Annotated in this window: 96 protein-coding genes and 1 pseudogene (2 of these 97 only partly in view); 52 read left to right on the top strand and 45 right to left on the bottom strand. The window is 71.5% G+C overall.

The window, feature by feature from the left end; all coding sequences use genetic code 11:
• The 3 genes from CP983_RS06865 to CP983_RS06875 all read left to right on the top strand — a co-directional run.
• Positions 1 to 506, top strand: the 3' end of a protein-coding gene (locus CP983_RS06865) for a DNA-directed RNA polymerase subunit alpha (protein ID WP_093747976.1). The gene continues 517 nt to the left of window position 1, outside the view; only the last 506 of its 1,023 coding nucleotides appear in the window; the start codon falls outside the window, past its left edge; its stop codon occupies positions 504 to 506.
• Between the two features lie 250 nt (positions 507 to 756).
• A complete protein-coding gene (locus CP983_RS06870; protein ID WP_107908204.1) occupies positions 757 to 972 on the top strand; it encodes a hypothetical protein in 216 nt (71 codons plus the stop codon).
• Positions 973 to 1,063: 91 nt separating this feature from the next.
• Positions 1,064 to 1,651, top strand: coding sequence for a hypothetical protein (locus CP983_RS06875; RefSeq protein ID WP_150498941.1), 588 nt, complete (start codon positions 1,064 to 1,066; stop codon positions 1,649 to 1,651).
• A 24-nt stretch (positions 1,652 to 1,675) separates the two neighbouring features.
• Here CP983_RS06875 and CP983_RS06880 read toward each other — a convergent pair.
• Positions 1,676 to 2,086 (bottom strand): annotated as a pseudogene (locus tag CP983_RS06880) (substrate-binding domain-containing protein); the annotation flags it as partial.
• 337 nt (positions 2,087 to 2,423) lie between these two features.
• Between CP983_RS06880 and CP983_RS06890 the strand changes: the two are divergent.
• Complete coding sequence (locus tag CP983_RS06890) at positions 2,424 to 2,912, top strand: hypothetical protein (protein WP_150498942.1); 489 nt, start codon at positions 2,424 to 2,426, stop codon at positions 2,910 to 2,912.
• Positions 2,913 to 3,019: 107 nt separating this feature from the next.
• Positions 3,020 to 4,756 (top strand): ubiquinone-dependent pyruvate dehydrogenase, encoded by a 1,737-nt coding sequence (gene poxB / locus CP983_RS06895; RefSeq protein WP_150498943.1) that lies wholly within the window; start codon positions 3,020 to 3,022, stop codon positions 4,754 to 4,756.
• 60 nt (positions 4,757 to 4,816) lie between these two features.
• Here the strand turns inward: poxB and CP983_RS06900 are convergent, their stop codons facing one another.
• The 3 genes from CP983_RS06900 to CP983_RS06910 form a co-directional block, all read right to left on the bottom strand.
• Positions 4,817 to 6,532, bottom strand: a complete 1,716-nt coding sequence (locus CP983_RS06900) for a hypothetical protein (protein ID WP_150498944.1) — start codon at positions 6,530 to 6,532, stop codon at positions 4,817 to 4,819.
• A 191-nt stretch (positions 6,533 to 6,723) separates the two neighbouring features.
• On the bottom strand, positions 6,724 to 7,461 hold the full coding sequence (locus tag CP983_RS06905) for a hypothetical protein (protein ID WP_150498945.1): 738 nt from the start codon (positions 7,459 to 7,461) through the stop codon (positions 6,724 to 6,726).
• 125 nt (positions 7,462 to 7,586) lie between these two features.
• Positions 7,587 to 7,934 (bottom strand): hypothetical protein, encoded by a 348-nt coding sequence (locus CP983_RS06910; protein WP_125525258.1) that lies wholly within the window; start codon positions 7,932 to 7,934, stop codon positions 7,587 to 7,589.
• A 672-nt stretch (positions 7,935 to 8,606) separates the two neighbouring features.
• Here CP983_RS06910 and CP983_RS06915 point away from each other — a divergent pair.
• The 3 genes from CP983_RS06915 to CP983_RS06925 are packed head-to-tail and all read left to right on the top strand — an operon-like array spanning position 8,607 to position 10,787.
• A complete protein-coding gene (locus CP983_RS06915; RefSeq protein ID WP_150498946.1) occupies positions 8,607 to 9,674 on the top strand; it encodes an aromatic ring-hydroxylating oxygenase subunit alpha in 1,068 nt (355 codons plus the stop codon).
• Positions 9,671 to 9,853, top strand: a complete 183-nt coding sequence (locus CP983_RS06920; protein WP_150498947.1) for a hypothetical protein — start codon at positions 9,671 to 9,673, stop codon at positions 9,851 to 9,853. The genes CP983_RS06915 and CP983_RS06920 overlap by 4 nt, the downstream gene beginning before the upstream one ends.
• Positions 9,846 to 10,787, top strand: a complete 942-nt coding sequence (locus CP983_RS06925; RefSeq protein WP_150498948.1) for a PDR/VanB family oxidoreductase — start codon at positions 9,846 to 9,848, stop codon at positions 10,785 to 10,787. The genes CP983_RS06920 and CP983_RS06925 overlap by 8 nt, the downstream gene beginning before the upstream one ends.
• Here CP983_RS06925 and CP983_RS06930 read toward each other — a convergent pair.
• The gene (locus tag CP983_RS06930; RefSeq protein ID WP_150498949.1) at positions 10,702 to 11,553 is read right to left on the bottom strand and encodes an IclR family transcriptional regulator domain-containing protein; all 852 of its coding nucleotides are present in this window, start codon (positions 11,551 to 11,553) and stop codon (positions 10,702 to 10,704) included. The two genes, CP983_RS06925 and CP983_RS06930, sit on opposite strands and share 86 nt — an antisense overlap.
• A gap of 166 nt (positions 11,554 to 11,719) precedes the next feature.
• Between CP983_RS06930 and CP983_RS06935 the strand changes: the two genes are divergently transcribed.
• The 4 genes from CP983_RS06935 to CP983_RS06950 are packed head-to-tail and all read left to right on the top strand — an operon-like array spanning position 11,720 to position 15,074.
• Complete coding sequence (locus CP983_RS06935) at positions 11,720 to 12,688, top strand: ABC transporter substrate-binding protein (protein ID WP_107908189.1); 969 nt, start codon at positions 11,720 to 11,722, stop codon at positions 12,686 to 12,688.
• A complete protein-coding gene (locus CP983_RS06940) occupies positions 12,685 to 13,461 on the top strand; it encodes an ABC transporter permease (protein ID WP_125525252.1) in 777 nt (258 codons plus the stop codon). Before CP983_RS06935 ends, CP983_RS06940 begins: the two co-directional genes overlap by 4 nt.
• Positions 13,461 to 14,237, top strand: a complete 777-nt coding sequence (locus CP983_RS06945; RefSeq protein WP_150506441.1) for an ABC transporter permease — start codon at positions 13,461 to 13,463, stop codon at positions 14,235 to 14,237. Before CP983_RS06940 ends, CP983_RS06945 begins: the two co-directional genes overlap by 1 nt.
• 24 nt (positions 14,238 to 14,261) lie before the next feature.
• Complete coding sequence (locus CP983_RS06950; RefSeq protein ID WP_189748477.1) at positions 14,262 to 15,074, top strand: ABC transporter ATP-binding protein; 813 nt, start codon at positions 14,262 to 14,264, stop codon at positions 15,072 to 15,074.
• Here the strand turns inward: CP983_RS06950 and CP983_RS06955 are convergent.
• The 13 genes from CP983_RS06955 to CP983_RS07015 form a co-directional block, all read right to left on the bottom strand.
• Positions 15,043 to 17,184 (bottom strand): discoidin domain-containing protein, encoded by a 2,142-nt coding sequence (locus tag CP983_RS06955; protein WP_189748480.1) that lies wholly within the window; start codon positions 17,182 to 17,184, stop codon positions 15,043 to 15,045. The genes CP983_RS06950 and CP983_RS06955 overlap by 32 nt on opposite strands.
• A gap of 75 nt (positions 17,185 to 17,259) precedes the next feature.
• Positions 17,260 to 18,861, bottom strand: coding sequence for a glycoside hydrolase family 13 protein (locus tag CP983_RS06960; RefSeq protein ID WP_150498951.1), 1,602 nt, complete (start codon positions 18,859 to 18,861; stop codon positions 17,260 to 17,262).
• Between the two features lie 51 nt (positions 18,862 to 18,912).
• On the bottom strand, positions 18,913 to 19,773 hold the full coding sequence (locus CP983_RS06965; protein ID WP_150498952.1) for a carbohydrate ABC transporter permease: 861 nt from the start codon (positions 19,771 to 19,773) through the stop codon (positions 18,913 to 18,915).
• Positions 19,770 to 20,726: a carbohydrate ABC transporter permease gene (locus CP983_RS06970; protein WP_107908184.1), complete on the bottom strand. Its 957-nt coding sequence runs from the start codon at positions 20,724 to 20,726 to the stop codon at positions 19,770 to 19,772. Before CP983_RS06970 ends, CP983_RS06965 begins: the two co-directional genes overlap by 4 nt.
• A 6-nt stretch (positions 20,727 to 20,732) precedes the next feature.
• The gene (locus CP983_RS06975; protein WP_150498953.1) at positions 20,733 to 22,082 is read right to left on the bottom strand and encodes an ABC transporter substrate-binding protein; all 1,350 of its coding nucleotides are present in this window, start codon (positions 22,080 to 22,082) and stop codon (positions 20,733 to 20,735) included.
• A 145-nt stretch (positions 22,083 to 22,227) separates the two neighbouring features.
• On the bottom strand, positions 22,228 to 23,226 hold the full coding sequence (locus CP983_RS06980) for a LacI family DNA-binding transcriptional regulator (protein WP_189748483.1): 999 nt from the start codon (positions 23,224 to 23,226) through the stop codon (positions 22,228 to 22,230).
• 50 nt (positions 23,227 to 23,276) lie between these two features.
• The gene (locus CP983_RS06985) at positions 23,277 to 23,975 is read right to left on the bottom strand and encodes a GntR family transcriptional regulator (protein WP_107908181.1); all 699 of its coding nucleotides are present in this window, start codon (positions 23,973 to 23,975) and stop codon (positions 23,277 to 23,279) included.
• A 108-nt stretch (positions 23,976 to 24,083) separates the two neighbouring features.
• On the bottom strand, positions 24,084 to 25,085 hold the full coding sequence (locus tag CP983_RS06990) for a proline racemase family protein (protein ID WP_150498954.1): 1,002 nt from the start codon (positions 25,083 to 25,085) through the stop codon (positions 24,084 to 24,086).
• Between the two features lie 20 nt (positions 25,086 to 25,105).
• Entirely contained in the window at positions 25,106 to 26,002 is an 897-nt protein-coding gene (locus CP983_RS06995; RefSeq protein WP_150498955.1) for a dihydrodipicolinate synthase family protein, read from the bottom strand.
• Between the two features lie 108 nt (positions 26,003 to 26,110).
• Positions 26,111 to 27,532 carry an FAD/NAD(P)-dependent oxidoreductase gene (locus CP983_RS07000; protein WP_150498956.1) on the bottom strand — a complete coding sequence of 474 codons (1,422 nt, stop codon included), beginning with the start codon at positions 27,530 to 27,532 and terminating at the stop codon, positions 26,111 to 26,113.
• Positions 27,525 to 27,827 carry a (2Fe-2S)-binding protein gene (locus tag CP983_RS07005; RefSeq protein WP_150498957.1) on the bottom strand — a complete coding sequence of 101 codons (303 nt, stop codon included), beginning with the start codon at positions 27,825 to 27,827 and terminating at the stop codon, positions 27,525 to 27,527. The genes CP983_RS07000 and CP983_RS07005 overlap by 8 nt, the downstream gene beginning before the upstream one ends.
• The gene (locus CP983_RS07010; RefSeq protein WP_150498958.1) at positions 27,824 to 28,975 is read right to left on the bottom strand and encodes an NAD(P)/FAD-dependent oxidoreductase; all 1,152 of its coding nucleotides are present in this window, start codon (positions 28,973 to 28,975) and stop codon (positions 27,824 to 27,826) included. Before CP983_RS07010 ends, CP983_RS07005 begins: the two co-directional genes overlap by 4 nt.
• Before the next feature lie 151 nt (positions 28,976 to 29,126).
• Positions 29,127 to 29,789 carry an MmyB family transcriptional regulator gene (locus CP983_RS07015; protein WP_167537667.1) on the bottom strand — a complete coding sequence of 221 codons (663 nt, stop codon included), beginning with the start codon at positions 29,787 to 29,789 and terminating at the stop codon, positions 29,127 to 29,129.
• Positions 29,790 to 30,012: 223 nt separating this feature from the next.
• On the opposite strand from CP983_RS07015, the gene CP983_RS07020 reads away from it, so the two are divergent.
• Both CP983_RS07020 and CP983_RS07025 read left to right on the top strand, forming a co-directional pair.
• Complete coding sequence (locus CP983_RS07020; RefSeq protein ID WP_107908174.1) at positions 30,013 to 30,663, top strand: helix-turn-helix domain-containing protein; 651 nt, start codon at positions 30,013 to 30,015, stop codon at positions 30,661 to 30,663.
• A 39-nt stretch (positions 30,664 to 30,702) separates the two neighbouring features.
• Complete coding sequence (locus CP983_RS07025; RefSeq protein ID WP_030960641.1) at positions 30,703 to 31,227, top strand: hypothetical protein; 525 nt, start codon at positions 30,703 to 30,705, stop codon at positions 31,225 to 31,227.
• Between the two features lie 37 nt (positions 31,228 to 31,264).
• On the opposite strand, the gene CP983_RS07030 is transcribed toward CP983_RS07025, so the two are convergent.
• Positions 31,265 to 32,308, bottom strand: coding sequence for an alpha/beta fold hydrolase (locus tag CP983_RS07030; RefSeq protein WP_229914654.1), 1,044 nt, complete (start codon positions 32,306 to 32,308; stop codon positions 31,265 to 31,267).
• 231 nt (positions 32,309 to 32,539) lie between these two features.
• Between CP983_RS07030 and CP983_RS07035 the strand changes: the two genes are divergently transcribed.
• Positions 32,540 to 32,770: a hypothetical protein gene (locus CP983_RS07035; RefSeq protein WP_030954880.1), complete on the top strand. Its 231-nt coding sequence runs from the start codon at positions 32,540 to 32,542 to the stop codon at positions 32,768 to 32,770.
• Positions 32,771 to 32,798: 28 nt separating this feature from the next.
• Here CP983_RS07035 and CP983_RS07040 read toward each other — a convergent pair whose 3' ends face one another.
• Both CP983_RS07040 and CP983_RS07045 read right to left on the bottom strand, forming a co-directional pair.
• Positions 32,799 to 33,479 (bottom strand): 4'-phosphopantetheinyl transferase family protein, encoded by a 681-nt coding sequence (locus tag CP983_RS07040; RefSeq protein ID WP_150498959.1) that lies wholly within the window; start codon positions 33,477 to 33,479, stop codon positions 32,799 to 32,801.
• Positions 33,476 to 34,336: a metallophosphoesterase family protein gene (locus CP983_RS07045; RefSeq protein WP_150498960.1), complete on the bottom strand. Its 861-nt coding sequence runs from the start codon at positions 34,334 to 34,336 to the stop codon at positions 33,476 to 33,478. Before CP983_RS07045 ends, CP983_RS07040 begins: the two co-directional genes overlap by 4 nt.
• Before the next feature lie 333 nt (positions 34,337 to 34,669).
• Here CP983_RS07045 and CP983_RS07050 point away from each other — a divergent pair, with 333 nt between their 5' ends.
• From CP983_RS07050 to CP983_RS07065, 4 genes are all read left to right on the top strand, one after another.
• Positions 34,670 to 35,806, top strand: a complete 1,137-nt coding sequence (locus CP983_RS07050; protein ID WP_150498961.1) for an ATP-grasp domain-containing protein — start codon at positions 34,670 to 34,672, stop codon at positions 35,804 to 35,806.
• Between the two features lie 229 nt (positions 35,807 to 36,035).
• The gene (locus tag CP983_RS07055; RefSeq protein WP_150498962.1) at positions 36,036 to 37,844 is read left to right on the top strand and encodes a hypothetical protein; all 1,809 of its coding nucleotides are present in this window, start codon (positions 36,036 to 36,038) and stop codon (positions 37,842 to 37,844) included.
• A gap of 18 nt (positions 37,845 to 37,862) precedes the next feature.
• Positions 37,863 to 38,294, top strand: coding sequence for a hypothetical protein (locus tag CP983_RS07060; protein ID WP_150498963.1), 432 nt, complete (start codon positions 37,863 to 37,865; stop codon positions 38,292 to 38,294).
• A 133-nt stretch (positions 38,295 to 38,427) separates the two neighbouring features.
• Positions 38,428 to 40,110: a carbohydrate binding domain-containing protein gene (locus tag CP983_RS07065; protein WP_229914655.1), complete on the top strand. Its 1,683-nt coding sequence runs from the start codon at positions 38,428 to 38,430 to the stop codon at positions 40,108 to 40,110.
• 217 nt (positions 40,111 to 40,327) lie between these two features.
• On the opposite strand, the gene CP983_RS07070 is transcribed toward CP983_RS07065, so the two are convergent.
• The 4 genes from CP983_RS07070 to CP983_RS07085 form a co-directional block, all read right to left on the bottom strand.
• Complete coding sequence (locus CP983_RS07070) at positions 40,328 to 41,578, bottom strand: alpha-L-fucosidase (protein WP_150498965.1); 1,251 nt, start codon at positions 41,576 to 41,578, stop codon at positions 40,328 to 40,330.
• Complete coding sequence (locus CP983_RS07075) at positions 41,578 to 44,625, bottom strand: alpha-mannosidase (RefSeq protein WP_150498966.1); 3,048 nt, start codon at positions 44,623 to 44,625, stop codon at positions 41,578 to 41,580. Before CP983_RS07075 ends, CP983_RS07070 begins: the two co-directional genes overlap by 1 nt.
• A gap of 93 nt (positions 44,626 to 44,718) precedes the next feature.
• The gene (locus tag CP983_RS07080) at positions 44,719 to 46,059 is read right to left on the bottom strand and encodes a 6-phospho-beta-glucosidase (protein ID WP_107908167.1); all 1,341 of its coding nucleotides are present in this window, start codon (positions 46,057 to 46,059) and stop codon (positions 44,719 to 44,721) included.
• Complete coding sequence (locus CP983_RS07085; RefSeq protein ID WP_030950312.1) at positions 46,056 to 46,820, bottom strand: DeoR/GlpR family DNA-binding transcription regulator; 765 nt, start codon at positions 46,818 to 46,820, stop codon at positions 46,056 to 46,058. Before CP983_RS07085 ends, CP983_RS07080 begins: the two co-directional genes overlap by 4 nt.
• A gap of 151 nt (positions 46,821 to 46,971) precedes the next feature.
• Between CP983_RS07085 and CP983_RS07090 the strand changes: the two genes are divergently transcribed.
• The 8 genes from CP983_RS07090 (at position 46,972) to CP983_RS07125 (ending at position 58,530) form a co-directional block, all read left to right on the top strand.
• A complete protein-coding gene (locus tag CP983_RS07090; RefSeq protein WP_150498967.1) occupies positions 46,972 to 47,991 on the top strand; it encodes a carbohydrate kinase family protein in 1,020 nt (339 codons plus the stop codon).
• A 57-nt stretch (positions 47,992 to 48,048) separates the two neighbouring features.
• Positions 48,049 to 49,335, top strand: coding sequence for an extracellular solute-binding protein (locus CP983_RS07095; protein WP_150498968.1), 1,287 nt, complete (start codon positions 48,049 to 48,051; stop codon positions 49,333 to 49,335).
• Positions 49,335 to 50,294, top strand: a complete 960-nt coding sequence (locus CP983_RS07100; protein WP_150498969.1) for a carbohydrate ABC transporter permease — start codon at positions 49,335 to 49,337, stop codon at positions 50,292 to 50,294. The genes CP983_RS07095 and CP983_RS07100 overlap by 1 nt, the downstream gene beginning before the upstream one ends.
• A 12-nt stretch (positions 50,295 to 50,306) precedes the next feature.
• Positions 50,307 to 51,146, top strand: coding sequence for a carbohydrate ABC transporter permease (locus CP983_RS07105; RefSeq protein WP_150498970.1), 840 nt, complete (start codon positions 50,307 to 50,309; stop codon positions 51,144 to 51,146).
• Positions 51,143 to 54,091 (top strand): glycoside hydrolase family 2 TIM barrel-domain containing protein, encoded by a 2,949-nt coding sequence (locus CP983_RS07110; protein ID WP_150498971.1) that lies wholly within the window; start codon positions 51,143 to 51,145, stop codon positions 54,089 to 54,091. The genes CP983_RS07105 and CP983_RS07110 overlap by 4 nt, the downstream gene beginning before the upstream one ends.
• A 70-nt stretch (positions 54,092 to 54,161) precedes the next feature.
• Complete coding sequence (locus tag CP983_RS07115; RefSeq protein WP_150498972.1) at positions 54,162 to 55,994, top strand: LamG-like jellyroll fold domain-containing protein; 1,833 nt, start codon at positions 54,162 to 54,164, stop codon at positions 55,992 to 55,994.
• 20 nt (positions 55,995 to 56,014) lie between these two features.
• Positions 56,015 to 57,682, top strand: a complete 1,668-nt coding sequence (locus tag CP983_RS07120; RefSeq protein WP_150498973.1) for a PHP domain-containing protein — start codon at positions 56,015 to 56,017, stop codon at positions 57,680 to 57,682.
• A complete protein-coding gene (locus CP983_RS07125; protein ID WP_150498974.1) occupies positions 57,682 to 58,530 on the top strand; it encodes a hypothetical protein in 849 nt (282 codons plus the stop codon). Before CP983_RS07120 ends, CP983_RS07125 begins: the two co-directional genes overlap by 1 nt.
• Positions 58,531 to 58,589: 59 nt before the next feature.
• On the opposite strand, the gene fxsT is transcribed toward CP983_RS07125, so the two are convergent.
• From fxsT to CP983_RS07150, 5 genes are all read right to left on the bottom strand, one after another.
• Complete coding sequence (gene fxsT / locus CP983_RS07130; protein WP_150498975.1) at positions 58,590 to 62,663, bottom strand: FxSxx-COOH system tetratricopeptide repeat protein; 4,074 nt, start codon at positions 62,661 to 62,663, stop codon at positions 58,590 to 58,592.
• Positions 62,664 to 62,819: 156 nt separating this feature from the next.
• The gene (locus tag CP983_RS07135) at positions 62,820 to 63,275 is read right to left on the bottom strand and encodes a MaoC family dehydratase (RefSeq protein ID WP_150498976.1); all 456 of its coding nucleotides are present in this window, start codon (positions 63,273 to 63,275) and stop codon (positions 62,820 to 62,822) included.
• A 13-nt stretch (positions 63,276 to 63,288) separates the two neighbouring features.
• Positions 63,289 to 64,791 (bottom strand): o-succinylbenzoate--CoA ligase, encoded by a 1,503-nt coding sequence (gene menE, locus CP983_RS07140; RefSeq protein WP_150498977.1) that lies wholly within the window; start codon positions 64,789 to 64,791, stop codon positions 63,289 to 63,291.
• A 10-nt stretch (positions 64,792 to 64,801) separates the two neighbouring features.
• Positions 64,802 to 65,677 carry an amidohydrolase family protein gene (locus CP983_RS07145; RefSeq protein WP_150498978.1) on the bottom strand — a complete coding sequence of 292 codons (876 nt, stop codon included), beginning with the start codon at positions 65,675 to 65,677 and terminating at the stop codon, positions 64,802 to 64,804.
• Positions 65,678 to 65,688: 11 nt separating this feature from the next.
• Positions 65,689 to 66,606 carry an SDR family oxidoreductase gene (locus CP983_RS07150; protein ID WP_150498979.1) on the bottom strand — a complete coding sequence of 306 codons (918 nt, stop codon included), beginning with the start codon at positions 66,604 to 66,606 and terminating at the stop codon, positions 65,689 to 65,691.
• Positions 66,607 to 66,836: 230 nt separating this feature from the next.
• Here CP983_RS07150 and CP983_RS07155 point away from each other — a divergent pair, with 230 nt between their 5' ends.
• The 5 genes from CP983_RS07155 (at position 66,837) to CP983_RS07175 (ending at position 72,451) form a co-directional block, all read left to right on the top strand.
• On the top strand, positions 66,837 to 67,262 hold the full coding sequence (locus CP983_RS07155) for a MarR family winged helix-turn-helix transcriptional regulator (protein ID WP_150506449.1): 426 nt from the start codon (positions 66,837 to 66,839) through the stop codon (positions 67,260 to 67,262).
• Between the two features lie 4 nt (positions 67,263 to 67,266).
• The gene (locus CP983_RS07160) at positions 67,267 to 68,037 is read left to right on the top strand and encodes an IclR family transcriptional regulator (protein ID WP_150498980.1); all 771 of its coding nucleotides are present in this window, start codon (positions 67,267 to 67,269) and stop codon (positions 68,035 to 68,037) included.
• A 313-nt stretch (positions 68,038 to 68,350) separates the two neighbouring features.
• Positions 68,351 to 69,544, top strand: a complete 1,194-nt coding sequence (locus CP983_RS07165) for a sensor histidine kinase (RefSeq protein ID WP_150498981.1) — start codon at positions 68,351 to 68,353, stop codon at positions 69,542 to 69,544.
• Positions 69,541 to 70,209, top strand: coding sequence for a response regulator (locus tag CP983_RS07170; RefSeq protein ID WP_093747947.1), 669 nt, complete (start codon positions 69,541 to 69,543; stop codon positions 70,207 to 70,209). Before CP983_RS07165 ends, CP983_RS07170 begins: the two co-directional genes overlap by 4 nt.
• A 130-nt stretch (positions 70,210 to 70,339) precedes the next feature.
• Positions 70,340 to 72,451: an MMPL family transporter gene (locus CP983_RS07175; protein WP_150498982.1), complete on the top strand. Its 2,112-nt coding sequence runs from the start codon at positions 70,340 to 70,342 to the stop codon at positions 72,449 to 72,451.
• On the opposite strand, the gene CP983_RS07180 is transcribed toward CP983_RS07175, so the two are convergent.
• Entirely contained in the window at positions 72,423 to 72,710 is a 288-nt protein-coding gene (locus CP983_RS07180) for a DUF1905 domain-containing protein (protein ID WP_030956425.1), read from the bottom strand. The two genes, CP983_RS07175 and CP983_RS07180, sit on opposite strands and share 29 nt — an antisense overlap.
• A 200-nt stretch (positions 72,711 to 72,910) precedes the next feature.
• Between CP983_RS07180 and CP983_RS07185 the strand changes: the two genes are divergently transcribed.
• Positions 72,911 to 74,305: a glycoside hydrolase family 16 protein gene (locus CP983_RS07185; RefSeq protein WP_150498983.1), complete on the top strand. Its 1,395-nt coding sequence runs from the start codon at positions 72,911 to 72,913 to the stop codon at positions 74,303 to 74,305.
• Positions 74,306 to 74,412: 107 nt separating this feature from the next.
• On the opposite strand, the gene CP983_RS07190 is transcribed toward CP983_RS07185, so the two are convergent.
• Positions 74,413 to 74,805, bottom strand: a complete 393-nt coding sequence (locus CP983_RS07190; protein WP_229914656.1) for a GerW family sporulation protein — start codon at positions 74,803 to 74,805, stop codon at positions 74,413 to 74,415.
• A gap of 88 nt (positions 74,806 to 74,893) precedes the next feature.
• Complete coding sequence (locus tag CP983_RS07195; protein WP_150498985.1) at positions 74,894 to 75,556, bottom strand: ArsR/SmtB family transcription factor; 663 nt, start codon at positions 75,554 to 75,556, stop codon at positions 74,894 to 74,896.
• A gap of 87 nt (positions 75,557 to 75,643) precedes the next feature.
• Here CP983_RS07195 and CP983_RS07200 point away from each other — a divergent pair, with 87 nt between their 5' ends.
• A complete protein-coding gene (locus tag CP983_RS07200; protein WP_150498986.1) occupies positions 75,644 to 77,002 on the top strand; it encodes an MBL fold metallo-hydrolase in 1,359 nt (452 codons plus the stop codon).
• Positions 76,999 to 78,255, top strand: a complete 1,257-nt coding sequence (locus CP983_RS07205; RefSeq protein ID WP_150498987.1) for an MFS transporter — start codon at positions 76,999 to 77,001, stop codon at positions 78,253 to 78,255. The genes CP983_RS07200 and CP983_RS07205 overlap by 4 nt, the downstream gene beginning before the upstream one ends.
• Before the next feature lie 61 nt (positions 78,256 to 78,316).
• On the opposite strand, the gene CP983_RS07210 is transcribed toward CP983_RS07205, so the two are convergent.
• Positions 78,317 to 79,216 carry a helix-turn-helix domain-containing protein gene (locus CP983_RS07210; protein WP_150506451.1) on the bottom strand — a complete coding sequence of 300 codons (900 nt, stop codon included), beginning with the start codon at positions 79,214 to 79,216 and terminating at the stop codon, positions 78,317 to 78,319.
• 186 nt (positions 79,217 to 79,402) lie between these two features.
• Between CP983_RS07210 and tkt the strand changes: the two genes are divergently transcribed.
• From tkt to CP983_RS07255, 9 genes are all read left to right on the top strand, one after another.
• Positions 79,403 to 81,478 (top strand): transketolase, encoded by a 2,076-nt coding sequence (tkt, locus tag CP983_RS07215; RefSeq protein WP_150498988.1) that lies wholly within the window; start codon positions 79,403 to 79,405, stop codon positions 81,476 to 81,478.
• A gap of 18 nt (positions 81,479 to 81,496) precedes the next feature.
• On the top strand, positions 81,497 to 82,669 hold the full coding sequence (tal, locus tag CP983_RS07220) for a transaldolase (protein ID WP_125524434.1): 1,173 nt from the start codon (positions 81,497 to 81,499) through the stop codon (positions 82,667 to 82,669).
• Positions 82,666 to 84,195, top strand: a complete 1,530-nt coding sequence (gene zwf, locus CP983_RS07225; protein WP_107908141.1) for a glucose-6-phosphate dehydrogenase — start codon at positions 82,666 to 82,668, stop codon at positions 84,193 to 84,195. Before tal ends, zwf begins: the two co-directional genes overlap by 4 nt.
• Positions 84,192 to 85,127: a glucose-6-phosphate dehydrogenase assembly protein OpcA gene (gene opcA, locus CP983_RS07230; RefSeq protein ID WP_107908140.1), complete on the top strand. Its 936-nt coding sequence runs from the start codon at positions 84,192 to 84,194 to the stop codon at positions 85,125 to 85,127. Before zwf ends, opcA begins: the two co-directional genes overlap by 4 nt.
• A gap of 4 nt (positions 85,128 to 85,131) precedes the next feature.
• Positions 85,132 to 86,784, top strand: coding sequence for a glucose-6-phosphate isomerase (pgi, locus tag CP983_RS07235; protein ID WP_150506453.1), 1,653 nt, complete (start codon positions 85,132 to 85,134; stop codon positions 86,782 to 86,784).
• A gap of 1 nt (position 86,785) precedes the next feature.
• On the top strand, positions 86,786 to 87,664 hold the full coding sequence (gene gnd / locus CP983_RS07240; RefSeq protein WP_107908139.1) for a phosphogluconate dehydrogenase (NAD(+)-dependent, decarboxylating): 879 nt from the start codon (positions 86,786 to 86,788) through the stop codon (positions 87,662 to 87,664).
• Positions 87,665 to 87,670: 6 nt separating this feature from the next.
• Positions 87,671 to 88,258 (top strand): histidine phosphatase family protein, encoded by a 588-nt coding sequence (locus CP983_RS07245; RefSeq protein WP_125524435.1) that lies wholly within the window; start codon positions 87,671 to 87,673, stop codon positions 88,256 to 88,258.
• Positions 88,259 to 88,548: 290 nt separating this feature from the next.
• The gene (locus tag CP983_RS07250; protein ID WP_150498989.1) at positions 88,549 to 91,413 is read left to right on the top strand and encodes a peroxidase family protein; all 2,865 of its coding nucleotides are present in this window, start codon (positions 88,549 to 88,551) and stop codon (positions 91,411 to 91,413) included.
• A 53-nt stretch (positions 91,414 to 91,466) separates the two neighbouring features.
• On the top strand, positions 91,467 to 92,933 hold the full coding sequence (locus CP983_RS07255) for a pentapeptide repeat-containing protein (protein ID WP_150498990.1): 1,467 nt from the start codon (positions 91,467 to 91,469) through the stop codon (positions 92,931 to 92,933).
• On the opposite strand, the gene CP983_RS07260 is transcribed toward CP983_RS07255, so the two are convergent.
• Positions 92,920 to 94,767, bottom strand: a complete 1,848-nt coding sequence (locus CP983_RS07260) for a bifunctional sugar phosphate isomerase/epimerase/4-hydroxyphenylpyruvate dioxygenase family protein (RefSeq protein ID WP_150498991.1) — start codon at positions 94,765 to 94,767, stop codon at positions 92,920 to 92,922. The genes CP983_RS07255 and CP983_RS07260 overlap by 14 nt on opposite strands.
• Positions 94,768 to 94,876: 109 nt before the next feature.
• Positions 94,877 to 95,773 carry a shikimate dehydrogenase gene (locus CP983_RS07265; protein WP_150498992.1) on the bottom strand — a complete coding sequence of 299 codons (897 nt, stop codon included), beginning with the start codon at positions 95,771 to 95,773 and terminating at the stop codon, positions 94,877 to 94,879.
• A gap of 171 nt (positions 95,774 to 95,944) precedes the next feature.
• Between CP983_RS07265 and CP983_RS07270 the strand changes: the two genes are divergently transcribed.
• Complete coding sequence (locus CP983_RS07270; protein WP_030956875.1) at positions 95,945 to 96,610, top strand: TetR/AcrR family transcriptional regulator; 666 nt, start codon at positions 95,945 to 95,947, stop codon at positions 96,608 to 96,610.
• Between the two features lie 226 nt (positions 96,611 to 96,836).
• The gene (locus CP983_RS07275; RefSeq protein WP_150498993.1) at positions 96,837 to 98,177 is read left to right on the top strand and encodes an MFS transporter; all 1,341 of its coding nucleotides are present in this window, start codon (positions 96,837 to 96,839) and stop codon (positions 98,175 to 98,177) included.
• A 50-nt stretch (positions 98,178 to 98,227) separates the two neighbouring features.
• On the opposite strand, the gene CP983_RS07280 is transcribed toward CP983_RS07275, so the two are convergent.
• The 4 genes from CP983_RS07280 to wecB are packed head-to-tail and all read right to left on the bottom strand — an operon-like array spanning position 98,228 to position 103,944.
• Positions 98,228 to 100,411, bottom strand: a complete 2,184-nt coding sequence (locus CP983_RS07280) for a glycosyltransferase (protein ID WP_150498994.1) — start codon at positions 100,409 to 100,411, stop codon at positions 98,228 to 98,230.
• Complete coding sequence (locus tag CP983_RS07285) at positions 100,408 to 102,216, bottom strand: hypothetical protein (protein ID WP_150498995.1); 1,809 nt, start codon at positions 102,214 to 102,216, stop codon at positions 100,408 to 100,410. The genes CP983_RS07280 and CP983_RS07285 overlap by 4 nt, the downstream gene beginning before the upstream one ends.
• Positions 102,216 to 102,863: a class I SAM-dependent methyltransferase gene (locus tag CP983_RS07290; RefSeq protein ID WP_150498996.1), complete on the bottom strand. Its 648-nt coding sequence runs from the start codon at positions 102,861 to 102,863 to the stop codon at positions 102,216 to 102,218. Before CP983_RS07290 ends, CP983_RS07285 begins: the two co-directional genes overlap by 1 nt.
• Complete coding sequence (gene wecB / locus CP983_RS07295; RefSeq protein ID WP_150498997.1) at positions 102,856 to 103,944, bottom strand: non-hydrolyzing UDP-N-acetylglucosamine 2-epimerase; 1,089 nt, start codon at positions 103,942 to 103,944, stop codon at positions 102,856 to 102,858. The genes CP983_RS07290 and wecB overlap by 8 nt, the downstream gene beginning before the upstream one ends.
• Positions 103,945 to 104,017: 73 nt before the next feature.
• On the opposite strand from wecB, the gene CP983_RS07300 reads away from it, so the two are divergent.
• The 3 genes from CP983_RS07300 to CP983_RS07310 all read left to right on the top strand — a co-directional run bounded on the left by CP983_RS07300 (position 104,018) and on the right by CP983_RS07310 (position 108,170).
• Positions 104,018 to 105,478, top strand: coding sequence for a glycosyltransferase family 4 protein (locus tag CP983_RS07300; protein WP_229914657.1), 1,461 nt, complete (start codon positions 104,018 to 104,020; stop codon positions 105,476 to 105,478).
• A gap of 5 nt (positions 105,479 to 105,483) precedes the next feature.
• Positions 105,484 to 106,878 carry a nucleotide sugar dehydrogenase gene (locus CP983_RS07305; protein ID WP_150498998.1) on the top strand — a complete coding sequence of 465 codons (1,395 nt, stop codon included), beginning with the start codon at positions 105,484 to 105,486 and terminating at the stop codon, positions 106,876 to 106,878.
• 125 nt (positions 106,879 to 107,003) lie between these two features.
• Complete coding sequence (locus tag CP983_RS07310; RefSeq protein WP_150498999.1) at positions 107,004 to 108,170, top strand: glycosyltransferase; 1,167 nt, start codon at positions 107,004 to 107,006, stop codon at positions 108,168 to 108,170.
• A 4-nt stretch (positions 108,171 to 108,174) separates the two neighbouring features.
• Here CP983_RS07310 and CP983_RS07315 read toward each other — a convergent pair whose 3' ends face one another.
• Together CP983_RS07315 and CP983_RS07320 are read right to left on the bottom strand one after the other, a co-directional pair.
• Entirely contained in the window at positions 108,175 to 108,585 is a 411-nt protein-coding gene (locus CP983_RS07315) for a VOC family protein (RefSeq protein ID WP_125524446.1), read from the bottom strand.
• Positions 108,586 to 108,686: 101 nt separating this feature from the next.
• Complete coding sequence (locus CP983_RS07320; protein WP_107908127.1) at positions 108,687 to 109,130, bottom strand: PPOX class F420-dependent oxidoreductase; 444 nt, start codon at positions 109,128 to 109,130, stop codon at positions 108,687 to 108,689.
• A gap of 85 nt (positions 109,131 to 109,215) precedes the next feature.
• Between CP983_RS07320 and CP983_RS07325 the strand changes: the two genes are divergently transcribed.
• The 3 genes from CP983_RS07325 to CP983_RS07335 all read left to right on the top strand — a co-directional run bounded on the left by CP983_RS07325 (position 109,216) and on the right by CP983_RS07335 (position 112,462).
• Positions 109,216 to 109,815 (top strand): TetR/AcrR family transcriptional regulator, encoded by a 600-nt coding sequence (locus CP983_RS07325; RefSeq protein ID WP_150499000.1) that lies wholly within the window; start codon positions 109,216 to 109,218, stop codon positions 109,813 to 109,815.
• Positions 109,812 to 111,161 (top strand): MFS transporter, encoded by a 1,350-nt coding sequence (locus tag CP983_RS07330; RefSeq protein WP_150499001.1) that lies wholly within the window; start codon positions 109,812 to 109,814, stop codon positions 111,159 to 111,161. Before CP983_RS07325 ends, CP983_RS07330 begins: the two co-directional genes overlap by 4 nt.
• Positions 111,162 to 111,226: 65 nt before the next feature.
• Complete coding sequence (locus CP983_RS07335) at positions 111,227 to 112,462, top strand: serine hydrolase domain-containing protein (protein WP_150499002.1); 1,236 nt, start codon at positions 111,227 to 111,229, stop codon at positions 112,460 to 112,462.
• A 12-nt stretch (positions 112,463 to 112,474) separates the two neighbouring features.
• On the opposite strand, the gene CP983_RS07340 is transcribed toward CP983_RS07335, so the two are convergent.
• The 3 genes in view from CP983_RS07340 to CP983_RS07350 are tightly spaced (each overlapping or abutting the next) and all read right to left on the bottom strand, a layout consistent with a single transcriptional unit that may run on beyond the window.
• Positions 112,475 to 113,638 (bottom strand): saccharopine dehydrogenase family protein, encoded by a 1,164-nt coding sequence (locus CP983_RS07340; protein WP_150499003.1) that lies wholly within the window; start codon positions 113,636 to 113,638, stop codon positions 112,475 to 112,477.
• A complete protein-coding gene (locus tag CP983_RS07345) occupies positions 113,631 to 114,692 on the bottom strand; it encodes a saccharopine dehydrogenase (RefSeq protein ID WP_150499004.1) in 1,062 nt (353 codons plus the stop codon). The genes CP983_RS07340 and CP983_RS07345 overlap by 8 nt, the downstream gene beginning before the upstream one ends.
• Positions 114,689 to 115,343, bottom strand: partial view of an NAD(P)/FAD-dependent oxidoreductase gene (locus tag CP983_RS07350; RefSeq protein WP_150499005.1) — the 3' portion only. The gene runs 491 nt beyond the window's last position; 655 of the gene's 1,146 nt are visible here — the last part of the coding sequence; the start codon falls outside the window, past its right edge — the gene reads right to left on this strand; the stop codon is at positions 114,689 to 114,691. Before CP983_RS07350 ends, CP983_RS07345 begins: the two co-directional genes overlap by 4 nt.

Genomic DNA, 115,343 nt, shown 5'->3' on the forward strand with positions numbered 1-115,343 from the left:
AGGTCACGTACAAGGTCGAGGCCACGCGTGTCGAACAGCGCACCGACTTCGACAAGCTGATCGTCGACGTCGAGACCAAGCAGGCCATGCGTCCGCGTGACGCCATGGCGTCGGCCGGTAAGACCCTGGTCGAGCTGTTCGGTCTGGCGCGCGAGCTGAACATCGACGCCGAGGGCATCGACATGGGCCCGTCCCCCACGGACGCCGCCCTGGCCGCCGACCTGGTACTGCCGATCGAGGAGCTGGAGCTCACCGTTCGGTCGTACAACTGCCTCAAGCGCGAGGGCATCCACTCCGTGGGTGAGCTCGTGGCTCGTTCCGAGGCCGACCTGCTGGACATCCGCAACTTCGGTGCGAAGTCCATCGACGAGGTCAAGGCCAAGCTCGCCGGCATGGGCCTGGCCTTCAAGGACAGCCCGCCCGGATTCGACCCGACCGCCGCCGCCGACGCCTTCGGCGCCGACGACGACGCGGACGCGGGCTTCGTGGAGACCGAGCAGTACTAGGCCCTGCGCCGGGGCCGTGGTCAGGAGAGAGACGACACATCGGGACAAACAGGTGTCGTCGACCTCTTGACCACGGTGCCCGAAGCAAGGCCGCCTCGGGATGCGGTGCCGGAGCGACCGCCGACGGCGGCCTCCGGTCCGCCGCCAGGGGACCAACGGGGTGTTCCGCGGCAGTGTCGGGAGGCGGGTGGGCGCAGTGTTCAGCCATGCTGGGCAGGGCGGCACCCCTTCTGGCAGCGAGGAGCACCGTATGCCCATGGACCCGGTCGGACGATTCCTGGCGGCCCTGGACCCGGAGCAGCGCGAGGCCGTCGGCGCCAAGCCGCGCCAGGAGCAGGAACGCCTTGCGGCGGCCTGGGAGCGCGAACTGGAATCGGACGACGAACTCGACACCCTGGATGAACTGTCACCCCCGGCCGCGGAGGCCGAGGCCGCTCGCCGGGTCATGGACCGCGGGGGCGACTGACGGGCACCGCCGGGCAGGTGGGCCGGTCACAGCGCCCGTGCCTGAGCTCGCGCAGAAGCCCCCGTATCGGTGAGCCTGGCAGGATGCCGGCGTGGCGAATACTCAGGCGAACACCCAGGCGATCACTTACGTCCGGATAGCCGAAGTCCTCACCGACCTCGGAATGATCACCGAGGACAAGGCCCGGAGCGTACTGGACGAGGCCGCCTCCTACGCGGCCGAGCCGATCAAGAAACCGCACGAGATCGCCGGCGCCCTCGAATCGTTCGGCGTGGCCGTGGCCATCCACTCCGAGGACGTCGACTTCGCCGACGCGCACTACGAGTGGCTCCTGAACGAGGCCGCGGCCCTCACCGGCGGCAAGGTCACCGTCTCCGACTACCGCTTCGAGAAGAGCGACCCGGACGACGAGGACTGCGGCCTGGGCACGATGCACTTCACCCGCAACGGCAAGCCGCTCTCCTTCGGCGTCGAGCAGGAGTCGAACGACTACCTCGACATGGGCGCCGCACAGCAGGCCATCGAAGCGCTCAGCCCCGACGACGACCCCAGGGACTTCCGCTGCGTCGAGCAGGAAGGCCCCCATTTCGACGACGACTTCATGGTCCTGGCGACGGCCGAGCAGCGCGACGGACTCCACCGGCACCTGGGCCTCACGTTCGAGCGATCCCTGGGCTGAGCCGAGCACGGCGCCGCCCCATGGTCAGCCGTCGCGGGGCTCGGCGATGGTCCCGCGCACGACCAGCTCCGGGGTGAGCACCACCTCGCGGGGCTCGGCCCGGTCCTGGTCCAGGCGCTCCACCGCGGCGGGCGACTCCGGTCAGCGGTGCAGGACCCGGCCCGCAGCACGATCCGGCGCGGGTGCCGCAGCACCGCCGGCTCGCGCGGCGACCGCGTACCGGGCCTGTTCACGGGCGCCCTGGCTGACCGTGGTCAGGTTGAAGCAGCTCAGGCGGGCCAGCGTGTCGTCGTCGTAACCGGCCACGGACACCTCACCGGGGACGGCCACCCCGGCATGCTGGAGGGCGGCGAGCACGCTGATGGCGCACTGGTCGTTGTAGGCGACGACAGCCGTGGGCAGATCGCCGGAGTCGAGGAGCTGGCGGGCGGCGCGTCGCCATCGAGACGCACCCGCACAACCTCGTGTTCTCGCCGGTCACTCTGAAGCGGCTGGTCGAGGCGGGCAATCTGACCAACGTCGGCGCGGAGATGGACCCGTCGCACCTGATGTGGCAGGGCATGGACGTCATCGCCTGTATCAAGTGGCTGCGCCGTCCCGTGGCGTGGGAGGCGCAGGGGGCGCATCCTGAGGGGTGGGAGTGGGGCGTCGGGACGGCCGACCACGAGCAGGGGGCGCGGCGCCGCTCGTCCTTGCCGTCCGGTGCGCAGCGCCTCTCCGTGCGCCCGCGGCCTGTCCGGCTCTGCCGCTGTGCGAGCCGTAGGAGGTCTCCATGGTGTGTGTCACGGGCCCACTGCTGTACGGAGCCGCCGCCGGGGCCGCGGGTACGACGGCGCTCAACGTCGTCTCCTACGGCGACATGGTGGTGCGGGGCCGGCCGGCCAGTTCCACACCCGAGACGACCGTGCGCAAGCTCGCGACGAAGCTCCATCTGCGCATCCCGGGCGAGGGTCAGGCCGAGGAGAGCCGGGTCACGGCTCTCGGTGCGCTGACGGGCCTGGCCGCCGGGACCGGCATGGGCGTGATGCTGGGGCTGGGGCACGCGGCTGGTTGGCGTCCGACGCGCGGCGCCCAGTACACGGTGGCCGTGGTGGGGGCGTTGGTGGCCACGAACGGGCCCATGACGGTACTCGGGGTGACCGATCCCCGGACCTGGGCCACGTCCGACTGGATCTCCGACATCGTCCCCCACCTCGCCTACGCGGTGGTGACGGTGAGCGTGTTCAACCGGCTGCTCGGCAGTGCACCCGCGTGCTGCTGAACCCTGGCAGCGGGTGCGGCCTCCCCCGAGCCGGGTGATCCTGAGGGCAGGACCTGCGGCGGTGCTCCCACCGACGTCCGCGGCCTGCGTCAGGAGGACGTCCCATCATGGCCGACACGGTCTCTGACCTCATCGTTTCCACGCTCAAGGCGTCCGGTGTGCAGCGGGTGTACGGCCTGCCCGGAGACTCCCTCAACGGTTTCACCGACGCGCTGCGCCGTGACGGCGGTATCGCCTGGGGGCACGTCCGGCACGAAGAGGCCGCAGCCTTCGCCGCCGCAGCCGAGGCGGGCGTGACGGGGCGTCTCGCGGTCGCGGCCGGCAGTTGCGGGCCGGGAAACCTGCACCTGATCAACGGGCTGTTCGACGCACAGCGCAGCCGGGTGCCGGTGCTCGCGGTGGCCGCGCACATTCCCCAGGAGCAGATCGGCAGCGAGTACTTCCAGGAGACCCATCCGGAGCTGCTGTTCCGCGAGTGCAGCGTGTACTGCGAACTGGCGAGCATGCCCGAGCAGGTGCCCTGGCTCCTCGGAATGGCTATCCGCGCCGCGCTCGAACGCAGCGGAGTGGCGGTGCTGGTCGTCCCCGGCGAACTGTTCCTGGCGCCGGCACCCGACGGGCCCGCCGCGCACCCGATCGTCAAAACCTCGTCCCACATGCGGCCCGACGACAGCGAACTGGTCCGTGCGGCGAAGGTCCTCAACTCCGCGGAGCGGGTGACGATCCTGGCCGGGGCCGGCTGCGAAGGGGCCCACGACGAGGCCGTGGCACTGGCCGAGGCGCTGAAGGCACCCATGGTGCACTCGCTGCGGGGCAAGGAGTTCCTTGAGTACGACAACCCTTACGACGTGGGCCTGACCGGGCTGATCGGCTACAGCTCCGGCTACCGGGCGATGGAGCACTGCGACGCCCTGCTGATGCTGGGCACCGACTTCCCGTACCGCTCGTTCTATCCGCAGAAGGCGTCAGTCGTGCAGGTCGACGTGCGCGGTGAGCACATCGGACGCCGTACGCCGGTGGAAGTGCCGCTGGTCGGGACCGTCAAGGACACCGCCCAGGCGCTCCTCCCCCTCCTCGACCGTCGGGACGACGACAGCTACCTGAGGACGATGCGCCGCCACTACGAGCGAGTGCGCACCCGCCTGGACCGGCTGGCCGAGGCCAAGCCCACCGACTCGCCACTGCACCCGCAGTACGTCGCCGCGACCATCGACCGTCTCGCGGCCCGCGACGCGGCCTTCACCGCCGACGTCGGCACACCCACCGTCTGGGCGGCGCGCCATCTGCGCATGAACGGCGCGCGGCGGCTGATCGGCTCCTTCAACCACGGTTCGATGGCCAACGCCCTGCCGCACGCGATCGGCATCCAGGCCAGCCATCCCGGCCGCCAGGTGATCGCACTCTCCGGCGACGGCGGCCTGGCGATGCTGCTCGGCGAACTGATCACGCTGCGGCAGCTGGACCTCCCGGTGAAGGTCGTCGTCTTCAACAACTCGGCGCTCGCGTTCGTCGAGTTGGAGATGAAGGCCGCTGGCGTCGTCACCTACGGCACCGGCCTGGACAATCCCGACTTCAGCGCCCAGGCCCGTGCGACCGGCCTGCACGCCTCCCGCGTCCGACGCGCCGACGAACTGGACGACGCACTGCAGGCGGCCTTCGCCCACGACGGGCCGGCACTGGTCGACGTCCACACCGAACGCCAGGAACTCTCACTCCCGCCAAAGCTCACCCTGGAGCAGATCAAGGGCTTCACCCTGTTCGCCACCCGCACGATCCTCTCCGGCCGCGGCGACGAGATCGTGGAACTCACGAAGACCAACATGCGCCAGCTCAGCCTTGAGTAGGTCGCCGGAGGAGGGATCACCCCAGGAGTGCCCGGGCGACCCTGAAGGCAACGAACCGGATCAGGACAAAGGCGGGAGCTCTCCTCCGGAGGTGCCGCCGCTTCCCGGTGACAGCGACTCCTTGATTGCGCGCATGAAGGACCGCCGCTCCACGAGTTGCGCCCCCCGGGCCTCTCCCAGGGGCTCCGGACGCTGCCCGAAACCGGCAGGGAGGGCCGGCAGCCCCAGCACGGCGATGGCCTCGTCGAGGTGCTGCCGCGGGTCACCCGTCCCACGCAACGCAGCCGCCAGCGGCCGGTGGTCCGACTTCCCGTAAGCCGCCGCCAGCGCAGTCGCCCGCTCCGCCGCTTCCTGTTGCGTCGGCATCTCCGCGGGGTCCTCCCACCACACGTGGGCAGCCAGCAGACGGCCATCGCGGTAGAGCTGGAGCGTGTAGTCGGCGCCCTCCTTGGCCGCGACCAGGACCGGCCACTTCTCACCCCGGCTGAACGTGGCAGCCAGGCGAGGCAGTCCGCCTTCCCCGAGCAGCGTCGTACGCATGCCCTTGCGCCGTCCCGGCGGGTCGGCCGAAGGCGCCGCCTCGACGAACGTGCCACCGCCGGGCGCCGGCGCGAGACGCATGGTGGTGCCGGTGATCAGAACAGCCTCGCGGACCTCGCCCAGCGGCGCACCGGCGTGCGCGACGGCCGGAGCGGCGGTAGGAGCAGCGGTAGGAGGCGTTGTCGCGGTCGACGTGTCCGTGGGTCCCGGCGGTCCGTCCGTGGCCGGCGCGGGCACGGCACCGCCGAAGTACGGTGTCCGGCGGGCGACATGGGCGCGCACTCCCTGGCGCATCAGCAGGAACGTCTCCCGGGGATCGCCCATGTAGGCCCACGGGAACGTGCGCGCGTCGGTGCCGATGAGCCGGAAGACCTCCAGTGCCTCGGTCTCGCGGTCGGAGCGGATCAGCGCGAGCGCGAGGTGATTGCGAAAGTCCGCCGCCCGCCGGTCACCGGGCTCGAACCTCGCCGACAGTTCCAGGCCCGCTTCGACGAGCCCCTCGATCCGGGACCAGGCAACCGGCCCCTTCCCGATGCCTGCCTCGTGCTCCAGCGCGTACTCGGTGACCGCGTGCAGTGGCAGACCGCGCAGCGGTGACCCCTCGGGGGCCGCGGCGGCGGCCGACTCGGCGAACGCGAACATCTCCTCGTGCGAGCCGTACCACTTCTGCGCCAGGTACTGCACCGCGCGGGCGTGCAGTCCCATGTGATGCGGATCCGCCGCGCGGCCCTGAGCCAGGTACTCGTCGAACACCTCGCGCGGAGCGCCGAGTCCCATGGCGTGCGCGATGAACACCCGCCAGGGCACGGGGTCTTCGGGGTTGAGGTCGGCAGCCGTACACAGGACCGGTATCGCGTCGCCCAGGACCGTGCGGAACGCCTGGAACTGCTCCCGCGACACATACCGGGCACGCGCGGCGGTACGGATCTCCCAGGCGCGGTCGATCTCCAACTCGGCGGCGACCAGGGCGACGTCGGGGTCGCCGGGTCGCGCGCGCCGCCACTCGTCGAACCATCCGGTGTGGTGCAGAGCGAGTTCGGCGAGCCCCGCGCTGTACTGGCCTCGTCGGCCCCAGTCCCGGTCGACGCGCGTGCGCGCCAGCAACTCCGCCGCCGGCTCCCAGGCTCCCGACCGCGCCGCGGACAGCGCGGCCCGCAGACCGGCATCCGGCGCGTCCACTGCCACCGCCCCGTCCGGCGGCAGTCCGTCACCGGTGGCCGCGAAGTGCCGCAGCATTCTGGGCAGCGTGAATACACCGGGCAACCTGCCCACAACCAGCCCCTCCCCAACGGCCGGCGGCCGCCCACAGTCGATCACCGACGAGCGCACACCCTACCGACCAGACGCGCGGCGTACGCCGCGGGCACCTGATAGGCCACGCCGCCGTGGAATCGGACGGGAGCGGCGCCTCAGCAATAGCAAAGGACTCAGATGTGCCGCATCCAGATATTGGGCTCTACGTAGGTTCCGTGATCAGCGGTACGGTCGAGCCGTAGCAAGCTCAGCCCTTCGGGGATGACGTAGTCACCGGTTTCAGGGAACACCATGCCGGTCCATCGTTCCCATTCGGCGATCGTGCCGGTCATGGTCTGTGACTCGGGAGCCGCCGCGAGGATACGAGCGCCGAGACGCTGGTGCGTCCGGATCCATGGGTCGAGTGCCAAACCGTCGCCGCGGGTCCAGCTCATGAACGCTTCAATGGAAGTCAGTGGGTAGCGGGCTTTCAGCGTCGGGCGGACCGGTGCGATGACACGTGGCCACCCCGCATCCTCGGCGAGCTGACGTAGCGCTTTGAGCATCTCCCCCGCCAGGCCGCGTCCCTTGAGCGATGGGGTGACGATTGCCCCGCAGATCACCAGGGTGTCGGGTTGGACGCCTTGCTCTCGGCCCTCCACAGCACGGATGGCGGCCTGGGTGTAACCAGTGGGAAGTGTCTCCGTCCGTCCATCCCAGCGGACCGGTATGCCCCAGCCGGTCGCGACAGGCACGCCGCGCTCGTTCACCAGCGTGAGGTTGAGGTCGGCGAACCACTCCCTGATCCTGCCGATGTACTGCTTGACCAGCCGATCGGCTGTGATGAACTCCGGGAAGCCCTCGCTGAAGAGCTCCTGTATCTGCTCATCAGGCCACGTACGTGCGTCTGTTCGCTCAACGATCAATGCCACCAGCCCGTGTATAGCGCACGGCCCACAGACCAGACGAGGAGATTTCCCCCCGCGACTTGGTCGAGCGGTGTGGCCTCAGACCGTCGGGATCACGAGCCGTCGGCCGTCACGACACCACGTTCTGATCAGGACCCGGTCGTCTTGCGGCACTCGCCGGTGATACTCGGCTCGTCCAGCCTGTTGATCAGCTTGGTGCGTCGCTCGTCGAGTTGACTGTCCTTGTCGGCGGCCGCGGGATCGCTGTAGTCCCCGTCAAGCTGCGTGCTGCGCAGGTCGCCGAGTTCGAGGGTGGTCGAGGCGAGTTCGGCGCCGCGGTTGAACGCCGTAGCGAGAGGTTGCCAGGTGTCGTCGAGGCGGGCGGCCTGAGCCGCCTTGTCGGCTGCCTTCTCCATGAGCGGAAGGACTCTCTCGCGGGACTCCTGGCGAGCCGCTGCGTCGATCAGCGGATCACCCGAGACCTCGGGGAACTCCATCGTGCAGGCTTCCTTGGCGAGTTGGAGTGCCTCGTCCTTGTCATCACCAGCGCAGGCTGCAAGCCCCGACGCCGCAACCACAATGAGCGAACCGCGCACAATGAGGCGCTTGACTCTGTTCACGTTCCCCTCCCGATCATGCGGGGTCATTCTGCACCCAGGCCTGCCGGCGCACCCGGCGACCCCTACACGGGCAGTTGAGGTGTGGGGGCTGGGGGGTGCCGGGTCGGCAACTGTCCGTGCGTGAGGCTCGGCAGGGACGTAGCCCGCCGGGCCTCACGCTGGGAGCACGGTGAGTGACCCGAGGCTGACGACGGTCGAGCATTCCAGCTGCTGGTCGCTGCGAGCCCTGCCGGACTTCGCCTCGCCTTGACCGGGTGCTCTGCATAGTTCCTGGCCTTGAGTAGGCCGGGCATGCCGCCTTTGCCGTCGGCGCGGGCGAAAGGGCGGTTGCCAGCGGGGATCCTCTGCCTATCGCTCTTGAATCCCAACCGTGCCACTCGCCTGCAGACACCCGCATCCGCCCCCGCGCACTCCCACTTCCCCCACAGACAATCACCCGCCCCGAGCAGGGATTCTCCTCAACCCCTTCCGTGAGGCGGAAGCGGTATTGCGGTGCCTCGGCGCCCTTCCCGACGATGTCGCCATCACCCAACGACGGGAGCCGCAGCCATGCCGCACATGACGACTTTCGCCAAGAACCAGTGGTACGTAGCCGCCTACAGTCACGAGGTCGGGCGGGAGTTGCTCGGGCGGACGATTCTCGGTGAGACGCTCGTGCTGTATCGGACCGAGGAGGGGGCGCCGGTCGTGCTGCACGACCGGTGCGTGCATCGGCGTTACCCGCTGTCGGAGGCGCCGACGCGGCTCGACGGGGACCGGATCGTGTGCGGGTATCACGGGTTCACGTACGACACGACGGGCACGTGCGTGTACGTGCCGGGGCAGAAACGCGTTCCGCGGACGGCGCGTGTCGCCTCGTACCCCGTCGTCGAACTGGACTCCCTGGTCTGGGTGTGGATAGGTGACCCGGCGCTCGCCGACCCGCAGGGCATCCCGCGGGCCAGGCACCTCGACTCCCCCGGCTGGGTCACCGTGCGCGGCATGGAGCCCATCGACTGCGACTACGGCCTCCTCGTCGACAACCTCCTCGACCTCTCCCACGAGACCTACCTCCACGGCGGCTACATCGGCACCCCCGAGGTCGCCGAGACGCCGATCACCACGGAGGTCGACGAGGGCGCCGGGGTCGTGCGGGTGAGCCGGCACATGGACGACGCCGAGTGCCCGCCGTTCTACGCCAGTTCGACCGGCATCGAGGGCCGGATCACCCGCTGGCAGGACATCGAGTACTTCGCCCCCTGCCTGTATCTGCTGCACAGCCGCGTCGCGCCCGTCGGCGTGGTGCCCGAGCCGGACGGCAGCGACCCGGGCGGCTTCCACACCGAGGTCACCTATGCCATCACTCCCTCCGGCGACGGCAAGGTGTACGACTTCTGGGCGGTCTCGCGGGACTGGGCGACGGACGACGACGAGGTCACCGAGTTCCTGCGCGGCAACAACCACACGGTCGTCATGCAGGACGTCGACGCCCTCAACCTGCTCCAGCGGACCCTCGGCACCGAACGCCACGGCTACCAGGAGCTGAGCATCAACATAGACACCGGCGGCCTCGCCGCCCGCCGTATCCTCGCCCGGCTGGTCGAGGAGGGCGACAAGCCCGTGGAGAAGGTCCTGTGAGCAGCACCGGTCCGACCGGCGAGATCTACCGCATCGACTGGCTGCCGGGCACCGACCTCCTGCACGGCACCTGCCACTGCGGCCGCGAGCACACCGCGCAGGACCCGGTGGAGATGTGGGAGTGGATGCTCGCCCACCCCCAGGGGCACGAGCAGCTAGGGAACACTGTTGATGAATGACGTCGTCCGCGAGGTGGAACTCGTCGTCGAACGCCGGGAGTTCGCGGCCGACGGCGTTCTCGCCCTCACCCTGCGCCACCCGCTCGGCGAGCCGCTCCCCGTCTGGGAGCCCGGCGCCCACATCGACGTCGCGCTCGGGCCGGAGCTGGAGCGGCAGTACTCCCTGTGCGGGGACCCCGCCGACCGGACGGCGTGGCGGATCGCCGTACTGCGCGAGCCGGACGGGCGCGGTGGATCCGCGCATGTGCACGAGCAGTTGGGGCGCGGAGACAAGATCCGGGTGCGCGGGCCGCGCAATCATTTCCGGCTGGAGCCCGCGCCCCGCTACCGCTTCATCGCCGGCGGCATCGGCATCACCCCGATCCTGCCGATGCTGGCGGCTGCCGAGGCGGCGGGCGCCGAGTGGACGCTGCTGTACGGCGGCCGCTCCCGTCGGTCCATGGCGTTCGGCGAGGAGTTGGAGCGGTACGGGGACCGGGTCACCGTCGCCCCGCAGGACGAGTCCGGGCTGCTGGACCTCGCCTCGGCGCTCGGCGACCTCCCCGACGGCACCCTCGTCTACAGCTGCGGTCCGGGTCCGCTGCTCGACGCCGTCGAGGAGTTGTGTCCGGCCGGGGTGCTGCATGTCGAGCGGTTCCGACCCAAGGAGCAACTCGACGGTGACGAAGTGGAGTTCGAGGTCGAGCTGGCGCGGAGCGGGCGGACGCTCACCGTCGGGCCGGGTGTCTCCGTGCTGGACAGCGTGCGGGCGGCCGGCGTCGAGGTGCTCTACTCCTGCACCGAGGGCACCTGCGGGACCTGCGGGACCGACGTCCTCGCCGGCACCCCGGAGCACCGGGACTCCGTGCTCACCCGGGAGGAGCAGGAGAGCGGCGAGACGATGATGATCTGCGTGTCCCGCTGCCGGGGGAAGCGGCTGGTCCTGGACTTGTGATGCGCAGGTCGGCCTCGATCGCGGCGACCGTCGAGCGCAGGTGCGGCAGCAGGTCCCGCCGCACCGAGTCCACGGTGTTGCGGCCCGCGTGCACGGCGATGTTGACCGCCGCGACTACCTCGCCGTCCCGGTCCCGCACCGGGGCGGCGACCGACATCAGCCCCTCCTCCAGTTCCTGGTCGACGACGGCGTAACCCTGTCGCCGGACGCGGCTGAGCTCGGCCCGCAGGGCGTCCGGCGAGGAGATCGTGCGCGCGGTCAGGGGCTTCAACTCGGCGCGGCCGAGGAGGACTTCGACCCGCTCCTTCGGGCCGTGCGCGAGGATCACCCGGCCCACCGACGTGACGTACGCCGGGAAGCGCGTCCCCACCGTGATGGACGCCGTCATGATGCGGCGGGTCGCGACCCGGGCGACGTACACGATGTCGTCGCCGTCGAGGACGCACAGCGACGACGACTCCCGTACCTGCGCCACGAGTTGCTCCAGATGGGGCTCGGCGATCTGGGGCAGGGTGTAGCCGGCGAGGTAGGAGTAGCCGAGTTCCAGCACACGCGGGGTCAGGCGGAAGAGGCGGCCGTCCTGGTGGACGTAGCCGAGGTCGGCGAGGGTCAGCAGCAGACGGCGGGCAGCGGCGCGCGTCAGGTCGCAGGTGTGGGCGACGTCGCTGAGCGTGCGCGCGGGATGGTCGGCGTCGAAGCAGCGGATGACGGCGAGTCCGCGCTCGAAGGACTTCACGAAGTGCGGTGCGCGGGCCTCGTCGGACATCGCAACCTCCAGCAGTGTCAACAATGTTGTCGGCGAACCTTGGTGAACCCATTGACCGGATGCGTTTGAGGCTTCTACCTTCCCGCTGAGCAACCCCGCGCACTACTGTGCGCCTTGCGCACAACCTGTCGGAACACCGTTGCACGTTGTCTGTACAGGAGGAGCCATGCGTCGTCTGTCCGCCGGTCTCGCCGCCGGCGCCCTGCTGCTCGTCGGGACGGCCTGTGGCTCGTCCGACGGCGACTCGCCGGACGCGGGAGCGTCCTCCGGCGGGATCACCACCGTCAAACTCGGCCTCATCCCGATCGTCGATGTCGCGCCGCTGTACCTCGGCCAGAAGAAGGGCTTCTTCGAGAAGCAGGGCCTGAAGCTGGAGTTCACGACCGCACAGGGCGGTGCGGCGATCGTGCCGGGTGTGGCGAGCGGTCAGTTCCAGTTCGGCTTCAGCAATGTGACGTCCCTGATGGTGGCTCAGTCCAACGGCGTCCCCGTGAAGGCCGTCGCCAACGGCATCGCGTCGACCGGCGTGCGGGGCAAGGACTTCAACGGCCTGATGGTCAAGAAGGACAGCCCCGTGAAGTCGGCGAAGGAGCTGGAGGGCAAGAAGGTCGCCATCAACACCCTGAAGAACATCAACGAGACAGCCGTACGTCAGGCGGTCCGTCAGGCGGGCGGCGACCCGGACGAGGTGGAGCTGGTCGAGATGGCCTTCGACCAGATGCCGGCCGCCCTCGACCAGGGCCAGATCGACGCCGCGTGCGTGGTGGAGCCGGCGACCGCCACCATCCGCAGCCAGGGCGGCCGCGAGATCGCCTCACCGCTGATCGACGTCGCGCCCGAGCTCACCGTCGCGATGTACTTCACCTCGACGCAGTACGCGCAGCAACACCCGGACGTGGTCAAGAAGTTCCAGGACGCCACCGCCGAGTCCCTCGCCTACGCCGAGGATCACCCGGACGAGGCACGGCAGATCGTCACCACGTACACCAAGATCCCGGCGTCGGTCCTTGAGCAGGTCGTCCTGCCGAAGTGGCCCGCCGAGGCGAACCGCCCCTCCATCGAGGCCCTCATGAAGCTCGGCGAGGAGGACGGACTGTTCAAGAAGACGCCCGACCTGGACGCGCTCCTGCCGTGACTCCTGGCAGGAACGTCGCACTCGGTGCGGCCGGGCTCGCGGCCTTCCTCGCTCTGGGCGAGGCGGTGCCGCGGCTCGGCCTGGTCAAGGAGGCGTACTTCCCGCCGACCAGCAAGATCGCCTCGGCCCTCGGCGACGAACTCTCCGACGACGCCTTCTGGCACGCGCTCGGCGACACGCTCACCGGCTGGGCGCTGGGCCTGGCCATCGCGGTCTGCGCCGGCGTCGCCGCGGGCGTCGTCGTCTCCGTGGTGCCGTATCTGCGCGCGGCGACGGCCTCCACGATCGAGTTCCTGCGCCCGATCCCGTCAGTGGCGCTCATCCCGCTCGCGGTGCTGCTGTACGGCACCGAACTGCGGTCGGTGCTCCTTCTCGTCGTCTACGCCTCCTTCTGGCAGGTGCTGATCCAGACCCTGTACGGCGTCCAGGACGTCGACCCGGTCGCCGAGGAGACGGCGCGCTCGTACGGCCTCGGCACCTGGGCGCGCGTCCGCCATGTGCTGTGGCCGACCGCGCTGCCGTACGTCATGACCGGTGTGCGGCTGGCCGCCGCGGTGGCGCTGATCCTCGCGATCACCGCGGAACTTGTCATCGGCGCACCGGGGTTGGGGCAGCAGATCGCGGTGGCGCAGACCTCGCAGGCGGTGCCTCAGATGTACGCGCTCATCGTGGTCGCGGGCCTGCTCGGGCTGATCATCAACGTCGGCGCGCGCACGGTGGAGCGGTGGGCGCTCGCCTGGCATCAGTCGGTGCGCGGGGAGGTGGCGGTGTGATCGCGCGGCTGCTGCTCAAGTCTCTGTTCGTCATCGCGCTGCCCGTCGTCCTGGTCGTCGTGTGGTGGGCGGCGTCGGCCGGCAGCACGGACCCGTTCTGGCCGCCGCTGCGGACGATCGTGGAGACCTTCCCGGACGTCTGGACGGCCGACCGGCTGCGCACCGATGTCGTACCGAGCCTGCTGCGGCTCCTCGCGGGCTATGCGCTCGCAGCCCTCGTCGGTGTCGCGCTCGGCACGGTCATCGGCTCCTACCGGGCGGTGCGCGCGGTGTGCGAGCCGGTCCTGGAGTTCCTGCGGGCGGTGCCGCCGCCCGTGCTTGTCCCGGTGATCATGCTGTTCGCCGGCATCGGCGACACCATGAAGATCGTCGTGATCGCGAGCGGCTGCGTGTGGCCCGTCCTGCTCAACACCGTGGAGGGGGTGCGCGCGGTCGACTCGGTGATGCTGGAGACGGCCCGTTCCTACGGCCTCTCGGGCCTCGCCCGGCTGCGGCATCTGGTGCTGCCCTCGGCGAGCCCGCAGATCTTCGCCGGGCTGCGCCAGGCGCTGTCGATCGGCATCATCCTGATGGTCATCAGCGAGATGTTCGCCGCGAACAACGGCATCGGCTTCACCGTCGTCCAGTTCCAGCGCAGCTTCGCGATCCCCGACATGTGGACCGGGATCCTGGTCCTCGGTCTGCTCGGCTTCCTGCTCTCCGTCGTGTTCCAGCTGGTCGAGCGCCGGGTGCTCGGCTGGTACCACGGTCTGCGCGCGACCACCCGGCGGTCCTGAGTGAACACCGTGAAGGGGAGGGTCATGCTCGACGTACGCGCCCTGAAGAAGGTCTACGAGGGTTCCGGGCGGCGTGTGGAGGCGGTGCGCGACCTCACCTTCACCGTGGACGCCGGGGAGCTGGTCTGTCTCGTCGGGCCGTCGGGCTGCGGGAAGACGACCCTGCTGAAGTGCATGGGCGGACTACTGTCGCCGACGGGCGGCGAGGTGCTCCTGGAGGGGCGCCGGGTGAGCGGCCCGCCGCCCGGGATGGCGTTCGTGTTCCAGGAGTACGGGCGCAGCCTCTTCCCCTGGATGCGGGTCGGCGAGAACGTCGAACTGCCGCTGAAGCAGAAGGACTTGGGCAAGGCGCGGCGTCGGGAGCTGGTGCGTGACGCGCTGGAGTCGGTGGGGCTGGCGGACGCCGTGGGGGCGTATCCGTGGCAGCTCTCGGGCGGGATGCAGCAGCGCGTCGCCATCGCCCGCGCGCTGGCGTACGAGCCCCGGGTGCTGCTGATGGACGAGCCGTTCGCGGCGGTCGACGCGCAGACGCGCGCCGACCTGGAGGACCTGGTGCGGGGGCTGTGGCGGGAGCGCGGCATCACGATCCTGTTCGTCACCCATGACATCGACGAGGCCGTGTACCTGGGTGAGCGGGTGATCGTGCTGTCCGCCTCCCCCACTGTCGTACGGGAGCAGCTGAAGGTCGATCTGCCCGCCGAGCGCGACCAGTTGCACACCCGCGTGGACCCGCGCTTCGCCGAGCTGCGGACCCATGTGTACGAGCAGATCCAGGCGGCGAAGCGCGGGGGCGTGCAGGACGCGGTCACGAAGTCGGATACGCCTCCACCTCACTGAACTGGCCAGCCGGCCAGCCGGTGTTGGCACTCACCGACAGCCGCAGATGGCGCAGGGCGGTGCCGCCGGGCAGGGCGACGGTGACCGTGTTGCCGGTGGCCGGGTCGAAGCGGTAGCCGGTGGCGCCGACGACGGTGGAGAAGTTCGAGCCGTCGGTACTGCCCAGCACCGTGACGGTCTGGGTGCGGGCGCCCCACGCCGAGGACGGCGGCAGCTTGAGCACCAGACGGCGTACCGCCTCGCTGGAGCCGAGGTCGATGGTCAGGGACTGCGGGAAGGCGTTGTTGCCGGACTCCCAGTAGCTGTTGGCATCGCCGTCGACCGCCTTGCCGGGCGTGTAGACGTCCTGGGAGCCGGTGGCGGTGGCCGGGCGGCCCTTGGCGAGGTTGCGTGCCGGGTCCGGGTCGGGGTTGCTCTGCCCGGGCTGCGGCCAGGTCGAGCAGTCGGACCAGGTGCTGCTCCAGCCGGAGTTGCCGCCGCCGTCGGTGAGGGTGAAGGGGCCCGAGTTTGCAGGGTAGGGGCAGTTGTAGACGCCCGCGGCGCCGACGCCGGTGGCCGTGACGTTGCGGAAGGTGGCGGCGCCCTGGGTCTCGGCCTGGACGACGACCGTGCCGGTGTTGCGGACGGTGGCGCCGTCGACGGTGACGTTCCTGGCCGCGAGGCCCCGTCCACCGCCGGATACGAACTCGAAGGCGCTGTACGGACTGTCGGTGATCGTCGTGTTGGTGATCTTCACCTGCGCCTCGATGGCGCTGTCGTAGGAGTCGACGCGCAGGGCGCCCATCGGGTGGTTCCAGTTGGGGTTCATCGCGCCCGTGCGGACGAGCGTGTTGCCGTCGACCGTGATGGTGCCGGACAGCGGGTGGAAGGGGTCCATGAACTTCTGGTTGGAGATCGCGATGCCGCTGCCGAGGGCGTTGGTGTCGGAGATCAGGTTGTTCCTGACGGTGATGTCGGTGCCGCCGTAGATCGCGATGCCGTTGGCGAGGTTCGGCTGGGTGATGGTGTTGCTCTCGAAGCTGCTGCTGACGTCCGGCGCGTTCAGCGACCACATGGCGAGCGCGTCGTCGCCCTGGTTGCGCAGGAAGTTGCCCCGGACCTTCACGCCGCGCGCGTTGCCGTTGAGGTTGAGGCCGTCGGCGGTCATGTCGAGGAAGCGGTTGTTCTCGACGACGAGGTTGTCGTTGTTGCCCATCAGCCAGAGGCCGACCTTGAGGTGCTGGAGCCACATCCCGGAGACGGAACTGTTCGGTCCCAGCGAGCCGTTGACGAAGTTGTCGGGGTTGGAGTCCACCCGCTCGGTGACCTCGCCGATGACCGCGAAGTCCTTGATGTGGACGCCGCCCGACGAGCTCGACTGGTCGATGAAGCGCGAGCTGCGCACGACCGAGTGCCAGCTTCCCGCGCCCTGGAGGGTGACGTTCTGGACGCCGCTGAGGGAGGACGTCAGCCGGTACTCCCCCGGCGGGATCCACACGACACCGCCCTGCGCCGAGGCGATGGCGTCCCGGAAGGCCTGAGTCGAGTCGCCCTGGCCGCTGGGGTCGGCGCCCTTGGACGTCACCGACACCGACCCGGCGGGCTGGCTCGCCGCCCCCGCGACCTGCTCGAAGTCGGCGACGTCGACGGTGACCTGGGCGTTCGTCGCCTCCAGGGCCACCTTGTCGCCGGCCTGCACGTTCTGCCCGAGCAGCAGCCTGGCGTTGTCGTAGAAGTGATGGGTCCTGGCCCCCGCGATCCAGCCGGTGTCGACGTAGGAGTACTTGGAGGTGACGGCGATGGTCTTCGCGAGCCTGGTGCCGTTGACGTACACGTTCAGTGAGCCGCTCTGGCCGTCGGGGACGCTGTAGGCGACGTTGAGGGCGTTGGCCGCGCGCGGCGCGGTGAACTCGACGCGCTGCCCGGAGTTCAGGCGTACGGCCTGGCGCCCGGAGGCCTCCGAGGCGAGGGTGCCCTGCGTGTGGTCGGGGCCGATCTTCGTGCCGGTGGTGGTCGCCGACTCGGCCTCGACCGATGTGAACGGCAGGGTGGCCCCGGCCGCTGCCCGGGCGGTGGGCGCCATCGCGGTGAGGAGGCCTGCGGCGAGGGCGACCGTCATCGCTGTTGGCATGAGCCTGACAGTCTTGCGCGGGTACTGCATGTGCCGATCCCTTCGTGTGGGGGTGCGGGGACAGCGGGTCCGCGGTCAGGCGCGCAGCCAGGCCGCGGTGTCCTTCGGCAGCCGGCCGTGGGGGTCCAAGGGGCCGCTGGCGAGGAGGAGTTCGGTGTGGTCGGGCAGGTCGGCGGGCGCGTCGGCGAGGTTCACCACGCAGGTCACGCCCGGCGCGCGGGTGAAGGCGAGCACGCCCTCGGGCGCCGGCAGCCAGGTGAGGGGGCCGTCGCCGAACTCCGGGCGCAGCGCGATCGCCCGGCGGTAGAGGCCGAGCATCGAGCCGGGGTCGGCGGCCTGCCGGTCGGCGGCGTACGCGGCCCAGCCGGCGGGCTGCGGCAGCCAGGGTTCCTCCCGCGAACCGAATCCGGCGTGCGGTTCTCCCGCCGCCCACGGCAGCGGCACCCGGCAGCCGTCCCTGCCCGGGTCGGTGCCGCCGGAGCGGCCGTGCATCGGGTCCTCGATGCGGTCGAGGGGGATGTCGGCCTCGGGCAGGCCGAGTTCCTCGCCCTGGTAGACGTAGACGGCTCCGGGCAGGGCGAGCGAGAGCAGCGCGGCCGCCCGTGCGCGCCGGGTGCCGAGGGCCAGGTCGGTCGGGGTGCCGAAGGCCTTCGCCGCGAAGTCGAAGCCGGTGTCGGTGCGGCCGTAGCGGGTGACCGTGCGGGTGACGTCGTGGTTGCACAGCACCCAGGTGGCGGGGGCGCCGACGGGCGCGTGCTCGGCGAGGGTCGTGTCGATGGACGCCCGCAGCCGCTCGGCGTCCCAGGGGCAGGACAGGAACGCGAAGTTGAACGCCGTGTGCAGCTCGTCGGGGCGCAGGTAGCGGGCGAAGCGCTCGGTGTCGGGCAGCCAGACCTCGCCGACGAAGACGCCGTCGTAGTCGTCGGCGACGGTCCGCCAGGAGCGGTAGATGTCGTGGAGTTCGTCGCGGTCGACGAAGGGGTGCGGGTGGGGGTCGTCGGCGAGGTCGGTGAGCGCGGGGTCCTTGGCGAGCAGCGCGGCCGAGTCGATGCGGACGCCGGCCACGCCCCGCTCGAACCAGAAGCGCAGGATGTCCTCGTGCTCCTGGCGGACCACGGGGTGGGCCCAGTTGAGGTCGGGCTGCTCGGGCGTGAACAGGTGGAGGTACCACTCGCCGTCCGGCAGGCGGGTCCACACGGGTTCGGTGGAGCCGACGAACTGCGACGGCCAGTCGTTGGGCGGGAGGTCGCCGTCCGGGCCGCGTCCGGGCCGGAAGTGGAACAGCTCGCGCTCCGGGCTGCCGGGTCCGGCTGCGAGCGCGGCCCGGAACCAGGCGTGTTGGTGGGAGACGTGGTTGGGCACGATGTCGACGATCGTGCGGATGCCCAGCTCGCCCGCCTCGGCGATGAGTTTCTCCGCCTCGGCGAGGGTGCCGAACGCCGGGTCGATCGCGCGGTAGTCGGCGACGTCGTAGCCGCCGTCCTTCAGCGGTGAGACGTACCAGGGCGTGAACCACAGGGCGTCCACACCGAGTTCGGCGAGATACGGCAGCCGGGCGCGGACGCCCGCGAGGTCGCCGGTGCCGTCGCCGTCGCCGTCCGCGAAGCTGCGGACGTAGACCTGGTAGATGACGGCGGAGCGCCACCACTGTGCGGCGGCATGACGGGACTGTGCCACGGTGCGGCCCTTTCTGTCGGAAGGAGGAGGGCAGGCGGTGGGAGGAGGGCGTCAGCCCTTGGTGCTGCCCGCGCCGATCCCGGCGATGATGTGCCGCTGGAAGACCAGGAACATGGCGACCATGGGGATGCTGGCGATCACCATCGCGGCGATGAGCACGGTCAGCTGGATGTTCTGCGACAGCTGGACGAGCGCCACGCTGATCGGCTGCTTGTCGGTGTCGGAGAAGACCATCAGCGGCCAGAGGAAGTCCTGCCAGACGGCCACCAGGGCGAAGATCGAGACCACGCCGAGGACCGGCCGGGACATCGGCAGCACGATCGACCACAGAGTGCGCAGCTTCCCGGCGCCGTCAATCTCGGCGGCCTCCAGGACATCGCGCGGGAGCTGGTCGAAGAACCGCTTCAGCAGATAGAGGTTGAAGGCGTTGGCGACGGCCGGCAGCCAGATGGCGAGCGGGTCGTTGAGCAGCCCCAGATCCGCCACGGTCAGGTACTTCGGTACGACAAGCGCCTGGGCCGGGACCATCAGGGTGGCGAGGATGCCGCCGAGGACCACCTTGCCGAACACGGGCCGCAGCTTGGACAGCGCGTAGGCGGCGGCCGTGCAGAACACGATCTGGAACAGCCAGGCGCCGGCGGCCTGGACGACCGTGTTCCAGAGGTGGCTGGGCAGTTGCATCAGGTCCCAGGCGTCGGTGTACCCGCTGAGGTGCCACTGCTCCGGCACGAGCGTGGGCGGGGTCCGCACCACCTCGTCCGGCGACTTCATCGCGCCCGTCACCATCCAGTACACGGGGAAGAGGAAGGCGAGCGTGAACAGCAGGACGGTGCCGGTGAAGACGGACCAGTAGACGGCTCTGCCGCGCGGGCGGGCCAGGGCCGCAGGGGAGAGAAGCGTCCGGGTGCTCATGCGTCCGCCCCTTCGCTGCGCGTCAGACGCAGATATACGGCGGAGAAGGCGCCCAGGAGCACGAGCAGCATGACGCTGAGGGCGCAGGCGCCGCCGAAGTCGTTGTAGAGGAAGGCGTACTTGTAGATCAGGTACAGGACGGTGACCGTGGCGTTCTCCGGGCCGCCGCCCGTGATCACGAACGGTTCGGTGAAGACCTGCATCGTGGCGATGATCTGAAGGAGCATCAGCATCAGGATCACGAACCGGGTCTGCGGGATCGTGACGTGCCGGATGCGCTGGAGGAGGTTCGCGCCGTCGAGCTCGGCCGCCTCGTACAGCTCGCCCGGGATGGACTGGAGCGCCGCGAGGTAGATGAGCACGGTGCCGCCCATGTTGGCCCAGGTCGCCACGATCACGAGGGACACCAGCGCGGTGTCGGCGCCGTTGGACCAGTTCGACGTGGGCAGGTGCAGGAACCGCAGCGCCTCGTTGGCGAGGCCGGCGCCGGGGTCGTAGAACCACTTCCACAGCAGGGCGCTGACCACCGGCGGGATCATCACCGGCAGATAGACCACGACCCGGAAGAACGCCTTGGCGTGCCGCAACTCGTTGAGGACCAGGGCGAGTACGAAGGGGATCGCGAAGCCGATCAGCAGGGCGAGCAGCGTGAAGGTGAGGGTGTTGCGCCAGGCCGCAGCGAACTCCGGGTCGGCGAAGACGCGGGTGAAGTTGGCGGTGCCGACCCACTCGGGGTCGCTGCCCGGCGTGTACTTCTGGAAGGCGATCACGACGGCGCGGATCGCCGGGTACCAGGAGAACAGGGCGAAGCAGACGAGGCCGCCGAGGAGGAAGCCGTAGGCGCGGGCTTGGTCGGCGAGGCGGCGCCGCCTCCGGTCCCCTGCCGGGGGCGGCGCCTGCATCGGGTGGACCGCGACCTTCGCGACGGTCCGTCGCTGAGCCGTCTTGGTCATGGACCGTCAGCCCCGGGCCAGAATGCTGTCGATCTTCCCGGAGGCGTCCTTCAGGAGCTGGTCGATGTCGGCGTCCCTCTTGGTGAGGACGGCGGAGACGACCCCGTCGAGGACCGAGTAGATCTGCTGGGCGCTCGGCGGTTCGATCTTCATGTCGAAGCTCTGGTTGCCGTCGAGGAAGGCCTGGTAGTTGTCCACCGGGACGTTGGCGTTGGCCTCCTTGACCTGCTGGTCCTTGGCGTCGGCGGCGCCGGTGAACAGCCGGGGCTCGGGCAGTCCGACGGGGGCGTCGTTCTTCTTGGCGCGGGCGTAGTCGCCGAGGAAGCCGTCTCCGGGCGTGAGGAACATGTGGTCCAGCCACTTCAGGCCGGCGCGGATCTGCTCGGGGCTCGCCTTCTTGTTGAACATGTAGCCGTCGCCACCGATGAGCGTGCCCTCGCCGCCGGGCATGGGGGCGAGCGCGAGGTCCTTGTAGTCGCCGCCCTTCTCCTTGACCAGGATCGGGATGTTGTCGGGGGCGGAGAGGTACATGCCGAGCTTGCCGGAGCCCATCATCTGCTGGACGTCGTTGATGACCAGGAGCTGCTTGCTGCCCATGGAGTTGTCGGTCCAGCGCATGTCGTGCAGGTTCTGGAGCACGGCACGGCCCTCGGGGGTGTCGACGGTGGCTTTCTTGCCGTCGGCGCTGACGACGTCGCCGCCCTGTGAGTACAGCTCGGCGGTGAAGTGCCAGCCGCCCTGGTTCTGGGCGCTGTAGTCGGCGTAGCCGACGGTGCCGCCGCCGAGAGCGGCGATCTTCTTGGCCGCGGCACGCAGCTCGTCCCAGGTGGCCGGGGGCTTCTCGGGGTCGAGCCCGGCCTTCTCGAAGAGCTTCTTGTTGTAGATCAGGCCCATCGAGTAGCCGGTGCGCGGTATGCCGTAGACCTTGCCGTCGACGGTGTAGATGTCGCGCAGCTGCTGCTGGATGGTCCCGTAGCTCTTCAACTCCTTGACGTACGACGTGAGATCGGCCGCCTGGTTGATGTCGACGACGTGCCGGGCGTCGGTGAAGTACGTGTAGAAGACGTCCTCCATCTGCCCGCCGGCGAGCTTGGCGTCGAACGTCTTCGGATCCTGGCAGGGGAACGCGTCGTGCGGGACGACGTCGATGTCCGGGTTGGCCTTCTCGAAGGACGCGATGTCCTGCTCGAAGAACTGGCGGTCGACCTTGGCGCTCTTGGGCGGCATGCAGTTGACCGTGATGCGGGTCTTTCCGCTCGCCGAGTCGTCGTCGCCCGACCCGCAGGCGGACACGGCCAGGGCGAGGGAGCAGACGCTCAGCGTGGCGAAGGTACGGCGGAACCCGGTGCTTCTCATCGGTGGACCCCTCTGGGCAGGAGCGGTGGGCGCCGCACACTCAAGCACCGCCGACATCTGAACGCAAGATGTCGCGCGAGATTTGAAATTTTTTAACAGCGGAATGAATGCTTCAGGGACGTCGGGCGGCGGACGGGGGCGGCCGTCAGGCGCGCGGTGCCTGCGCCGTCGAACCACGCACCACCAACTCCGGCTCGAAGAGCAGTTCCTCCGCGGGTACGGCGGTGCCGCCGATCTGCGCGTTCAGCAGCTCCACGGCCGCCCTGCCCATGGCCTCGATGGGCTGGCGGACGGTGGTGAGCGGGGGCTCGGTGCAGTTCATGAAAGCCGAGTCGTCGTAGCCGACCACGGAGATCTCCGACGGCACGTCGAGCCCCTTGCGGCGGGCGGCCCTGATCGCGCCGAGCGCCAGTGGGTCGCTCGCGCAGATGATGCCGGTGACCCCGCGGTCGATCAGCCGGGTGGCGGCGGCGTGACCGCCCTCGATCGAGAAGATCGCCCGCGCCACACGCTCCTCGGGCAGATCCCCGGCGACGCCGCGCGCGGCGGCCAGCTTGCGCGCCGACGGCATGTGGTCGCCCGGTCCGAGCACCAGCCCGATGCGCTCGTGCCCCAGCGAGGCCAGGTGCCGCCAGGCCTGCTCGACGGCCACGGCGTCGTCGCAGGACACCGCAGGGAAGCCGAGGTGCTCGATGGCGGCGTTGACCAGCACGACCGGGATGTTGCGGTCGGCGAGCTCCTTGTAGTGGTCGTGCGGGGCGTCGGCCTGGGCGTAGAGCCCGCCGGCGAACACCACCCCGGACACCTGCTGTTGCAGCAGCAACGTGACGTAGTCGGCCTCGGACACCCCGCCCTTGGTCTGGGTGCACAGCACCGGGGTCAGGCCGAGCTGGGCGAGCGCGCCGCCGATCACCTCCGCGAACGCCGGGAAGATCGGGTTCTGGAGCTCGGGCAGCACCAGGCCGACGAGCCGGGCGCGTTCGCCGCGCAGCTGCGTGGGCCGCTCGTAGCCGAGGACGTCCAGGGCGGAGAGCACCGCCTGCCGGGTGGCCTCGGAGACACCGGGCTTGTCGTTGAGCACCCGGCTGACCGTGGCCTCGCTGACCCCGACCTTCTTCGCCACTTCAGCAAGTCGTCGCGTCATGGACGCAAGAATAGCGCAAGAAGCGCAAGCCGTTTGCGTTACGGCGGCATCTACTTCCTCGCAGCCCAGAGTCCGCGCACATGCCCCAGGTGGCGGGTCATGACCTCGTGCACGGCCTCCTCGTCGCGGGCGATCAGCGCGTCGAGGAGTTCGAGGTGCTCCTCGGCGGAGGCGAGGAGCCGGCCGGCCTCGACGAGCGCGGTGAGGCCGTAGAGGCGGGAACGCTTGCGGAGATCACCGACGACGTCGACGAGATGCACGTTGCCGGCGAGGGCGAGCAGACCGAGATGGAAGCGGGTGTCGGCCTCGACGTACGCGATGAGGTCACCGGAGACGGCGGCCTGGACGATCTCCCGCGCGGCGGGGCGCAGCGCCTCCAGGGAGACCTTGTCGGCGGTGCGGGCCAGCTCCACCACCGTCGGGATCTCGATGAGGGCCCGGATGTGGGTGTACTCGTCGAGTTGCTTCTCGGAGACGGCGGTGACCCGGAAGCCCTTGTTGGGAACCGTGTCGACCAGGCCCTCCTTGACCAGGTCCAGCATGGCCTCGCGCACCGGCGTCGCGGAGACGCCGAAGCGGGCGGCGAGCGTGGGCGCCGAGTACACCTCGCCGGGGAGCAGTTCCCCGGCGATCAGCGCGGCCCGCAGGGCGTCGGCGACCCGCTCCCGGTAGCTGCTCCTCCTGCCGCCCAGGCTGGGCAGCGCCGGGGCGGCTGCGGCGGACGGGGCGCCGGTGCGCTGGGCGGCCATGCGGTGTCTCCTAGCTGGTGCGATGTGACGCGCTGGTGCAATGTCACGCGCTACCGTCACGCGGTACCGACCATTATCCCCGGCGCCGGTGCCTCGCCGGGCCTGTCCCTAAAGCACGAACCCGGCCGGGAACGGGTCCGAGGGGTCCAGCAGGTACTGCGCGGTCCCGGTGATCCATGCGCGGCCGGTGAAGCTGGGCAGGACGGCCGGGCGGCCGGCCACCTCGGTGGTGCCGAGGAGTCGGCCCGTGAAACTGGTGCCGATGAAGGACTCGTTCACGAACTCGGTGTGCAGGGGCAGTTCACCCCGCGCGTGCAGCTGTGCCATGCGGGCGCTCGTACCCGTGCCGCAGGGCGAGCGGTCGAACCAGCCGGGGTGGATGGCCATCGCGTGCCGGGAGTGCCGGGCGGTGGCGCCGGGGGCGATCAGGTGGACGTGATGGCAGCCGCGGATGGACGCGTCCTCGGGATGGACGGGCTCATCCTCGGCGTTGATCGCGTCCATCAGCGACAGTCCCGCCTGGAGGATGTCGTCCTTGCGGGAGCGGTCGAAGGGCAGCCCGAACTGCTCCAGCGGCAGGATGGCGTAGAAGTTGCCGCCGTACGCCATGTCGTATGTCACCGTGCGCCCGTCGGCGAGGGTGATCTTGCGGTCGAGGGCGACGGAGAAGGACGGCACGTTCTTCAGGGTGACCGCCTTGGCAGCGCCGTCCGCCACGGCCACCTCGGCGACCACGAGACCCGCCGGGGTGTCGAGCCGGATGGTGGTGACCGGCTCGACGACCTCGACCATGCCGGTCTCGACGAGCACGGTCGCGACCCCGATCGTGCCGTGCCCGCACATCGGGAGGTAGCCGGAGACCTCGATGTAGAGCACGCCCCAGTCGCAGTCGGGGCGGGTGGGCGGCTGGAGGATGGCGCCGCTCATCGCCGAGTGGCCGCGCGGCTCGTTCATCAGGAACTGCTTGATGTCGTCGCGGTGCTCACGGAAGTACAGCCGCCGCTCGTTCATCGTCGCACCGGGCACCGTGCCGATCCCGCCGGTGATCACGCGGGTGGGCATGCCCTCGGTGTGCGAGTCGACGGCGTGCAGGACGAGTTTGCTGCGCATGGGTCCAGCCTCCCTTGTGTTTACGCGAGCCCGGCGGCTACGGCCTTCTCGGTGGCGGCACGGATCGCGGCCTCCTGCTCCGGCAGCAGGGGCACCCGCGGCGGACGGCAGCGTCCCCCGTGCCGGCCCACGATGTCCATGGAGAGCTTGATCGCCTGCACGAACTCGACCTTGGAGTCCCAGCGCAGCAGCGGGTGCAGCTGCTCGTACAGCTTCTTCGCGGTGCCGAGGTCGCCGCCGGCGGCCGCGCGGTACAGCTCCACGCAGGACCGTGGCAACGCGTTCGGATAACCGGCCACCCAGCCCTTGGCGCCGGCGAGCGCGAGTTCCAGCAGGACGTCGTCGGCGCCGATCAACAGGTCCAGTTCCGGGGCGAGTTCGGCGAGCTGGTAGGCGCGCCGGACATCGCCGGAGAACTCCTTCACCGCCTGGATGTATCCCTCGCCGTGCAGCTTGGCGAGCAGTTCGGGAACGAGGTCGACCTTGGTGTCGATGGGGTTGTTGTACGCCACGACCGGGACGCCCGTCCCGGCGACCTCCTCGTAGTGGGCGAGGACGGAGCGCTCGTCGGCACGGTAGGCGTTCGGCGGCAGCAGCATCACAGAGGCACAGCCCGCGTCCCGGGCCTGCTCCGCCCAGCGCCGGGACTCGGCCGAACCGTAGGCGGCCACACCGGGCATCACGCGGGTGCCGCCGATCGCGGCGACGGCGGTCTCCACGACCTTCGCCCGCTCCTCGGGGGTGAGCACCTGGTACTCGCCGAGGCTGCCGTTCGGTACGACACCGTCGCAGCCGTTCTCGACGAGCCAGGAGCAGTGCTCGGCGTACTTGCCGTGGTCCACACGGAGGTTGTCGTCGAGCGGCAGGGCGGTGGCGACCAGTACGCCCCGCCAGGGACGGTGTTCGGTGACGGTCATCTCGGGTTCCTTCTCAGTGGAGTGTGACATTGCATTGATCTCGCGCCGACGACCGGCGACCGTCGGCTTCGGCCCTGGCCGGCTCCGGCAGCCCCCGGGCGCCGGCGCTCAGCCGTCCTCGTTCTCCCCCGCCCGCGCGAGCACGCCCAGCGGTACGGGCCGGGCGAAGGGCCTGCGGGAAACGGCAAGTTCGCACCCGGCGAGCCCCGCGACCGCCGGCCCGCACACCCGCCCCTGGCACCACCCCATCCCGGCCCGGGTCAGCAGCTTCACGGTCCTCGCGTCCCCGGCACCCAGTTCCACCACCGCCGCCCGGATCGCACCGCCGGTGACCTCCTCGCAGCGGCAGACGACGGTGTCGTCGGTGATCCGGTCGGTCCAGCGCGCGGGCGGGGCGTACACGGAGTCGAGGGCGGTGAAGAAGGCGCGCAGTCGGCTGCGGGCCTTGGCGGCGGCCGCCCACCCGTCCGGGTCGGGCCGCGTTCCGCGCAGGCGGGCGACGGCCGATCGCCCGGCGATGTGCCCCTCGGCGAGCGAGAGCGCCGCCCCTCCGATGCCGGTCGTCTCCCCCGCGGCCCAGACGCCGGGCACGTCGGTGCGCTGCTCGTCGTCCACGCCTACGGCGAGCCCGTCGAGGCCGCAGCCGAGAGTCTCGGCGAGGTCGGTGTGCGGGAGCATGCCGTGGCCGACGGCGAGGGTGTCGCAGGGGATGCGGCGTCCGGTGCCGGGCCTGACCCGCCCGTCGACGTCGAGCGCGGCGACGGTGACGGCCTCCAGCCGCTCGGTGCCGTGCGCCTCGACGACGGTGTGCCGCGCGAGCGGCCGCACCCGGTGACGCAGCAACTCGGCCGCGTACCGGGCGCCTTCGGCGACCTTGGCGGGCTGTGCCACCAGCGCCCGTGTGCGCCGCAGGAACGCCTTCGGGTCGGCGGACTCGACGAGCGCGGCGACCTCGACGCCGGCCGCGGCGAGCCCGGTCGCCACGGGGAGCAGCAGCGGGCCGGTCCCGGCGACGACGGCGGTGCGCCCGGACACCGCGAGGCTGCCCTTGAGCATGGCCTGGGCGCCGCCCGCCGTGACCACTCCGGGGAGGGTCCAGCCGGGGAAGGGCAGCACCTTCTCGTAGCCGCCGGTGGCGAGGAGCACGGCGTCGGCGCGCACCTCGGCCGGGTCCCGCTGTTCGGGGCCGAGCAGGGCGTGCACGGTGAACCGGCCGCCGGGCAGGCGCTCGACGAACCAGACGTGGTGTTCCGTCAGATGCCTTACGCGCCCCGCCTCCATGTGCGCGGCCAGCCCGTCCCGCAGCCGCTCCCACGCCCGCCACTGATGGTGCAGCGCCTGCGGCCGGCGGGCCCGCAGCCCCGGGGCCGGCTGCCGGTAGAACTGGCCGCCCGCCTCCGCCGCCGAGTCGATCAGCGTGACCCTCACGCCTCGCGCGGCCGCGGCGACGGCTGCGGCCAGCCCGGCGGGCCCCGCGCCGATCACGGCGAGGTGCGGGGCTCCATGGTCGGCGGAGTCGCGGTCAGCCATCGTGCCCCGTCCCTTCCTGGGTCCGGATCGCATCGCCGGGGTGCAATGGCACCAGACAGGCCCGTTGGTTCGGGCGGTCGTTGACGGTGATCAGGCAGTCGAAGCAGACGCCGATGCCGCAGAACACGCCTCGCGCGCGGCCCTCACCCCGGGTGGTCCGCCAGGAGGTGACCCCGGCCGCCCACAGCGCGGCGGCGACCGTCTGGCCCGGCAGGGCCTCGATCCCACGGCCGTCGAGGGTGACCGTGAAGGCCGGGCCCGGGTGGGCGTCGGCGAGCTCCAGAGGTGTTCTCATACGGCCTCCTCGCCGAAGCGGTCGGGGCGGAACGGCGTCAGGTCCAGGTCGGGGGTCTTCTCGGTCAGCGCCTGCGCGATCAAGTGGCCGGTGCCGGTGGCCAGTCCGATGCCGGCGCCCTCGTGCCCGCAGGCGTGGTGCAGCCCCGGCACCCGGGGGTCGGGCCCGACGGCGGGCAGGTGGTCCGGCATGTACGGGCGGAAGCCCAGGTAGGCACGCATCGCGCGGACGTCCGTCAGGAACGGGAACAGCCGCGTCGCGTCCGCCGCCAGCGCCCTTACGACCGGCAGCGAGAAGGTCCGGTCGAAGCCGACGCGTTCCCGGCTCGCGCCGATGAGGACCGGGCCCGCCGCCGTGCCCTCGACGACCGGGGAGGTCTGGAGCGCGGCCGAGTCGCTGGCGACGTCGGCCACGTAGTCGGCGGCGTAGACCTTGTGGCGGACCTTGCGCGGGAGGGGTTCGGTGACCAGGACGAAGCCGCGGCGCGGGAGGACGGGGAGCGGGACGCCCGCGAGCGCGGCGAGTTCACCGCCCCAGGTGCCGGCGGCGTTGACGACCGCCGGGGCGTGGATGTCGCCCATGTTCGTGCGGACCCCGCGCACGGCGCCGGCCCGCGTGCGCAGTACGTCGGTCACCGTGCGGCCGGTGAACAGCCGGGCGCCCGAGCCGCGGGCGAGGTGGGCGGCGGCCAGGGCGGGCATGACCTGGCAGTCCTGGGGATAGTGGACGCCGCCCGGCAGACCGGGGGCGAGGTGGGGTTCGAGGGCGTACAGGGCGTCGCCCGCGACCGGTTCGGCGACGACCCCGGCGGCGCGCTGTCCGTCGGCGAACCGCTCCAGCGCCGCGAGCCCGTCCGGCGACGAGGCCACGACGACACCGCCCTTGGCCTCGTACTCGACGGCCGCCCCGAACTCCGCCGCCAGCTCGCCCCACAGCCGGCCGGACAGCAGCGCCAGGTCCAGTTCGGGGCCCGGTTCCTTGTCGGAGACGAGGAGGTTGCCCTCGCCGGCGCCGGTGGTGCCGCCCGCCACCGGGCCGCGGTCGACGAGGATCACGTCCAGGCCGGCCCGGGCCGCGTACAGCGCGCAGGCCGCGCCCACCATGCCGGCTCCGACGACCACGACGTCGCAGGTCAGTCGCTCGCTCACGTCAGTACTATGTCACACACCACTCTGCGACGGAATGGCGCGACGCCTGTCGTCCTGCGAAAAAGAGAGGCGGCTCCGAGCGCCGCCAGAGCGAGGCTTCCCGTGCGCTGACGGGGCGCCGTCGGCGACCTGAACGCCGACGGTGCCCCGTTCAGTCCTCGGTGGCGGTCACGACGCGCAGATGGGCGGCGCCGCGGCGCGCCCCTCGCGTCCGGGGCCGCTCTCGGCGCAGCTCGCGCAGCACCAGCGTCAGCCGGGTGTAGCCCATCTCCTCGAGGGTCCTGGGCGTCTCGTCCACGACCCGGCACTCGGTGGCGCCCCAGCGCGGGTCGGGGTGCAGCAGCGGCCGTACGGCGCCGTCCCGGGCGACGGCCTGCTCGCCCACCGCGCGGATCCAGTGCGGCAGGCCCTGCCGGTAGGCGGCCTCCATGATCGGGTCCTGTGCGATGTCACGGCGGATGGCCTGCAGCCCGTGGTCGTGGCCGTGCCGCTCCACGGCGGCGGCGAAGTGCGCCAGCATCGGCAGGCACCAGCTGGACTCGTGGTCGCCGAGGACCGTGCTCGCGTCCGGGTGGAAGAGCACGAATCTGAGGAAGTTCTCGTCGGGCATCGCCGTCGGATGCGGGCCCACACCGCGGAAAAGTGACGCGAAAGCGGTGTTCGCCAGGACGACGTCCCAGCGGTGGTCGAGCACCACGGACGGGAAGGGCACGGCCTCCACGAGAGCGGCGTAGTCCCGCAGATAGGCCTGGGCCTCCGGCCTCTCGAGGACGGGGCGCGGCACGGACCGCTCCCCACCTGCCTGATATGCCATCGGGAGGTCACCCCTCTTGCCTATGCGGCCTTCACGCGGCGCCCTGATCCTGCTGCCCGAGCCCGAGCCGTGTCAACTATCGTGGCATTTCATGCCTGTTGACGGCTGAAATTGGCCACAGTTGTGGCGAGACCTGGATGTGAGTTCGAACTACCCGGTAATCTCCGTCGAGTTCACGGGAAGGGCTTGTGAGGAGCCTGTGAGAGACGTAGGAGATCTGCCGGTGACGGATGGCTTCGAGGGTTCGGGCGCCACGCCGACGGTAGCGCTGCCGGCCGTCGTCGCCCGTGTCACCGCGCTCGCCGACCGGCTCGGCGTGTCGCACGCCGAGGTCTTCGCCACCGGGCGGCTGTCCGTCGCCTCCGGCGTCCCGGAGCCGGTCGTCAAGGCCCTGCTGAGCGGCCGCCCCGCGGGCGAGCCCGATGTGCAGGCGCGCTTCCTCCAGCGGCTCGACCTGTTGCGCCGCACCCGGCTCAAGCCGAACGGCCGCAAGTACACCCAGCAGGAGATCGCCGACGGCGCGGGCATGTCCCGCCAGCAGGCCGGCGCCCTGATCAACGGCGACCGCCGTCCCACCATGGAGCACTGCGACGCCATCCAGCGCTTCTTCCGGGTGCACGCCGGATTCCTCACGGCCGAGGACCCCGAGGCGCTCGCGGGCTCCCTCCAGCGCACCGAGCAGGAACTGCTCCAGAAGCTCGCGGAGCGCGAGGCGGCCCAGGCCGCCGAGGACCCGCTGGAGAGACTCCTCCAGGACCACGGCGTGCGCGGCATAGCGTGGCGTGCCGCCCAGCTGCCCACCGACCAGCACCGCGACAAGGTCGCGGAGTGGCTGGACATGCTCCTGGAGAGCGTCAAGCGACCCGAGTCGTGATCCGGGGAGAACGGGAGATCAGTGGGCATCGGTAGGGAAATGCGCCGCCTGTGCGGCGAGTTGATCGCGGAGTTGGAGCTCCCCGCTCCCGCGGCGCCCGGCATGCTGTACGGCGCCCTGTGCGACTCCATGAGCAGACGCCGCGGCCGTCCCGTCCACTTCCGTACGGCCGCCTTCCCGGCCGGCACCGCCAGCGGGCTGTGGCTCGACATGGCCGACCAGGACCTGGTCGTGATCGAGGAACGCACCGCGCCCGACCACCAGTTGGTGATCCTCGGCCATGAGCTGTGGCACATGAAGGCCGGTCACTGCACCCACAGCATCGAGGGCGCGACCGTAGCGGCCCGGCTGCTCAGCGACGACGCCGATCTGCGCTCCACGGTGCTGAAGGTCGCCGCCCGCAGCCGCTTCGACGAGGCCGACGAGCAGGAGGCCGAGAGCTTCGGCCTGCTGCTGGCCAGCAAGTGCCGCACCTGGCTGGCGGACTCGTCGGTGCGGGGGCAGCGGGACCATCTGGCGGGGCGTATCGAGGCCTCGCTCGGCTATCTGGGGCCGCAGGGCTGACCGGGGTCACGTCCCGGGTCGGGTGCCGCCTCGCGGATCAGGTCGCGCTGCGCTCGCTCGCCTCCCGCAGCTCGCGTTCCACCGCCCGGGAACGGGCGGTGTCCGGCTGTCCCGCCGCCGTGCCGGGCCGCCCCGCCCGCAGCATCTCGCGCCAGGTCTCGCGGCTCCAGTCGGCGGCGGCCGTACTGCCGGTGAACTCCTCGACCAGCGCGACGAAACGGTCCGGGTCGGTGTGGAACGGGAAGTGGCCCGCCCCTTCGAAGATCTCCAGCCTGCTGCCGGGCATCGCCTCGTGCGCGCCGTAGGCGTGCCGCACCGGCACCACGCTGTCCCGGTCGCCCCACAGCAGCATGGTCGGCATGCCCTCGGTCAGATAGCAGCGGTCCAGCATGGTGACCACCTGCCCGCGCCAGTCGACCACCGCCCGCAGGGTACGGATGAAGGCGTTGCGCGAGGTCTCGTCGGGGAGGGCGTCGACGAGGGTCAGCAGTTCCGGCGCGTCCTGCCCGAGGTCGGTGTCGAGGAACCTCATCAGCCGTACCGCCTGCCCCACTTGCAGCCGCATCCCCGGCAGCCGCAGCGCGGACAGCATCAGATGGGCGCCCGGTAGCGAGACCAGCCGCAGCACCGGATTGACCTCGCGGCCCACGCCGCCCGCGCTGACCAGGATCAACCGCTCGGTGCGCTCGGGGAACTGGTAGGCGAACTGCATGGCCACTCCCCCGCCCAGCGAGTGCCCGACCAGTGTCGCGGACTCGATGCCGAGTGTGGTGAGCAGGTCCCGCACGCCGTTGGCGTAGGCGGCCACCGAGTAGTCGGCGCGCGGTTTGTCGGAGGCGCCGTGGCCGAGCAGGTCGGGGGCGATCACGGTGTGCGTGCGGGCGAGGTCGGGGATCAGCTCGGCCCAGGTGTCGGAGGAGTCCCCGATGCCGTGGATCAGCACCAGCACCGGCCCCTCGCCGGCCATGCGGAAGGCGCGCCGGTAGCCGTGCACGACGCGGTACTGCAACGCGAGTTCGCCGTCGCCGACCGGACGCAGCCGTACGGCACGCACCGGGCGTCGGCCCTGGGCATCGGCCACTCTCCCACCTCCGTTCCTGCCGCTCTCCCGGCCGCGGGCGTGCGGCCGAAAGCCGTTGCCCCAAGCGTAGGGACACCTTTCCCACCAGGGATTTCGAGGAGGTTTCGCCTCCGCTAAGCGGGCGAACGGACGTGGGGCCGAACCCGATTGTCAGTGGTGGACGGCAAGCTGGTGGTGCGCCCTCATGTGCGGGGCGTGACGCGACGACGCCGACTTGGGGAGAGCCGACCGATGCCCACTGCCGTACTGACCGATCGCGAGCGCACCGCCGTCCAGGCCTACCTGCGGCTTTTGCACACCGTACGAGCCGCGTTCGACGGTCCTCCCGGGAAGGGCCGACCACCGGTGGTGCCGCCCGCCGTGCTCGCCGAGGCGGAACAGGCGCTGGCGGCCGCGGGTCTGACGGGGAACGAGGAGGAGTTCTTCCGGCTGTTGAAGGGCTGGTGCCCGGCGGAGCCGTAGCAGGGGCCTCGCGACGCCGGGAGGGGGCTCAGGTGTGCGGCACGGTGACCGAGGTCGCCACCAGCCCCCGCTGGACGGTCCACCGGCCCTCGAAGACATCGATCCGGCGCCCGCCGACCAGCGGGCCCGACACGAGGAGCCGGGCGCGCAGGCCGCCGCTGTGCCGCTCACCGGGGTCGGCGAAGACGTCTATGTCGGCCTCGGTGAAGTCCAGCCACTTGCCGGTGAGGGGGAACCACGCCTTGTAGACGGACTCCTTGGCGCTGAACAGGAGCCGGTCCCAGTGGACATCGGGGTGGTCGCCGGCCAGCCGGCGCAGCCGGTCCGCCTCGGCGGGCAGCGCGACGGCGGGCAGCACGCCTTCCGGGAGTGTCTTGTGGGGTTCGGCGTCGATGCCGAGGGAGGCCAGATCGGTGGCGCGGACCAGGGCCGCGGCGCCGTAGCCGTCGCAGTGGGTCATGCTGCCGACCAGGCCGGCCGGCCAGCCGGGGGCGCCGCGTTCACCGGGCAGGACGGGCTGCGGGGGCACGCCGAGCTTCTCCATGGCGCGGCGCGCGCAGGAGCGTACGACGGCGAACTCCCGGCGGCGCTTGTCGACCGCCTTGGCGACTACGGCCTCTTCCTCGGGGTACAGGGCGGCGCCCGCGTGCTCGTCGTTGCCGTAGGCCTCGACGGTGACCACCGGGTCCGGCAGCAGTTCCTCGATCACCGGGCCGCGTCCTCCTTCGGCAGAATGCGGCGCAGCCGGCCCGGCGGGTCCGGTCGCTTGCGCCACTCGCGGGGGTACCCCACGGAGACCTCCTCGAAGCGGACGCCCTCGTGCCAGGTGGTCCGCGGGATGTGGAGGTGGCCGTAGACCATGGTCCGGGCGCGGAATCTACGGTGCCAGTCCGCGGTCAGCCGGGTGCCGCACCACATGGCGAACTCGGGGTACCACAGCACGTTCGTGGGGTGCCGGTCCAGCGGGTAGTGGTTGACGAGGACGGTGGGCAGGTCCTCGGGCAGTGCGGCGAGCCGGCGCTCGGTCTCGGCGACCCGGGCCTCGCACCAGGCCTCGCGGGACGGGTAGGGGTCGGGGTGCAGCAGGTACTCGTCGTTGCACACGATCCCGGTGCCGTGCGCGTACTTCAGCCCCTCCTCCTTGGTGGCGCAGCCGGAGGGCAGGAAGGAGTAGTCGTACAGCAGGAAGAGCGGTGCCACGGCGACCGGGCCGCCGGGTCCCTCCCAGACGGGGTAGGGGTCCTCGGGCGTCGTCACGCCGAGTTCCCGGCACACCTCGACCAGGTGGTCGTAGCGCTCGACGCCGCGCAGGGTGACCGAGTCCTTCGGGTGGGTCCACAGCTCGTGGTTGCCGGGTGCCCAGACGACCTTGCTGAAGCGGCCGGCGAGCGTCTTGAGGGCCCAGCGGATGTCGGCGACGGTCTCCGCGACATCGCCGGCGACCAGCAGCCAGTCGTCGTCCGAGTCGGGGCGCATCTTCTCGACGAGGGCGCGGTTCTCCTCGTATCCGATGTGCAGGTCGCTGATGGCCAGCAGCTGTCCGGCACCGCCGGCCGTCGACGTCACCTTTCGCCCCTTCCGATCACACGGAACGATCACACGAACAGGACCACCAGAACACAGAGTGCCCCGCCCGTACAAGGGCGGATCGCGTCGTCACCGGGAGGGAGTAGCGGGGATGCCCCGGGAGGTGTCGGCGGGGTGCTCCGGACGGTCAGGAAGCATCCGCAATTCCGTAACACGTACGTTGCACGCGGCACCCCTTGAAACCCGTATGATCGCCCCAACACCACCGCCGTGAACGTCCCTTCGCAAGGGGCGGTTTGGTGTACCTCCAACCTCCCTGCCCGGGCACGGGCCTGCTTCGCCGTGCCCGCGACCCCGAAAGGACGGCCCTGCATGGTCTCTCGCGTACGCGTCTGGCTCAACCGCACGTACGCGGAGAACGTGTTCTTCATGGATCAGCTGCGACGAAATCCCAGCGATCGGGCCGTGGAGATCCATGCGACGCACGGGGACGCCGACTCGCCCGTGCTCGCCGCCGCCGACACCGCCGAGCTGGAGCCGGAGGGCCTGTCCCCGGCCGGGTACGTGGAGTACGCGCTCGCCCAGTGCAGGCGCCGCGGCATCGACGTGTTCGTGCCCCGGCTGCACCAGTCGGCGATCGTGGCGCATCGCGCGGAGTTCGAGGCGGTCGGTACGGCGCTGCTGGCGCCGCCGCCGGAGGCCGTGGCCGTCTTCCAGGACAAGGTGATCGCGTACGAGGCCGTGCAGGCCGTCGGGGTGCCGGTGCCGCCGTGGTGGCGGGTGCGCAACGCCGATGAACTCGTCGCCGCCGTCGAGGAGTTGGAGGAGGCGGGGCACAAGGCCTGCTTCAAGCCGGCGTCCGGTGCGGGCGGGGTGGGCTTCCGTGTGATCACGCGCTCCCCCTTCTCGCTGGTGCACCTCAGCGGGTTCCCGACACCGTATGTGCAGCTGGATCTGGTGGAGGACGCCCTGCGGCGGACCGACGAGCCGGTGGACTGGCTGGTGATGCCCCGGCTGGAGCAGCCGGAGGTGTCGGTGGACTGCCTGACCGGGCCGGACAACCGGGTGCGGCTGGCGATCGGGCGCATGAAGAACGGGCGTCGGCGCGGGTTCACGCTCCACGAGCAGTGGCTGGAGCCGGCGCGGCTGATCGCGGAAGGGTTCGGCCTGCACTATCTGTCCAACATCCAGTTCCGGATGTTCGGGGACACGCCGGTCCTGATGGACGTCAACACACGCCCCGCGGGCGGGCTGCACCAGCTGTCGCTGTGCGGCGTCAATGTCCCGTGGCTGGCCGTCCAGCTGGCACTCGGCGAGGACCCGGGCGAGGTCGTACCCCCGTTCCTCGGTCAGGACTACACGGTGGTCTCGGGCCCGCGCCAGCTGCGCCCGGTGTCCATCCCCCAGCAGCGCGCGGCGGAGGAGACAGAGCACCTGCTGCCGGCGGTCCCGGCCCCCGCACCGGCAGAGCCGGTCGAGAGCGGGGCGGCGCAGGCGCTGCCGCTCTAGTTCGGGTTCGCCGGAAGATCCGCCTTCTCGAGCGCCCGGCCGGGCGCCCGAGCGGCGCGATCGGGGCGCGCCCGGTCGCCCGACGGGGCGGTTGCCAAGCGGAGCGCCCCCTGCGTGCCCCCACACCCCGAGCCGCCGGACGGGCGTCCCTCGAAGCCGCTGTCTCCCCCTTCCCCGGCCGCTAGCTTCGTGCCGACGCAGCGTGGGGCAACCCGGGGGAGGCGGCTTCATGGCCGAAGGCACACAGGACGACGGGGCATTCGGAAGGTCCGCGGATCCGGCCGAGGACGCGGCCGAGCATCTCGCCGCGGCGATCGGGACACCGGCCTGGGCCGAGGCCCGGGAAGGGGCGCTCGGCCTCTTACCGGACGACGAGCCGCAGGTGGACGAGCGCATCGACGCCTGGGCGGCCGTCGCGGCAGGTCACGAGGGCGAGGGGCTGACCCGCTACCTGACGGATTCGCTGCCGGAATGGCGGGAGCTGATCGCAAGGGCCGTCGCGGATGATCCCGAACGGGCCGAAGAGGCCCGCCGGTTCGCGGACTCCGTTCAGTCGCTCCTCCCCTCGCCTGACGGCACCGCGCCCCAGATCGCGGTGGCGACGGGGCACGGCACCGTCAACGCCGTGCAGAACGGCAACATCTACTACGAGGTCGTACTCGGCCTGGCTCCACGGCCGCCCCGGAGGACGAGCCTCGGCAAGGCCGCCGTCATCACGGGCTCCGCCGCGACGGTGACGGCAGTCGGCGGTCACATGGTCGCCGACCATCTCGCCACCGAGGCCGTGAAGGCGGCCGGCACCGGACCGGCACCCGGGGCACCGCTCGCCGACCCGGTCCAGGTGTCCACCGCGGCCGCTCAGACAGCCGGTTCCACGTCGGCCGCCGGATCCTCGACGGCCGCCGCCCAAGCCGGTACGACCGTCCTCGCCAAGGCCGCGGCCGCCGTCACCAAGGCCCTGACGTTCGCCGGCGCCGGGGCGGCCGGCGTCAGCGTGCCCGTGGTGGCGAGTGTGGTCACGGTCGTGGTGGTCGTGACCGTCACGGTGACCGTCGTCGTGCCGCGTGTCATGGGCGGGGCGTCCTGCGACAAGGCCGCCGAGGGCCGCTCGGCATCCGCGGTCCTGGCGGAGGCCGCCCGGCGCGTGGAACTGACGAGCTTCCGCTACGACGTCACACGCGGCCGGCACCATGTCGCCGGGGCGGCGGACCCGCACGCGCGCACGGCCTGGTTCCGGCAGGGCCTGACCGGCGGCCCCGTCACGAACGGCACGATCGACCGGGGCAGGGTCGTGCTGCCCACCGGCACGACCACGCCGTCAGGCGCGGATCCGCGGTGGGTGCGGGCCGACGGCGCCTTCATGGACGCCGTCGACCCCGTGGCTCCGGCGCGGGAGCTGCGATCGGTTACCCGGGCGCGGCGCGAGGGCTGCACCTTCACGGGAACGCTGGCGCCTGCGGCCGAACCCGTCCGGCCTTCCGGAACCGCCGAAGCGGCCGTCGCAAGGCGGGAGAGCGGCTTCGTCGCACCGGCGGCGGCCACCTCCACGCCCCGGGCCGACAGCACCGCCGTCGATTTCACGGCACGCATCGACGACCTCGGCCGGCTCGTCCGCCTCACCACACGGGCGGCCGGCGACCGGCTGCCCGCCTCCGCCCGCTACTGGGACTTCGGACTGACCGTGACCCCGTCCGCGCCGCCCTCCGGCGACGGGTCGAAGCCGTCCGGGACCGCCACCCTGACGGGCGCGTGGACGGGGGACTGGTCCACGGGGTTCGGCACCGGAGGGTTCACGGCCACCCTGTCCCAGGACGGGAACCGACTCACCGGGGACCTGAAGGTCGACGGGGTGCCGTGTTCCCTGGACGGCGCCCTGAACGGCACGCTCGACGGCGACCGCATCACCTTCGGCAGCGTGAGCAGCGAGAAGGAGATCACGTTCACCGGAAGCGTGGACGGCGACACCATGCGCGGCACCTTCGAGACCGACTGCTACGACGCCTCCGGTCCGTGGACCGCGCGGCGCTCCGACTCCTGACCGAGGAAAGGCACCGACGTGACACCCGAATGGCTGACCACACTCGCCGCGGCCGGCTCCGCGGCCCTGGTCAACGCCGCGTCCACCGACGTCTGGCAGGCCGCTCGTGAGCGGTTCGCCCGGCTGCTGGGCCGCGGCGAACCCGACCGCACCGAGGCGGCGACCCGGCGGCTGGACGACCTGCGTCGCGTCGTGCGGGAGCCCGGCAACGAGCGTGAACTGGCCGGGGCGCGCCGCGCCTGGCGGCTGCGCCTCCAGGACCTGCTGGAGGAGAATCCGGACGCCGCCGACGAACTCCGGTCCGCGATCGCCGAGTTGCCCCCGCCCCGGCCCGCCTCCGCCGCCGCGATCCGCCAGGACAACCGCGCGTACGACCACGGCACCGTCAACGCCGTCGTGAACGGTGATCTGACGGTCCACCCGACGCGGCCGGTCGGGTCGGACGGCTGAGAATTCTTGGTATGGACCAATCCCGTGCCAGAGCTTGACACCGGGATTGGTTCATACCAATTTGGTTGGCGCACCTCTGCACATGTCTGCACCTGTGCACTCCCGAACACCCCACTTTTCCCAGGGAGATCACGTGCGCAACCAACCCCTCAGACGTCTGAGACGTCGATTTCTCGCTCTGGTCGGATCCGGTGCTCTCGCGATCGCCGGAGCCGTCGCTCTTCCCGGTACGGCCCAAGCGGCCAATGTCCTGTCCAACGCCGGCTTCGAGTCGGGCGGGCTCTCCCCGTGGAGCTGCACCGGCAATCTCGGGTCGGTCGTCTCCTCGCCCGTGCACGGTGGGTCCAAGGCCCTTGCGGGGGCGGTGAGTTCGAGCGACATCGCCAAGTGCAGCCAGACCGTCGCGGTGCAGCCGAACACCACGTACAGCCTCAGCGGCTGGGTGCGCGGGTCCTACGTGTACCTCGGCGTGGACGGCGGTTCCTCCACCTGGACGTCGTCGCCGTCGGCGTACAGCCGGCTGTCGCTGTCGTTCACGACCGGTGCCTCGCAGACCAGCGCCCAGGTGTATGTGCACGGCTGGTACGCCCAGGGCACCTACTACGCCGACGACATCAGCCTCGACGGGCCCGGTGGCGGCTCGGACAGCCAGGCGCCGAGCGTGCCGGGAAGTCTGCGGTCCACCGGAAAGACCTCGTCCAGCGTGTCGCTGGCGTGGAACGCCTCGACGGACAACGTCGGGGTGACCGGGTACGACGTCTTCCGCGGCTCGACCCAGGTGCTCAGCGTCTCCGGTACGAGCGCCACGGTCAGCGGGCTGTCGCCCAGCACCGGCTACACGTTCACGGTGAAGGCACGGGACGCGGCCGGGAACGTGTCGGCGGCCTCCAACGCCGTCACCGTCACCACCGACGCGGGCGGCGGTGGCGGCACCGGCTTCAAGCAGGCCGCGCCCTATCTGTACCTGGGCTGGGGCGATCCGCCGAGCGCGACCTCGGTGATGAGCTCGACCGGGATCAAGTGGTACACGATGGCGTTCATCCTCTCCTCCGGTGGCTGCAATCCCGCCTGGGACGGGTCACGGCCGCTGACCGGCGGCAACGACCAGAGCGTCATCAACTCCATCCGGTCCGCGGGCGGTGACATCGTCCCGTCGATCGGCGGCTGGAGCGGCAACAAGCTCGGGCCGAACTGCTCCAGCGCCGAGGCGCTGGCGGGGGCGTACCAGAAGGTCATCGACGCCTACGGGCTGAAGGCGATCGACGTCGACATCGAGAACACCGACGAGTTCGAGAACGCCACCGTGCAGGACCGGATCCTGAACGCCCTGAAGATCGTCAAGGCGAACAACCCGGGCCTGCGGACCGTCCTCACCTTCGGCACCTCCACGACCGGGCCGACGTACTGGGGCAACCGGCTCATCGAGCAGGCCAAGGCGCTCAACGCGGACATCGACGTCTTCACGATCATGCCGTTCGACTTCGGCGGCGGCGCCGACATGTACGGCAACACCGTGAACGCCACGGAGGGGCTGAAGAACAAGCTGAAGTCCACCTTCGGGTGGGACGACGCGACGGCCTACGCCCACATCGGCATCTCCGGCATGAACGGGCTGTCCGACCAGCAGGAGCTCACCTCGACCGCGACCTGGACGCAGATCCGGGACTGGGCGAACTCCCATCACATCGCCCGTCTCGCGTTCTGGTCGGTCAACCGTGACCGGCCGTGCCCGGGCGGCGGCGTGACGAGCAACTGCTCCGGCATCAGCCAGAGCAACTGGCAGTTCACTTCGATCACGGCCGGGTTCACCGGCTGACGCCCTGTCACCCTCCCGGGAGAACTTTTTTCCGGGAGGGTGTATCAGGGCGCCACCGGCGCGCTCATAAGAGTGAAAGGCAACGGGGGAACAACGGGGGACCGAGGAAAAAACGGGGGAAGCACCACCACGGGGGAAGCACGGGGGATTCGGGCCGGCCGACCGCTGCGACGGGGGCGGCGGCCGACCGGCCCGAAGTGAGCCGCGAACTGGTGCGTCAGAAGCGGCCCGAACCCCGGTACAGCTCCAGCTCCCCTTCCAGCTCGACCGCGAGCACCGTGGCGTGCGGGTCGAGGTCCGCCCCGGTGGGCGGTTCGATCCAGAGCACCCCGGGCGTCTCGTGCAGACCGCCGGTGATCCGATGGGCCAGTTCCCGTCCGCTGCCGAGCACCGTGACCCGGCGTACCCCACCGAGCAGCCCGCGTACGTTGATCTCGGCGCGCGGGGCGTCGAAGAGCGTCAGGTACAGGGTCCGGCGGTCCTTGGAGAGGGTGCTCGGGCCGTAGTGATGACCGGCCGGCAGGCCCCGTTCGGTGCCGTACACCGCTTCCGCGTGCTTGGCGATCCAGTCGCCGAGTCCCTCCAGCCGCTCGGCCTGTTCGGCCGGGATCGTGCCGTCCTCGCGCGGGCCCACGCTCAGCAGCAGGTTGCCGCCTGAGCCGATGGTCTCGGCGAAGTAGCGGATCAGCTGGTCGACCGACTTGTGGTTGTGGTCGTGGTGCTGATGGCCCCAGGAGTCGTTGATCGTCAGGCACAGCTCCCAGGGGCCGTCGGGCGGGACGACCGGGGCGCCCTGCTCGGGCGTCGCGTAGTCGCCCTCGCTGAGCATGCGGGCGTTGAACACGACGTCCGGCACCTCGGAGCGGATCAGCGCGGCCAGCTCGGGGATGCGCCACTGCTCCTCGCTGCGGTCCCACTCGCCGTCGAACCACAGCAGGTCCGGCTTGTAGCGGGAGGTCAACTCCCGTATCTGGCCGTCCCGGTAGCCGAGGAAGCGTTCCCAGGCGGCCATGTCCTCGCCCTCGGCGGCGACCTCGGAGTACCGGTTGTCCTCCAGCTCCGGCGGGCGGCCGGGCTTGCGGGTGGAGGCGTAGTCGGGGTGGCTCCAGTCCGAGTGGGAGTAGTACAGCCCGACCTTGAGGCCCTGCTCGCGCAGGGCGTCGGCGTAACCCGCGATCAGGTCGCGGCCCACGTTCAGATCGCCGTGGGCCGTGTCCCACAGGGCCACACCGTCGTGGTGGCGGCTGGTCAGCACGGCATACCGGGCGCCGGCCCGCGCGAAGAGCTTCGCCCAGTCGCGCGGTTCGTAGCGGGCGGCGGTGAACCGGTCGAACTGGGACATGTACCGGTCGTACGGGACGATGTCGTCGTAGAACGACCAGGACTCCTGGACGCCGTCGACGGCGTAGATGCCCCAGTGGATGAAGATCCCCAACTTGGCGTCGGTGAACCAGGGTTGTATCGCCATCAGCCGACCTCGGCGCGCTGTAGGCGAAGGGTCAGCACCTGGAAGGGGCGCAGCGACACGGGCACCCCGCCGTCGGTCTCGGCGGTCTCCAGGGGGCGCTCCAGGAGGTCGGTGATCTGGGCGCCGGCCAGCGGGAACCCGGTGCGCAGCACGCCCTGCGCCCGGCCGCCCCGCGATTCGTAGAGCCGTACGACCACGTCACCGGACATGTCGTCGGCCAGCTTGACCGCCTCGACGGTCACACCGTCGCCGTCGACCGAGACGACCGGCTCGGGCGAGCCGGCCGCGTCGGCCACGCGCAGCGGGAGGTTGAGGGCGTAGCCCTCGGCGACGGCGTCCTCGATGTCCGCGCCGGGCAGCAGGGAGTAGGTGAAGCGGTGCATGCCCTGGTCGGCCTCGGGGTCCGGGACGCGCGGGGCGCGCACCAGGCTGAGGCTGACCCGGGTCGTCGTACCGCCGTCCTCGCGGACCGTGCGGGTCACGTCGTGGCCGTACGTCGAGTCGTTGATGACGGCGACGCCGTAGCCGGGCTCGGCGATGTGCACCCAGCGGTGCCCGGAGACCTCGAAGCGGGCCGCCTCCCAGGTGGTGTTGGTGTGGGTGGGCCGCTGGATGTGGCCGAACTGGATCTCCGCGGAGGAGTGCGGGGCGCGGATGTCGACCGGGAAGCCCGCCTTGAGGATCTTCTCGGCCTCGTGCCAGTCGATCTCGGTCTCGAAGTCGATCCGGGGGCTGCCCGCGCGCAGGGTGATGGTCTGGGTGAGCTTCGAGCCCTTGCCGAAGGCACGGGTGACCCGGATCGCGCCGATGAGCGGATCGTCCTCGACGACGGTCAGCGACTCCGTCTCCAGCAGGTCCTTGTAGCGGTTGCGGTAGTGCTTGTCGATGTCCCAGGCGTCCCAGTAGTTGGGCAGGTCCGTGTGCAGACGGAGCTGGTTGCCCGGGTCGGCGAGGACCTCGCGGTTCGCCCGGAGGTCGTACACGGAGGACAGGGTGCCGTCCTCGGCGACCTCGACGCGGACCAGGCCGTTGTCGAGGACCCGGCCGGTTACGGACACGGGCTGCGCGGGCTCCGCCGAGGCGATGGGCGCGCTGCCGCCGGCGGGCACCTGAACGTACGCCGGTGCGCCCTCGGACGTACGGACCACCTCGGCCCGCGGATACGGGCTCGTGTTGAAGACGCGGGCCTCTCCCCCGCCCAGCGCCGCGACCGCCTCGGCCGTCAGCTCCTCCAGCTCCGCGGCCACACGGGCGTACTCGGCCTCGGCCTCGCGGTGCACCCAGGCGATCGAGGAGCCCGGCAGGATGTCGTGGAACTGGTGCAGCAGGACCGTCTTCCAGAGCCGGTCGAGCTTCTCGTACGGGTAGGCGTAGCCCGGCGCGTGCAGCGCTGCGGTCGTCGCCCACAACTCGGCCTCGCGGAGCTTGTGTTCGCTGCGCCGGTTGCCCTGCTTGGTGCGGGCCTGGGAGGTGTAGGTGGCGCGGTGCAGCTCCAGGTAGAGCTCGCCGTTCCAGACGGGTGCGTCCTCGTACTCGGCGCGGGCCTTGGCGAAGAACTCGTCGGGGTGCTCCACGACGACCTTGGGCGAGCCCTCCAGGTCGGCGAGCCGACGGGCCCGCTCCATGATCTCGCGGGTGGGGCCGCCACCGCCGTCGCCCCAGCCGAAGGGGGCCAGCGAGCGCGTGCCGCCGCCCTTCTCGGAGTAGTTGCGGACCGCGCGGTCCATCTCCTCGCCGCTGAAGCGGGCGTTGTAGGTGTCGACGGGCGGGAAGTGGGTGAAGATGCGGGTGCCGTCGATGCCCTCCCACCAGAAGGTGTGGTGGGGGAACTTGTTGGTCTGGTTCCAGGAGATCTTCTGGGTCAGGAACCACTCGTTGCCGGCGAGCTTGGCGAGCTGCGGGTAGGCGGCGGTGTAGCCGAAGGAGTCCGGCAGCCAGACGCCCTTGGTCTCGACGCCGAAGTGCTCGATGAAGAACCGCTTGCCGTGGATGAGCTGGCGGGCGATGGCCTCGCCGCCGGGCAGATTGCCGTCGGCCTCGACCCACATGCCGCCGACCGGGGCCCACTGGCCCTTCTTCACGGACTCCTGGATCCGGGCCCACACGTGCGGGTAGTTGTCGCGCACCCACTCGTACTGCTGGGCCTGCGAGCAGGCGAAGATGAAGTCGTCGTACTCGTCGGCCAGCGACGTGACGTTCGAGAAGGTGCGGGACGTCTTGCGCTTGGTCTCGCGGATGGGCCACAGCCACGCGGAGTCGATGTGGGCGTGGCCGACGCCGGAGACGGTGTGGGCGCTGGCGTGCGCGGGCTTGGCGAGGACGGGGGCGAGGACCTCGCGTACGGCGGCCGCGCTGCCGGAGATGTCGTCCAGGTCGAGGACGTCCATGGCCCGGTCGAGGGCGTGCATGATCTCGTGCCGGCGGGGCTCGTGCTCGCCGAGGTGGACCATGAGCTCGCGCAGCACCTGGAGGTCCAGGTCGAGGTGCCAGACCTCCTCGTCCAGGACGGCGATGTCGGCGCGCCTGAAGGTGTAGAGGGGCTTGTCGCCGGCGGTGAGGACGTCGCCGAGGGGGGTCGGGGCCGCGAAGTCGTTGGCGAGGATGTCGGGGTTGGAGGCGGCCTCGACGAGGTAGTCGATCTCCTCGCCGCCCGCGGCCGGGTTGCCGATCGGCACGTACTGGTTGAGCGGGTTGACCGCCTTCAGGGGGCGGCCGTCGACGAGGTGGACCAGGGCCTCGGCCTGGTTGCCGGGCCAGTCCCCCACGAAGCCGAGGTCGATGACCGCCTCGACGCGGCGTCCGGCCCACTCGGCGGGCACCTGCCCGCGCATCCGGAACCAGGTCGTGCCCCAGGGCGGGCCCCAGGGGGTGTCCATCGCGAAGGGCTCGTACCGGGCGGCCGCCGCCTCCTCGAAGGGTACCGGCTCGCCCGGCGCCTGCCAGGCCTCGACCTCGAAGGGGACGGTGGCCGAGTAGATCGCGGGCTTGATGCGCTGGTTGTGGACGCGCTCGACGCGTTCCTCGATCCGGCGGCGTTCGTCGTGCATCAGGGTCTCCAGGGAGGGAGAGAACGGAGGGAAGGCGAGGGGCGGGCAGGGCGAGCGAAAACGCCGGGAGAAAGCGCTTTCGGCGGACGAGCGCTACTTAAGGTACGCCAGTCCCGGGTGGACGGAGGAGTACCCCTCCACCAGCCTGCGGGCCACGTTGACCGAGTCGACCAGCGGGTGCAGCGCGAAGGCCTTCACGGCCGTCGTACGGGAGCCGGACTCGGCCGCGGCCAGCACCTCCCGCTCGACCGCCTTGACCGAGCAGACGAGCCCGGTGGCGTGGTCGGGCAGCGGGGCGACGGCGACCGGGTGGGCGCCGTTGGCGTCGACCAGGCAGGGCACCTCGATCACGGCGTCGGAGTCGAGCACCGACAGCGTGTTCTGGTTGCGGACGTTGAGGATCAGGGTGGTGCGCTCGTCACGGGCGATGGCCCGCATCAGCGCGAGCGCCACCTTCTCGTAGCCGCCGGAGAGGTCGTCGGCGTCGCGCTCGCCGGCGCCGGCCGTCTCCCGGTTCTCCGCCATGTAGGTGGCCTCGCGCTCGGCGCGGGTGCGGTCCCAGACCTCCAGGGCGGCGGCACCGGGGTCGCGCATCTGCTCGTAGAAGCCGGCCTGCTGGTCGCGCAGGAAGGCGCCGCGGGTCTTGTCGGCCTCCTGGTAGGCGCGGACGGCCTCGCGGTTGAAGTAGTAGTAGTGCAGGTATTCGTTGGGGATGGCGCCCAGGGAGCGGAGCCAGTCGACGCCGAAGAGCTTGCCCTCCTCGAAGGAGCCGAGCAGGTCGGGGTCGGCGAGCAGGCGCGGGAGCTCGTCGCGGCCGGCGACACGCAGGCCGCGCACCCAGCCGAGGTGGTTGAGGCCGACGTAGTCGATCCACGCCTCGCCGGGGTTCTTCACGCCGAGCACCCGGGCGATACGGCGGCCGAGGCCGACCGGCGAGTCGCAGATGCCGATGACGCGGTCACCGAGGTGGCGGGACATGGCCTCGGTGACCAGGCCCGCGGGGTTGGTGAAGTTGATGACCCAGGCGTCGGGCGCGAGGCGGGCCACACGCTGCGCGATGTCGACGGCGACCGGGACGGTCCGCAGGCCGTAGGCGATGCCGCCCGCGCCGACCGTCTCCTGGCCGAGGACGCCCTCGGCCAGGGCGACCCGCTCGTCGTTCGCCCGGCCTTCGAGGCCGCCGACGCGGATCGCGGAGAAGACGAAGTCGGCGCCGCGCAGGGCCTCGTCCAGGTCGGTGGTGGCGGTGACCTCGGGTGCGTCGGGCACCCCGGCCGCCTGTTCGGCGAGCACCCGCGTCACGGCGTTCAGACGCCCGGCGTCCAGGTCGTGCAGCACGACGTGGGTGACCCTGCCCTCGGCGCGGTCCGCAAGGAGCGCCCCGTACACCAGCGGCACACGGAATCCTCCGCCGCCGAGAATCGTCAGCTTCACGTCTGCACCTTTCCCGCCACGACGACCTCGACGCCCGCCTCCTGCAAGGAGGCCCTCGTCACCGGGTCGACCGGCTCGTTCGTCACCACCACGTCCAGGTCCTCGGGACCGCACACCTTCGCCATGCCGTGCCCGGGGAACTTCGCCGCGTCGGCGAGCAGGACCACCTTTTCGCCGGCCTTGATCATGGCCCGCTTCACCGGCACCTCGACGACCGTCGTGTCCATCACCTGCCCGCCCGGCCGCACTCCACTGGTGCCCAGGAACAGCCAGTCGGCATGCAGCTGCCGCAGATTGTCCTCGGTGAGGAAGCCGACCAGGGAGCGGTACTCGCGGCGGAGCATGCCGCCGAGCAGCACCAGCTCGATGCCCTCGTCGTCGGCGAGCTCCTCGTAGACCACCAGGTTGCTGGTGATCACGGTGAGGCGGCGGCCGTGCAGCTGGCGGGCCAGCCGGAACGCGGTGGTGCCGATGTCGAGCAGCACGGACTGGCCGTCCTCGACCATGGCGGCCGCGTGCGCGGCTATGGCGTCCTTCTCGGCCACGCGCACCTCGGCGACCTCGGCGAAGGGCTGGTCGCCCTCCTCCACGACCGCGCCGCCGTGCACACGTGTCAGCAGGCCGTCCTCCTCGAGTTTGAGCAGGTCACGTCTGATCGTGGCGGGGCTCACACCCAGCTGATCGGAGAGATCGGTCACGGCCGCGGGGCCGCCTGAGCGCAGGGCCCGCAGGATGAGTTGGTGTCGTCGTTCTGCCAGCACGGCGTGAACACTACTCGTCATCTTCAATCATCGCCATGCTCATTTCTGCTCGGGTATTGACCAATCCCCCGGAGCGGCGCACGATTCCGGTCACCGAAATGAAGAGTTTTGACGAGCTCTCCGAGCGGGTCCCGAACGAGAGGACGTTTCCGTGGACGACGACCGGCCCGATGTGGTGCTGACCGGGCTGCTCTTCTACGACCTCGTTCTCACGGGGCTCGGGAAGCCGCCGACACCGGGCGAGGAGATCTGGACCGGCGGCATGGGCTGCGGCCCGGGCGGCATCGCCAACCTGGCGGTGGCCGCCGCCCGCTTCGGTCTGCGCACCTCGCTTGCCACGGTGTTCGGCGACGACCTGTACGGCGAGTACTGCCGGGACGTCCTGCGCGACCAGGAGGGCATCGACCTCTCGCTCTCGCGCACCGCGGACGGCTGGCCCACCCCCGTCACCGTCTCCCTCGCCCACGACGGCGACCGCGCGCTCGTCACCCACGGCCAGGAGCCCCCGTACTCGCAGGACGCGCTGATGGGCGACCCGCCCGAGGCGCGCACGGCCCTCGTGCACATCGAGGCCGAGCCCCGCGAGTGGCTCGCCAAGGCCGCCGCGAACGGCACCCGCATCTACGCCGACGTCGGCTGGGACCCCACCCAGCAGTGGTCGGCCGACCTGCTCGACCAGCTCTCCCTGTGCCATGCCTTCCTCCCCAACGAGACCGAGGCCATGGCGTACACCCGCACCGACAGCGCGGTCGCGGCGCTCGGCACGCTCAGCGAGCTGGTGCCGGTGGCCGTGGTGACGCGCGGCGGTGACGGCGCTGTCGCCGTAGACCAGACGACCGGCGAGTACGCGGAAGTGCCCGCTCTGGACATCGATGTCCTGGACGCCACCGGCGCCGGGGACGTGTTCGGGGCGAGCTTCGTCGCGGCCTCGCTGGGCGGCTGGCCGCTGGAGGAACGGCTGCGCTTCGCCGTCCTCGCCGCCGGCCTGTCGGTCGGCCGGCACAGCGGTGCCCTGGCAGCCCCCGGCTGGTACGGCGTCGACCGCTGGTGGCGCTCCCTGACCGATCCCGGGCTGAAGCGGACGTACGGCTTCCTGGCGGACCGGCTCCCGGACGATCCGGGGCCGCCCGTCACGTACGCCCCCGTCACCCCGCCCGCACGGCAGCACTGACTTCCCCCCACGCACCTCATGCGAAGTCCCGAAAAGATCCGAAAGGCGGTGGGAGCTGTGCGGCTCTCACGAAGAGGCCTGCTCCGCGCGGGCCTGGCCGGTACGGCCGCCACGGCGCTCGGCGGCCTGGCGTCCGGCTGTGCCGTTCCGACCGGCTCGTCCGGCCGGAACATGGTCCTGTGGTACTGGAGCGGCGGCCTGAGCGACACGGTCGTCAAGAACGCCAAGGCGCGTTTCGGCAGCTCCGTGGAGCTCGACGCCATCCAGATCGGCGGCTACTACCGGTCGAAGCTGATCACCACGATGGCGGGCAACGCCCACATCCCCGACATCGCGGGGCTCAAGGGCGAGGACATGGCGTCCTACCTGCCGAACTCCGACCAGTTCGTGGACCTGCGGACACTAGGCGCCGACAAGCTCAAGAGCCGGTACCTGGACTGGAAGTGGCAGCAGGGCGTGGCCCCGGACGGCAGCCTCGTCGGCTTCCCGATCGACGTCGGCCCGGTCGTGCACTACTACCAGCCCGCCGTCTTCGAGAAGGCCGGGCTGGCCCACGAACCCGATGACGTGTCCCGGGAACTGGGCACCTGGGAGCAGTTCTTCGCGGCCGGCGAGCAGCTGAAGAAGCGGATACCCGGGACGTACATCCTGACCGACGTCGGCAGCGTCTTCGAGATGTCGATCGGCCAGAGCACCACCCGGTTCGTCGACAAGGACCGCAACTTCATCGGTGACGGCACCAACGTCCGCACCTGCTGGGAGCGGGCCGTGGAGGCGAAGCGGCGCGGGATCGTCTCGAACATCGTGACCGGCACGCCCGACTCGATCTCGGCGACCGAGAAGGGCAAGCTGCCGAGCCAGCTCAACGCCTCCTGGGCGGCCGGCGACCTCAAGCTCGCCTATCCGAAGACCAAGGGCAACTGGCGGGTGGCGGGCTGTCCCGGCGGACCTTCGAACGTCGGCGGCTCCTTCCTCGCGATCACGAAGGCGTGCCGGGAGCCCGAGCGGGCCTTCGAGATCATCACCTGGATGCTCGACGCGGACAACCAGGCACAGGGCTTCGTAGAGGCCGGCCTCTTCCCCTCGACCCCCGCGTCGTACGAGATGAGGAAGCTGCGCGAGCCGGACCCGTTCTTCGGCGACCAGATCACGATGGACGTCTTCGGACCGGCCGCGGAGAAGATCCCGGTCGCCTTCAACAGCCCCTACGACGTCGCCCTCGGGCAGCCGATCAGGGACGAGATCAAGAACGTCGGAGTCCTCGGCAAGGATCCGAAGAAGGCCTGGGAGGACGCCATGAGCAAGTGCCGGCGTATCGCCAAGCACCTGGGGGTGAGCATCTGATGGCCGTCATCGAGCAGACCCCGCCCGCGGTGAACCGGCCGCAGCCCTCAACGGCCGCGCCGAAGAAGGGCCTTCGGGGGCACTGGCACCTGTACGCCGCGATCTCCCCGTTCTACCTCCTCTTCCTCGCCTTCGGCCTGATCCCCGTCGGCTTCTCGCTCTACCTCTCCTTCCACCGCTGGGACGGCCTCGGCTCGATGGAGTGGGCGGGGCTCTCGCAATACCAGTACCTGCTGAGCGACAGCGACTTCTGGCAGTCGATCGGGAACACGATCGTCATCTGGGCGCTGGCCACCTTCCCCATGATCTTCCTGGCGATGGTGACGGCCGTGATGCTCAACTCGGCGGTCCGCTTCAAGAACGCCTACCGGTTCGCGTACTTCCTGCCGAACGTCACGTCCGTCGTCGCGATCGCGATCGTCTTCGGGTCGATCTTCTCCACCAACTTCGGCCTGGTGAACGCCCTGTTGCAGGCCGTGGGCCTGGACCAGGTGGCCTGGCTGAACACTCCGTGGGGCATCAAGGTCGCCATCGCCACGCTGATGACCTGGCAGTGGACCGGCTACAACGCGATCATCTTCCTCGCCGGTCTCCAGACCATCCCGAGCGATCTGTACGAGGCGGCCCGCATCGACGGCGCAGGGCCCGTGCAGACCTTCTTCCGGGTCACCCTGCCGCTGCTGCGGCCGACGCTGCTGTTCGTGCTCGTCGTCTCCACCGTCACCGGTCTGCAGAGCTTCTCCGAGCCGCAGGTGCTGCTCCAGACGACGGCCAACGAGTCGACGTTCTCGGGCGGCCCGGACCACGCCGGCCGGACGATGGTCCTCTACTTCTTCCAGCAGACCTTCGACAACAACGACTTCGGGTACGGCGCCGCCGTGGCGTGGGGCATCTTCCTGGTCGTCGTCCTCTTCTCGATCATCAACTGGCGCCTGGTGCAGCGCCGGGGCGAACAGTAGGAAGGCCGCGACATGGCATCCATCAAGGGCTCCGGACGCCGGGGCATCGCGCTGCACACGTCCCTGATCATCGGTGTGCTGCTGTCGGCGTTCCCGTTCTACTGGGCCGTCATCATGTCGACGCACACCTCGTCGGAGATCTTCTCGTACCCACCGAAGCTGCTGCCGGGCTCGCACTTCATGGAGAACGTCCGCAGCCTGTTCGACACGATCGACTTCTTCGGGTCGATGTGGAACTCGCTGCTGGTCGCGACGCTGGTGACCTTCCTGGTCCTGTTCTTCGACTCGCTGGCGGCCTTCGTCTTCGCCAAGTTCGACTTCCCCGGCAAGAACATGCTGTTCGCGCTGCTGATGCTGATCTTCATGGTGCCGGCCCAGATGTCGGCGATCCCACAGTTCGTGATCATGGCGAAGATCGGCTGGATCGGCTCGATGACCGCGCTGATCGTGCCGGCGGCGGCCAACGCGTTCGGCATCTTCTGGATGCGGCAGTACATGAGGAGCGCCATCCACGACGAACTGCTCGACGCCTCCAAGCTGGACGGCGCGAACTTCCTTCGCCAGTACTGGCACGTCGCGCTCCCGGTCGTCCGCCCCGGGCTCGCCTTCCTCGGCATCTTCACCTTCATGGGCCAGTGGAACGACTACGCCTGGCCCCTGATCGCCCTGACCAACCCGGACAACGTCACCCTCCAGGTCGCGCTGTCCCAGCTCAACGGCACCCACGGCACCACCGACTACGGCATGGTGATGACCGGCGCGGTCCTGGCCCTCATCCCGCTGCTGATCGTCTTCGCGATCGGTGCCCGCCAGATCATCGGCGACCTCGCGAAGGGGGCCGTCCGCGGATGAACGATCCGTCGGTCCCCGGCCCCCCGGCCGTCGATCCCCTGATCGCGCTGCGCCCCTGGGAGGCACCCGAGGTGACCTCCTGGGGGCGACTCCCCTTGAACGCCGTCGGCCGGCGCTCCGGAGGACTCCCCCTCGACGGCGACTGGCGCTTTCAGTTGCTGTCAGCTCCGGACGCGCCGGTCGGCGGTGCCTGGACCACCGCCCAGGTCCCCGGCGCCTGGACCCTCCAGGGCACGTCCGACCTGCCGCAGTACACCAACGTGGCGATGCCCTTCGCCGAGTTCCCGCCGCACTCCCCCGCCGCCAACCCGACGGGGGTGTACGAGCGTGAGGTGGACGTCCCCGCGCACTGGGCCGGACGCCGGATCGTGCTCCAGGTCGGGGCCGCCGAGAGCGTGCTGCTGGTCCACGTGGACGGGCGGCCCGCCGGCATCTCCAAGGACTCCCACCTGGCGGCCGAGTTCGATCTGACGGCACTGGTGCGGCCCGGCGCGCGGGCCACCGTACGGCTGACCGTGGTGAAGTGGTCCGACGCCTCGCACCTGGAGGACCAGGACCAGTGGTGGCACGGCGGGATCACCCGATCGGTGCTGCTGTACGCGACGGACCCGCTGCACCTCGCGGACGTCACCGTGCGGGCCGCGTACAGCGGTGAGCTGCGGGTGGACTGCCTGGTGCGGGACACGGGCGGTGCGCTGCCCGAAGGGTGGTACCTCACCGGCGACCTGGACGGGCAGCCGCTCGCGCAGGACGCGGAGTTCGACCGCGCGAACGCCGAGGACGAGCGGGTCTCCGACTTCCTCGGCGAGGCCCGGCTGCTGGCCGGCGTCGCCGATGTGCGCACCTGGAACGCGGAGACGCCGGAGCTGTACGGCCTGACCGTGCGCCTGCACCGCCGCGACGGCACCGTCGCCGACACCTCCCGCCACCGCATCGGCTTCCGGGACGTCGAGGTCGTCGGCCGGGACCTGCTCGTCAACGGGGAGCGGGTGTTCATACGGGGTGTCAACCGGCACGACTTCCACCCGCTGACCGGGCGGACGGTGTCGTACGACGACATGCGCGCCGATCTGGTCCTGCTGAAGCGCTTCGGCTTCAACGCCGTGCGCACCGCCCACTACCCGAACGACCCCGCCCTGTACGACCTCGCCGACGAACTCGGGCTCTACGTCGTCGACGAGGCGGACATCGAGTCCCACGACCACGCCCACGAGATCGCCGACGACCCGCGCTATCTGAACGCCTTCGTCGACCGTGTCTCGCGCATGGTGCTGCGCGACAAGAACCATCCGTCGGTCATCGTCTGGTCGCTGGGCAACGAGTCCGACTACGGCGCCAACCACGACGCTGCGGCGGGCTGGCTGCGCCGCCACGACCCGACGCGGCCTCTCCAGTACGAGGGCGCCGCCAAGCTCGGCTGGGCGGACCCCGACGTCGCCTCCGACATCGCGTGCCCGATGTACGCCTCGCTGGAGGCCTGCCTCGCCCACGCGCTCTCCGGAAAGCAGACCAAGCCGCTCATCCAGTGCGAGTACTCGCACGCCATGGGCAACAGCAACGGCACACTGGCGGACCACTGGGCTGCCATCGAGGCAACCCCGGGTCTTCAGGGCGGGTTCATCTGGGAGTTCTGGGACCACGGAATTCTTCAGTGCGTGAGCGACGGAAGACCGGCCGGGCGTGGGGGCGCCGGCCTCTACGACAACGGTGTCGCCGCGCCCGGTCACCGCTGGGCGTACGGCGGTGACTTCGGCGAGTCCATCCACGACGGCGCGTTCATCGCGGACGGCGTGGTGTTCCCCGACCGCACGCCCAAGCCCGCGATGTACGAGCACCGGGAGATCTCGGCGCCGCTGCGCATCGAGTGCTTCCGGCACGAGGGCATCGTGCTCGGCAACCACCAGCACTTCCGCGGCCTGGACTGGCTCGCCGGCGAGTGGCACCTCGACCTCGCCGACGGCACGACGCTGACCGCGCCGGCCGTGCTGCCGAATCTGTGCCCGGGCGAGACGGCGGCCGTGCCGCTGCCCTTCGAGGTGCCGCGCGACGGCGGCGAGGCCTGGCTGACGCTGCGGGTGACCGTGGCCGAGGACCAGCCGTGGGCGCCGCGGGGCACCGTGGTGTGCGTGCCGCAGGTGCGGCTGCGCGGCCCTGCCGTCGCCGAGGTCCCTCCCGTGGAGGGCCGGATCGAGGTCGACGGCGAGGGGCTCCTCGTCCACCCGCTGCTGACGGCCGCGCCCACCCTGTCGCTGTGGCGGGCGCCCACCGACAACGACGAACTCGGCGGCATGGCGCGGCGCTGGCGGAGCTGGGGACTCGACACGCTGGTGCGCAAGGCGGTGTCGGTGAGCGAGGACTCCGGCCGGGTGACGGTGGAGGCCGAGTACGCGGGCACGACCGGTGTCGTACGGCACCGGCAGGTGCTCACGCCCGTCGAGGGCGGCGTCCGGGTCGAGGAGGAGGCCGAGCTGCCGGAGGCGTTCGACGACGTCGCCCGGGTCGGCACGGTCTTCGAGACGGTCGCCGGGCTCGACCTGCTGGACTGGTTCGGGCAGGGGCCCTGGGAGTCGTACCCGGACCGCAGCGCGGGCGCGCCCGTCGGCCATCACTCCGTCCCCGTCGAGGAGTTGTTCACGCCCTACCTGCGGCCGCAGGAGAGCGGCGGCCGGCACGGCGTACGGCGGTTCACGCTGTCGGCGCCGGACGCCGGCGGCCTCGCCGTCACCCTGGACGAACCCCGTCAGATCTCGGTGACCCACTACCGCGCGGAGGACCTCGCCTCGGCGGGGCACCACGACGAGCTGGTCCCGCGGCCCGGCTGCGTGGTGCACATCGACGCCGCGCACCGCGGCCTGGGCACCGCGTCCTGCGGGCCCGACACCTCACCCTCCTATCTCGTCGCCCCGGGCGTCCATCGCTGGAGCTGGACCCTGCGCGCGCTCTGAACCTCCCACGCCCTTCACCGTCATTCCTCTACGGATCTTCTTTTCCCACGGATCTTCCTACGGAGCACACGTGTGTACTTCGCATGACCAGGAACAGGGCGAGGCCCCTCAGGCCGGTGCCGGCAGACGCGGTTTCCTGCGCGCCACCGCGCTGCTCGGCGCCGCGGCCACGGCGGGGGTCGCCCTGCCGGGCGTGGCCGAGGCATCGCCGGCGGCGGCGACGGCCGGGTGGCGTCCCGACGCCGACAGCCGCTTCACGCTGGCCGTGATGCCCGACACCCAGTACCTCTTCGACGGGCCGAGCATCAACTCCGCGCCCGTCGAGGCGTCCCTGCGGTATCTGCTGGAGCACGGCCGCAAGGACAACGTCGTCTTCCTGTCCCACCTCGGCGACCTCACCGAGAACGGGGCGAAGGAGGAGTTCGCGGCGATCGGGAAGGCGTTCGAGCTGCTCGACCGGCGTGGTGTCGGCTACAGCGTCCTCGCCGGCAACCACGACGTGAGGTCGTCCACGAACGACCAGCGCGGTGCGACGCCGTACCTGGACACGTTCGGCCCGCGGCGGTTCCAGGGCAGGCCGACGTTCGGCGGGGCCTCTTCGGACGGCTACAACACCTACCACCTGTTCCGGGCCGCCGGCCGCGAGTGGATGGTGCTCGCGCTGGACTGGCGGCTGTCGGCGCAGGGTTACGCCTGGGCGAAGGACGTCCTTGCCCGGCACCCGAAGACGCCCGTCATCCTCACCACCCACGAACTGGTCGTCGACGACGACGCGTTGTCGTCCTACGGGCAGCAGCTGTGGGACCGGCTGATCAAGGACCACGACCAGATCTTCCTGACGCTGAACGGTCACTACTGGCCCGCGGGCCGGGCCGTCCGCACGAACGCGGCGGGCAACGACGTCCACCTGCACCTCACGAACTACCAGAACCGCTACTTCGGCGGCGCGGCGATGATCCGCCTCTACCACTTCGACCTGGACCGCGACGTGATCGACGTCGAGACGGTCTCCCCGTGGATCCTGGGCCGCGCCGCGAAGGGCCTGAACGAGCTGGAGCGGCAGGAGATCGAACTCAGCGGCGACGCCGACCGGTTCTCCGTCGGCATCGACTTCGCGGACCGCTTCGCCGGCTTCGACCCGGTGCCGGTCCGCCCGGCGCGTCCCGCGTCGAAGATGCTGATCCGGGGCACGGCCGCCTACTGGCGCTTCGACTCCCCCGTCTCCGGCACCGTCCGCGACCTGTCCGGCCGCGGCAACGACCTCGCCGTGGTCTCCGTCGGCGGCGGCACGCTCGGCTGGTCGGCCGACCACCACCCCGACCAGCCCGGCCACGGCAGCCTGGAGTTCACCGGCTTCAAGTCCCCGCTGAAGGGCGCGTACCTGCGCACGGTCGACGGCGCCCCGCTCAACTCGGCCACCTTCCGCGACGGCTACACCGTCGAGGCCTTCTACCGGGTGCCCGCCGACTGGGACGCCTCGCACAACGCGTGGGCCGGCCTGGTCGGCCGTACGGGCACCGGCGGCGCCGCAGGCAAGACCGAGGGCGACCCCGACGAGCCGCTCGCCACGCTCTCCCTGTCCGACGGGCCCGGCCCGCAGTGGGCGGTCCGGCCGCTCAACCAGCAGGGCATCGCCACCAACTGGGGCGACGAGACCGCGCGGGAGAAGTGGTGGCACGTCGCCGTCGTCAACGACGGCCGGCACACCACGATGTATGTCCAGGGCTCCCCGGTGGCCCGCAATCCGCACGCCACCGCGATCGGCCTCACCTCGGTCGGCCTGCCCTGGCTGCTCGGCGGCTACGAGTACGGCGGCAGCATCGACCAGATCCTGTACGGCCGTCTCGGCGACGTCCGGATCGTCGAACGGGCGCTGCCCGTCACCTCCTTCATGACCCACTGACGCCCCTTTCGAGGATCACCATGACCGAGCAGCAGCTCCCCGCCTGGGCGGACCCGTCCGTCTCCCCCGCCGACCTCGATCCGCAGGGCGTGTCCCGGCGCGGCCTCCTGCGCGGCGCGGGCCTCTTCGGCGCCGCCTTCGCCCTGGGCACGGCGACCCCGGCGCTGGCGGCCGACAACCGGCGCCTCGGGGGCGACGACCCCCGCCTCGCCTACCTCGTCGGCGACCACCACGTCCACAGCGTCTACAGTCACGACGCCAAGTACACGTTCTCCCAACTGGCCGCAGCCGGCGCCGAGTACGGCCTCGACTGGATGGTGTTCACCGAGCACTCCAACTTCGGGCACGCCCGGTTCGGCGCCGCGCTGGAGCACCGGGAGGTCCTCCGGGCCCGCGCCGAGAACCCGCGCCAGCTGATCTTCCAGGGCCTGGAGTGGTACATCCCGGCCGCCGAGCACTGCACGGTCTTCACGGCACCCGGCCGCCACGAGGTCGACCTGCTCACCCGGTTCGAGAGCGCCTACGACGGCAAGCTGCTCGGTTACACCGAGGGCGCCCCGGGTGCTGCGGACACGGCCCGCAACGAGGCCCACGCCGTCAAGGCCATCAAGTGGCTGGCCGAGCAGCGCCGTACGGGCTACGTCGACGACGTCCTCGTCCTCGCCAACCACCCGCTGCGCCTCGGCATCGACTCCCCGCACGAGATGCGCAACTGGCGGGACGCGGCCCCCGAGATCATGATCGGCATGGAGGGCGCGCCCGGCGCCCAGGGCGCGGCGATCCCAGGCTGGCGCGGGGCGACGTCGATGCGCGGCGAGTACGAGAACAAGCCGTCGGCGCAGTCCTGGCCGGGCTACCCGGCGGAGGCCTACCTCACGTACGGCGGCTTCGACTGGGCGACCGCGACGGTCGGCGGCCTGTGGGACTCGATGCTGGCCGAGGGCAGGCTGTTCTCGATCACCACGAACTCCGACGCCCACCGCATCGTCTTCGACACCTGGAAGAACGGTGACTGGCCGGCGGGCCAGAACTTCGACAACACCGGCAAGCTCCCCGACCCGGTGAACACCACCGCCCCGCAGCCGGGCAGCGACTTCTGGCCGGGCCAGTTCAGCCGCACCCACGTCGGTGTGACCCGCTACGGCTACCGCGCGGTGATGGCGGGCCTGCGCGCGGGCCGGGTCTGGCTGGACCACGGGCACCTGCTGGACGGCCTCGACGTACGCCTCAAGCGGGACTGCGACCACGGCCGCGGTGTCACGCTGGGCGGCCGCCTGCGCGTGCGCAAGGGCGAGAAGCTCACGCTGAACGTAACCGTGACGACGGCCTCTCGCCCCAACCCGCAGGGGATCCTGCCGGAGTTGGCGCACGTCGACGTCATCCGCGGGTCGGTCCGCGGCCCGGCGGCGGACCGCGACGCCTGGCAGGCCCCCGACACCAAGGTGGTGTCCACGACGGACGTGTCCGGCCGCAAGGGCACCTACACGCTCCGCATCCCCCTCACCGCAGGCGACAAGCCCTTCTACGTCCGGCTGCGCGGCAGCGACGGCAACCGCCACGGCGCCGGCTACCTCGGCGCCTCGGTCGACCCGCACGGGCCGATCCCGCACGTGCCCGGTGACGGTGACCCGTGGACGGATACGTGGTTCTATTCGAACCCCGTATTCGTCGACGTGGCAGGAGCCTGATGAGACGTCATCTCGTCACCCCCGTTTGCTTATCGGTTGCCCTCGCACTCGGCGCGGGCACCGCGTCCGCGGCCGGTGACCCGCAGTGGGCCGAGACCGGTACGGCGTACACCGACACCCTGGGCGGCGGGCAGGGCCTCGCGACCCGCGCGGACGGTTCACTCCTGTACCGGGGCCTGGCCGACATCCCGCTGGGCCTGCGCATCAAGGGCTGGAACCACATCGGCGACCCCGACATCGCCGGCGGCCACACCTTCGACGCCTACCAGGGCCCGGACACCGCCACGTCCAAGATGTTCGCGGTGACGACCCCGTCCGGGAAGCGCTACGAGTACGTCCATCAGCTCAACCCGGGCGAGAAGCTCAACAACTCCTTCGCCACGATCTCGCCCGACGGCCAGTGGCTGATCTCGGGCGAGTGGGGCGAGCAGCGACGCCTCCAGGTCTTCCCCGCTCCCCTCCTCAACCCGTCCACCCCCCAGGCGGGCGGCGACCTGAAGGAGGCCTGGCAGATCACCCTGGACAAGCCGGTGCGCGACATCCAGGGCTGCGACTTCGTCTCCGACACCCGCCTCCTGTGCGCCTCGAACGACGCCACCACCACCCTCTTCCCCGAACCCCACCCCCTCCTCCAGGTCGACCTCCCCCACAAGGTCGACGGCGGGCCGATCACCGGCACGGTGAAGTCCCTGCTCGCCCTCCCCCAACGGAGCGTGTGCAAGGGGACGTTCGAGACGGAGGGCATCGATTACGACGTGAACAGCGGGGCCCTGCGGGTGGAGATGATTCCACCGGGGGTTTGTGCTGTGGGGACGGCTGTGTACTCGTACCGGCGGGTCGGGGACTGATTGACGGGGGTGCTGCGACGCTGCGCGGTCGCTGCGCCCCCGCCTCCACTCGACACCGGTCACACGGCCGGCGGCTCCAGGTCCCGGTGGATGCGTTTGCCCTCGCGGACGCTCACCGTGTGCGGATGATTCTCCCCGAGCATCCGGGCGAACTCGGCGTGGCTGCTCTCCTGGAGCTGGTCGGCCTCGGGGATACGGCCCAGTGACCGCAGGGTCACGCCCAGGTTGGCGCGCGAGACGATGGTGTCCGGGTGCTCGTGGCCGAGGGTCGGCTGGAAGCCGGCGACGGCAAGGCGCTCCAGCTCCTCCGCCTGGCGCAGTTCGTTCAGCTCCGCCAGCACGTTGGCGAGGTTGACCGCGCAGGCGAGCGTGTAGGGGTGACGGTCACCGAGCGCGTCGCGCAGGGTGTCGAAGTTCTTCTCCAGCAACGCCCGTGCCCTGCTCACCTCGCCGGAACCACGCAGGAAGATCCCGAGGTTGTTGACGGCGGCGAGCGTCGCGGGATGCCGCTCGCCGGGTGCCGTGCGGTACTGCCGCACGATCTCCCGCGTCAGCGAAAGAGCCTCCTCGCGCGCCCCGGTGGCGTACAGGTCGGTGGCGTAGTTCAGGTTGCAGTCCAGCACGTCGGGGGTGGACGCGGGCGTATCGCGCACCCGGTAGTGCTCCCGGGTCTGGTGGGTGAGTGCCCGCGCCTCGTCCACGCGCCCTGCCTTGCGCAGCGACACGGCGAGGCTCTTGGCGTTCCGCAGCGTCTCCGGATACATGTCGCCGAACAACTGCTTGTAGGCCTCGTAACTGCTGCTCAGCATCGAGATGGACGGCTCGTACTGACCCGTCTCACGCAGGTCGCGCCCAAGGTTGGTGATGCTGATCAGGGTGTGCGGGTGCCCGGCGCCGAGGTCGTTGCGCCGCAGGTCGTAGATCTCCTGGTCGACGTTCAGGGCCTCGGTGTACCGGCCGAGGAGTCTGAGGCACACGGCGCGGTTGTTGTTGGCGGCGAGGGTGCGCGGGTGGTCCTCCCCGAAGTTCTCCTTGAAGCCGTTGTACGCCTCGGTGGCCAGCTCCAGGGCGTCCTCGAACCGGCCGATGCTGCCCAGGTCGGTGGCCAAGCCGCTGGCCGTCATCAGGATGTGCGGATGGCCGGTCGTCAGCAGGGCGCGCTGCTGGGTGAGGGTGGCGGAGCCCAGTTCCTCCGCCTCCACGTACTTGCCCAGGGAGCGCAGCACGTTGGCCGTGTGGAACCTCAGGTGCAGCAACTGGGTCTGGAGTTCCGTGGCGTACCGCTCCTCCTCGGCGAGCGTGCGCGGAGCCCGCGGGTCGACCGTGCCGGTGGGCGCGGGCGTCGGTGTCTGCCCGGCCCGCTCCCGCTTTCCGAGTTCGGCGATCCGGGCCTGGCTGTCGGTCAGTTGGCGGTCCCACAGCTTGCGCAGTCCCGCGGCGAAGGCGAGCGCGGCGTTCAGGTCGCCGCGCTTCCACAGGTAGCGGACACGGTCTATGAGCAGTTGCCGGGTCTTGGGCTCGTCGCAGGTGCTGGCCTCGGAGGCTTCCAGGTGCGGCCAGATCGCGGCGAAGGTGGGCTGGTTCTCCACGTCGTCGATGGGCTCCTCGCCCGACGGCCGGGCGCCGGCCAGGATGCGGTGCACGACATGCTGGGCGTCCTCCTGCTCCCGGGGCGTGAGCTGGGAGCGGATCACGGCCTGCACCAGCCGGTGCACCTGGATCGACTCGGTTGCCCGGTCCACCTTGGCGAGCGCGAACCGGCCGATCTCTCGGATCACCCGGCCGAGCACCATCTTCTCCTGGAGCGAGGGGTCCTTCTCGGCCAGGACGCTCGTCATCTCGTCGCCGTAGAGCAGCTTCATCGAGATCGGCTCGGCGGCGAAGAAGGCGCACAGCTGGAGCAGGCGTACGGCGGCCGGTGAGCGTTCCTTGAGTCGCTCGATGGAGACGTTCCAGGTGGCACCGACCGGCTCGGGGTAGTTCGCGGGCTGGCTGAGCGACAGGACCCGCTCGGCCTGCTGCTCCAACTCGACGAGGTAGGTGTCGACGGGCGTGCCCGTCTCGGCGAGCCAGGCTCCGGCCTGGTCGAGGGCGAGTGGCAGGTCACCGACGGCTGAGGCGACCCGGTCGGCGTCCTCCGTGGTGAGGCCGGCGGCCCGCCGCAGCAGGTGCTCGATGCTCTCCTCGCGCAGGAACGGGTCGATCTCCAGGGCCTCGCCGAACTGCAGCCAGGTCTGGTTGCGGGAAGTGACCAGCACATGGCCGGCGCCGCCGGGGAAGTGCTTGCTCACCTCCTCGGGCTCGTCGGCGTTGTCGAACACCAGCAGCCAGCGCAGCGTCGAGGACGACTGGCGCAGATGGTCGCGGACCTCCTGCGCGGCCTGGGCGGCGTCGTCGCCGACCCGCAGCCCCAGCCTGCGCGCGAGGTCGGTGAGGGAGGAGACCACGAGCTCGCTCTGCTCGGAGGGTATCCACCACACCAGGTCGTAGTCGGCGGCGAACCGGTGCACGTACTCCAGCGCGATCTGCGTCTTGCCGACGCCGCCCAGGCCGTAAAGGGCGCACGGAGCAGTGGAGCCGCCCGAGTTGCTGCTGCCGAGTCCGTCGCGGAGTGTCTCCAGCAGCGCGCTGCGGCCGGTGAAGGAGGAGTTGCGCGGCGAGACGTTCCAGAACTTGGGCACCGTGTCCGGGAAGCGGGCGTCCCTGAGCGCCGCCTCGTCGGTCAGATCGGCGGGCAGCGGCGGCTTGCCCAGGGCCCGCAGCAGGGCGGAGGCGGCGCTCTTCTCGCTGGTGCGCACCAGGTCGACCGAGGGCCGCTCGGCGAACGTGGGCGCCGGGCGCAGGTCACCGACCCGGACGGCGACCACCTGGCGCCGCCCCGAGAGGTCACCGCCGGTGGCCGCGTCCCACACCTGACGGGCCCGCGCCGAGCGCTGGAAGGCCGGGGAGAGGACGAAGACGGTCCGGTCGGCGGGCTTCTCGGCGCCGTCCCCCTCACAACCCACGTACTTGCGCGACACCTTGAACCCGGCCCGGGACAGCAGGAAGGTGATCCAGTCGGCCCACATGCGGTCCTCGGACACATAGCTGAGGTGCAGGTCGGCCGGGAGCGCGAGCCGGGGGCGGGTGAACTTCGCCGTGACGCTCTCCCGCATCTCCTCGGGCATGCGGGGCAGGCCGATGACGGCCTGGTCGCTGATCACGCCGGTGAGCCGCTCGAAGGCGGCGAGCAGGGATGTCGCGTTGCCGGCCTCGTCGCCGAACGTGGCCAGCGTCTCCTCGTAGGCGTAGTACGGCCGGTAGGGCACTTCCACGGACCCCCAGTAGCCGGTGAGTTCGTCCTCGCTCATACCTGAGGGGAACCCGTCGAACTTGGCGCGGGCCAGCGCCCGCCCGGCGTCCGCCTTCTCCTTCTCGCCCTCGTCGATGCGCATGGGGACGGGCAGGATGCGGATACGGCGGCGCCGGAACCGGTCACGGATGTCGTGGGCGACGGCTGAGGCGCCGTCTATGCTCTGCCCGCTCAGGGTGAAGCAGTCGACCAGGACGTCGGGAAGATGGGCGGTGCAGACGTCGGCTATGTCGGACAGACCGGTCCGGCTGTCGATGAGGACGTAGTCGTAGTTCTGACGCATGTCCTCGCGTAAGGCGTCGAAGAAGAGTCCGCCACCCAGCTCGTCGTAGAAGTGGTCCCAGTCGAAGGTGCCGACCAGTGCCGAGTAGTCGCGGTCCTGACGGCCCGCGGAGACCAGGTCGAGGGTGCCGGGCTCCGGGAACGACCAGTCCAGGGAGACCGCGTGGCGCTGGATACGGGCGTAGTGCAGATGCCAGTCCGCCGGCCGCTCCCCGGCGTCACCGGCGTCCCCCTCGCCCGTGGCCGCCCAGGCGTACTCCTTGAGCATGTCGATGACGCCGGTGGTGGCACCGATCGTCGCGGGATCCAGAAACGGGTGGAAGAAGCGGTGCAGGCCCGGCGCCTCGAGGTCCCAGTCCACGGCGAGGACACGCTTGCCGTTGGCGGCCAGGATCCAGGCCACGTTGGCGAGGGCCATGGTCCGGCCGGTGCCGCCCTTGTACGAGTAGAACGTGACGATGCGGCCTGCCCGGCCGTTCTGTTCGTCACGGCTGCCCATCGCGATCCCCCGATCCCGCCCCGCCCCGTTCCCCAACCGAGCGGTGGACACTCAGTGTAGGCACCGCACGGCATTGCGCGACGGTTGTTGGAACAAGGCGGGTTGTTTCCGGTGGACGCCGGGATGCCGGGGTTCAGTTGACGGCCTGGCGAGCGTTCAGGCGTAGAACCGCGACAGACTCTGCAAGACGGCCGCCGGCTTCTGTGCGCCCTCGATCTCTATCGTCCCGTCCACGGCGACCTGCACCCCACCCGGCACCTCCTCGACCTCTGCAAGTCGACCGACCAGCCGTATCCGCGACCCGACCTTCACCGGGGACGGGAAACGCACCTTGTTCAGGCCGTAGTTGACCTTCGTGGTCACCCCCTGGACGTCCAACAGCCCTGTGAACAAAGGGATGAAGAGCGACAGGGTCAGGTAGCCGTGGGCGATGGGGGTGCCGAAGGGGCCCTCGGTGGCGCGGTCCGGGTCCACGTGGATCCACTGGTGGTCGTCCGTCGCGTCGGCGAACGTGTTGATGCGGGACTGGGTGATCTCGATCCAGTCGCTCGTGCCGAGGTCGGTGCCGGAGAGCTTCTTCAGTTCTTCGAGGCCGTTGACGGTGATGGTCATGCGGGTGCGTTCCTTACTGGTTGCCGTAGCGCGTACGGACTCGGGACTTGAGGAGTTTTCCGGAGGCGGTGCGCGGGAGTTCGTCCGCGAGGACGAGCGACTTGGGGATCTTGTACTTCGCCAGGCGGCCGGACAGTGAGGCGAGTACCTCGTCGGGGTCCAGGGCCGCGCCCTCGCGCGGGACGACCACCGCGCGGGGGACCTCGCCCCACTTGTCGTCCGGTACGCCGATGACGGCGCATTCGACGATGTCGGGGTGGGTGAGCAGGATGTCCTCGATCTCGGCGGGGTAGATGTTCTCGCCGCCCGAGATGATCATGTCCTTGATGCGGTCGACCACGAAGACATAGCCGTCCTCGTCGACGCGCGCCGCGTCCCCGCTGCGGAACCAGCCGTCGGCGAAAGTCGCGGCGGTCTCCTCGGGCAGGCCCCAGTAGCCGGGCATGACGTGCGGGCCGCGGACCACGATCTCGCCGGGTTCGTCGGTGTCGACGGGAGTCAGGTCCGGCCGTACCACCCGTACGTCGCTGAAGAAGTGCGGTACGCCCGCCGAACCCGCCTTGGTGATCGCGTGTTCGGCGTCCAGGAACAGGGTCCCGGGTGCGGCCTCCGTCATGCCGTAGCCCTGGAGGAAGGTCAGGCCGCGTTCCTGGTAGGCGGCGATGAGCGGTGTCGGGACCGGGGAACCGCCGCAGGTCAGGATGCGCAGGGACGACAGGTCCGCGGCCGGCCAGCGGGGGTGGCGGGACAGCTGGTCGAACATCGTCGGGACGCCGAACATGAAGGTGATGCGGTGCCGGGCGATCAGGTCGAAGGTGGCGTCCGGGTCGAATGCCTGGACGAGGACGCAGGTGCCGCCCTTGAGGAGGACGGGGAGGGTCAGCATGTTCAGGCCCGCCGTGTGGAACAACGGGGCCGAGACCAGGGCGCGTTCGTCGGCGATCAGGTCGGTGTCGACGAGGACGTTGAGTGCGTTCCAGGTGATGTTGCCGTGGGTGAGCATGGCGCCCTTGGGGCGGCCGGTCGTCCCCGAGGTGTACATGATGATGCAGGTGTCGTCGGGGGTGACGGGGGCGTCGATCGGCTCGTCGGTGGACGAGGCGAGGATCTCCTCGTAGTCCGGGCCCGTTTCCAGGTAGGTACGGACGTCGGTGTGGCCCGGGAGGCCCGCGACCAGTCCGGCGTGCGACGGGGCATGGAGCAGGGCCTTGGCTCCGGAGTCGGCCAGTTGGTAGGCGATCTCGGGGCCGGCCAGGCGGGTGTTGAGGGGGACGAAGACCGCGCCCAGCGTGCCGGCGGCGAAGAGGGTCTCCAGGTAGGACGGGTGGTTCGGGCCCAGGTACGCGACGCGGTCGCCGCGGCGGACACCGCGTTCGCGCAGGGCGTGGGCCAGTCGGGTGGTGCGCTCGTGCAGGGCGGCGTACGACGTCGGTGTCCCGCCGTGGATCAGGGCGGTGCGGTGGGGTGTCTTGCGGGCCCGGCGTGCGGGCCACGACCCCAGTCCCTCGTTGCGCATGTCACGCCCCTTACGGTTTCGTCAGCCCGAGCAGCCGGGCGGCGTTCTCCTTGAGGATCCTCGGCCTGACCTCGTCCTTGATCGGCAGCTCGGCGAAGTCGGCGAGCCAGCGGTCGGGGGTCAGGACTGGGAAGTCCGAGCCGAAGAGGACCTTGTCCTTCAGCAATGTGTTGGCGTACTGCACCAGTTGGGGCGGGAAGTACTTCGGTGACCAGCCGGACAGGTCGATGTGCACGCCGGGCTTGTGGGTGGCCACCGCGAGGGCCTCGTCCTGCCAGGGGAAGGACGGGTGCGCCAGGATGATCTTCAGGTGCGGGAAGTCGGCCGCCACGTCGTCCACGTGCAGCGGGTTGGAGTACTTGAGGCGGATACCGCCGCCTCCCGGCACGCCGGCGCCGATGCCGGTCTGGCCCGTGTGGAACAGGGCGATGGTGTCCGTCTCCTCGATCACCTCGTAGAGGCCGTACGCCACCGAGCGGTCGTCGGGGAAGAAGCCCTGGATGCTGGGGTGGAACTTGAAGCCCCGCACGCCGTACTCCTCGACCAGGCGGCGGGCCTGCTTCACGCCCGCCTTCCCCCGGAACGGGTCGATGGACGCGAAGGGGATCAGCACGTCGGCGTTGGCGGCGGCCGCCTCGGCGACCTCCTCGTTGGGGACCGGGGCCGTGCCCGTGGCGGACTCGGCGTCGACCGTGAAGATCACGGCGGCCATGTTCCGCTCGCGGTAGTACGCGGCGGTCTCCTGGAGGGTCGGTTTCCGCTTGCCCTCGACCTTGAAGTAGGCGGAGGAGGCGTCGTGGAGGTCGTCGTCCAGCGAGGAGTGGCCCTTGGAGGAGGCCTCCGCGTGGGTGTGGACGTCGATCGCGACCAGTTCGTCGGGATTCATGGAGGGGTCCATCACGCCTCCGGGAACTCGGGCGCCGGGATGCCGACCGACTGGAGCTCGGCGCCGACCGAGGTGCGCCAGACGGCGGCGAGGGTGTCGGGGGTCCAGCCGCCGTCCGCGTACGCCGCCGAGATCTCCTGCGGATGCGACCAGAGTGCCACCTTGTCCCCGCCGATGCCGATGGCCTGGCCGGTGATTCCGCGGGCCGCCTCGGAGGCGAGGAAGGGGACGAGGGCGGCGCAGTCCTCGGGGGTGCCGAAGCCCTCGCCCTTGCGCAGGAAGTCCGGGAGCGGCGCGCCGCCGCGCATCGCCTCGACGTACGGGGCGAAGCCGGGGATGGTCTCGGTCATCGCGGTCGCGGCGACCGGCACGATCGCGTTGACGGTGATGTCCGCGCGGCCCAGTTCCATCGACCAGGTGCGGGCGAAGGCGGCGATGCCGGCCTTGGCGGCGGCGTAGTTCGTCTGCCCGAAGTTGCCGCGCTGGCCGGCCGGGGAGCCGACCAGGATCAGGGTGCCGCCCTCGCCCTGCTCGCGCATGCGGACGGCGGCGGCGCGGGCGCAGGTGAAGGTGCCCTTGAGATGCGTGGTGATCACGGCGTCGAAATCGTCGTCGGTCATCTTCCACAGGACCTTGTCGCGCAGGATGCCCGCGTTGGTGACCAGGACGTCCAGCCGCCCGAACTCCTCGACCGCGCGGCCGACCAGGCGGTCCGCTGCCTCGGTCGTGCCGACCGGGACGACCTCGGCGACGGCCGTGCCGCCGGACTCGCGGATGGACTTCACGGCCGCCTCGGCCACGGCGTCGTCGACGTCGTTGACGACCACGGAGGCGCCGTGGGCGGCCAGGGCGTGGGCGTAGGCGAGGCCGAGGCCCCGGCCGCTGCCGGTGACGACGGCGGCCTTGCCGGTGAGATCGATGCTGGGCACGGGCGGGTCCCTTCGAGGAGCGTGCGGCGGCTGCGAGTCGCGGAGAGGTGCGGCTGCGAGATCGAAGGTAAGAACAATAGTTGTTGACGTCAATAGTTGTTGCGGACTCGCCCTTGCGTCATGCTGGGTGCGTACGTCCGCACGCCCCGCCCGGGGCCTCGACCAGGGAGCCCGCCATCGCCAGCCGGCAGACCACGAACCCCGCACCGATCGACGCCGACGAGCCGTGGATGCGCGGACTGCACGCGGACACGGGCTATCTGCTGTACCGCCTCGGCCTGCGCTCCGGTCAGCTGTTCAACTCCTTCCTCCAGGAGTCGGGCCTGCGGCTGCGCCACTACGCGGTGCTGCGCTTCCTCGCCACCACCCCGGGCGCCCTCCAGCGCGAACTGAGCGCGTCGCTCGGCTACGACCCGAGCGCGATCGTCGGCCTGGTCGACGACCTGGAGAAGCTGGGCTTCGCCGAGCGGCGCCCCTCCCCCGACGACCGGCGCAGCCGGATCATCGCCCTGACCGAGGGCGGCCGGGCGTTCCTCCGGGACACCGACGAGGCCGGGCAGCGCGTCACCGACGAGCTGGTCGGGCCGCTGGACGACGGCGAGCGCGAGCAGTTGCACGCGCTGCTGCAGAGAGTCGCCGAGTCCGGGCTCGGGTGACGGCGTGGCGTCCGTGCCGGCCCATGCCCGGTCCGCGCCCGACCGACTGCTGGCGGTGCTCGGGGCCTTCGACCTGGAGCATCCGGCGCTGAGTCTGACCGACATCAGCCGGCGGGCCGGGCTGAGCCTGAGCACCGCGCACCGGCTGGTGGCCGCGCTCACCGAGTGGGGCGCGCTGGAGCGGGACGACGCCGGGCTCTACCACGTCGGGCTGCGGCTGTGGGAGCTCGCGGCACTCGCGCCGCGCGGGCTGGCGCTGCGGCAGGTCGCGCTGCCGTATCTGGAGGACCTGTACGAGGCGACGCACGAGAACGTGCAGTTGGCGGTCCGGGACGGGCCCGAGGTCGTCTACATCGAGTGGCTTTCGGGACGGTCCGCGGTCGGGGTGCACATCCGCGTCGGGGCGCGCTGGCCGCTGCACGCCACCGGCGTCGGGCTCGCGCTGCTCGCGCACAGCGACGCGGACTTCCAGGAGGGCTACTGCGGCGGTCCGCTCGCCGCCTTCACGCCGTACACCGTCACCGATCCGGCCGGGCTGCGCCGCATGCTGGCCGAGGTGCGCCGCACGGGTGTCGCGGTGAGCAGCCGCCAGGTCACCGACGACGCGCTGTCCGTCGCGGCGCCGGTGCGGGGCCCTGGCGGGGCGGTCGTCGCCGCCGTGTCGGTCGTTGTCCCGCAGGCGGACGCCCAGATCCCGGTCCTGGCACCGGCGGTACGGCTGGCGGCGCGGGGGATATCGCGGGGGTTGGGCTGGCGGCCGGAGAAGGGGGCGTAGGGGGCCGAAGTCCACGACGGCGCAGCGTGCGGCGGAGTCCGTCGTCTGCGGCGCCGTCGCGGCCGTTCGCGCAGTTCCCCGCGCCCCTTGAGGGCGTTGCCCAACCGTACGCGCGGGGCTGTATCGACATGCGGCTCGGCATCGCCGCAAAGGGGCGCGGGGAACTGCGCGACCAGCCACGACGAACCCGCGGACGCCCGCCGACCCGGCACACCCCCACGGCAGGCGCCCCGCCTAAATCCCTCTCACCGGTGAGGACGAGCCCCGAGTGACCTCGCGATACTGAAAGTGCCCTTGCCCCGAGGAGCCGCCCGTGTCCGCTCGTTCCTGGTTCTCCCCCGCTGCCGAGCGCCTGCGCACCGCCAACCCGTACGTCGTCGACTCGGCGCTCGCCGCGCTCGTACTGTTCGCCGTCTCGTTGCAGTGGATCTTCCCCGACGAGGGCGACGACCGGCTGACCTGGCAGGGTTGGCTGATCGGCGCCGCGACCGCCGTGCCGCTGGTGTGGCGGCGCCGCGCGCCGTTCCTGACGGCGTGCGCCGTGTCCGTGGCCACCCCCGTGCAGGCCGTCTACCACGCGCCGCCGCCGGACGTGATGTACGGCGGCATGGTCGTCCTCTACACGATGGCCGCCCTGGGCAGGCCGTGGCAGCGGCGCGCGATGCTGGTCGGCTGGCTCGTCGGCGTCTCGCTGACGATGATGCACAAGGAGGAGCCCCAGCCCTTCGAGTACGCCTTCCACCTGCTGAGCGTGGTGTGCGCCTACGGCTTCGGCGTGCTGGCCCGGGTGCAGCGGGCCTACACGGCCGAGTTGGAGGACCGGGCCCGGCGACTGGAGCGGGAGCGGGCCGCCGACACCGCGCGGGCCATTACGCAGGAGCGGTCCCGGATCGCCCGGGACATGCACGACGTCCTCGCGCACGCGGTGAGCCTGATGGTGGTGCAGGCCGAGGCCGGACCGGTGGTGGTGCGCAGCGATCCGGCGCGCGCCGAGGCCGCGTTCGACGCGATCGCGGGGGCCGGGCGGGACTCGATGGCGCAGCTGCGCCGGATCCTCGGCGTGCTCAAGGAGCCGCGGGGCGACGGCGGTGCGTGGCGGCTGCCGCAGCCGGGCGTTGCCGAGCTGCCCGGCCTGGTCCGCCAGGTCGGCGAGTCCACCGGGCTGCGGGTGGAGCTGAGCGGCTCCGGCACGCCCCGCCCGCTGCCCCCGGACACCGAGGTCGCCGCCTTCCGCGTGGTCCAGGAGGCCCTGACCAACACGGTGAAACACGCGCGGGCCACCTCCGCTACCGTCGAACTCGACTGGACGGAGGACGAGTTGACACTGACGGTGACCGACGACGGACAGGGACCGGGCTCCGGCCACGGCGGCCACGGCCTGATCGGCATCCGGGAGCGGGCCGCCGCCTGCGGGGGCAGCGCACGGGCAGGGCGCGGACCGGAGGGCGGTTTCCGGGTGGTCGTACGGCTGCCCGCGGCCGTCGACCGGGAGGCGGCACTGGGATGAGCATCCGGGTGGTGGTCGCCGACGACCAGGAACTGGTGCGGGCCGGGTTCTCCATGATCCTGGAGGCGCAGCCGGACATCGAGGTGGTCGCGGAGGCCGGCGACGGCGCCGACGCGGTCGCCGCGGTGCAGCGGCACACGCCCGACGTGCTGCTCCTCGACATCCGGATGCCGGTCATGGACGGCCTGGAGGCGGCCCGGCGGGTGTGCGGACAGTCCAGCTGCAAGGTGGTCATGCTGACCACGTTCGACCTGGACGAGTACGTGTACGAGGCGTTGTGCGCGGGCGCCAGCGGCTTCCTGCTGAAGGACGTGCGGCGCGACGACCTCGTGCACGCCGTACGGGTCGTCGCGGCCGGGGACTCGCTGCTCGCGCCGACGGTGACGCGGCGGCTGGTCGCCGACATCGTGCGGCGCCGCCGCGAGGAGGCCGCCGCCGAGGCCACCCCGCAGCGCCTGGACGTCCTGACGGCGCGCGAGGTGGAGACCCTGCGGCTGCTGGCGCGCGGGCTGTCCAACTCCGAGATCGCCACGACCCTGTTCGTCAGCGAGCACACGGTGAAGACCCATGTCAGCAACGTGCTGGGCAAGCTCGCTCTGAGGGACCGGGTGCAGGCGGTGATCTGCGCCTACGAGACGGGGCTCGTGACCCCGGGCTCCCCCTAGCGAGGGAGTTGCGGGCACTCCTCCCCCGTGCGACGGAGCCCCGCAAACCGCTCCCACCGGCGATCCGGTGACCACCCCCGTGGCGTGAGTCTGAGGGCGATGGCAACCGACCGTCCTGCCGGGAGGGACCGTGCTCACCACGCTCGCCCGGGCGGCTACCCGCCGCCCGCTCACCGTCATCGCCCTGTGGGTGCTCTTCCTGCTGCTCGGCTTCGGCCTGGGGACGGGCGTCTTCGGCCGCCTCTCCGACAACGTGGCCGACATCCCGGGCACCGAGTCCGAGGCCGCCGCGCGGTACCTCGACCGCGCCGACCCCGCCGGGGAGTCGATCACCGGCGTCGTCGAGGGCACCGCCGTGGCCGACCCCGCGCTGCGGGAGCAGGTCGAGCGGGCCGTCGCCGACGTGCGGTCCCTCGACGGGGTGGCCGCCGTGCCCGACCCGTACGCCACCCGTGGCCTGACCTCCGAGGACGGGCGGGCGGTGATCATCCCCGTCACCCTCGAAGGCGGCCTCGACGACACCGCCGAGGAGGACGCCGTCGACGCGGCCGCCGAGCGGATCCGGCAGATCGACGCGCCCGAAGTGCACGTCAGCGGCGGCCCGTTGCTGGGCACGCAGATCGGTGAGCGGGCCCAGGAGGACGTACGGAACGCGGAGTTGATCTCCCTGCCGGTCGTACTCGCCCTGCTCCTCGTGGTGTTCGGCGGGCTGCGCGCGGCGGCGCTGCCACTGGTGATCGCGGTCAGCGGGATCGCGGGCGCGTTCCTCGCCCTGTTCCTGTTCAGCGAGGTCACCGACATCTCCGTGTACGCGATCCAGGTGACCACGATGCTGGGGCTCGGACTCGCCGTGGACTACGCCCTGTTGATGGTGGTCCGCTTCCGCGAGGAGCGCCGGAACACCGACGACGTGGCCCGGGCGGTGGAGCGTACGGTCGCGGCGGCCGGCCGGACCGTGCTGTTCTCCGGGCTCACCGTCGCGGTCAGCCTGACCGGGCTGCTGGTGTTCCCGAGCGTGTTCCTGCGCAGCATGGGGCTGGCCGTGGCCGCCGTGGTCGTCGTCGACATGCTGGCCGCGCTCACACTGCTGCCGGCGCTGCTCGCGAGGTTCGGCGGGAAGATCGCCCCGGCGAAGGTCCGGCCGGAGGGCGAGGAGGGCCGCGTGTTCGCGCGCCTGGCCCGCTTCTCGGCCCGCCGCCGGATCGCCGTGGTGGCCACCGTCGTACCGGTCCTGCTGGTCCTGGCGCTGCCCGTCACCGGCATGACGATCAACCTCGGCGACGCCGAGCAACTGCCCGCGAGCACCGAGGCACGGCAGCTGTACGACACCGTCGACGAGCACTTCCCGCCGGGCACCGGCGTCTCGCCGATCACGGTCGTGCTGAAGCCGGGCGCGGACGCGGCCACCGCCGACCGGATCCGGGCGCTGTCTCCCGCGACCGAGTCCCACGAACTGCCGGGCGGGGCGACGGTCCTGCGCGTCCGGCCACCGGGCAGCGTCGACGGCCCGGAGGCCACCGCGCTGGTCGAGCGGATCCGGGACGTGCGCGGCGGCGAACCGGTCGAGGTCACCGGGCCGGCCGCCCGCCTGGTGGACTTCCGGGAGATGCTCTCGGACCGGGCGCCCTGGGCAGCGGTCACCGTCCTGGCCGGCATCTTCGCCCTGCTCTTCGCCTTCACCGGCTCGCTGCTGATCCCGTTGCGCACCATCGTGACCACCCTGCTCAGCCTGGGCGCCGCGCTCGGCGTGGTGGTGTGGGTGTTCCAGGACGGGCATCTGGCGGGGCTGCTGGGCAGCGAGGGTCTGGACGCACTGAGCCTGACCGCGCCACCGCTGATCGTGGCGATCGCGTTCGGTCTGGCCATGGACTACGAACTGTTCATCCTGGCCCGGATGCGCGAGGCACGGCAGCTCACCGGGGACGACCGGGAGGCCGTGGTCACCGGTCTGCGCCGCTCGGGCCGCGTGGTCACCTGCGCGGCACTGCTCCTCGCGGTGGTGTTCGGCGCCTTCATGACCGGCGGCTTCGCACCCATCCTGCAGATCGGCCTGGGCCTGACCCTCGCGGTGCTGATCGACGCGACGGTCGTACGGATGCTGCTGGTCCCGGCGACGATGGCGCTGCTCGGCCGGCGTGCCTGGTGGGCGCCGAAGCCGCTGCGCCGGGCGCACGACCGGTTCGGGCTGCACGAGGAGGCCCCGGCGCCGGTGCCTACAGGCGCACGGTCATCTTCACGGTGACCTCGTCGCCGGCCCCGAGCCCCTGCGGCCCCCGTACCGCGTTCTTCAGCGGCAGCAGGTAGCCGCCGTCCTTGGGAAAGAGGGACGTCTCGAAGGCGATCTCGCCGACCCGGGCCTCGACGGGGATCACGCCCCAGCCGTAGGTGGCCATCGCGGCCACGTCGCGGATGTCGGCGGACTCCTCGTCGGGGACCCGGACGAAGTAGTACGGCGCCGGTCCGCGCCATTCGATCACCGAGCCGGTGAAGGCAAGTTCCATGGACCTCACACTAACTCCGGGACCCGTCCGCCTTCACGGAGTGAACTTCCCTGTGGTGCAAGGGATTTATCTGCTTCATCTCTTGACGACCGGAGCACCGGGGAGCACATTGACGGCACTCTGAGAGCGCTCTCAATTTCCTTAGCGCTCTCGAAGGCACCCCGCTCCCCCACTTCCGTACCCCGAGAGGCAGCACCCCCATGAGTGACCCCTCCGGCATACACCGCAGATCCCGCTCCCCAAGACGCGCACTGCTGGCCGTACTCGGCACGCTCGGCCTGGTGGCGGCCGCGACCACCGTCACCGCCCCGTCGGCCGACGCGTCCGCGCCGACGCCCCCTTCGGGCTGGACGCAGGTGTTCCTGGACGACTTCCAGGGCGCCGCGGGCTCCGGCGTGAACACCTCCGACTGGCGGTACGCGACCGGCAAGGGCTATCCCGGCGGCCCCGCCAACTGGGGCACCGGCGAGATCGAGACGATGACGAACAGCACGAACAACGTCTCGCTCGACGGCAACGGCAATCTGCGCATCACGCCCCGCCGGGACGCGTCCGGCAACTGGACCTCGGGGCGCATCGAGACCAATCGCACCGACTTCCAGCCCCCGGCGGGCGGCAAGCTCCGCGTGGAGTCCCGTATCCAGGTGCCGAACGTGACCGGAGCCGCGGCCAAGGGCTACTGGCCGGCGTTCTGGATGTTGGGCGGGCCCTACCGCGGCAACTACTGGAACTGGCCCGCCGTCGGCGAGCTGGACATCATGGAGAACACCCAGGGCATGAACACGGTGTTCGCCACCATGCACTGCGGCACCTCACCCGGCGGCCCCTGCAACGAGACCAGCGGCATCGGCGGCAACACCACCTGCTCCGGCACGACCTGCCAGGCCGGCTTCCACACCTACCGGATGGAGTGGGACCGCTCGACGAGCGTCGAGGAGATCCGCTTCTATCTCGACGGCGTCAACTTCCACACCGTACGGGCCAACCAGGTCGACGCGACGACGTGGGCGAACGCGACGAACCACGGCTTCTTCGTCATCCTCAACGTCGCGATGGGCGGCGGCTTCCCGGACGCCTTCGGCGGCGGCCCGGACGGCGGCACGCAGCCGGGCCACTCAATGGTCGTCGACTACGTCCAGGTGCTGTCCAGCGGGAGCGGCACCACGCCTCCGCCGACGGGAAACCGTGACGCCTACAGCGCCATCCAGGCCGAGTCCTACGACAGCCAGGGCGGCGTGGGCACCGAGTCCACCTCCGACTCGGGCGGCGGGCAGAACATCGCCTCCCTCGCGAACGGCGACTGGGCGCTGTACCGGGGTGTCAACTTCGGTTCCCCGGCGGCGAACCAGTTCGTCGGCCGGGTGGCGAGCGGTGCGGCGAGCGGCGTCAGCGGGCTGGTCGAGGTGCGCCTGGACAGCCGCGGCAACGCGCCCGTCGGCAGTTTCGCGGTCGGCAGCACGGGCGGCTGGCAGTCGTGGCGGACGGTGCCGGCGAACATCACCGGGGTGACCGGCACGCACGACGTCTATCTGACCTTCAGCAGCGGCCAGCCGGCGGACTTCGTGAACGTGAACTGGTTCAACTTCGGCCGCTGAGCGCATCCGAGCGGTCGGCCGCGACGGGGCGTCGGTGTCCGCGGGTCCGTCGTGGCCGGCCGCGCGGTGCCCCGCGTCCCGACCGGGGCGCGGGGCACCGCTGTGTCTCAGCGGCGCCGTCGCAGTGCGCGGACCGCCTTCGGGAGGGTGAGGGCGAGTCCGAGTGCGGCCAGCGGGAGCACGACGTCGCGCCAGGGATCCCGGATGGGCCGGTAGGTGCTGACGCCGTCCCTGATCTCGATGTAGCCGATGGGCTTGGCCTCGACGCCTCCGCCGCCGCCACCGCCGTCCCCGGCCTTGGCGCCCTCGACCGTGCGTCCCGTGCCGCCGCCGAAGCCGTAGGCGACCCTGGCGACCGGGACGACGGTGACGCCGTCGGCGGTGACGGGTTCGCCGTAGACGGCGGTGACCGAGGCACGGCCGCCGAGCTTCTCGGCGAGGCGTTCCAGAAGGGTGACGGAGGCCTGGGCCCCTGCGGCGTCCAGATCCTGCGGAACCACGGATGCGTGGTCTTCTTTGTCTTCTTCATGGGCGGTCATGGAGGTTTCGTAGGCACATCGGATCCGTCTGTCAAGTGAACCCGCCGGTTCACGCCGCGGTCTCGACCGGCAGCTCCGCCAGCCGCCACTCCAGCATCCCGTCGGTGAGGCGCACGGCGCTGCGGCCGCGCTCCCGCAAAAGGCGTACGGCGTCATGGGCCAGGACGCAGTAGGCGCCCCGGCAGTAGGCGACCACCTCGGCCCGCGCGGGCAACTCGGCGATGCGGTCGGCGAGTTGGTCGATGGGGATGGACAGGGCGCCCGGGATGTGGCCGGCCGCGTACTCCTCGGCCGGGCGTACGTCCAGGACGACGACCTCGCCGGCCTCGGCACGGGCGAGCAGTTCCTCGCGGTCGACCGCCCTGGTGTCGTCCGCTCCGAGGTAGGCGGCGCGGGCGGGTTCGACGGCCGGCTGGTGGGTCTGGGCGACCTGGCGGAGCAGGGCGTACAGGGCGGCGACGTCGGCGCCGGCCAGCCGGTAGTGGATGCGTACGCCGTCACGGCGGGTGGCGACCAGGCCGGCCTGCCTGAGGGTCTGGAGGTGGGCCGAGGCGGTCGTCAGATTCAGGCCCGCGGCCTTGGCGAGGGCGTCGACGGTGCGCTCGCCCTGGGCCAGCAGATCGAGCAGCTCCAGGCGTTTTCCGCTGCTCAGCGCCTTGCCGGTACGGGCGAAGGCGTCGTACAGGGCGGCTTTGCGGACCGCGTCTCCCATGGCATCCTCCATAATTCCATGGAATATTGTAAGTGATGGGCGGGCGTGGGGTCCACCCGGCTCGTAACGTGAAATCTGGAGGACCCGATGGGCTTCGCCGACGATCATCTGATTCCGCTGGTCGACAGCGGTCTCGGCAACAGCGCCTACCTCGTCGACCTGGGCGACGGCCGCGCCCTGGCCGTGGACGCGACCCGCGATCTGCGCGCCCTGCGCGCCGAGGCCGGGCGGCGCGGGCTCACCGTGGCCTTCGCGGCGGACACCCATCTGCACGCCGACTTCCTCTCCGGCGCGCTCCAGCTCGCCGCCGACGACGGGGCCGCGGTGCTGGCCTCCGCCGCCGGCCGCCGCGCCTTCGCGCACCGGGCCCTCTCCGACGGGGACGAGGTGGACCTCGGCGGCCTGACACTGCGCGCGCTGGCCACCCCGGGGCACACGGACGAGCACCTGTCCTTCCTGCTCCTGGACGGCACGCGGGAGCTCGGGGTCTTCACCGGCGGCTCACTGATCGTCGGCTCGGTCGCCCGCACCGACCTGCTGGGCGCGGACCGCGCACGGGAGCTGGCGTGTGCGCAGTACCGCTCCCTGCACCGCCTGGCCCGGCTCCCGGACCCGACGCCGGTGTGGCCCACGCACGGCGCCGGCTCCTTCTGCTCCGCCCCGCCGGGCGCCGAGCGCACGACCACCATCGGCGCCGAGAAGCGGACCAACGCGCTGCTGGCCGCGCCGGACGAGGACGCTTTCGTACGGCTGCTGCTGGACGGCCTCGGGTCCTACCCCGCCTACTTCGACCGCCTGGCGGAGGCCAACCGGCGCGGTCCCACGGTCCTCGACGGCCCGCCGCCGCTGCCCGAGCTGTCCCCGGCCGAGGTACGCCGGCTGCTGGGCGAGGGCGCGCAGGTCGTCGACGTACGGTCGGTGCGGGACTTCGCCGCCGGGCACGTACCGGGCGCGCTCTCCGTCCATCTGCGCGACCAGTTCGCCACCTGGCTCGGCTGGCTGCTGCCCGAGGACACACCGCTCGTGTTCGTCACCGGGCCCGGCCAGGATCTCGCCGAACTCACCTTCCAGGCCCTGAAGATCGGGTACGAGCGGCTGTGCGGCCGGCTGACCATGGACGTCTGGACGGCCGACGGCGGCCAGCGGGAGACCGTCGAGCTCGTGGCGCCCGGCCGCGTGGCCGACCGGGCGGTCCTCGATGTCCGCCGGCGGTCCGAGTGGGACGCCGGGCACATCCCCGGCGCGCTCGGCATCGAACTCGGCGACCTTCCCGGCCGCGCGGACGAGCCGCCGGCAGGCACCGTGGTGCACTGCGCCCACGGGGAGCGCGCGATGACCGGGGCGAGTCTCCTTCAGCGGAGCGGGCACCGTGACGTCGCCGTCCTCACGGGCGGCCCCGACGACTGGGCCGAGGCCACCGGGCGCCCGCTGCGGGAGGGCGCGTGACGACGCACACCGAGGCCCGGGCCGTACGGCTCGGACTGCGCGCCAACCTTGCCCAGTTCAGCCTGCTCGTCCTTGTCAACGCCCTGGTCGGCGGCATGCTCGGCCAGGAGCGCACCGTACTGCCGCTGCTCGCCGACGACGTCTTCCACCTGTCGGCCTACACCGCCGCCCTCACCTACATCCTGGCCTTCGGTTCGACGAAGGCGGTGACCAACTTCGCCGCGGGCACCCTCTCCGACCGGTACGGCCGCAAGCCGGTGCTGGTCGCCGGATGGCTGATCGCACTGCCCGTGCCCGCGATGCTGGCGTGGGGGCCGACGTGGGGCTGGATCGTCGCCGCGAACGTCCTCCTTGGCGTGAACCAGGGGCTGACCTGGTCCACGACGGTCATCATGAAGATCGACCTGGCCGGTCCGGAGCGGCGCGGCCTGGCGATGGGCCTCAACGAGGCCGCCGGGTACGGGGCGGTGGCCGCGACCGCGATGGCGACGGGCGCGATCGCCGAGCACGCCGGGCTGCGCCCCGAGCCGTTCCTGCTGGGCGCCGCGTATCTCGTCCTGGCCCTCGGCCTGTCGGTGTTCGCCGTCCGCGAGACCCGCGAGCACGCGCGAGCCGAGGCCGCGCTGCATCCCGTACAGGCCGTGGCGGAACGGGAGTTGACGACCAGGCAGATCGCACGCCGGACCAGCTTCGGCGACCGGGCCCTGTCGGCTGCGAGCCAGGCGGGCATGGTCAACAACCTCAACGACGCCCTCGCGTGGGGCATCTTCCCGCTGCTGTTCGCCGCGCACGGCCTGTCGGTGGCACAGATCGGCGTCCTCGCGGCCCTCTATCCGGCGGTGTGGGGAGCGGGGCAGCTGGTCACGGGGTGGTGGTCGGACCACATCGGCCGCAAACACCTCATCACGGCGGGGATGTTGCTCCAGGCGGCCGCGATCGCCCTGGTCGCCGAGGGGACGACGTTCCCGGCATGGGCGGCGGCCCAGGCCCTACTGGGCCTCGGCACAGCCCTGGTCTACCCGACCCTCCTGGCCGTCATCGGCGACGTGGCCCATCCGGCCTGGCGGGCCCGAGCGGTCGGCGTCTACCGACTGTGGCGCGACGGAGGGTTCGCGGTGGGGGCGCTGCTGGCGGGGGTGCTGGCCGACGCGTACGGGTTGACGACGGCGATCTGGACGGTCGCCGCGTTGACGGCGGCTTCGGGACTGACAGTGGCGGTACGCATGTACGAAACCCGCCCGACAACCCCCTAGGGGCGCGGGGAACCGCGCGACAAGCCGCGACGGTGCCGCAGACAGCGGACGACCGGTGTGTTCAACGAAGCTCCGACCGGAACCCCGCCGGTGTCACCTCCGTGTGCTGGTGGAAGAACTTGGAGAAGTTCGCGGCGTCCGGGAACCCCACCGCCGCGCCCACCCGCCCGATCGGCATGTCCGTGTGGGCCAGCAGCCGTTTCGCCTCCAGGATGACCCGCTTGTCGATGAACCCCTTGGGTGTCTCGCCGGTGGCGGCGCGGACGGCTCGTACCAGGGTCCGGCGCGAGTACCCGAGCTGGTCGGCGTACGCGCTGACGCTGTGGTTCCTGGCGAAGCCCCGCTCCACCGCGTCCCGGAAGAGCGTGAAGGTCGTGTCGCCCTGGTGGCGTGCCGCTTCCGCCGAGCTCGCCGCGAGATGGGCGAGGCGCAGCAGGAACGCCGTCAGTGAGTGCCGCAGCACCGCGGTGTGCAGACTCAGCGGCAGGGTCGTGGTGTCCTCGTACTCGCGTTGCAACTGGGCCAGCGCCGAGCGCAGGGCGGGGAGCCGGGCCTCGTCGGGGTGGAGCAGGGGCGGCAGGTCGTAGCGGTAGAGGCCGGTCGCCTCGACCGTGGCGCGGGGCAGGAAGCCGGGCTGCATGGTCAGGACGGTCCCGCGGTAGTCGTCCGTCCCGGAGAAGCGGTGGACCTGGCCGGGGCGGATCCACAGCAGGTCACCGGCGTTCGCCTCGTACTCGGCGAAGTCGATCATGTGCCGCACGGGCCCCTCGGCGAAGAGCATCACGACATGGAAGTCGATGCGGTGCACCCGCTCCAGCGGTGCGTCCGTGGCGTGCCAGGTGCGGCCGGCGCCCATTCGGCCCACCTGCATGCCGACGCCGAGGACGCTCTGGTCGGCCGGGAACGGAAACGTCCGTATCGCGTCGCCACCTTGAGCGCTCGCGTCCGCGATATCCGCCATTTCCACCATGTCCGTCTCGTGCCGTCTCACCCGTGCGCGCCCCTTGCTCAGCCGTGCGCGGCGCGCCTTGCGGTGTCCCACTTTCACCACAGCCTGACACACGCCGACCTTCCCTCTCAAAAGTCAGACTTTTACTTTTGAACGCGTTGGACCAGCTACTTCGCTCCGATCGAGGACTTTTTGAAGATGAGCACGCAGACCCCGGACCGCTTCGAATGGACCGAACTCGACCGGCGTGCCGTCGACACGGCCCGCCTTCTCGCGGCCGACGCCGTACAGCGGGTCGGCAACGGCCACCCGGGCACGGCGATGAGCCTCGCCCCCGCCGCGTACACGATCTTTCAGAAGGTGATGCGGCACGACCCCGCCGACCCCGAGTGGACCGGCCGTGACCGCTTCGTCCTCTCCCCCGGCCACACCTCGCTGACCCTGTACACGCAGCTCTTCCTCGCCGGGTACGAGCTGGAGCTCGACGACCTCAAGTCGTTCCGGACGCACGGTTCGAAGACGCCGGGGCACCCCGAGTACGGTCACACCGCCGGGGTCGAGACGACGACCGGGCCGCTCGGGCAGGGTGTCGCCAACGCCGTCGGCATGGCGATGGCGGCCCGCTACGAGCGCGGCCTGTTCGACCCGGAGGCGCCCGAGGGCGAGTCCCCGTTCGACCACACCATCTGGGCGATCGTCTCCGACGGCGACCTGCAGGAGGGCGTCTCCGCCGAGGCCTCCTCGCTCGCCGGCCACCAGAAGCTCGGCAACCTGGTCTTCCTCTACGACGACAACCACATCTCCATCGAGGGCGACACCGCGACCGCGTTCTCCGAGGACGTGCTGAAGCGCTACGAGGCGTACGGCTGGCACGTGCAGCGGATCGAGCCGGAGCTCGGCGGCGACGTCGACGTCCACGCCCTGTACGCCGCGCTGAGGGCGGCGCAGGCCGAGACCGAGCGGCCCTCGATCATCGCGATGCGCACGATCATCGCGTGGCCCGCCCCGAACGCGCAGAACACCGAGGCCTCCCACGGCTCCGCCCTCGGCGACGACGAGATCGCCGCGACCAAGCGCCTGCTGGGCTTCGACCCCGAGCAGTCCTTCGAGGTCGCCGACGAGGTGCTCGCCCACGCCCGCCGCGCCCTGGACCGGGGTGCCGAGGCGCACGCCGCCTGGGACAAGCGGTTCGGCGCCTGGCGCGCCGCGGACCCCGAGCGGGCCCGGCTGTTCGACCGGATCGTCGCCGGTCAGCTGCCCGAGGGCTGGGAGTCCTCGATCCCGGTGTTCGAAGAGGGCAAGTCGGTCGCCACACGCGCCGCGTCCGGCAAGGTGCTCCAGGCCCTCGGCCCGGTCCTTCCCGAGCTGTGGGGCGGCTCGGCCGACCTGGCCGGGTCCAACAACACCACCATCGACAAGTCGAGTTCGTTCCTGCCCAGGGGCAACCCGCTGCCGGAGGCCGACCCGTACGGCCGCACCGTCCACTTCGGCATCCGTGAGTTCTCGATGGCCGCGGAGATGAACGGCATCGCCCTGCACGGCAACACCCGTATCTACGGCGGCACCTTCCTGGTGTTCTCCGACTACATGCGCAACGCCGTACGCATGTCGGCTCTGATGCAGCTGCCGGTGACATACATCTGGACGCACGACTCCGTCGGCCTCGGCGAGGACGGCCCGACCCATCAGCCGGTCGAGCACCTGGCGTCGCTGCGTGCCATCCCGGGCCTGAACGTGGTGCGCCCCGCCGACGCCAACGAGACCGCGATCGTGTGGGCCGAGATCCTGCGCCGCCACTCCACCGACCCGGCCCCGCACGGCCTCGCGCTCACCCGCCAGGGCGTGCCGACGTACGCGCCCGACTCCGATGCGGCCAAGGGTGGTTACGTCCTCCAGGACTCCTCCACCGGTACGCCGGACGTCGTTCTCGTCGCGACCGGCTCCGAGGTTCAGCTCGCCGTCGCCGCGCGGGAGCTGCTGGAGGCCGAGGGGATCGGCACCCGGGTGGTGTCGATGCCGTCCGTGGAGTGGTTCGAGCAGCAGCCGCGCGAGTACCGCGAGAGCGTCCTGCCGCCCGCCGTGAAGGCGCGGGTCGCCGTCGAGGCCGGCATCGGGCTCACCTGGTACCGGTTCGTGGGCGACGCCGGACGCATCGTCTCCCTGGAGCACTTCGGCGCCTCCGCCGACGCCAGGACGCTGTTCGCCGAGTACGGCTTCACCCCCGGGAACGTGGCCGCCGCCGCCCGGGAATCGCTTGCCGCCGCCCGCGGTTGACCTGAACGCAGAAAGAAGATGATCACTGTGACCACCGAAGCAACCGCGACCGCGGGCACGCTGAAGCGCCTGGCCGACGAGGGCGTCTCGATCTGGCTGGACGACCTGTCGCGCAAGCGGATCGAGTCCGGCAACCTCGCCGAACTCGTCGCGAACAAGAACGTCGTGGGTGTCACCACCAACCCGTCCATCTTCCAGGCCGCCATCGGCTCCGGCGAGGGCTACGAAGAGCAGCTCGGCGACCTCGCGGTGCGGGGCGTCACGGTCGACGAGGCCGTGCGGATGATGACCACCGCCGACGTCCGAGCCGCCGCCGACATCCTGCGGCCCGTGTACGACGCCACCGACGGCCGCGACGGCCGGGTCTCCATCGAGGTCGACCCGCGCCTCGCGCACCAGACGGCGGCGACGATCGCCGAGGCCAAGCAGCTCGCCTGGCTCGTCGACCGCCCCAACGTCATGATCAAGATCCCGGCGACCCGGGCGGGCCTGCCGGCGATCACCGAGGTCATCGGCCTCGGCATCAGCGTCAACGTGACCCTGATCTTCTCGCTGGAGCGCTACCGCGAGGTCATGGACGCCTACCTGGCCGGTCTGGAGAAGGCCGCGGCGAACGGCCTGGACCTGTCCGCCGTCCACTCCGTGGCGTCCTTCTTCGTCTCCCGCGTCGACGCCGACATCGACAAGCGGCTGACGGCCATCGGCACGGACGAGGCCCTCGCGCTGAAGGGCCGCGCGGCGCTCGCCAACGCGCGCCTCGCCTACGAGGCGTACGAGGATGTGTTCGGCGCTGCCGACGACGCGGCACGGTCGACAGCCCGCTGGACGGCCCTGACCGGGGCCGGCGCAAACAAGCAGCGCCCGCTGTGGGCTTCCACGGGCGTCAAGGACCCCGCCTACAAGGACACCCTGTACGTGGACCGACTCGTCGCGCCCGGCACCGTGAACACGATGCCCGAGGCAACGCTGAACGCCACCGCCGACCACGGCGAGATCACCGGCGACACGGTGACGGGCGGCTATGCGCAGGCCCGCGCCGACCTGGCCGCGGTGGAGGCGCTCGGGATCTCCTACGAGGACGTCGTCACCCGGTTGGAGCACGAGGCCGTCGCCAAGTTCGAGGTGGCGTGGCAGGACCTGTTGGACGCCGTCAAGAAGTCGCTCGGCAGCAAGGGAGCTGACGCAGAATGACCTCCGACTGGGACAACCCCCTCCGCGACGCGCGGGACCGCCGTCTCCCCCGTATCGCGGGCCCGTCCGGGCTCGTGATCTTCGGGGTCACCGGTGACCTGTCCCGCAAGAAGCTGATGCCGGCCGTGTACGACCTGGCCAACCGCGGCATGCTGCCGCCGGGCTTCTCCCTGGTCGGGTTCGCCCGCCGGGACTGGGAGGACGAGGACTTCGCGCAGATCGTGCACGACTCGGTGCGCGAGCACGCCCGTACCGAGTTCCGTGAGGAGGTCTGGCAGCAGCTGTCGGAGGGCATGCGGTTCATCCCCGGTGACTTCGACGACGACACGGCGTTCGACCGGCTGCGCCAGACCGTGGAGGAGTTGGACAAGGCGCGCGGCACCAGCGGCAACTACGCCTTCTACCTCTCCGTACCGCCGAAGTTCTTCCCGAAGGTCGTGCAGCAGCTGAAGAAGCACGGCCTGGCGGACGCCCCCGAGGGATCGTGGCGGCGGGCGGTCATCGAGAAGCCGTTCGGCCGGGATCTCGCCAGCGCCCGGGAGCTGAACGCGATCGTGCACGACGTGTTCGACCCGGAGCAGGTCTTCCGGATCGACCACTACCTCGGCAAGGAGACGGTCCAGAACATCCTGGCGCTGCGGTTCGCGAACCAGATGTTCGAGCCGATCTGGAACCGGTCGTACGTCGACCATGTGCAGATCACGATGGCCGAGGACATCGGCATCGGGGGCCGCGCCGGGTACTACGACGGCATCGGCTCGGCCCGTGACGTCATCCAGAACCATCTGCTCCAGCTGATGGCGCTCACCGCCATGGAGGAGCCGGCCGCGTTCGACGCCGCGTCGCTGCTCACCGAGAAGCTGAAGGTGCTCAGGGCCGTCAAGCTGCCGGAGGACCTCGGCCGGCACACCGTGCGCGGGCAGTACGCGACGGCCTGGCAGGGCGGCGAGAAGGTTCTCGGGTACCTCGACGAGGACGGCATCGACCCGGGCTCGAAGACGGACACCTACGCGGCCGTCAGGCTGAACCTGGACAACCGGCGCTGGGCCGGCGTGCCGTTCTACCTGCGCACCGGCAAGCGGCTCGGGCGGCGGGTGACGGAGATCGCGGTCGTCTTCCAGCGGGCGCCGCACTCGCCCTTCGACTCCACCGCCACCGAGGAGCTCGGCCAGAACGCCATCGTCATCCGGGTCCAGCCGGACGAAGGCGTGACGGTGCGGTTCGGCTCCAAGGTGCCGGGCACCTCGATGGAGATCCGGGACGTGACGATGGACTTCGCGTACGGCGAATCCTTCACGGAGTCGAGCCCGGAGGCCTACGAGCGGCTCATCCTGGATGTCCTCCTCGGGGACGCCAATTTGTTCCCCCGTCACCAGGAAGTGGAAGAGTCCTGGAAGATCCTCGATCCGATCGAGGAGTACTGGGACACACACGGCAGGCCGGCGCGGTACGCGTCCGGGAGCTGGGGACCCGAGGAAGCCGACGAGATGCTCGCACGAGACGGACGGAGCTGGCGCAGGCCATGAAGATCGACCTGAGCGACACCACGGCAAGCAAGATCAACAAGGCGTTGGTGCAGGGCCGCCGCGCGATCGGCACGCCGGCCGTGGGCATGGTCCTGACGATGGTCATCGTCACGGACGAGGAGAACGCCTACGACTCGATCAAGGCGGCCGAGGAGGCGTCGCACGAACACCCGGCGCGCACCCTGGTCGTCATCAAGCGGCACGCCCGCACCCCGCGCGACCGCACCCGCTCCCACCTCGACGCCGAGGTCCGGGTGGGCGCCGACGCCGGCACCGGCGAGACGGTGATCCTGCGAATGTACGGCGAGGTGTCCGACCACGCCGACTCGGTGGTGCTGCCGCTGCTGCTGCCGGACGCGCCGGTCGTGGTGTGGTGGCCGGTGGACGCGCCGGAGAACCCGTCGAAGGACCCGCTGGGCGCGCTGGCCCAGCGCCGGATCACCGACCTGTACACCACCGAGACCCCGCTCGCGGACCTGGACGTCCGCGCCCGTTCCTACGCGCCCGGCGACACCGACCTCGCCTGGACCCGGCTCACCCCGTGGCGGTCGATGCTCGCCGCCGCCCTGGACCAGGCGCGGGTGCCGATCGTGTCGGCGGTCGTGGAGGCCGAGGCCGACAACCCGGCCGCCGAGCTGCTGGCGCGCTGGCTGGAGGCCCGGCTGCACGTCACCGCCGAGCGGGTCGTGACCGCCGGACCGGTCGTCACGGGCGTGCGCCTGGGCACCGAGAACGGCGAGATCGTCATCGACCGCCCCGAGGGACCGCTGGCCACGCTGTCCCTGCCGGACCAGCCCTCACGCACCCTCGCGCTGAAGGTCCGCACCACCTCCGAACTCATTGCCGAGGAGCTCAGGCGCCTCGACGCCGACGAGATGTACGCCATCGCCCTGCGGGGCGAGGCCGGCAAGGAGACCTCCACCCATGTCTGACTCGCTGTCCGGTTCCCCGAGGCTCAACCGCCGTCCCGAGTGGGCGGCCCTGGAGGACCACCGTGCGGAGGCGATGCAGCGCCCGCAGCTGCGTGAGCTGTTCGCCGCCGACCCCTCCCGCGCCGAGCGGTACGTCGTGCGGGTGGGCGATCTGCGCATCGACTACTCCAAGCACCTGATCGACGACGAGACGCTCGCCCTGCTGCACGAACTGGCCGTCGCCACCGATGTGTCGGGGCTGCGCGACGCCATGTTCCGCGGCGAGAAGATCAACGTCACCGAGGACCGGGCGGTGCTGCACACCGCGCTGCGGGCGCCTCGGGACGCGGTGATCGAGGTGGACGGCGAGAACGTCGTGCCCAAGGTGCACGCCGTGCTCGACAAGATGAGCGGCTTCGCCGAGCGCGTCCGTTCCGGCGCCTGGACCGGGTACACCGGCAAGCGGATCAGGAACGTCGTCAACATCGGCATCGGCGGCTCCGACCTCGGCCCCGCGATGGCGTACGAGGCGCTCCGCCCGTTCAGCGCACGGGAGTTGACGTTCCGGTTCGTCTCCAACGTCGACGGTGCCGACCTGCACGAGGCCGTGCGGGACCTGGACCCGGCCGAGACGCTGTTCATCGTGGCGTCCAAGACGTTCACCACGATCGAGACGATCACCAACGCCACCTCGGCCCGCTCATGGCTCCTGGAGGGGCTCGGCGGCGAGGAGAAGGCGGTCGCGAAGCACTTCGTGGCGCTGTCGACCAACGCCGGCAAGGTCACCGGGTTCGGCATCGACCCGGACAACATGTTCGAGTTCTGGGACTGGGTCGGCGGCCGCTACTCCTACGACTCGGCGATCGGCCTGTCCCTGATGATCGCCATCGGCCCGGCCCAGTTCCGGGCGATGCTCGACGGCTTCCACACCGTCGACGAGCACTTCAGGAGCGCGCCCGCCGAGGGCAACGCCCCAATGATCATGGGCCTGCTGGGCATCTGGTACGGCAACCTCTTCGGCGCCGAGTCCCATGCGGTGCTGCCGTACAGCCACTACCTGTCGAAGTTCACGGCCTACCTCCAGCAGCTGGACATGGAGTCCAACGGCAAGTCGGTGGACCGGGACGGACACGTCGTGGGCTGGGAGACCGGTCCGGTGGTGTGGGGCACGCCCGGCACCAACGGGCAGCACGCCTACTACCAGCTGATCCACCAGGGCACCCGGCTGATCCCGGCCGACCTGATCGGCTTCGCCCGCCCGGTCGCCGAGCTGAGCGGCGAACTGGCGGCGCAGCACGACCTGTTGATGGCGAACCTGTTCGCGCAGGGCCAGGCGCTGGCCTTCGGCAAGACCGCCGACGAGGTCCGCGCGGAGGGTGTGCCCGAGGCGCAGGTCCCGCACCGCACCTTCCTCGGCAACCACCCCACGACCACGATCCTCGCCCGTGAGCTGACCCCGTCGGTCCTCGGCCAGCTGATCGCCCTCTACGAGCACAAGGTCTTCGTGCAGGGCGCGGTGTGGAACATCGACTCCTTCGACCAGTGGGGCGTGGAGCTCGGCAAGGTCCTCGCCAAGCGGGTCGAGCCCGCCCTCACCGAGGACGCCGACGTGCCCGGTCTCGACGCCTCCACCGCCGCCCTCGTGGCCGCCTACCGTGAACTCAAGGAAGTGAACTGATATGCAGCTCGGTCTCATCGGTCTCGGCAAGATGGGCGGCAACATGCGCGAGCGGATCCGCCGCGCCGGCCACACCGTCGTCGGCTACGACCGCAACCCCGAGGTCTCCGACGTCAAGAGCCTCGAAGAGCTGGTCGAGCAGCTCGACGCGCCGCGCACGGTGTGGGTGATGGTCCCGGCCGGCACCGCCACGCAGGGCGTCGTCGACGAACTCAAGGACCTGCTGTCCCCGGGCGACACGGTGGTCGACGGCGGCAACTCCCGCTGGACGGACGACGAGAAGCACGCCGCCGAGCTCGGCATCAAGGGCATCGGCTTCGTCGACGCGGGCGTCTCCGGCGGTGTGTGGGGCCTGGAGAACGGCTACGCGCTGATGGTCGGCGGCGACAAGGAGCACGTGGAGCGGCTCCAGCCCGTCTTCGAGGCGCTCAAGCCGGAAGGGCCGTACGGCTATGTCCACGCGGGCCGGGTCGGTGCCGGGCACTTCTCGAAGATGGTCCACAACGGCATCGAGTACGCCATGATGCAGGCCTACGCCGAGGGCTGGGAGCTGCTGGAGAAGGTCAACTCGGTGGACAACGTCCGTGAGGTGTTCCGCTCCTGGCAGCAGGGCACGGTCATCCGCTCCTGGCTGCTGGACCTCGCCGTGAACGCCCTCGACGAGGACGAGCACCTGAAGAAGCTGAAGGGCTTCGCGCAGGACTCCGGCGAGGGCCGGTGGACCGTCGAGGCGGCCATCGACCACGCCGTGCCGCTGCCCGCGATCACGGCGTCCCTGTTCGCCCGGTTCGCCTCGCGGCAGGACGACTCCCCGCAGATGAAGATGATCGCGGCGCTGCGCAACCAGTTCGGCGGGCACGCGGTCGAGTCGAAGGAGTAGCGGACCGTGGGGGATCTCCTTCTGGTCCGCCACGGTGAGACGGAGTGGAGCAGGTCGGGACAGCACACCAGCTTCACCGACCTGCCCCTGACCCAGGACGGCGAGGAACAGGCCAAGTCGCTCGCCCCGCTCCTGTCCGGCCGGACCTTCGCCCTGGCGCTCACCAGCCCGCTCGGCCGCGCGGTCCGCACCGCCGAACTGGCGGGCGTGACCGGGGCCGTACCCGACCCCGATCTCCACGAGTGGGACTACGGCGGCTACGAGGGCGTCACCACCGTCGACATCCACCGCACCCGTCCCGACTGGTACCTGTGGACCGACGGCGTGGCACCCGGCCCGCCCGACCACCCGGGCGAGTCGCCGGCCGAGGTGGGAGCGCGGGCCGACCGGGTGCTCGCCCGGGTCGCGGCGGCGCTGCCGGACGGCGATGTGGTCCTCGTGGCGCACGGGCACTTCCTGCGGGTCGTCACGGCCCGCCGGCTGGGGCTCGCCCCTGCGGACGGACGGCTGTTCCAGCTGGCCACGGGCACGGTGAGCCGGCTGTCGACCGAGCACGGCCGGCCGGTGATCGCGCAGTGGAACACCCGGTCCTGAACTCCCCGGTGCCGGGTCGCGCAGTGGGCGCGGCCCTCGGCCACTGCGGATGCGGCCGGGTGGGGTTGCTGGGATGCTGAGGTGTGGGCGGGACCGGCACCGGGTTCCTGCCCGCCTCAGCGCGCCCTCCTGACGTGCCCGAGTGCCGCTCTCCGCAGGGTTGTTCACATCCGGAACATCCGGGAGCACATCGGCGCGAACCTTCGCTGCGGCTGCCACGGGCCCGTCGGTAGCGTGCTGGCCCCTGCCACGTACGCATCCGTACGCAGTCGTACGAAGGAAGTCCACCGATGGCCGAGTCAGGGCAGCAGCACGAGCAGCGCTACGAACGGTACGAAGGCGGCAGTCCGCGAGCGGAGCGGCTGGTGTTCGAACGGCTGGCCCGCGAGCTGATGCGGGTGCAGGTCAAGAACCGGCGGGCCGGGGGCGGGCCGGTCGCCCGGGCCTTCCACGCGAAGGCGCCGGTGGCCGTGGAGAACGCGCGGCTGCGCTTCCACGACGACCTCCCGGCGGCCCTGCGCGTGGGGTTCGCACGGCCGGGCGCCGAGTATCCGGCGACCGTCCGGCTGTCCGGCGCGAGCGGCATCCGGCAGGGCGACGGCTCGCCCGATCTGCGCGGTGCGGCCGTCAGGGTGCGGGTGACGGAGGAGGAGAGCCACGATCTGCTGGCGACCAGCCATCCGGTCTCGCATGCCGCGAACGCCCGGGAGTTCGTGGCCTTCGCCAAGGCGATGGCGGGCGCCCGCAGCCCCTTGCGGAAGGCGTTCGCGCTGCTGGTGAAGCTGCCCCTGGCCGTCGGGCCGCGGACCGCCGGCCGGATGCGGCGCAATGTGCGGGCGGCGACACGGCACACCGTCGACTCCCTCGCGACGGAGACGTACTGGAGCCGGGGCGCCATGCTGTGGGGCGAGGCCGGCCCGGTGCGGTTCCTGCTGCGGCCGGCGCCGGGCAGCGCCCCCGCGCCCACCCCGGACCGCGGTGAGACGGACTTCCTGCACCGGGAGTTCGCCGACCGGCTGGCGCGCGGCCCCGTCGAGTACGACCTGTGCGTGCAGCGGTTCGTGGACGAGCGGCACACTCCGGTCGAGGACGCCTCGGTGGAGTGGACGGACGGCATGTCGCCCGCGCTCCCGGTCGCCCGCCTGACCATCCCCGGCCAGGACCTGGACAGCGCCGAGGCACACGCGACCGCACGCCGGATCGAGGACCTCGCCTTCAACCCCTGGTACACGACCGAGGAGTTCCGCCCGCTCGGCAACATCAACCGGGCCCGCAAGGCCGCGTACCAGGCGTCGAGCGCGCACCGGCTGGGGCTGCGGTTCGTCACCGGGGAGCCGCTGCGCAACAGGGTGCTGGGACGGCCGGTCGAGGCGGCGTTCGGGCTGCTGAACCGGTATGTGCCCTGGCACCGACTGCCGGTGCAGCCGAGTCTGCTGAACCTCGTGTTCCTGCGCCGGGTGCTGCGCCGGCTGAACCTGATCGACACCGAGCCGCGCGAGGCACCCCCGCGCGCCCAGCGGGTGCCCGAGCCGATCCCGGAGCATCTGCGCGGCGAACGGTCCTACGACGGCACGTACAACGATCTGTCGGACCCGCGGATGGGCGCCGTCGGCTCGGCCTTCGGGCGCAATCTCCGGCCCGACCACCGCCCCGACCTCCACGACACCCCGAACCCGGTGACGGTGAGCCGCCGGCTCCTGTACCGCGAGAGCTTCCTGCCCGCGACCTCGCTGAACGTGCTGGCCGCGGCCTGGATCCAGTTCCAGGTGCACGACTGGGTCAACCACCGGCGCCACAAGCCCGGTGAGCGCTCCGTCGAGGTGCCGTTGCCGCCCGGCAGCGGGCCGTGGCACAACACACCGGGCGGGCCGGACGAGAACGTGATGCGGTTCGCGGAGAACGAGGGCATCGAGGTGCCGGGCCGGCCGCCCCTCCTCTTCGGCAACACCGCCTCCCACTGGTGGGACGGCTCGGAGGTGTACGGCGGCGACGAACGGACCGCCCGTTTCCTGCGCGAGGCCGACGGGCGTGCCGAACTCCGCCTGGAGGACGGGCATCTGCCGGCCGGCGGCAACGGCGGGATCCCGCTGACGGGGTTCAGCGACAACTGGTGGATGGGGCTGAGCGCCATGCACACGTTGTTCGCGCGGGAGCACAACGCGGTGTGCGCCGCGCTGCGCGCCGAGTACCCGGCGATGGGCGAGGAGCGGATCTACCAGACCGCCCGGCTGGTGGTCTCCGCGCTGATCGCGAAGATCCACACGGTGGAGTGGACCCCGGCGATCCTCGCGACCGAGGCGATCGACATCGCCCTGCACACCAACTGGCAGGGCCCGCCCCGCAAATGGCTGGACCGGCTGGGCCTGTGGCTGTTGGAGGCGCACTCGCTCACCGGCATCCCGAAGACACTGCCGGACCACCACACGGCGCCGTACTCCCTCACCGAGGACTTCGTCACCGTCTACCGCATGCACCCGCTGATCCCGGACGACTTCGAGCTGCGCGAGCACCACTTCGGGCAGCGCCTGGAGACGGTCGGCTTCCTGGACATCCAGGGCGGCGCGGCCGAGGCGCGGATCCGCAAGACGGGCCTGGCGAACACTCTGTACTCGTTCGGTATCGCCCACCCCGGCGCGATCACCCTGCACAACTTCCCGCGCTCGCTCCAGCGGTTCGAGCGGGAGAGCGAGATCATCGATCTGTCGGTGGTGGACCTGGTGCGCACGCGGCGGCGCGGCGTGCCCCGCTACAACGACTTCCGTGCGGGGCTGCACCAGCCGCGCCTGCGTTCCTTCGAGGAGCTGACGGAGAACGCCGAGACACTGGCGCGGCTGAAGGAGGTCTACCGCTCGGTCGACGAGATCGACACCGTGGTGGGGCTGTTCGGGGAGAACCCGCCGACCGGATTCGGCTTCAGCGACACCGCGTTCCGGGTGTTCATCCTGATGGCGAGCCGGCGCCTGCAGTCCGACCGGTTCCTCACCGTCGACTACCGGCCCGAGGTGTACACGCCGCTGGGTATCGACTGGGTGGAGCGGGGCGGCATGGACTCCGTGATCCAGCGGCACTGCCCGGAGCTGGCGCCGCTGCTGCCGCGCGGGGCGAGCGCCTTCGCGCCGTGGCGGGCGGTGCGGCCGTCCGACGGCCCTTCATGAGCCGGTGGGCGGTGAGTTGACAGGTTCGGCGGCCGGCGTCAGAGTCCCGGCTGATGGAGATCAACGATCTGACGCCGGCCGAGCTGCGGGTGTGGCAGGCCTTCCCCAGGGGTGAGGCCGTCGACTTCCGCGCGGCGCGGGACGAGAGCGCGGCCGACGGTGCCGACTGGGGGCCGCAACGGACCCTGCGCGCCACGGTGTTGCGGGCGCTGCTGCTAGACGGCCCGGTCGTCGGCGGTGAGGTGGCCGCGCTCAAGGTCGCGGGCGCGCGGATCACCGGCGCGCTGGATCTGCGGTACGCGACCGTCGAGAGCGTCGCGCGCCTGAGTCAGTGCCGGTTCGACGACGTCCCGGATCTCTCCGGCGCGCAGCTGAAGTACCTCAATCTGTCCGGCTCCGACCTGCCCGGTCTGGCGGGCGCGCGGATCCGCGTCGACGGCGGGCTGCGGCTGGCGAAGTGCCGGTTCCGTGGGCCGGTGCGGCTCGGCGGGGCGCAGATCGCCGGGGCGCTGTATCTGGAGGACGCCGAGATCACCGCGCCCGAGGGGACCGAGGACCCGGTCCTCCAGCTCCATCAGGTGACCGTCGGCGAGGACCTGTGCGCGTCACGGCTGCGCACGCGCGGCGAGGTCCGGCTGAACGGGGCCACGGTCAGCGGCTCGCTGCGGCTGGAGGGCGCCGAACTGAGGCATCCCGGCGAGTTCGTCCTGAGCGCGGAGGCCATGGAGGTGGGCGCCAACGTCCTCGGCAGACGGCTGAGCGCGCACGGCCGTATCGACCTGCGCGGCGCCCGCGTTCCCGGCCGGCTCGACCTGCTGCACAGCCGGCTGTCCAACCCCGGCGGCACCGCGATACGGGCGAGCAGCTGCGTCATCGGCGAGGTATGGCTGCGCCGGGGCCCGCGGATGGAGGGGATGCTCAACCTGCGGCGCTCCCAGATAGAGCATCTCAACCTGGCGCCGGAGATGCTCCCGGACCAGGTCCGTCTCCTCGACCTCACGTACACGTCGCTGACCCCGCACGTGCCGCCCGAGCAGCGGCTGCCCATGCTGGAACGGGACGAGGACACCTTCGACCCGCACGGGTACGAGCAGTTGACCGCCGCCTACCGCCGTACCGGCGACGATCACGCGGCCCGGCTCGTGCAGCTCGCGAAGCAGCGCCGGCACCGCAGCACCCTGCCCTGGTACGGCCGGCTGTGGGGCCATGTCCAGGACGCCACCGTCGGTTACGGCTTCCGGCCGATGCGGGCACTGGGCTGGCTGCTGTCCCTGCTCGCGGTCGGCTCGGTGGCGTTCGCGCTGCATCAGCCCCCGGCCCTGAAGGCGGGCGAGGCACCGCACTTCAACCCCGTCTTCTACACGCTGGACCTGCTGCTGCCGGTGATCTCCTTCGGTCAGGAGCCGGCGTTCGCCCCGGAGGGCCCGCAACAGGCCCTGGCATACGCCCTGGTCCTGCTCGGCTGGATCCTGGCCACCACGGTCATCGCCGGTGTGACCCGCACGGTCAGCCGCCAATGACCGCCCGGGCGGTGTGCTGCGCGGCCAGCCGTACCGGGGCGTTCTGTGCCCCGTAACCCCGGTAGCCGTCCCGCTGCACCAGCTCGAAGAAGACCCGGCCGACGGTCATCGTGTAGCAGTGCCGGAACTCGCCGTGCGCGTCACGGTCGTAGAGGATGCCCAGTTCGCGGTACGTCTCCAGCTCGCCGTCGGCGAACTCGTGCCGTGCCGCCAGGTCGTCGTAGTAGTTGGCGGGGATCGGGAGGAGCCGCCCGCCCGCCTCCCGGAAGCGGCGGGCCGCGGCGACGACGTCGCTCGTCGCCAGCGCGATGTGCTGGGCGTGCACGGTGTCGTCCGTGGGCGCCGCGCCGACGCCCAGGGCGATACGGACGCTGCCGTCGGCGTTGGTGACGGCGCGGCTGCGCATCAGGCCGTACGGGTCGGCGACGTCCACGCTCTCCTGGGCGTGCAGGCCGAGGACGCTGCGGTGGAAGAGGGCGGCCTCGTCGAAGTGGTGCCAGGGCTGGGTGAGGGCGAGGTGGTCGATGCGGTGGACGCCGGTGCGGTGGGGCCCGCCGGTCACGTCGGCGCCGTGGGGTCCCTCGTTGTCGTCGGTGCCGTGCGGCACGCCGGCCTCGTCCGCGAAGTCGGCCCGCCAGTTGGGCAGTTCGGGGCGGTCCGTGGCGCAGAAGAAGAGCTCCGTGCCGTCGGGTGCCGCGACCGCGTCGAGCGGGGCGTCCTCGGCGGCGCGGCGTCGCGGCAGCACGGGGGCCAGCAGGGCCTCGGCGCGGCGGGCGGCACCGGCCGGGTCGGGTGATTCGAGGCCGATCGCGGCGAGGCCGGTGCCGGTACGGCGGGCGGCGCCCGAGGTGTTGACGAGGATGCGGGCCTCGCCCTGCTGCCAGAGGTCGACCGGCTTGGTGCGATGGCGTGCGGCGCGGGCGAAGCCGAGGGCACCGAGCACGGCGGCGACCGGTTCGGCGTCGGGCGTGACGAGTTCGGCGAAGGCGACGCCGGTGGGGACGACGGGCGCGGGCGGGGTCGCGACGCCGACCGTCTCCTGGAGCACGAGCAGCGAGCGGTGGGCGTCCACTGCGGTCGGTCCTGCCTCGGCCTGGCGGAAGACGTCGTTGAAGACCTCCAGGGAGAGCGGGCCGTCGTAGCCGGTGCCGAGGACGTTGCGGACGAGTCCGGCGACGTCGAAGCCGCCCTGCCCGGGGAAGCAGCGGTAGTGGCGGCTCCACTGGAGGACGTCCATCGCGAGCAGCGGGGCGTCGGCGAGCTGGAGGAAGAAGATCTTCTCGCCGGGGATGTCCGCGATGCCTTTGGGGTCGGAGCCGCGGGAGAGGATGTGGAAGCTGTCCAGGCAGGTCCCGAGCGCGGAGTGGTCGGCGGCCTCGACGATGCGCCAGGCGTGGCCGTAGGTGTTGACGTGCCGCCCCCAGGCCAGCGCCTCGTACGCCACCCGGATACCGAACTCCTCAGCGAGGTCGGCGAGTTGACGCAGCTGATCGGCGGCGAGCGCGTCGTCGTCCACGGCGAGCGGATGGACGCTGGAGCAGACGAGGACCGTGTCGGCCCCGAGCCTGCGCATCAGCTCGAACTTGTGCCGGGCACGCCGCAGATTGCGCGCGAACTCCTCGGTGGGCACGGCCTCGATGTCCCGCATGGGCTGGTAGAGGTCGATACTCAGCCCCAGATCGGCGCACCGCGCCCGGATCTCCTCCGGGCTCAGCGGGCTGGCCAGCAGGTCGTTCTCGAAGATCTCGACCCCGTCGAACCCGGCCCGGGAGGCGGCCGTGAGCTTTTCTGTCAGCGACCCGCTCAGAGAGACGGTCGCGATGGACGTACGCATGCCTGCTCCTTCAACACGCCGTGCTTCAGCGCCCCAGCAGGGGCGCGGGACTGTATCGATTTGCGGCTCCGCCGCGTGGGCGCGACCGGCCACAGGCGGCCCGCAGAGGTCATACCGCCTCACCCACCGGGTTCTCCGCCGCCCCGGCCAACCCCTCGATGTCCGCCAGCATTCGCGCAGCGTCCGGCTCACGCCCGGTGAACAGCCGAAACGCATCCGCGGCCTGGAACACGGCCATCCCGCCCCCGTCCAGAGCGGCGCAGCCGACCGCACGCGCGGTACGCAGCAGCTCCGTCTCCAGCGGCCGGTAGACCACCTCGGCGACCCACAGCCGCGGATGAAGCAGTTCCGCGGCGAGGGGAAGCCCGGGATGCGAGGCCATACCGGTGGGCGTGGCGTGCACGATGCCGTCGGCCGCGCCGACCACCCGGGCCAGCCGGTCCGGCGCCGCCGCGGCAGCGCGCCCCGCGCCGAAGTGCCCGTTCAGCGCCCCGGCGAGATCCGCGGCCCGCTCGCCCAGCGCGTCGACGACGGTGACCCGCTCGGCGCCGAGGGTCAGCATGGCGTGGGCGACGGCCGCGCCCGCGCCCCCGGCACCCAGCTGCACGACCCGCTCCAGCGGTACGTCGGGCAGCCCGCGCGCGAAGGACGCGGCGAAGCCGGTGACGTCCGTGTTGTGGCCGACGGCCCGGCCGTCCTCGAAGACGACGGTGTTGACCGCGCCCAGCGCCTCCGCCTGCGGGGCGAGCTCGTCCAGGTGCTCGATGACGAGCTGCTTGCAGGGGTGGGTGATGTTGAGCCCGTCGAAGCCCAGGTCACGTGCGGACCGCACGAGGTCGCCCACCGCCTCGGGCGGGACGCCGAGCGTGTCGATGTCGATGAGCCGGTACAGATAGCGCAGGCCCTGGCGGGCGGCCTCGCGCTCGTGCAGGGCCGGGCTGAGCGACGGGCCGATGCCGGAACCGATCAGCCCGACGAGATACGAGTCCTTGGTGTCCTTGGCCACCGGTGGGACCTCCTGAGCGGCTCACTAATGTACGAACTGGTGAGTTAGTCATAGCAGGCGGCGAGGGAGCTTGTGAAGACCTGTCCCGACACGCGGGGCGGGCGGGCTTCTACAATCACCGGCACGCGGGTGGGCCACCGGACGGCACCCGCCCCTGGCCGAAGGAAGCCGATGACCAGCGTCGAAGAGCCGGCACGCACCAACGGGCGGATCCGCGACGCCGCCCGCACCCAGGCCGAGATCCTCGACGTCGCGACGCAGGAGTTCGCCCGGGCCGGCTACGACGGGGCCCGCGTGGACGAGATCGCCGCCCGCACCCGCACCACGAAGCGGATGATCTACTACTACTTCGGCGGCAAGGAGCAGCTGTTCACGGCTGTGCTGGAGCGGGCGTACGGCGTGATCCGGGAGGCCGAGCAGCAGCTCGACGTCGAGCATCTGGACCCGGTCGCCGCCATCCGCCGGCTGGCCGAGCTGACCTTCGACCACCATGAGCAGCACCCCGACTTCATCCGCCTGGTCAGCATCGAGAACATCCACGGGGCCGAGCACATCGCCGCCTCCGAGAAGCTGGGCAGGATCGGCTCGCCGGCCCTCGACGTGATCCGCCGGATCCTGGAGTCGGGGCAGGAGTCCGGCCTGTTCACGGCCGACGTGGACGCCGTCGACCTGCACGCGATGATCAGTTCCTACTGCTTCTTCCGGGTCTCCAACCGGCACACCTTCGGCGCCCTGTTCGGCCGCGACCTGGTGGATCCGGCCCGGCGCGAGTACTACCGCACGATGCTCGGCGACATGGTCATCGCCTATCTGACGGCACCGCGCGCCGAGGACTGACCGGGCCCGGTCCGGGCACCGCGCACCACAAGATCCTTCGGCATGACCTCTTGACACCCGGGAAACGTCGGCGCAACATCCCTAGCCATCCGCTACTAACTATCCAGTGGGTTAATTAGCCGGGTAGCTCCCGGCTCGGCCGACCCGTCACCCCAGGGATCCGGCGCCTCGCCCCTCCTCTGCACACACTCCCCATAAGGTGGAGTTCCCTCGAAGGAGCACCCCTGTGTCCGTCCCCGACACGCACGCCGGCCAGCCGCGGAAGGCGGCCATGGCCGCCTGGATCGGCAGCGCCCTGGAGTACTACGACTTCTTCATCTACGGCAGCGCGGCCGCGCTGATCTTCCCCGAGGTCTTCTTCGACGAGTCCGACCCGGCGACGGCCACCCTGCTGTCGCTGGCCACGTTCGGTGTGGCGTACGCGGCCCGGCCGGTGGGCGCGCTGTTTCTCGGTCACTACGGCGACCGGGTGGGCCGTAAGAAGATCATGGTCTTCACGCTGATCCTGATGGGCATATCGACGTTCCTCATCGGCTGTCTGCCCACCCGGGACCAGGTCGGTACCCTCGCGCCGGTCCTGCTGGTGCTGTGCCGTGTCCTCCAGGGCATCTCGGCGGCCGGCGAGCAGGCCAGCGCCAACTCCATGACCCTCGAACACGCGCCACCCCATCGCCGCGGTTTCTTCACCAGCTTCACGCTGAGCGGTACACAGGGCGGGCAGCTGCTGGCCACGCTGGTCTTCATCCCGATCGCCGCGCTGCCCGAAGAACAGCTGATGTCGTGGGGCTGGCGGGTGCCGTTCTGGATGAGCGTCGCGGTCGCCGTCGTCGGCTATGTCATCCGCCGCAAGCTCGACGAGACCCCGGCCTTCGAGCAGCAGGCCGCCACCGAGGGCGTCGTCAGACTGCCGCTGGCGGTGCTGCTGCGGGAGCACTGGGCGGATGTGCTGCGGGTGATCGGCGGTGCGCTGGTCGCCTCGGTCAGCACGATCTTCACGGTGTGGGCGCTGTCCTACGCCACCAGCGACTCGGTCGGGATGGACAAGTCCTCGATGCTGTGGGTGGGCGCCCTCGCCAACCTGGTCGCGCTCGGCGCGATCCCGCTGTGGGCCACCCTGTCGGACCGCATCGGCCGCCGCCCGGTGTTCCTGGCCGGCGCGGCCGGCAGCGCGGTGACGATGTTCCTGTACCTGTGGGCCATCTCGACCGGCTCCTACCCGCTGACGCTGCTGCTCGGCGTCGTCGCCTTCGGGGTGGTCTACAGCGCCGCGAACGGCGTGTGGCCCTCCTTCTACGGCGAGATGTTCTCCACCCGGGTCCGGCTGTCCGGCATGGCCATCGGCACCCAGATCGGTTTCGCGGTCGCCGGTTTCGCGGTCACCTTCGCCGCGCAGATCGCCGGCCCGGACGGCGACGACTGGTCGGCGGTGGCCCTGTTCACGGCCGCCCTGTGCGTGCCGCCGGTCGTGGCCGCGCTGTCGGCCCGCGAGACGGCGAAGGTTCCGACGGAGCAGTTGGGTGAGCGGACGCTCGGGCAGGCCGCGCAGCCGGCAAAGGTGACGGCCTGAGACACCGGGTCCCCGGACGCCGCAAGGGCTCCGGGGACCCGCGGGTCACATCACGGCGCGCACAACAGCTCCGTCCAGGTCTCGGCCACCCGGTCCAGCGAGAACCCCTCCTTCACCTGGACCCGGGCCAGCTCGCCGGCCGCCTGCCAGTCGTCCTCCTCGAGGACGGCGATCGCCTCCGCCATCGCCTCGGGGGTGTCGTGGATCCACCGCCGGTCGTAGATCTCGTCCGCACCGGGCCAGGGCAGCAGCGAGGGCACCGCACCGGAGGCCATCCCCTCGGCGGGGGCGAGGTGGAAGCTCTCGTCGTCGCTGGTGGACAGCACGTGCCCGACCCGGCGCAGCCAGCCCGCCACGTCCGGCCCGAACGTGTCGAAGACGACGGCTCCTTCGAGCAGCGGCGAGGTCTGCATCCGGCGCAGTACGCCCTCGTAGTGTTCACGCTCCTCGGGCTTGTTCCAGATCCACCAGTACTCCCACGGCGGCTTTGACTTGACCGACAGATGCCAGCGCGGGTCGTGGGCGCGCAGCGCCTCCAGGACGTCGAGGCCGAGGTCGAGGCGTTTGCGGCTGGGCGCGATGCCGATCATGCCGAGGCGGTGGTGGGCGCCCGGCGCCTTCGGCCGGTCGAGCTGGTCGGTGTCGACCCAGTTGGGCACGACGACGACTTTCGACGCGGGCCAGCCGGTGTGCTCGCGGGTGCGGCGGGCGTAGTAGGGGCTGACGCACACCACCCGGTCGACGGCGTCGATGTCGACCTGGCGGGGCCAGCCTGCGTCCAGTTCGAAGCGGTGCAGCCGCACGATCAGCCGGCTGCCGCGCCGCTTGTGGCGGCTGTACCAGACGGCGGCCGGGCCGCACCACTCCACGACCACCACGTCCGCCCAGTCGGCGAGTTCCCGGCTCGTGTCCGGGTCGTGGCGGGCGAGCGCCGGCCAGGCGTCGACCCGTACCTCCAGGCCGGGCGTCGAGCGGAAGTGGTCGAGCAGCCGGGTGAGGAACTTCAGGTCGTGCCCGGCGACGCCCACGCGCAGCGGACGGCGACGGCCGCTCACCCCGCCGGGCTCGGCGGGGAAGGCCCGGTCGAGGTGGGCGCGCCAGCGGGCGGCCGCCCCGTCAAGGGTGTACTGGCGGGCGGCAGCTCGGCAGCGGTCGGCGGCCAGCCGCCGCGACTCCGGCTCGCGGGCGACCCGGGCCACCGTGTCGGCGGCGTCGTCGAGTCCGGCGCGTCCCGGCACGAACAGCGGATAGTCCGTGCCGAGCAGCGCCTCGTGCGCCGGCGTGCGGTTGAGGACCACGGGCAGGCCGAGGGCGCCGAACTCCAGGACCTTGGTGGACAGTTCGAGGCTGGAGTCGAGCACCGGGTCGCGCCAGCCGAGGCCGACGTCGCAGTCCGCGGCGATGCGCATGGCCTCCTCGCGGGACTGTCCGCCGTGGTGGCGCACACCCGGGGTGCCGGACAGCGCACGCGCCATGTCGGCCTGGAAGTCGGGGTGGCCCGGGTCGTCGTGGATCTTGTCGCCGACGGTGTGCAGTTCGGCGGCGGCGCCGCGTTCGGCGAGGAGCTGCGGGAGCCGGGTCATGGGCAGGGTGTTCCAGCGGGGTGCGAACTTGCCGGTGTAGACGAGCCGCAGCGGATCGTGCGGCGTGTCCCGGTCCGGCAGCGGGAAGCCGGGCTCGGGCACGGCGGGCGGGCTGAGCACGCACTTGCCGCACGCCTCGGGCACCCATGTCTCCAGGAAGCAGCGCAACTCCTCGGTCTGGCACAGCAGTCGGTGCGAGGCCTCGGCGATGCGGACGAGGTCGGAGCGGGCCGCCTCGGTCATCTCGGCGGCGGACTGCGGGATGTCGGTGAGGTAGGCCCAGATCCGCCCGTCGAACAGGCCGTCGGCGACGATCCGGGTGACCAGCCGCCGGCCCCGCAGCACCAGCAGGTCGCAGGGCTCGTCTTCGTCGAGCCGGGCGAGCACCTGCGAGGCCTGCACCGGCGACATCGGCCGGTCGGCGAGCCCCGGCAGCAGCCGCTCCTTGTGCGGGGACACCAGACCGACGCGGGGCAGCTCGGCCAGCGGATCGGTCAACCGGCCGGTACGGACGGGGGCCTTGAGGACGAGCCGGCTGTCGCAGCCCGCCCGGGACAGTGCCTGCACCGTCGACTGGGCCCAGACGGCGGACCCGTCGATGAGATTGAGGTCGACGTCGCCGTAGACGAGCGCCCGCAGGGTACGGCTCATGACGGCTCCTTCCCGCGCACGGCGAACAGTCGGTGTCCCCGGCCCGCCCAACTGCCGGGCTCCGTGCCGGACAGGTGCAGCGACCGGCGTACCAGCAGCGGCCGCAGCGACGGTACGAAGACGTAGTCGTCGGCGGTCGGCGTGTGGCCCACCGCGTCGGCGCCGGAGTACTCCTGGGCGCACATCAGGTCGAGCAGCAGGGTGTCGGGCCGGTCCTCGGTGAGGTCCGTCCAGTCGGCGACCCAGGGCGCCAGGGGCCGGCCCCGGCGTACGGTCACTCCGGCGGCGGTGAGTTCGTCGAGGCCCTCCGTGTCGGGTACGACGACCTCGTCCGGCCGGTGCAGCTGGCCGAGCACCTGGCCGACGAGCCGGGCGACTTCGGTACGGCCCCGGGGCGCGGCGAGCACGGTGACGTGCCGTTCGTCCAGCGGGTCCGGGGCCCCGGCCAGCCGCGCGAGCTGCGACAGCCGTACCCGGGTGCTGTCGGCCCGGAAGATCTCGCGCAGCCGTTCCCTGCCCTCGGCGGCCGGGTGGAGCCGGGTGAGCCGTACGCCGGTGTCGGCGTCGAGGACGGCGTCCCAGGCGAGGCGGGTGAGGCCGGGCGCGGCGGAGGCGGGGCCGTCCCGCCACAGCACGGACTTCCTGCCCAGCACCCGCTGTTCGGCGAGCAGTTCGGCGAGGGTGCGGTCCAGGTCGGGGGCGAGTCCGGTGCCGGTGAGCCACCAGGGTCCGTCGCCGGTGCAGGCGCTGAGCTGTACGACGAGCACGTCGGGGTCGGTGCGCTGCACGAGGAGTCGTCCGTCGTGCGGCAGCAACGGGTTGACGACGACGTCCGCCGCGAAGTCCTCGGCGGTCTCGGGGGTGAGCACCCCGGCGACGACGAGGCGGTCGCGGGGCGCCGCGGTCAGGGCGCGATGGGTGAGGTGGAACCGGTCGTCCAGCGGCGCCTCCGGCTCGGCCTGCGCCTTCTTCGCGCCGTCGGCCGCCCGGCCGGCGGTGCTCCGGCGTCCGCGCCACAGTCCGTACAGCTCCCCGGGCAGTCTTGCCGCGCCCCGTTTCGGTGAACGCGCGGCGGTCACCAGTGCCTTGCCGACCCGCAGCGAGGTCGAGCCCTCCAGCATGGCCACCCGTGCCTGAAGGACGTCGACCCGGTCCCGGGCGGCTCTGAGTGCGCCGGCGAGCTGTTCCTTCTCCCGTACGGCGGCGGCGAGCCGGTCGGCGAGCGCGTCCTGCCCGGCCGCCTGACGGGTGCGTTCCGCGTCCTCGGCGGCGGTTTCGAGGTCGATCACCCGGGCCCGCAGGGACCGGGAGGCGAGGTCGGCGAAGACGTACTCGTCGGCGATCCGCAGCGCGGTGGCGTAGCCGTCGGAGGGGACGGGCCGGCCGAAGAAGTCGTGCGGTGGCAGGAGTTCGTCGGTGCGGGCGATGACCGCGCCCGCGTGCAGGTGGACGTAGTCGAGGGGTGCGGCGCGCAGGACCTGGCAGCGGTGGCCGACCAGGTCGTCCAGGAGCCGGTGGTAGGGCAGCTCGGATCCGCCGTGCCCGAAGACGATCAGTCCTCGCGCACCGGGCCGCATCCGGGCCAGTACGGCGCGCAGGGCGTCCTCGCCGCCGTGCGGCCCGGCGTGGGGTCCGTAGGAGAGGAGGGCCAACTCGCCCTCGGTGACGGGGCGTTCGTCGTCGTCTCGCAGGTCGACGCCCGGCGGCAGATGCAGGTACGGCTCCAGGCGCAGGCCGCCGCCGGTGGCGTCCACCACCGTCGTGACGGTGTCGAGGTGCGGATGGAGCAGGTCGGTCAGGCGCATCAGCGGGTCCTCGTGAAGACGTGGAAGCCGACCCGGTTCTCCCGGAAGCCGTACGGCCTGGAGAGGGTGTGCCGCAGGCCGAGCGGCTCGAGTTCGGCGCGGTAGGCGGTGAGCGGGCGGTGCACGATGTGCGCACCGCGGGGCGTGCGGCGGCCGGTGTCCTCGTCGGTGACGATCAGCCGGCCGGCGACGCGGACGAGGGAGGCGAGGTTGCGCAGCCCCGCCGCCCATTCCTCGTCGTCGAGGACGTGGAACAGGACGTCCACGCAGACGACGATGTCGTACGGCCAGGGACCCCGCCACTCGTCGAGTGCGGCGACGGCGTAGCGCGGGCCGCCGCCCCCGGCGCGGGCGTGGTCGACGGCGGTCCGGCTGGCGTCGAAGGCGTCGACCCGGTGGCCGCAACGGGCCAGGGCGCGGGCGAAGTACCCCTTGCCGCAGCCGGCGTCCAGCACGAACAGCGGGGCGGCGGGGCTGGACAGGTCGCCGACGAGGGAGAGGAGCGTGCCGAGCCGCTGGGCGTAGAAGAGTTCGTTGCCGGGGCGGTCGAGCCCGATGTGCCCACCGGAGGAGAGGTCGTCGTGGTCGGCATGGCGGGCCTCCCAGTAGGTCCGTGTGCCGTCCCGTGTCGTCGTCCCGTCAGCCATGGCGCTCCAGCCACCCGGTGATCACGCGGGCGATCCGGGCGCCGGCCCGGCCGTCCCACAGGGGCGGGCCCTCGGCGGGTACCGCTCCCCCGCCGTCCAGCAGCTTGCGCAGCGCCGGGACCAGTTCCCCGTGCGTGACGAGCCGGTTGGTGCCGTGGGTGACGGTGACCGGGCGTTCGGTGGTGGTGCGCAGGGTCAGGCAGGGGACGCCCAGGACGGTCGTCTCCTCCTGCACGCCGCCGGAGTCGGTGATCACGGCGGCGGCTCCGCGCACCAGGCTCATGAACTCGACGTAGCCGAGCGGGTCGAGGAGGTGGATGCCGGGTGCGTCGGCGAGGCCGGCCGCCCGCAGCGCGGCCCGGCCGCGCGGGTGCAGCGGGACGACGAGGTCGAGGTGGCGGGCGGCCTCGGTCAGCACGCGGGCGGCGGCCGCCGCGGCCTCGGGGTCGTCGACGTTGGCGGGCCGGTGCAGGGTGACCACGCCGTAGCGCTCGGGCAGTCCGTGGGCGGTGCGGGCGCTCGCGGCGTCGAACTGCTCCAGATGGGTGAGCAGGGTGTCGATCATCGGGTTGCCGACGAGGTGCACGCGCCCGGTGTCGACGCCCTCGCGGGCGAGGTGGCCGACGGCCTCGGGGCTGGTGGCGAACAGCAGCCGGGCGAGCTGGTCGACCAGACGCCGGTTGACCTCCTCCGGCATCGTCATGTCGAAGCTGCGCAGGCCGGCCTCCACATGGGCCACGGGGATGCCCAGTTTGGCGGCGGCCAGCGCGGCGGCCAGTGTCGAGTTCACGTCGCCGTAGACGGTGACGAGGGCGGGTGCGCGGGCGGTCAGTTCGCCCTCCAGGGCGATCAGGAGGTCGGCGGTCTGCCGGGCGTGGCTGCCGGAGCCGACGCCGAGGTCGGTGTCGGGGCGGGGCAGGCCGAGTTGCCGGAAGAAGATGTCCGACATCCGCTCGTCGTAGTGCTGTCCGGTGTGGACGAGCACCTGCTCGGAGCCCGCGGCGCCGAGAGCGGCGACGACCGGCGCGGCCTTGACGAAGTTCGGCCGGGTGCCGACCACATGGAGTACGCAGCCGTTCATGGTTGCCTCCGGTGCCGTGGGGACGGCTGCTGTTGGCGGGCCGTTGCTCGACGTTGGGGAATATCTTGGCGATATGCCCAGAAAAGTCCTTCTTGCGCTCAGTCTGGCGGCCTCGGTGGCAGTTGGCGAACTGCGTCAGGATCCGCTGCGGGCCGCGCTGCTCGGCGTACGCCTGCTGCCGGGGCCCGTCCGGCGGCGGCTGGGGCCGCTCGAACGGCGGCTGACCGTGCGCGCCCGCGCCGCAGGGCCGGCCGCGGCGCCTTCCGCCGCTCGGGTGCCCGCGCCGTACGGCATTCCGTACCGCCCCGTCCCCGGCCGGGTGCTCCATCTGGTCACCAACGGGCTGCCGTTCCGGCACGCCGGTTACACCGTGCGCACGCAGAAGCTCGCCGAGGCCCAGCTCGCGGCCGGGCTCGACCCGCATGTGGTGACCCGGATCGGCTTCCCCGTGACGGGCGGGGTGCTGGACGCCCGCGCCAAGCAGCATGTGGGCGGGGTGCCGCAGCACCGGCTGCTGCCGCCGTGGCTGCCGTACGGCCAGGCCGCCTCGCTCGCGCTCAACGCCGAGCTGGCCGCCCGCCTGGTGGACCGGCTGCGGCCCGCCGTGCTGCACGCCGCGAGCGACCACGGCAACGGACGGGTGGCGCTCGCCCTGCGGGAGACCTACGGGCTGCCGGTGGTCTACGAGGTGCGGGGCTTCCTGGAGGAGACGTGGCTGACGCAGGCGCCGGGCCGCGGCCGGGACGACGAGACGTACCGGACGCGCCGCGCCCTGGAGACGCAGTGCATGCGCGAGGCCGATCTGGTGCTGACGCTGGGTGAGGCCATGAAGGCCGAGATCGTGGGCCGCGGGGTGCCCGGGGAACGGGTGCTGATCGTGCCCAATGCCGTGGACGACGCGTTCCTCGCCCCGCCGCCGGACGGGGCGCCCGTGCGGGCCCGGCTCGGCATCGCGCCGGACGAGTTCGTCGTCGGCACCGTCGGCACCCTCGCCCCGCACGAGGGCATCGGCACTTTGCTCCATGCGGGTGAAGAGCTGCGCCGGCGCGGTGTGCCGCTGCGGTTGCTGATCGTCGGGGACGGTCCACAGCGCCCGGCGCTGGAGCGGCTGGCCGCCCGGCTCGGTCTTGACGACGGGACCGTGCTGTTCACCGGCCGGGTGCCGCACGCCCAAGTCCGGGACTTCTACGCCGTGTTGGACGTGTTCGCGGTGCCGCGTACCGACGAGCGCGTCTGCCGCCTGGTGACCCCGCTCAAGCCGGTCGAGGCGATGGCGAGCGGTGTTCCCGTGCTCGCGAGCGACCTCCCCGCACTCGGAGAACTGGTCGAACCGGAGGTTAACGGGAGGCTAATCAGGACTGAATCGCCACATTCCTGGGCTGATGAGCTTGAAATACTCCTTTACAGTCGAAATCGGCGTGCTGAGTGGGGAGCAGCCGCCCGCGCGAGAGTCGCGCGTGACCGCACCTGGAAGCGGGCCGCCGCCACAACCCGTGAGGCGTACCGCGCCCTTGGCAGCCTTGATGCGGGGTGATCCCTATGCAGGCCGAACAGACCGGACCGCTCGGGGAAGCGGGCGAACCGCCCGGGGAAAGACCACCGCTCCGCGGGAGCGCGCGCGGTAGGAACAACCGGCTCGCCGCGAGCGTGCCGCTCGGCGAGACGGACCCGCCCGACCAGGTGGAGCTGGCGGTGATCGGGCTCGGCTACGTCGGACTGCCGCTCGCGCGTGAGGCGGCGTCGATCGGCCTGAGAGTCCTGGGCCTGGACCGCGACCCCCGGGTCGTGGAGGCCCTCAACACCGGGCACTCCCATGTCGACGACGTCTCCGACGAGGACGTCCGCCGGATGCTGACGGCCGGGTTCCTCGCGTCCACGGACGACGCGTGCCTGGCCCGTGCGCAGGCGATCGTCATCTGTGTGCCGACGCCGCTCGGCAAGGACGGCGGACCCGACCTCGGCGCGGTCACCGCGGCCACGAGGACGGTGGCCCGGCGGCTGCGGCCCGGGCAGCTGGTGGTGCTGGAGTCGACCACCTATCCCGGGACCACCGAGGAGGTCGTACGGCCGCTCCTGGAGGAGTCGGGGCTGCGGGCCGGAGCGGACTTCGCGCTGGCGTTCTCGCCGGAGCGGATCGACCCCGGCAACACCGCCCACGGCCTGCGCACCACGCCCAAGGTGGTCGGCGGCTGCACCCCGTCGTGCGCGGCCCGCGCGGTCGCCTTCTACGGCAAGCTCGTCGACACCGTCGTCCAGGCGAAGGGCACCCGCGAGGCCGAGATGGCCAAGCTGCTGGAGAACACCTACCGGCACGTGAACATCGCCCTGGTCAACGAACTGGCCGTGATCAGCCACGAGTTGCACGTCGACCTGTGGGACGCGATCCGCTGCGCCGGCACCAAGCCGTTCGGCTTCCAGGCGTTCCGGCCCTCCCCCGGCGTCGGCGGGCACTGCATCCCGATCGACCCCAACTACCTGTCGTACAAGGTGCGTTCGTCCCTCGGCTACGAGTTCCGGTTCGTGGAGCTCGCCCAGGAGATCAACCGGCGGATGCCGGAGTACGTGGTGCGTCGCGCCCAGGACCTCCTCAACCACGCCGGCCGGCCGCTGCACGGCTCGCGGGTGCTGCTGCTCGGCGTCACCTACAAGCCGGACGTGGCGGACCAGCGGGAGTCGCCTGCACTGCCGGTGGCGCGGCTGCTGCGGGAGCGGGAGGCCGAGATCTCCTTCCACGATCCGCATGTGCGGCTGTGGTCCGTGGACGGGGTGAACATCCCGCGCGTCACCGACGTCATGGCGGCGGCGCGCGAGCACGACCTGACGATCCTGCTCCAGGATCACTCGGCCTACGACCTGCCGGCCCTCGGCGACGCGGCCCGCCTGCTGTTCGACACGCGCGGCCGGATCTTCCGGCCCGGGGTCGAGGTGCTGTGACCGCCTGATCTCTCCGGTCCGCCCGGCACGGGCCCCGTCGGGTCCGTCGCCGGTCGGTCCGCCGTTCTCGGATCCGTCGATGCCGGGTCCGTGGTTCTCGGGGCAGTCGAAAGGTGCGTGCTCTGATGCGGATACTCGTCGTGACCGTCGTCCACCATCCCGAGGACGCGCGGATCCTGCACCGGGAGATCGCCGCCCTGCACGAGCACGGCCACCGGATCGTGTACGCCGCTCCCTTCGCGGCCCGGCGGACGTCGCCGCGGCCGAACGTCGAGGGCGTCGACCTGCCCCGGGCCGCCGGCCGGGACCGCCGGGCGGCCTTGCGCGCGGCACGCGCCCTGCTCGCCGAGCGCGGGCCGCAGGCGGACGTCGTCCTGCTGCACGACCCGGAGCTCCTGCTCACCCTGCCCGGCACGATGCGCCGCTGGCGGCGCGCCGGGCATGTCCCGGTCACCGTGTGGGACGTGCACGAGGACACCGCGGCGGCGCTGGTGATGAAGCGCTGGCTGCCCCGGCCGCTGCGACCGCCGCTGCGGCTGGCCGTCCGGGCGGCGGAGCGGACGGCGGAGCGGCATCTGCGGCTGCTCCTCGCCGAGGACGCCTACCAGCGGCGCTTCCGCCGGACGCACCCCGTCGTGGCCAACCTGGCGACGGTGCCGCCGGAGCCACCCGAGCCGCCGGGCGACGACCGGGTCGTCTACCTCGGCCATCTGTCGAAGGCCCGCGGCGCACCCGAACTGATCGAGACGGCCCGGCTGCTGGCGCCCGACATCCGGGTCGAGGTGATCGGCGCGGCCGACCCTGACATCCGGGGCGCGCTGACCGAGGCCGACCGGGACGGCGTGCTGCGCTGGCACGGCTACCTGCCCAACGACCGTGCCCTCGGTCTGCTCTCGGGCAGCCTGGCCGGCCTCTCCCTGCTGCGGGACCAGCCCAACTACCGTCATTCACGGCCCACCAAGGCCGTGGAGTACATGGCGCACGGCGTCCCCGTGGTCACCACACCCACGCCGCTCTCCGCGGAGCTGGTCGAGCGCTACGGCTGCGGTCTCGTCGTCCCCTACGAGGATCCGGCCACGGCCGCCATGGCCGTACGGCATCTGCGCAGCGACCGGGTCATGCGCCGGCGGGCGGCGGCCCGGGGCTGGGAGGCGGCTCGGTCCGACCTCAACTGGGCCGACGCTGCGACCGAGTTCGTGATGTGCCTGGAGTCCTGGGTGAAGGAGGCGTCAGCGGCCGGGGACGACGGCCCCGCCGTCCCGTTCGCCGGCGACAGGGCCCCGACGGCCTGAACTCCTAGGCGTTGGACCAACCCCGTCGGCACAGCACGAGCCGGTAGCCGTCGGGGTCCTCGATCGTGACGCCCCACTCGTTCCAGTACGGGTTGGGCGACGGGACCCGTTTGCCGCCGTGCTCCTCCAGCCGGGCGACCAGGTCCTCCGGCACCGGCCCGTCGACGTAAACGACCAGGAGGTCCTCCTCGGTCGGCCGGGGCTCGACGGGACGGGCGGGCTCGTGCACCAGCTCCAGATGCCAGCCGGCGTCCGGCCAGCCGAGCATCAGCAGGTCGTGCTCGCCAGGTTCCGGGCCGCCGACCGCCCGCCATACGACGCCGAGTCCGAGCCCCTCGGTCCAGAAGCGCTCCGCCGCGGCGAGGTCCCGGGACGGGCGGGCGATCCGGATGTGACTGCGGCCGTCGACCGGCATGGTGACCCTCCGTGTGCTGAACTGAGCGGCGTCGATCCACCGGCAGCGTAGACAGCCCACAGGCACCGAGACCATCGGCCATCGGCCCTGCGACCTGGGCCCTAGGCCCCGCTCCGCGGCACGCCGTAAGCCCGCTCGACGTGCAGGCGCAGCACGAGGCGTCGGTCCCTCACCATCGCGGCGCGGAAGTCCTCCCAGTCGGGGTGCTCCCCCTGGACGTCCCGGTAGAGGCGGACGAGCTCCTCGACCGTCTCGTCGTAGGGGTCCTGTGCGACGGGTGCCAGGTCGGCGGTGCCCTCGGCGACCGCGTACGCCCATCGGTCGGGGGTCGTGACGTGGTACGACGCCCTCGGGTCGCGGCGCAGATTGCGGGTCTTGGCGCGGTCGTCGGTGATCGAGACGCGGATGATGCGCTCGTCGGGGTAGTAGGCGTGGCTCACGTTCGACAGCTGCGGGCGGCCGTCGCGCTTCAGGGTGACCAGCACCCCGCCGTGGCTCTCGGCCAGGAGCGCGAGCAGTGCGTTGTGGGTGGCGTCCTGAGTCATGTCTGCATCAACCCTGGCGGGCGGCCCGCTCATTCCCGCGAGACTCACGTAGACACTGTCTACTCGATCATGGTAGACAGTGTCTATGGAAGCATCGCGAGCAACGGGCACGGACATGGACACGGGGCTGCGGGCACGGCTGGTCGACGTAGGCGTGGAGCTCGTGGCGCAGGAAGGCGTCCAGGCGCTGACCCTGCGGGAGATCGCCCGCCGCGCTGGCGTCTCGCACGGCGCGCCCCGCCGCTATTTCCCCACCCACCTGGAGCTTCTGTCGGCCATCGCGCGCCGCGGCTTCGACGAGCTGGGGGCGCGGGCGACGGCGGCGGTCGGGGTGGGCGACGCGCCCCCGCGGACACAGCTGACCGAGTTGGGGCGGGCGTATCTGGATTTCGCGCTCGGCAATCGCGGGATGTACGAGTTGATGTTCCGTCACGATCTGCTGGAGAGCGGCCATTTGGGGCTGCGGGACACCAGCCTTCCGCTCTTCGGACGCCTGGTGGAGCTGGTGGGCCGAGTGCGTCCCGACGCCGACGCGCGTCTCGTCGCCGGCACGCTGTGGGCGGGGCTGCACGGCATCGCCCAGCTGTGGGGCTGGGGAAGCCTCCAACTCGCCACGGGGACCGACGACTTCGCACCCCTGCTGGGTTCGGTCCTGGACGCCCACCTCGGTCCGGAGGGCGTGTGAACCCGCGTCTCACCCTCACGAGCAGCGTCGTCGGAGCGGTGATCGTCGCGCTCGACGGCACCGTGCTGACCGTGGCCCAGCCCAGCCTCCAGCGCGACCTGGGCGCCTCCTTCGCCCAGGTGCAGTGGACCAGCACCGGCTATCTGATCGCGGTGGCGAGCCTGTTGGTGCTGACCGGGCGGCTTAGTGACCGGCACGGCCACCACCGTGTCTTCGGCATCGGCATGCTCGGCTTCGGAGCGGCGTCGGCGGGCATCGCGTTCGCGCCCGGCGTCGGATGGGTGATCGGACTGCGGGTGGTGCAGGGGGTGTTCGGGGCGCTGCTGCAACCGGCCACGCTCGGGATGCTGCGGGCGGCGTTCCCACCCGACCGACTGCGGACGCCGATCGCCGTACGGACGGCGGCGATCGGTGTGTCGGCCGCCGTCGGACCGCTGCTGGGCGGCGCGCTGGTGGCGGGGCCCGGCTGGCGGGTGGTGTTCCTGCTGAACGTCGTCCCGGCTCTGGTCCTCGGCACGCTCGCCCTCACCGTACGGCCTGCGCGCACGGCCTCCCCCGCCCGGCTCGACGTGCCCGGCGCCCTCCTGCTCGCGCTCACCCTGGCCTGCCTGGTGCACGCCCTCGTGGCGCTGCCGGGCTGGGTCTGGACGGCCTCGACGGCCGCCCTCACCGGTGCCGCGTTCGTGCGGCACGGGCGCCGCACCGCGAGCCCGTTGCTGCCCCCGAGCGTGATCGGGTCCACGGCAGTCGGCTCGGCGCTGGGCATGCTGGTGGCCGCGTCGGCGGCGCTGTCCGGCGCGCTGTTCGCGGGCACGTTCCTGTTGCAGGACACCCTCGATCTTGACCCGTTCCGCAGCGCCCTGGTCAGCCTGCCGCTGGCCGCGCTGATGGTGGCGGCGGCGCCGACGTGCGCGGTGCTGCTGCGCCGGGTCGGTGCCCGGCGTACGACCGCGGCGGCGATGACACTCCTCGCCCTCGGCATCCTCGTCCTGTCCCGCACGCCGGCGACGCCGCTGCTGTGCACGGCGTTCGCACTGGTAGGGGCCGGTTTCGGCACGGTGATGGTGGCGGCGACGCATGTCGTCGTACGGGAGGCGCCCGTCGAGTCGGCCGGGGTCGCGGGCGGGCTCCAGCAGACCGCGATGAACATCGGACCGGTGCTGGGCGTCGCCGTCGCGACCGCGCTCCTGGGCACCGGCGACGGCCCCGGGCTGCCACTGGGTGTCCTCGCCGCCCTCGCCCTGGCCGGCGCGGCACTGGGCCGTGCGCTGCCGGGGCGGCGGGACGCGGCCATGAACGATCATGGCGATTCGAAGGACCGTACACGTGTTCCTGCGCAACGATGAGGTCAGAGGCCGTTCCCGCGGGGTATGCCGGAGCGCACCCTCGTCGTACATATCGGAGGAGAGCGATGGCACTGCTGACACAAGAGGTCGACCCGGGTGAGGTCGGGCTGGACTCGAAGGCGCTGGACCGCCTCGACCAGTACTTCGCCCACTACGTCGACGAGGGGCGGCTGCCCGGCTACCTGGTGGCCGTCGCCCGCGGTGGCCGCGTCGCCCACCTCACCACGCACGGCCACCGTGACCTCGCGGCCGGGCTGCCCGTCGAGGCCGACACGCTGTGGCGGATCTACTCCATGACCAAGCCGGTCACCTCGGTCGCCGCGCTGCTGCTGATGGAGGAGGGCAAGCTGTCGCTCGACGACCCGGTGGCCCGCCATCTGCCGGGCTTCGCCGAGCCCAGGGTGTATGTCGGCGGGTCCGGCGCCGACATGGTGACGCGCCCCGCCGACGGGCCGATAACCGTCCGGCATCTGATGACCCACACCGCCGGGCTGACCTTCGCGTTCTACCGCACGCACCCTGTCGACGCGCTGTACCGCGACGCCAACCTGGACTCGGCGGTGCTGCCGGGCTCCGACCTGGCGGGCACGGTCGACGTGTACGCGCGTCTGCCGCTCCAGTTCGAGCCGGGCACGCAGTGGAACTACTCGGTCGCCACCAATGTCCTGGGCCGCGTCATCGAGGTGGTGTCGGGGCAGCCGCTGGACGAGTTCTTCGCCGAGCGCATCTGCGGCCCGCTCGGGATGACCGACGCCGGGTTCTGTGTGAGCGACGAACAGGCGGTCCGGCTGGCCGAGTTGTACGGCGAGACCGAGGACGGCGGCATCGAGCCGATCCCCGGACTCCCCTTGCGTGGAGGCCGCCCGCGTTTCCTGTCCGGCAGCGGCGGTCTCGCGGCCTCCGCGCACGACGTCCATCGCTTCATGGAGTTGCTGCGCGGTCGCGGCGAACTCGACGGCACCCGGCTGCTGGCGCCCGAGACGGTGGACCTGATGACGTCCAACCAGCTCCCGGGCGGCGCCGACCTGCGCGCCTTCGGCAGCCGTCCCGCTCATGACGAGGCCGGCAACGACGGCATGGGTTTTGGTCTCGGCGTCTCCGTCGTGATCGACCCGTCCCGCACGAAGGCCCCCACCGTGCTCGGCGCCTACGGCTGGAGCGGGGTGGCGACGACCACGTTCTGGGTCGACCCGCGCCACGACCTGACGGTGCAGTTCATGACGCAGGTGCGGCCCAAGACCTCGCACACGATGTTCCAGGACCTCAAGCGGCTCGTGCACGAGGCCGTGACGCAGGGCTGACCCCGCCGCCGGTCACTGGTCCACGCGCAGGGTGAACTCCACTCCTTCCAGGGCGAGTTCACGCAGCCACTCCTCCGAGCGGGCCGCCGTCTCCGCGGCACGGCTCAGGCCCGCCGGCAGGGAGCCGTCCAGGATGTGCCGGACGCCGAGGGCGAGCGGGCGGGAGACGCAGCGGGCCATCGCGCTCTCCTCCTCGTCCCCGACCTGGTCGAGCAGATAGCTGCCGGACCACGACTGCCCCGAGCCGCCGCGCACGTCCAGCGACACGGCGAGGACGACCCGGTCACGGTCGGCGTCCGTGGTCGGGTAGGTGGCCGCCAACTCCCCCGCCAGGGCGGCGATCCGGGCGTCGTCGCCCGCCTTCAGCTCCTCGAAGACGGCGTCCCAGGCCCGCAGCCAGCCCTCCAGGCGCAGGGTGCCGCGCACGAAGGTCAGCGGCTTCCAGCCGTCCGGCAGCCCGTACTGCTCGACGAACGGAACGCTGTCGCGGTTGGGGTAGACCTCGAACACCTCCCCGTCCACGGTGTGCGGCCGGGTCGCCTCCCACGGCCGCTCGGCGACGGTCTCGGCACCGTCCTGGAGGTAACGGGCCGGTGCGCGAAGGGCGTTGAGGACCCCTGCGGGCGCCCAGCTGAAGCGGTACCTGAAGTCGTTCGGGACCGCGGGGACCCCGCCGCAGTAGGAGGTGAGGCTGTACGAGGCTCCCGCGTCGTCGCCGACGGCCTCCCGGGCGCGGCCGATCAGGCAGTGGGCGAAGAGGTGGTCGATGCCCGGGTCGAGGCCGGCCTCGGTGAGCACGACGAGCCCTGCCGCCGTGGCCGCCGGCACCTGTTCGAGGACCGCGTCCGACACATAGCTGGAGCAGGCGAAGTGGGCCGACCGGCGCACGCAGGCCGCCAGGATCCCGGCGTGCTCGGGCGCCGGCAGCATCGACACGACGACGTCGCCGGGCGCCAGTTCGGCCGTGAGCGCGGCCAGGGTGTAGGCGCCGGGTTCGGCGCGCCCGGTGAGGCCGAGCCGGGCGAGGGCGCCTGCGGCTCGGTCCTCGGTGCGGTGCCACAGCCGTACCCGGTCGGCCGTGTCGCACAGCCGGGACAACCCGCTGCCGGTGGAAAGACCGGCGCCGACCCAGTGGACCGTGCCGCTCGCGGGAACCCGTGAGGATCTGTCAGCCATTGCGGAACTCCCCTTCCACGATGCCGAGTTCACGGCATGCCTGATGGAACCGGTCACGGCAGCGCCCCCACGGCCCGCCCGTCTCGAACTGGAGCAGCTGGGGAAGCAGCGCCGACGAGAAGTCGGCGCTGGACTCGCGGGGCAGCAGGGACGGCAGGTTGTCGATGGCGATGAGGTCGAGCGGCGGTTCCTTGCGCAGCCGGCGCACCGGGTCGGTCCACTCGGTGGTGCGGTCGTAGACCGGCAGCACGTTCAGGGACGAGCCGACGTCGACGGTGACGTCGCACACGGTGCGCAGCCGGCGGCCGGGGTCGTCGAGGTCCTCCTCGCGCAGGAAGGGCGGGACGGGCGTGGTGGCGAGGACGGCGTTGACCAGCACGTCGTGCGCCAGCAGCGCCGGGCGGTCCAGGGCCCGGGTCTCGGCGAGGTCCCAGGGCGTCGCCTCGATGCCCGCGGTCAGGAACCCGAGCCTGGCGCCGCGTCCGCTGCGCCCCAGGGCGCCGATCACCAGCGCGGTGAATTCCTCGTCCCCGGCGACCGGCCGCAGGAGGGCGTCCAGTTCGTCCTTGGACAGAGGCGTCAGCGGCGCGGTGAGCCGGCCCCGGTGCTGGAGGACGGCGAGGGCGGCGCCGAGATAGCCGGCCCAGAAGCCGAAGGCGGCGAGGCGGCGGCCGTCGTCGTCCACCAGGTACTCCAGGTCGAGCAGTGTGCCGCCTCCGGCCGCGAAGCGCCCGAGCAGCGCCTCTGCGCCGGGCTGCCGCTTGTAGGCGTGCCCGAAGAAGATGTGGTCGTGCGTCAACTCGCCCGGCTGGTCCGGGAGTTCCTTGAGTCCCAGCACCACGGACCGCTCGGGTGCCGACACCCAGGAACCGGCGGGCGCGGTGCGGCAGCCGGCCGCCTCGTACTCCTCGGCGGGGAAGATCCGCTGCGGGGACTCCTCGACGGTCAGGGTCACCCCGCGCTCGACGAGCCGGCGGGCGTCCGACGGCACGAGAGGTGTGCGTCGCTCGGTGGAACGGACCTCGTGGCGCAGCCACAGATGGAGCTCGGTCATACGCGGTTGGCCTCCGGGCGCGGGGCGTCGGCCGCGAACCGGCCGGCGCTGAGCGGGCTGACGTCCACGAAGGGTACGCGGCCGAGGTACAGGTCACGGACGACCTCGCCGACGGCCGGCCCCTGGAGGAAGCCGTGGCCGGAGAAGCCGGTCGCGTACAGGAAGCGGGAGACGGAAGTCGCCTCGCCGATGAGCGCGTTGTGGTCCGGGGTGACCTCGTACAGGCCCGCCCAGCCTCCCGTGCGGCGCAGGTCGAGCAGGGCGGGGGCGCGGCGCTCCATGGCGGCGGCCAGCCGGGGGATCCAGCGGTCGTGGGTGTCGGTGGCGAAGCCGGGCCGCTCGTCGGGGTCGGACATGCCCAGGAGCAGGCCGGGGCCCTCGGAGTGGAAGTAGAGGCTGGTGGTGAAGTCGATGGTCATCGGCAGGTCCGGCGGCAGTCCGCCGACGGGTTCGGTGACCGCGACCTGCCGGCGCAGCGGCACCACCGGCAGGTCCACGCCGACCATCGCCCCGATCGCCCGCGACCACGGGCCGGCCGCGCAGATCACCGTCTCGGTGGTGATCCGGCCGATGCTCGTGGTCACGGCGGTGATGCGGTCGCCGTGCATCTCGATGCCGGTGACGTCGTTGTGGCGTAAGATCCGCGCCCCG

It is taken from the genome of Streptomyces chartreusis (assembly GCF_008704715.1).
Classification (GTDB): Bacteria; Actinomycetota; Actinomycetes; order Streptomycetales; family Streptomycetaceae; genus Streptomyces; species Streptomyces chartreusis.

Coding starts and splice junctions, on each gene's coding strand:
- CP983_RS07340 (WP_150499003.1), bottom strand. CDS start 113,638: ATGGCTGACAGATCCTCACGGGTTCCCGCGAGCGGCACGGTCCACTGG.
- CP983_RS06910 (WP_125525258.1), bottom strand. CDS start 7,934: ATGGAGTTCCCCGAGGTCTCGGGTGATCCGCTGATCGACGCAGCGGCT.
- CP983_RS07200 (WP_150498986.1), top strand. CDS start 75,644: ATGGGCTTCGCCGACGATCATCTGATTCCGCTGGTCGACAGCGGTCTC.
- CP983_RS07155 (WP_150506449.1), top strand. CDS start 66,837: ATGCGCGGACTGCACGCGGACACGGGCTATCTGCTGTACCGCCTCGGC.
- CP983_RS07290 (WP_150498996.1), bottom strand. CDS start 102,863: ATGGCTGACGGGACGACGACACGGGACGGCACACGGACCTACTGGGAG.
- wecB (WP_150498997.1), bottom strand. CDS start 103,944: ATGAACGGCTGCGTACTCCATGTGGTCGGCACCCGGCCGAACTTCGTC.
- CP983_RS07135 (WP_150498976.1), bottom strand. CDS start 63,275: ATGACCATCACCGTCAACGGCCTCGAAGAACTGAAGAAGCTCTCCGGC.
- CP983_RS06950 (WP_189748477.1), top strand. CDS start 14,262: ATGCTCGACGTACGCGCCCTGAAGAAGGTCTACGAGGGTTCCGGGCGG.
- fxsT (WP_150498975.1), bottom strand. CDS start 62,663: ATGGGCAGCCGTGACGAACAGAACGGCCGGGCAGGCCGCATCGTCACG.
- CP983_RS07025 (WP_030960641.1), top strand. CDS start 30,703: ATGCGCCGCCTGTGCGGCGAGTTGATCGCGGAGTTGGAGCTCCCCGCT.
- poxB (WP_150498943.1), top strand. CDS start 3,020: ATGGCCGACACGGTCTCTGACCTCATCGTTTCCACGCTCAAGGCGTCC.
- CP983_RS07005 (WP_150498957.1), bottom strand. CDS start 27,827: ATGAGAACACCTCTGGAGCTCGCCGACGCCCACCCGGGCCCGGCCTTC.
- CP983_RS07280 (WP_150498994.1), bottom strand. CDS start 100,411: ATGAGCCGTACCCTGCGGGCGCTCGTCTACGGCGACGTCGACCTCAAT.
- CP983_RS07260 (WP_150498991.1), bottom strand. CDS start 94,767: ATGCGTACGTCCATCGCGACCGTCTCTCTGAGCGGGTCGCTGACAGAA.
- CP983_RS06995 (WP_150498955.1), bottom strand. CDS start 26,002: ATGACCGTCACCGAACACCGTCCCTGGCGGGGCGTACTGGTCGCCACC.
- CP983_RS07145 (WP_150498978.1), bottom strand. CDS start 65,677: ATGAATCCCGACGAACTGGTCGCGATCGACGTCCACACCCACGCGGAG.
- CP983_RS06935 (WP_107908189.1), top strand. CDS start 11,720: ATGCGTCGTCTGTCCGCCGGTCTCGCCGCCGGCGCCCTGCTGCTCGTC.
- CP983_RS06990 (WP_150498954.1), bottom strand. CDS start 25,085: ATGCGCAGCAAACTCGTCCTGCACGCCGTCGACTCGCACACCGAGGGC.
- CP983_RS07305 (WP_150498998.1), top strand. CDS start 105,484: ATGCAGGCCGAACAGACCGGACCGCTCGGGGAAGCGGGCGAACCGCCC.
- CP983_RS07050 (WP_150498961.1), top strand. CDS start 34,670: ATGGTCTCTCGCGTACGCGTCTGGCTCAACCGCACGTACGCGGAGAAC.
- opcA (WP_107908140.1), top strand. CDS start 84,192: ATGAAGATCGACCTGAGCGACACCACGGCAAGCAAGATCAACAAGGCG.
- CP983_RS07070 (WP_150498965.1), bottom strand. CDS start 41,578: ATGGCGATACAACCCTGGTTCACCGACGCCAAGTTGGGGATCTTCATC.
- CP983_RS07185 (WP_150498983.1), top strand. CDS start 72,911: ATGAGTGACCCCTCCGGCATACACCGCAGATCCCGCTCCCCAAGACGC.
- CP983_RS07210 (WP_150506451.1), bottom strand. CDS start 79,216: ATGGCGGATATCGCGGACGCGAGCGCTCAAGGTGGCGACGCGATACGG.
- CP983_RS07110 (WP_150498971.1), top strand. CDS start 51,143: ATGAACGATCCGTCGGTCCCCGGCCCCCCGGCCGTCGATCCCCTGATC.
- CP983_RS06970 (WP_107908184.1), bottom strand. CDS start 20,726: ATGACCAAGACGGCTCAGCGACGGACCGTCGCGAAGGTCGCGGTCCAC.
- CP983_RS07100 (WP_150498969.1), top strand. CDS start 49,335: ATGGCCGTCATCGAGCAGACCCCGCCCGCGGTGAACCGGCCGCAGCCC.
- CP983_RS06955 (WP_189748480.1), bottom strand. CDS start 17,184: ATGCCAACAGCGATGACGGTCGCCCTCGCCGCAGGCCTCCTCACCGCG.
- CP983_RS07250 (WP_150498989.1), top strand. CDS start 88,549: ATGGCCGAGTCAGGGCAGCAGCACGAGCAGCGCTACGAACGGTACGAA.
- CP983_RS07345 (WP_150499004.1), bottom strand. CDS start 114,692: ATGACCGAGCTCCATCTGTGGCTGCGCCACGAGGTCCGTTCCACCGAG.
- CP983_RS07195 (WP_150498985.1), bottom strand. CDS start 75,556: ATGGGAGACGCGGTCCGCAAAGCCGCCCTGTACGACGCCTTCGCCCGT.
- CP983_RS06985 (WP_107908181.1), bottom strand. CDS start 23,975: ATGGCCGCCCAGCGCACCGGCGCCCCGTCCGCCGCAGCCGCCCCGGCG.
- CP983_RS07320 (WP_107908127.1), bottom strand. CDS start 109,130: ATGACTCAGGACGCCACCCACAACGCACTGCTCGCGCTCCTGGCCGAG.
- tkt (WP_150498988.1), top strand. CDS start 79,403: ATGAGCACGCAGACCCCGGACCGCTTCGAATGGACCGAACTCGACCGG.
- CP983_RS07285 (WP_150498995.1), bottom strand. CDS start 102,216: ATGCGCCTGACCGACCTGCTCCATCCGCACCTCGACACCGTCACGACG.
- CP983_RS06975 (WP_150498953.1), bottom strand. CDS start 22,082: ATGAGAAGCACCGGGTTCCGCCGTACCTTCGCCACGCTGAGCGTCTGC.
- CP983_RS07315 (WP_125524446.1), bottom strand. CDS start 108,585: ATGCCGGTCGACGGCCGCAGTCACATCCGGATCGCCCGCCCGTCCCGG.
- CP983_RS07015 (WP_167537667.1), bottom strand. CDS start 29,789: ATGGCATATCAGGCAGGTGGGGAGCGGTCCGTGCCGCGCCCCGTCCTC.
- CP983_RS07310 (WP_150498999.1), top strand. CDS start 107,004: ATGCGGATACTCGTCGTGACCGTCGTCCACCATCCCGAGGACGCGCGG.
- CP983_RS06890 (WP_150498942.1), top strand. CDS start 2,424: ATGGTGTGTGTCACGGGCCCACTGCTGTACGGAGCCGCCGCCGGGGCC.
- CP983_RS07000 (WP_150498956.1), bottom strand. CDS start 27,532: ATGGCTGACCGCGACTCCGCCGACCATGGAGCCCCGCACCTCGCCGTG.
- zwf (WP_107908141.1), top strand. CDS start 82,666: ATGACCTCCGACTGGGACAACCCCCTCCGCGACGCGCGGGACCGCCGT.
- CP983_RS07075 (WP_150498966.1), bottom strand. CDS start 44,625: ATGCACGACGAACGCCGCCGGATCGAGGAACGCGTCGAGCGCGTCCAC.
- CP983_RS07120 (WP_150498973.1), top strand. CDS start 56,015: ATGACCGAGCAGCAGCTCCCCGCCTGGGCGGACCCGTCCGTCTCCCCC.
- CP983_RS07255 (WP_150498990.1), top strand. CDS start 91,467: ATGGAGATCAACGATCTGACGCCGGCCGAGCTGCGGGTGTGGCAGGCC.
- CP983_RS07055 (WP_150498962.1), top strand. CDS start 36,036: ATGGCCGAAGGCACACAGGACGACGGGGCATTCGGAAGGTCCGCGGAT.
- tal (WP_125524434.1), top strand. CDS start 81,497: ATGATCACTGTGACCACCGAAGCAACCGCGACCGCGGGCACGCTGAAG.
- CP983_RS07270 (WP_030956875.1), top strand. CDS start 95,945: ATGACCAGCGTCGAAGAGCCGGCACGCACCAACGGGCGGATCCGCGAC.
- CP983_RS07170 (WP_093747947.1), top strand. CDS start 69,541: ATGAGCATCCGGGTGGTGGTCGCCGACGACCAGGAACTGGTGCGGGCC.
- CP983_RS06925 (WP_150498948.1), top strand. CDS start 9,846: ATGAATGACGTCGTCCGCGAGGTGGAACTCGTCGTCGAACGCCGGGAG.
- CP983_RS07105 (WP_150498970.1), top strand. CDS start 50,307: ATGGCATCCATCAAGGGCTCCGGACGCCGGGGCATCGCGCTGCACACG.
- CP983_RS06980 (WP_189748483.1), bottom strand. CDS start 23,226: ATGACGCGACGACTTGCTGAAGTGGCGAAGAAGGTCGGGGTCAGCGAG.
- CP983_RS06930 (WP_150498949.1), bottom strand. CDS start 11,553: ATGTCCGACGAGGCCCGCGCACCGCACTTCGTGAAGTCCTTCGAGCGC.
- CP983_RS07125 (WP_150498974.1), top strand. CDS start 57,682: ATGAGACGTCATCTCGTCACCCCCGTTTGCTTATCGGTTGCCCTCGCA.
- gnd (WP_107908139.1), top strand. CDS start 86,786: ATGCAGCTCGGTCTCATCGGTCTCGGCAAGATGGGCGGCAACATGCGC.
- CP983_RS07325 (WP_150499000.1), top strand. CDS start 109,216: ATGGAAGCATCGCGAGCAACGGGCACGGACATGGACACGGGGCTGCGG.
- menE (WP_150498977.1), bottom strand. CDS start 64,791: ATGCGCAACGAGGGACTGGGGTCGTGGCCCGCACGCCGGGCCCGCAAG.
- CP983_RS06900 (WP_150498944.1), bottom strand. CDS start 6,532: ATGCTGCGGCACTTCGCGGCCACCGGTGACGGACTGCCGCCGGACGGG.
- CP983_RS07300 (WP_229914657.1), top strand. CDS start 104,018: ATGCCCAGAAAAGTCCTTCTTGCGCTCAGTCTGGCGGCCTCGGTGGCA.
- CP983_RS07035 (WP_030954880.1), top strand. CDS start 32,540: ATGCCCACTGCCGTACTGACCGATCGCGAGCGCACCGCCGTCCAGGCC.
- CP983_RS06915 (WP_150498946.1), top strand. CDS start 8,607: ATGCCGCACATGACGACTTTCGCCAAGAACCAGTGGTACGTAGCCGCC.
- CP983_RS06870 (WP_107908204.1), top strand. CDS start 757: ATGCCCATGGACCCGGTCGGACGATTCCTGGCGGCCCTGGACCCGGAG.
- CP983_RS07180 (WP_030956425.1), bottom strand. CDS start 72,710: ATGGAACTTGCCTTCACCGGCTCGGTGATCGAATGGCGCGGACCGGCG.
- CP983_RS06965 (WP_150498952.1), bottom strand. CDS start 19,773: ATGAGCACCCGGACGCTTCTCTCCCCTGCGGCCCTGGCCCGCCCGCGC.
- CP983_RS07335 (WP_150499002.1), top strand. CDS start 111,227: ATGGCACTGCTGACACAAGAGGTCGACCCGGGTGAGGTCGGGCTGGAC.